This is a genomic window from Azospirillum sp. VT-I1 (genome assembly GCF_055698305.1).
Map to the genome: position 1 here is coordinate 1 of NZ_CP168807.1, position 113,408 is coordinate 113,408.

Annotated in this window: 99 protein-coding genes (1 of these 99 running past the window's edge); 52 read left to right on the forward strand and 47 right to left on the reverse strand. The window is 69.2% G+C overall.

Features of this window, described 5'->3' with window-relative positions; translation table 11 throughout:
• Positions 1-401: 401 nt before the first annotated feature.
• The gene (locus tag AB8P05_RS31200) at positions 402-842 is read left to right on the forward strand and encodes a hypothetical protein (protein WP_472762102.1); all 441 of its coding nucleotides are present in this window, start codon (positions 402-404) and stop codon (positions 840-842) included.
• Between the two features lie 68 nt (positions 843-910).
• Here AB8P05_RS31200 and AB8P05_RS31205 read toward each other — a convergent pair whose 3' ends face one another.
• Together AB8P05_RS31205 and AB8P05_RS31210 are read right to left on the reverse strand one after the other, a co-directional pair.
• Positions 911-1,381, reverse strand: coding sequence for an FkbM family methyltransferase (locus tag AB8P05_RS31205; RefSeq protein WP_472762269.1), 471 nt, complete (start codon positions 1,379-1,381; stop codon positions 911-913).
• Positions 1,273-2,076 (reverse strand): hypothetical protein, encoded by an 804-nt coding sequence (locus AB8P05_RS31210; protein ID WP_472762282.1) that lies wholly within the window; start codon positions 2,074-2,076, stop codon positions 1,273-1,275. The genes AB8P05_RS31205 and AB8P05_RS31210 overlap by 109 nt, the downstream gene beginning before the upstream one ends.
• Positions 2,077-2,325: 249 nt before the next feature.
• Between AB8P05_RS31210 and aqpZ the strand changes: the two genes are divergently transcribed.
• Positions 2,326-3,063 carry an aquaporin Z gene (gene aqpZ / locus AB8P05_RS31215; protein ID WP_455176281.1) on the forward strand — a complete coding sequence of 246 codons (738 nt, stop codon included), beginning with the start codon at positions 2,326-2,328 and terminating at the stop codon, positions 3,061-3,063.
• 269 nt (positions 3,064-3,332) lie between these two features.
• Here aqpZ and AB8P05_RS31220 read toward each other — a convergent pair whose 3' ends face one another.
• Genes AB8P05_RS31220 through AB8P05_RS31230 form a run of 3 tightly spaced genes read right to left on the reverse strand, consistent with a single transcriptional unit; the run spans position 3,333 to position 4,530 of the window.
• Positions 3,333-3,581 carry a helix-turn-helix transcriptional regulator gene (locus tag AB8P05_RS31220; RefSeq protein WP_472762124.1) on the reverse strand — a complete coding sequence of 83 codons (249 nt, stop codon included), beginning with the start codon at positions 3,579-3,581 and terminating at the stop codon, positions 3,333-3,335.
• Positions 3,536-3,952, reverse strand: coding sequence for a hypothetical protein (locus tag AB8P05_RS31225; RefSeq protein WP_472762125.1), 417 nt, complete (start codon positions 3,950-3,952; stop codon positions 3,536-3,538). The genes AB8P05_RS31220 and AB8P05_RS31225 overlap by 46 nt, the downstream gene beginning before the upstream one ends.
• The gene (locus tag AB8P05_RS31230; protein ID WP_472762105.1) at positions 3,949-4,530 is read right to left on the reverse strand and encodes a hypothetical protein; all 582 of its coding nucleotides are present in this window, start codon (positions 4,528-4,530) and stop codon (positions 3,949-3,951) included. The genes AB8P05_RS31225 and AB8P05_RS31230 overlap by 4 nt, the downstream gene beginning before the upstream one ends.
• 191 nt (positions 4,531-4,721) lie before the next feature.
• Here AB8P05_RS31230 and AB8P05_RS31235 point away from each other — a divergent pair, with 191 nt between their 5' ends.
• The 3 genes from AB8P05_RS31235 to AB8P05_RS31245 all read left to right on the forward strand — a co-directional run bounded on the left by AB8P05_RS31235 (position 4,722) and on the right by AB8P05_RS31245 (position 6,872).
• Positions 4,722-5,135 carry a response regulator gene (locus tag AB8P05_RS31235; protein WP_472762106.1) on the forward strand — a complete coding sequence of 138 codons (414 nt, stop codon included), beginning with the start codon at positions 4,722-4,724 and terminating at the stop codon, positions 5,133-5,135.
• Positions 5,099-5,248, forward strand: a complete 150-nt coding sequence (locus tag AB8P05_RS31240; RefSeq protein ID WP_472762107.1) for a hypothetical protein — start codon at positions 5,099-5,101, stop codon at positions 5,246-5,248. The genes AB8P05_RS31235 and AB8P05_RS31240 overlap by 37 nt, the downstream gene beginning before the upstream one ends.
• 367 nt (positions 5,249-5,615) lie before the next feature.
• The gene (locus AB8P05_RS31245) at positions 5,616-6,872 is read left to right on the forward strand and encodes an HAD-IIIA family hydrolase (protein WP_472762108.1); all 1,257 of its coding nucleotides are present in this window, start codon (positions 5,616-5,618) and stop codon (positions 6,870-6,872) included.
• 98 nt (positions 6,873-6,970) lie between these two features.
• Here the strand turns inward: AB8P05_RS31245 and AB8P05_RS31250 are convergent, their stop codons facing one another.
• Positions 6,971-7,384, reverse strand: a complete 414-nt coding sequence (locus AB8P05_RS31250; RefSeq protein ID WP_472762109.1) for a YkvA family protein — start codon at positions 7,382-7,384, stop codon at positions 6,971-6,973.
• 341 nt (positions 7,385-7,725) lie between these two features.
• On the opposite strand from AB8P05_RS31250, the gene AB8P05_RS31255 reads away from it, so the two are divergent.
• Together AB8P05_RS31255 and AB8P05_RS31260 are read left to right on the forward strand one after the other, a co-directional pair.
• Positions 7,726-8,550: an acyltransferase family protein gene (locus AB8P05_RS31255; RefSeq protein ID WP_472762110.1), complete on the forward strand. Its 825-nt coding sequence runs from the start codon at positions 7,726-7,728 to the stop codon at positions 8,548-8,550.
• Complete coding sequence (locus AB8P05_RS31260; protein WP_472762111.1) at positions 8,532-8,825, forward strand: hypothetical protein; 294 nt, start codon at positions 8,532-8,534, stop codon at positions 8,823-8,825. Before AB8P05_RS31255 ends, AB8P05_RS31260 begins: the two co-directional genes overlap by 19 nt.
• A gap of 57 nt (positions 8,826-8,882) precedes the next feature.
• Here the strand turns inward: AB8P05_RS31260 and AB8P05_RS31265 are convergent, their stop codons facing one another.
• The 3 genes from AB8P05_RS31265 to AB8P05_RS31275 form a co-directional block, all read right to left on the reverse strand.
• Entirely contained in the window at positions 8,883-9,323 is a 441-nt protein-coding gene (locus AB8P05_RS31265; RefSeq protein ID WP_472762126.1) for a DUF411 domain-containing protein, read from the reverse strand.
• A 90-nt stretch (positions 9,324-9,413) separates the two neighbouring features.
• On the reverse strand, positions 9,414-11,624 hold the full coding sequence (locus tag AB8P05_RS31270; RefSeq protein ID WP_472762270.1) for a heavy metal translocating P-type ATPase: 2,211 nt from the start codon (positions 11,622-11,624) through the stop codon (positions 9,414-9,416).
• A 97-nt stretch (positions 11,625-11,721) separates the two neighbouring features.
• Positions 11,722-12,696 (reverse strand): hypothetical protein, encoded by a 975-nt coding sequence (locus AB8P05_RS31275; RefSeq protein ID WP_472762113.1) that lies wholly within the window; start codon positions 12,694-12,696, stop codon positions 11,722-11,724.
• Between the two features lie 208 nt (positions 12,697-12,904).
• On the opposite strand from AB8P05_RS31275, the gene AB8P05_RS31280 reads away from it, so the two are divergent.
• From AB8P05_RS31280 to AB8P05_RS31290, 3 genes are all read left to right on the forward strand, one after another.
• Positions 12,905-13,342 (forward strand): MerR family transcriptional regulator, encoded by a 438-nt coding sequence (locus AB8P05_RS31280; RefSeq protein ID WP_455176169.1) that lies wholly within the window; start codon positions 12,905-12,907, stop codon positions 13,340-13,342.
• A gap of 219 nt (positions 13,343-13,561) precedes the next feature.
• Positions 13,562-15,115: a cache domain-containing protein gene (locus tag AB8P05_RS31285; RefSeq protein ID WP_472762114.1), complete on the forward strand. Its 1,554-nt coding sequence runs from the start codon at positions 13,562-13,564 to the stop codon at positions 15,113-15,115.
• Positions 15,112-15,744, forward strand: a complete 633-nt coding sequence (locus AB8P05_RS31290; RefSeq protein ID WP_472762115.1) for a response regulator — start codon at positions 15,112-15,114, stop codon at positions 15,742-15,744. Before AB8P05_RS31285 ends, AB8P05_RS31290 begins: the two co-directional genes overlap by 4 nt.
• Positions 15,745-15,765: 21 nt before the next feature.
• On the opposite strand, the gene AB8P05_RS31295 is transcribed toward AB8P05_RS31290, so the two are convergent.
• From AB8P05_RS31295 to AB8P05_RS31310, 4 genes are all read right to left on the reverse strand, one after another.
• Positions 15,766-18,498, reverse strand: a complete 2,733-nt coding sequence (locus AB8P05_RS31295; protein WP_472762116.1) for a tetratricopeptide repeat protein — start codon at positions 18,496-18,498, stop codon at positions 15,766-15,768.
• Positions 18,499-18,614: 116 nt separating this feature from the next.
• Positions 18,615-20,231, reverse strand: coding sequence for a PAS domain S-box protein (locus tag AB8P05_RS31300; RefSeq protein WP_472762117.1), 1,617 nt, complete (start codon positions 20,229-20,231; stop codon positions 18,615-18,617).
• 255 nt (positions 20,232-20,486) lie between these two features.
• Positions 20,487-20,951 carry a translation initiation factor IF-3 gene (gene infC / locus AB8P05_RS31305; RefSeq protein ID WP_462620153.1) on the reverse strand — a complete coding sequence of 155 codons (465 nt, stop codon included), beginning with the start codon at positions 20,949-20,951 and terminating at the stop codon, positions 20,487-20,489.
• Positions 20,952-21,075: 124 nt separating this feature from the next.
• Positions 21,076-21,300: a hypothetical protein gene (locus AB8P05_RS31310; RefSeq protein WP_472762118.1), complete on the reverse strand. Its 225-nt coding sequence runs from the start codon at positions 21,298-21,300 to the stop codon at positions 21,076-21,078.
• A 394-nt stretch (positions 21,301-21,694) separates the two neighbouring features.
• Here AB8P05_RS31310 and ypfJ point away from each other — a divergent pair, with 394 nt between their 5' ends.
• Both ypfJ and AB8P05_RS31320 read left to right on the forward strand, forming a co-directional pair.
• Entirely contained in the window at positions 21,695-22,597 is a 903-nt protein-coding gene (ypfJ, locus tag AB8P05_RS31315; RefSeq protein ID WP_472762119.1) for a KPN_02809 family neutral zinc metallopeptidase, read from the forward strand.
• A gap of 257 nt (positions 22,598-22,854) precedes the next feature.
• Positions 22,855-23,172, forward strand: a complete 318-nt coding sequence (locus tag AB8P05_RS31320; protein ID WP_472762120.1) for a HigA family addiction module antitoxin — start codon at positions 22,855-22,857, stop codon at positions 23,170-23,172.
• Here AB8P05_RS31320 and AB8P05_RS31325 read toward each other — a convergent pair.
• From AB8P05_RS31325 to AB8P05_RS31335, 3 genes are all read right to left on the reverse strand, one after another.
• The gene (locus AB8P05_RS31325; RefSeq protein WP_472762127.1) at positions 23,169-24,035 is read right to left on the reverse strand and encodes a hypothetical protein; all 867 of its coding nucleotides are present in this window, start codon (positions 24,033-24,035) and stop codon (positions 23,169-23,171) included. The two genes, AB8P05_RS31320 and AB8P05_RS31325, sit on opposite strands and share 4 nt — an antisense overlap.
• A 104-nt stretch (positions 24,036-24,139) precedes the next feature.
• On the reverse strand, positions 24,140-24,994 hold the full coding sequence (locus AB8P05_RS31330; RefSeq protein WP_472762128.1) for an FkbM family methyltransferase: 855 nt from the start codon (positions 24,992-24,994) through the stop codon (positions 24,140-24,142).
• Positions 24,901-26,553 (reverse strand): tetratricopeptide repeat protein, encoded by a 1,653-nt coding sequence (locus tag AB8P05_RS31335; RefSeq protein WP_472762129.1) that lies wholly within the window; start codon positions 26,551-26,553, stop codon positions 24,901-24,903. Before AB8P05_RS31335 ends, AB8P05_RS31330 begins: the two co-directional genes overlap by 94 nt.
• A gap of 421 nt (positions 26,554-26,974) precedes the next feature.
• On the opposite strand from AB8P05_RS31335, the gene AB8P05_RS31340 reads away from it, so the two are divergent.
• Complete coding sequence (locus tag AB8P05_RS31340) at positions 26,975-28,348, forward strand: nucleotide sugar dehydrogenase (protein ID WP_472762271.1); 1,374 nt, start codon at positions 26,975-26,977, stop codon at positions 28,346-28,348.
• A 71-nt stretch (positions 28,349-28,419) separates the two neighbouring features.
• Here AB8P05_RS31340 and AB8P05_RS31345 read toward each other — a convergent pair whose 3' ends face one another.
• A complete protein-coding gene (locus AB8P05_RS31345) occupies positions 28,420-29,106 on the reverse strand; it encodes a DUF2076 domain-containing protein (protein ID WP_472762122.1) in 687 nt (228 codons plus the stop codon).
• A 393-nt stretch (positions 29,107-29,499) separates the two neighbouring features.
• Between AB8P05_RS31345 and AB8P05_RS31350 the strand changes: the two genes are divergently transcribed.
• Both AB8P05_RS31350 and AB8P05_RS31355 read left to right on the forward strand, forming a co-directional pair.
• Positions 29,500-30,711 (forward strand): putative DNA modification/repair radical SAM protein, encoded by a 1,212-nt coding sequence (locus AB8P05_RS31350; protein ID WP_472762130.1) that lies wholly within the window; start codon positions 29,500-29,502, stop codon positions 30,709-30,711.
• Between the two features lie 3 nt (positions 30,712-30,714).
• Positions 30,715-32,136: a UdgX family uracil-DNA binding protein gene (locus AB8P05_RS31355; RefSeq protein WP_472762131.1), complete on the forward strand. Its 1,422-nt coding sequence runs from the start codon at positions 30,715-30,717 to the stop codon at positions 32,134-32,136.
• 358 nt (positions 32,137-32,494) lie between these two features.
• On the opposite strand, the gene cysN is transcribed toward AB8P05_RS31355, so the two are convergent.
• The 3 genes from cysN to AB8P05_RS31370 form a co-directional block, all read right to left on the reverse strand.
• Positions 32,495-34,426, reverse strand: coding sequence for a sulfate adenylyltransferase subunit CysN (gene cysN / locus AB8P05_RS31360; protein ID WP_472762132.1), 1,932 nt, complete (start codon positions 34,424-34,426; stop codon positions 32,495-32,497).
• Positions 34,426-35,277 carry a sulfate adenylyltransferase subunit CysD gene (cysD, locus tag AB8P05_RS31365; protein ID WP_472762272.1) on the reverse strand — a complete coding sequence of 284 codons (852 nt, stop codon included), beginning with the start codon at positions 35,275-35,277 and terminating at the stop codon, positions 34,426-34,428. The genes cysN and cysD overlap by 1 nt, the downstream gene beginning before the upstream one ends.
• 145 nt (positions 35,278-35,422) lie before the next feature.
• Entirely contained in the window at positions 35,423-36,292 is an 870-nt protein-coding gene (locus AB8P05_RS31370; RefSeq protein WP_472762133.1) for a sulfotransferase family protein, read from the reverse strand.
• A gap of 792 nt (positions 36,293-37,084) precedes the next feature.
• Here AB8P05_RS31370 and AB8P05_RS31375 point away from each other — a divergent pair.
• The 8 genes from AB8P05_RS31375 (at position 37,085) to AB8P05_RS31410 (ending at position 47,536) form a co-directional block, all read left to right on the forward strand.
• Positions 37,085-37,933 carry an ABC transporter permease gene (locus tag AB8P05_RS31375; protein WP_472762134.1) on the forward strand — a complete coding sequence of 283 codons (849 nt, stop codon included), beginning with the start codon at positions 37,085-37,087 and terminating at the stop codon, positions 37,931-37,933.
• Between the two features lie 4 nt (positions 37,934-37,937).
• Entirely contained in the window at positions 37,938-39,338 is a 1,401-nt protein-coding gene (locus AB8P05_RS31380) for an ABC transporter ATP-binding protein (protein ID WP_472762135.1), read from the forward strand.
• A gap of 215 nt (positions 39,339-39,553) precedes the next feature.
• Complete coding sequence (locus AB8P05_RS31385) at positions 39,554-42,967, forward strand: glycosyltransferase family 2 protein (protein ID WP_472762136.1); 3,414 nt, start codon at positions 39,554-39,556, stop codon at positions 42,965-42,967.
• A gap of 3 nt (positions 42,968-42,970) precedes the next feature.
• Entirely contained in the window at positions 42,971-43,522 is a 552-nt protein-coding gene (gene rfbC, locus AB8P05_RS31390) for a dTDP-4-dehydrorhamnose 3,5-epimerase (RefSeq protein ID WP_472762137.1), read from the forward strand.
• A 97-nt stretch (positions 43,523-43,619) separates the two neighbouring features.
• A complete protein-coding gene (gene rfbB, locus AB8P05_RS31395; RefSeq protein WP_452011722.1) occupies positions 43,620-44,687 on the forward strand; it encodes a dTDP-glucose 4,6-dehydratase in 1,068 nt (355 codons plus the stop codon).
• The gene (rfbD, locus tag AB8P05_RS31400) at positions 44,684-45,589 is read left to right on the forward strand and encodes a dTDP-4-dehydrorhamnose reductase (protein ID WP_472762138.1); all 906 of its coding nucleotides are present in this window, start codon (positions 44,684-44,686) and stop codon (positions 45,587-45,589) included. Before rfbB ends, rfbD begins: the two co-directional genes overlap by 4 nt.
• A gap of 11 nt (positions 45,590-45,600) precedes the next feature.
• Positions 45,601-46,464 carry a glucose-1-phosphate thymidylyltransferase RfbA gene (rfbA, locus tag AB8P05_RS31405; RefSeq protein ID WP_472762139.1) on the forward strand — a complete coding sequence of 288 codons (864 nt, stop codon included), beginning with the start codon at positions 45,601-45,603 and terminating at the stop codon, positions 46,462-46,464.
• 115 nt (positions 46,465-46,579) lie between these two features.
• Positions 46,580-47,536 carry a UDP-glucuronic acid decarboxylase family protein gene (locus tag AB8P05_RS31410; protein WP_472762140.1) on the forward strand — a complete coding sequence of 319 codons (957 nt, stop codon included), beginning with the start codon at positions 46,580-46,582 and terminating at the stop codon, positions 47,534-47,536.
• Between the two features lie 105 nt (positions 47,537-47,641).
• Here AB8P05_RS31410 and galE read toward each other — a convergent pair whose 3' ends face one another.
• The 6 genes from galE to AB8P05_RS31440 all read right to left on the reverse strand — a co-directional run bounded on the left by galE (position 47,642) and on the right by AB8P05_RS31440 (position 56,054).
• A complete protein-coding gene (galE, locus tag AB8P05_RS31415) occupies positions 47,642-48,637 on the reverse strand; it encodes a UDP-glucose 4-epimerase GalE (RefSeq protein WP_472762141.1) in 996 nt (331 codons plus the stop codon).
• Between the two features lie 164 nt (positions 48,638-48,801).
• Positions 48,802-50,190: a DUF2142 domain-containing protein gene (locus tag AB8P05_RS31420; RefSeq protein WP_472762142.1), complete on the reverse strand. Its 1,389-nt coding sequence runs from the start codon at positions 50,188-50,190 to the stop codon at positions 48,802-48,804.
• A 110-nt stretch (positions 50,191-50,300) separates the two neighbouring features.
• Complete coding sequence (locus AB8P05_RS31425; RefSeq protein WP_472762143.1) at positions 50,301-51,806, reverse strand: HlyD family type I secretion periplasmic adaptor subunit; 1,506 nt, start codon at positions 51,804-51,806, stop codon at positions 50,301-50,303.
• Positions 51,807-51,809: 3 nt separating this feature from the next.
• Positions 51,810-54,026, reverse strand: coding sequence for a peptidase domain-containing ABC transporter (locus AB8P05_RS31430; protein WP_472762144.1), 2,217 nt, complete (start codon positions 54,024-54,026; stop codon positions 51,810-51,812).
• The gene (locus tag AB8P05_RS31435; RefSeq protein WP_472762145.1) at positions 54,002-54,427 is read right to left on the reverse strand and encodes a hypothetical protein; all 426 of its coding nucleotides are present in this window, start codon (positions 54,425-54,427) and stop codon (positions 54,002-54,004) included. The genes AB8P05_RS31430 and AB8P05_RS31435 overlap by 25 nt, the downstream gene beginning before the upstream one ends.
• 157 nt (positions 54,428-54,584) lie before the next feature.
• A complete protein-coding gene (locus AB8P05_RS31440; protein WP_472762146.1) occupies positions 54,585-56,054 on the reverse strand; it encodes a mannose-1-phosphate guanylyltransferase/mannose-6-phosphate isomerase in 1,470 nt (489 codons plus the stop codon).
• Positions 56,055-56,294: 240 nt separating this feature from the next.
• Between AB8P05_RS31440 and AB8P05_RS31445 the strand changes: the two genes are divergently transcribed.
• Complete coding sequence (locus AB8P05_RS31445) at positions 56,295-57,437, forward strand: RNA-guided endonuclease InsQ/TnpB family protein (protein ID WP_472762147.1); 1,143 nt, start codon at positions 56,295-56,297, stop codon at positions 57,435-57,437.
• A gap of 613 nt (positions 57,438-58,050) precedes the next feature.
• Positions 58,051-58,995, forward strand: coding sequence for a replication protein RepA (locus AB8P05_RS31450; protein WP_012978551.1), 945 nt, complete (start codon positions 58,051-58,053; stop codon positions 58,993-58,995).
• A gap of 122 nt (positions 58,996-59,117) precedes the next feature.
• On the opposite strand, the gene AB8P05_RS31455 is transcribed toward AB8P05_RS31450, so the two are convergent.
• Positions 59,118-59,561, reverse strand: a complete 444-nt coding sequence (locus AB8P05_RS31455) for a hypothetical protein (RefSeq protein WP_472762148.1) — start codon at positions 59,559-59,561, stop codon at positions 59,118-59,120.
• Positions 59,562-59,904: 343 nt separating this feature from the next.
• Here AB8P05_RS31455 and AB8P05_RS31460 point away from each other — a divergent pair, with 343 nt between their 5' ends.
• From AB8P05_RS31460 to AB8P05_RS31500, 9 genes are all read left to right on the forward strand, one after another.
• Positions 59,905-61,161, forward strand: a complete 1,257-nt coding sequence (locus tag AB8P05_RS31460) for a glycosyltransferase family 4 protein (protein WP_472762149.1) — start codon at positions 59,905-59,907, stop codon at positions 61,159-61,161.
• A gap of 271 nt (positions 61,162-61,432) precedes the next feature.
• Positions 61,433-62,425: a UDP-N-acetylglucosamine 4,6-dehydratase (inverting) gene (pseB, locus tag AB8P05_RS31465; protein WP_455176276.1), complete on the forward strand. Its 993-nt coding sequence runs from the start codon at positions 61,433-61,435 to the stop codon at positions 62,423-62,425.
• Entirely contained in the window at positions 62,425-63,657 is a 1,233-nt protein-coding gene (pseC, locus tag AB8P05_RS31470; protein WP_472762150.1) for a UDP-4-amino-4,6-dideoxy-N-acetyl-beta-L-altrosamine transaminase, read from the forward strand. Before pseB ends, pseC begins: the two co-directional genes overlap by 1 nt.
• Before the next feature lie 251 nt (positions 63,658-63,908).
• A complete protein-coding gene (locus AB8P05_RS31475; protein ID WP_472762151.1) occupies positions 63,909-65,405 on the forward strand; it encodes a flippase in 1,497 nt (498 codons plus the stop codon).
• 101 nt (positions 65,406-65,506) lie between these two features.
• Entirely contained in the window at positions 65,507-65,803 is a 297-nt protein-coding gene (locus tag AB8P05_RS31480; protein ID WP_044553747.1) for a hypothetical protein, read from the forward strand.
• 82 nt (positions 65,804-65,885) lie between these two features.
• Complete coding sequence (locus tag AB8P05_RS31485; RefSeq protein WP_472762152.1) at positions 65,886-67,382, forward strand: hypothetical protein; 1,497 nt, start codon at positions 65,886-65,888, stop codon at positions 67,380-67,382.
• Between the two features lie 47 nt (positions 67,383-67,429).
• Positions 67,430-68,308 (forward strand): calcium-binding protein, encoded by an 879-nt coding sequence (locus AB8P05_RS31490; RefSeq protein WP_472762153.1) that lies wholly within the window; start codon positions 67,430-67,432, stop codon positions 68,306-68,308.
• 22 nt (positions 68,309-68,330) lie between these two features.
• Positions 68,331-68,921 carry an IMPACT family protein gene (locus AB8P05_RS31495; protein WP_472762273.1) on the forward strand — a complete coding sequence of 197 codons (591 nt, stop codon included), beginning with the start codon at positions 68,331-68,333 and terminating at the stop codon, positions 68,919-68,921.
• Between the two features lie 478 nt (positions 68,922-69,399).
• A complete protein-coding gene (locus AB8P05_RS31500) occupies positions 69,400-73,143 on the forward strand; it encodes a DUF4347 domain-containing protein (protein ID WP_472762154.1) in 3,744 nt (1,247 codons plus the stop codon).
• Between the two features lie 212 nt (positions 73,144-73,355).
• Here the strand turns inward: AB8P05_RS31500 and AB8P05_RS31505 are convergent, their stop codons facing one another.
• A complete protein-coding gene (locus AB8P05_RS31505; protein WP_472762155.1) occupies positions 73,356-74,312 on the reverse strand; it encodes a hypothetical protein in 957 nt (318 codons plus the stop codon).
• A gap of 419 nt (positions 74,313-74,731) precedes the next feature.
• On the opposite strand from AB8P05_RS31505, the gene AB8P05_RS31510 reads away from it, so the two are divergent.
• The gene (locus tag AB8P05_RS31510) at positions 74,732-76,861 is read left to right on the forward strand and encodes a type I secretion system permease/ATPase (RefSeq protein ID WP_472762274.1); all 2,130 of its coding nucleotides are present in this window, start codon (positions 74,732-74,734) and stop codon (positions 76,859-76,861) included.
• A gap of 14 nt (positions 76,862-76,875) precedes the next feature.
• The gene (locus AB8P05_RS31515) at positions 76,876-78,438 is read left to right on the forward strand and encodes an HlyD family type I secretion periplasmic adaptor subunit (RefSeq protein ID WP_472762156.1); all 1,563 of its coding nucleotides are present in this window, start codon (positions 76,876-76,878) and stop codon (positions 78,436-78,438) included.
• A 114-nt stretch (positions 78,439-78,552) separates the two neighbouring features.
• Here AB8P05_RS31515 and AB8P05_RS31520 read toward each other — a convergent pair whose 3' ends face one another.
• A complete protein-coding gene (locus AB8P05_RS31520; RefSeq protein WP_472762157.1) occupies positions 78,553-79,980 on the reverse strand; it encodes a carbohydrate-binding domain-containing protein in 1,428 nt (475 codons plus the stop codon).
• Between the two features lie 235 nt (positions 79,981-80,215).
• Here AB8P05_RS31520 and AB8P05_RS31525 point away from each other — a divergent pair, with 235 nt between their 5' ends.
• From AB8P05_RS31525 to AB8P05_RS31545, 5 genes are all read left to right on the forward strand, one after another.
• Positions 80,216-81,310 carry a M23 family metallopeptidase gene (locus AB8P05_RS31525; protein ID WP_472762158.1) on the forward strand — a complete coding sequence of 365 codons (1,095 nt, stop codon included), beginning with the start codon at positions 80,216-80,218 and terminating at the stop codon, positions 81,308-81,310.
• 190 nt (positions 81,311-81,500) lie between these two features.
• The gene (locus AB8P05_RS31530) at positions 81,501-83,702 is read left to right on the forward strand and encodes a right-handed parallel beta-helix repeat-containing protein (protein ID WP_472762159.1); all 2,202 of its coding nucleotides are present in this window, start codon (positions 81,501-81,503) and stop codon (positions 83,700-83,702) included.
• Positions 83,703-83,742: 40 nt separating this feature from the next.
• Positions 83,743-84,219: a hypothetical protein gene (locus AB8P05_RS31535; protein ID WP_472762160.1), complete on the forward strand. Its 477-nt coding sequence runs from the start codon at positions 83,743-83,745 to the stop codon at positions 84,217-84,219.
• Positions 84,220-84,355: 136 nt separating this feature from the next.
• On the forward strand, positions 84,356-85,465 hold the full coding sequence (locus AB8P05_RS31540; protein WP_472762161.1) for a lysylphosphatidylglycerol synthase transmembrane domain-containing protein: 1,110 nt from the start codon (positions 84,356-84,358) through the stop codon (positions 85,463-85,465).
• 130 nt (positions 85,466-85,595) lie between these two features.
• Complete coding sequence (locus AB8P05_RS31545; RefSeq protein ID WP_472762162.1) at positions 85,596-86,993, forward strand: glycosyltransferase; 1,398 nt, start codon at positions 85,596-85,598, stop codon at positions 86,991-86,993.
• A 125-nt stretch (positions 86,994-87,118) separates the two neighbouring features.
• Here the strand turns inward: AB8P05_RS31545 and AB8P05_RS31550 are convergent, their stop codons facing one another.
• The 8 genes from AB8P05_RS31550 to AB8P05_RS31585 form a co-directional block, all read right to left on the reverse strand.
• The gene (locus tag AB8P05_RS31550) at positions 87,119-88,126 is read right to left on the reverse strand and encodes a hypothetical protein (RefSeq protein ID WP_472762163.1); all 1,008 of its coding nucleotides are present in this window, start codon (positions 88,124-88,126) and stop codon (positions 87,119-87,121) included.
• Positions 88,127-88,158: 32 nt separating this feature from the next.
• Positions 88,159-89,100, reverse strand: coding sequence for a LysM peptidoglycan-binding domain-containing protein (locus AB8P05_RS31555; protein WP_472762164.1), 942 nt, complete (start codon positions 89,098-89,100; stop codon positions 88,159-88,161).
• Positions 89,097-89,465, reverse strand: a complete 369-nt coding sequence (locus AB8P05_RS31560) for a hypothetical protein (RefSeq protein WP_472762165.1) — start codon at positions 89,463-89,465, stop codon at positions 89,097-89,099. The genes AB8P05_RS31555 and AB8P05_RS31560 overlap by 4 nt, the downstream gene beginning before the upstream one ends.
• A 3-nt stretch (positions 89,466-89,468) precedes the next feature.
• The gene (locus AB8P05_RS31565) at positions 89,469-89,870 is read right to left on the reverse strand and encodes a hypothetical protein (protein WP_472762166.1); all 402 of its coding nucleotides are present in this window, start codon (positions 89,868-89,870) and stop codon (positions 89,469-89,471) included.
• A gap of 116 nt (positions 89,871-89,986) precedes the next feature.
• Positions 89,987-90,208 (reverse strand): hypothetical protein, encoded by a 222-nt coding sequence (locus AB8P05_RS31570; RefSeq protein WP_455176120.1) that lies wholly within the window; start codon positions 90,206-90,208, stop codon positions 89,987-89,989.
• A gap of 46 nt (positions 90,209-90,254) precedes the next feature.
• On the reverse strand, positions 90,255-90,476 hold the full coding sequence (locus AB8P05_RS31575) for a hypothetical protein (RefSeq protein ID WP_455176119.1): 222 nt from the start codon (positions 90,474-90,476) through the stop codon (positions 90,255-90,257).
• A gap of 217 nt (positions 90,477-90,693) precedes the next feature.
• Positions 90,694-90,993, reverse strand: a complete 300-nt coding sequence (locus AB8P05_RS31580; protein ID WP_472762167.1) for a hypothetical protein — start codon at positions 90,991-90,993, stop codon at positions 90,694-90,696.
• 11 nt (positions 90,994-91,004) lie between these two features.
• Positions 91,005-91,625: an NUDIX hydrolase gene (locus tag AB8P05_RS31585; RefSeq protein ID WP_472762168.1), complete on the reverse strand. Its 621-nt coding sequence runs from the start codon at positions 91,623-91,625 to the stop codon at positions 91,005-91,007.
• Between the two features lie 329 nt (positions 91,626-91,954).
• Between AB8P05_RS31585 and AB8P05_RS31590 the strand changes: the two genes are divergently transcribed.
• Both AB8P05_RS31590 and AB8P05_RS31595 read left to right on the forward strand, forming a co-directional pair.
• Complete coding sequence (locus AB8P05_RS31590) at positions 91,955-94,297, forward strand: glycosyltransferase (protein ID WP_472762169.1); 2,343 nt, start codon at positions 91,955-91,957, stop codon at positions 94,295-94,297.
• 13 nt (positions 94,298-94,310) lie between these two features.
• Positions 94,311-95,279, forward strand: a complete 969-nt coding sequence (locus tag AB8P05_RS31595) for a glycosyltransferase family 2 protein (RefSeq protein ID WP_472762170.1) — start codon at positions 94,311-94,313, stop codon at positions 95,277-95,279.
• A 173-nt stretch (positions 95,280-95,452) separates the two neighbouring features.
• Here AB8P05_RS31595 and AB8P05_RS31600 read toward each other — a convergent pair whose 3' ends face one another.
• Positions 95,453-95,872, reverse strand: coding sequence for a hypothetical protein (locus AB8P05_RS31600; RefSeq protein ID WP_472762171.1), 420 nt, complete (start codon positions 95,870-95,872; stop codon positions 95,453-95,455).
• A 50-nt stretch (positions 95,873-95,922) separates the two neighbouring features.
• Here AB8P05_RS31600 and AB8P05_RS31605 point away from each other — a divergent pair, with 50 nt between their 5' ends.
• Positions 95,923-96,543 (forward strand): sialidase family protein, encoded by a 621-nt coding sequence (locus tag AB8P05_RS31605; RefSeq protein ID WP_472762172.1) that lies wholly within the window; start codon positions 95,923-95,925, stop codon positions 96,541-96,543.
• A gap of 70 nt (positions 96,544-96,613) precedes the next feature.
• Complete coding sequence (locus tag AB8P05_RS31610; protein ID WP_472762173.1) at positions 96,614-97,735, forward strand: aromatic ring-hydroxylating oxygenase subunit alpha; 1,122 nt, start codon at positions 96,614-96,616, stop codon at positions 97,733-97,735.
• A 4-nt stretch (positions 97,736-97,739) separates the two neighbouring features.
• On the opposite strand, the gene AB8P05_RS31615 is transcribed toward AB8P05_RS31610, so the two are convergent.
• The 6 genes from AB8P05_RS31615 to AB8P05_RS31640 form a co-directional block, all read right to left on the reverse strand.
• Positions 97,740-98,213: an RES family NAD+ phosphorylase gene (locus AB8P05_RS31615; RefSeq protein WP_472762174.1), complete on the reverse strand. Its 474-nt coding sequence runs from the start codon at positions 98,211-98,213 to the stop codon at positions 97,740-97,742.
• Positions 98,210-98,614: an antitoxin Xre/MbcA/ParS toxin-binding domain-containing protein gene (locus AB8P05_RS31620; protein WP_472762175.1), complete on the reverse strand. Its 405-nt coding sequence runs from the start codon at positions 98,612-98,614 to the stop codon at positions 98,210-98,212. The genes AB8P05_RS31615 and AB8P05_RS31620 overlap by 4 nt, the downstream gene beginning before the upstream one ends.
• A gap of 130 nt (positions 98,615-98,744) precedes the next feature.
• A complete protein-coding gene (locus AB8P05_RS31625; RefSeq protein WP_472762176.1) occupies positions 98,745-99,308 on the reverse strand; it encodes a GNAT family N-acetyltransferase in 564 nt (187 codons plus the stop codon).
• Complete coding sequence (locus AB8P05_RS31630) at positions 99,305-100,324, reverse strand: RHO alpha subunit C-terminal catalytic domain-containing protein (protein WP_472762177.1); 1,020 nt, start codon at positions 100,322-100,324, stop codon at positions 99,305-99,307. Before AB8P05_RS31630 ends, AB8P05_RS31625 begins: the two co-directional genes overlap by 4 nt.
• Positions 100,321-100,962, reverse strand: coding sequence for a Rieske 2Fe-2S domain-containing protein (locus tag AB8P05_RS31635; protein WP_472762178.1), 642 nt, complete (start codon positions 100,960-100,962; stop codon positions 100,321-100,323). Before AB8P05_RS31635 ends, AB8P05_RS31630 begins: the two co-directional genes overlap by 4 nt.
• 8 nt (positions 100,963-100,970) lie before the next feature.
• Positions 100,971-101,735, reverse strand: a complete 765-nt coding sequence (locus AB8P05_RS31640) for an SDR family NAD(P)-dependent oxidoreductase (RefSeq protein WP_472762179.1) — start codon at positions 101,733-101,735, stop codon at positions 100,971-100,973.
• 252 nt (positions 101,736-101,987) lie between these two features.
• Here AB8P05_RS31640 and AB8P05_RS31645 point away from each other — a divergent pair, with 252 nt between their 5' ends.
• The 7 genes from AB8P05_RS31645 to AB8P05_RS31675 all read left to right on the forward strand — a co-directional run bounded on the left by AB8P05_RS31645 (position 101,988) and on the right by AB8P05_RS31675 (position 110,274).
• Complete coding sequence (locus tag AB8P05_RS31645; RefSeq protein ID WP_472762180.1) at positions 101,988-103,082, forward strand: 3-oxoacyl-ACP synthase III family protein; 1,095 nt, start codon at positions 101,988-101,990, stop codon at positions 103,080-103,082.
• A 220-nt stretch (positions 103,083-103,302) separates the two neighbouring features.
• Positions 103,303-104,340 carry a GHMP family kinase ATP-binding protein gene (locus AB8P05_RS31650; RefSeq protein ID WP_472762181.1) on the forward strand — a complete coding sequence of 346 codons (1,038 nt, stop codon included), beginning with the start codon at positions 103,303-103,305 and terminating at the stop codon, positions 104,338-104,340.
• Positions 104,341-104,394: 54 nt separating this feature from the next.
• A complete protein-coding gene (rfbC, locus tag AB8P05_RS31655; RefSeq protein ID WP_472762182.1) occupies positions 104,395-104,907 on the forward strand; it encodes a dTDP-4-dehydrorhamnose 3,5-epimerase in 513 nt (170 codons plus the stop codon).
• A 100-nt stretch (positions 104,908-105,007) separates the two neighbouring features.
• Positions 105,008-105,568, forward strand: a complete 561-nt coding sequence (locus AB8P05_RS31660) for a PEP/pyruvate-binding domain-containing protein (protein ID WP_472762183.1) — start codon at positions 105,008-105,010, stop codon at positions 105,566-105,568.
• The gene (locus AB8P05_RS31665; RefSeq protein WP_472762184.1) at positions 105,568-107,352 is read left to right on the forward strand and encodes a PEP-utilizing enzyme; all 1,785 of its coding nucleotides are present in this window, start codon (positions 105,568-105,570) and stop codon (positions 107,350-107,352) included. The genes AB8P05_RS31660 and AB8P05_RS31665 overlap by 1 nt, the downstream gene beginning before the upstream one ends.
• Before the next feature lie 45 nt (positions 107,353-107,397).
• The gene (locus tag AB8P05_RS31670; protein ID WP_472762185.1) at positions 107,398-108,720 is read left to right on the forward strand and encodes a putative sugar O-methyltransferase; all 1,323 of its coding nucleotides are present in this window, start codon (positions 107,398-107,400) and stop codon (positions 108,718-108,720) included.
• A gap of 144 nt (positions 108,721-108,864) precedes the next feature.
• The gene (locus tag AB8P05_RS31675; RefSeq protein WP_472762186.1) at positions 108,865-110,274 is read left to right on the forward strand and encodes a tetratricopeptide repeat protein; all 1,410 of its coding nucleotides are present in this window, start codon (positions 108,865-108,867) and stop codon (positions 110,272-110,274) included.
• Here AB8P05_RS31675 and AB8P05_RS31680 read toward each other — a convergent pair.
• The 3 genes in view from AB8P05_RS31680 to AB8P05_RS31690 are tightly spaced (each overlapping or abutting the next) and all read right to left on the reverse strand, a layout consistent with a single transcriptional unit that may run on beyond the window.
• On the reverse strand, positions 110,241-111,041 hold the full coding sequence (locus tag AB8P05_RS31680; RefSeq protein WP_472762187.1) for a phosphocholine cytidylyltransferase family protein: 801 nt from the start codon (positions 111,039-111,041) through the stop codon (positions 110,241-110,243). The two genes, AB8P05_RS31675 and AB8P05_RS31680, sit on opposite strands and share 34 nt — an antisense overlap.
• Entirely contained in the window at positions 111,038-111,685 is a 648-nt protein-coding gene (locus tag AB8P05_RS31685; protein WP_472762188.1) for a gamma-glutamyl-gamma-aminobutyrate hydrolase family protein, read from the reverse strand. Before AB8P05_RS31685 ends, AB8P05_RS31680 begins: the two co-directional genes overlap by 4 nt.
• A protein-coding gene (locus AB8P05_RS31690; RefSeq protein WP_472762189.1) for a tetratricopeptide repeat protein crosses the window boundary here: on the reverse strand, positions 111,663-113,408 show its 3' portion. It continues 501 nt past the right edge of the window; the window shows 1,746 of its 2,247 coding nt (coding positions 502-2,247); its start codon lies off the right edge, out of view; its stop codon occupies positions 111,663-111,665. The genes AB8P05_RS31685 and AB8P05_RS31690 overlap by 23 nt, the downstream gene beginning before the upstream one ends.

Sequence of the window (113,408 nt, forward strand, 5' to 3'; positions counted from 1 at the left end):
GCCCTCGGCACGGTTGTCATCGGCATGATGGCATTCGGCGAGCCGGCGACGCCGGTGCGCATCCTGCTCATCTTTGGGCTGGTGGCCTGCATCGCCGGCCTTAAACTGACTTCCGGTCACTGAGTTCAGAACGACCGAAGAGGCTCGTACGTCCCTGGGTGGTCTAATGAAAAGTAACCCTTGAACCACACGCTGATCTCCTCCTGAGAGGTGCAGCGTGGGTCTGACGCCGTGGCCTGTTTGCATCCGGCGGCCGGGACACGGTGACGCGGACCCAAGCATGCTCCAGTCGATCGCGAGGATCATGCCCGTGCTGATCCATCTCTACGTCATCGCCAGGCTGAGCCGCCAGTTCGGGGTCGCTTGGTGTATGGCCGCCTCGGCAGCGCCGGCTCTACCTGATGGAGTTGACCCGGACGGCGGAGGAGTGGCTGCCCACTGTGCGGCGTCTTCGGCTGGCCCACTCCCCGGCCCGCTCCTGGGCGGCGGTGACGCGGGCGGTGAACGCCAGACTGCCGCCCGGCCGGCATTGGACCGCCGAGCGGCTGCGCCGCGCCGTCCACGCCTATGTCGATGAAGGGCTGGCCGAGCGGGCGCTGCTCGACAAGGCGCCTGCGGTCCGCGGTGACGACCGGCTGATGGTGCTGGTGGCCGGCATCGCCCGGGCGAACCCGACGCTGTCGCTGCGGGCCATCGGCGCCCAGCTGGAGGCGATGCGGGAGACCACGCCGCGGGGCGGACGCAGTTGGGCGGCGGCCTCGGTCAAGAACCTGCTGGACCGTGCCCGGGCGCAGGGTCTGCTGCCTGCCGGAGCCGCTCCTGCTTCGCCGCAGGGAAGCTGATCGGGCGGCGCGATGGGGCAGCGGCGACAGCCCGGCCGCGAAGCGCCACCCCTGCCCGCCATCGAGCCCTATTCGACATAAAGCACGGTGTCGTGGTGGATCGGGCTGTGATGGCGCAGCCGGTAACGGCTGCCCGGGCGCATCGTCTCGATCAGGCGGGGGATCGCCGCGAAATCCCCGATGTCGTGATAGACCGCGACCGCCAGCTTCGGCCGATGGTCGCGGATGGTCCGTTCCGCCCCGCGCAGGGCGGGCATCTCGGCCCCCTCGATGTCCAGCTTGATGAAGCTCACCGGTCCCAGCCCGAGATCGTCCAGCGCCTGGACCGGAACGGTCACATCACCTCCCGCATCCAGCCGGCCGCCCGGCCCGTGGCCACCGGAAAAGTGCAAGGTGTCCGCATGGCTCCACAGGCCGATGGGGTGAATGGTCACGCGGGGAAGGGCGGCGGCGCGCTCCCGCAGGCGGGGGAGGTTCGAGGGGTCCGCTTCGAACGCGTGGATGTGACGATGGGTGCCCCTGAGGTGCCCCCTGTGCAGGCGGCGAAGGCCGCCACGGTGTCGCCGTCGAATGCCCCGCCGTCCACCAGCACCTCGTCCCTGCCGACGGCCAGGGCATCGGTGAAGAAATACATGTCCCGGTAGGGAAGCCGGACCGGTTCCAGCCAGCGGGCGTCCCAGGTCAGGCGGTAGAGCATCACCGACAGGAAGCAGCGGCGGCTGGCATCGTCGTCGAAGCCGTTCCACTCCGCCTCCCACTCCGCCAGGGCGGCGATCTGCCCGGCGCTCCCCATCATGTCGGGCGAGCACAGCCCGGCGGAGCGCATCGCCTCGAACAGCGACAGCAGCGGCCGGCCGCTGGGCTGCCACAGCGCGCTGAAATGGGCGACGGCCTCGTCGGAGCTGCAGCACATGACGCCGACGGCCCGGGGTTCGCGCCGGATCAGCTCGCGAAGCCCGTCATCGCCGAGGATCGTCCCGTTCCCCAAAGACTGGCCGGCACGGGCGTTGTCCACGACCCCGACGACCGTCCAATGCGCGATTGCATGCCGCACGAGGGGCTGCGCCATCACCGACCCGGCACCGAGAAGGACCAGCGGCACCCCGCCCGGATCCAAATCCCGGCGGTCCCCCGCCTGCAGCACGCGCCAGTCGCCGGGCGTCCGCATCGCCTGCTCCAGCCGCCCGCCAAGCGCATGGCGGAGCGCCGTCACCTCATCACCCTCATTCCCCATGCCTCGCCCCCTGTCCCTGGCCCTCTGCCGCACCGGATTCCGCGGAGCATAGCAGCGCGCTTCCCCTCCGGCGGACGGAAGTTGCCGCCGGGGTGCCGGCCCCCGCCTTTCCACCCCTCCTGTTCTTCTGCCACATCCTCCTGTCCGAACGCGCGAACTCCCTCGCGCGGAAGTGGATTTATGCTCGTTGCCGTGCCGGCGATGGCCGGGTTTCGTCAACCGTGACAGCAGCGGGAGGTTGGCATGAGTATGATAAGGCGCAGCTCCGCCGAGTTTCTCGGGACATTCTGGCTGGTCTTCGGCGGCTGCGGCAGCGCCGTGCTCGCCGCGGCCTTTCCGCAGGTCGGGATCGGGCTGCTCGGCGTCTCCCTCGCCTTCGGGCTCACCGTCCTGACCATGGCCTATTCCATCGGCCACATCTCCGGCTGCCATCTGAACCCGGCGGTGACGGTCGGGCTGTGGGCCGGCGGGCGGTTTCCGGCCAAGGACATCCTGCCCTATGTGCTGGCCCAGCTGGTCGGGGCCTTCGCGGCGGCCCTGGTCCTCTATGTCATCGCCACCGGCAAGGCCGACTACAGCCTCGCCGTCAACGGCCTCGCCGCCAACGGGTACGAGGCGCATTCGCCCGGCCAGTACAACGTCACCTCGGCCCTGGCGATCGAGCTGGTGCTGACCTTCTTCTTCGTGCTGGTGATCCTGGGCTCCACCGACCGGCGGGCGCCGGCCGGCTTCGCGCCGCTGGCCATCGGCATGGCGCTCGTCCTCATCCACCTGATCAGCATCCCGGTCACCAACACCTCGGTGAACCCGGCGCGCAGCACCGGCCCGGCGCTGGTGGTCGGCGGATGGGCGCTGCAGCAGCTCTGGCTGTTCTGGATCGCCCCGCTGGCCGGCGGACTGGCGGGCGGGCTGGCCTACCGCGCGCTTGCCGAGGACGTGCCGGCGAAGCCCGCCATCACCGGCGAGGCGAAAAGCTCCTCCACCTGATCCGGGCGATGGGGCCGGTTTACCGGGAAGCGGTTCGAGAGCCGGCCCCCCATCCTCACCCCCGGTTCACGCCCCCAATTCCTGCCGATGTCGCAACTCCGTCAGCCCGTCCACTGTTATTCAGGCAGTGCAGACGGCGCAGAAGGCGTATCCATGCGGCAGTTCGACCCCGATTCCAACCCGATGACCGAGGCCGATTACGGCATCGTGCTGGGCCTCTTCATCGGCATCTATCTCGGCCTCCTGGTGGTGTCGGCGCTGCCGTAAGATCACCCCGCCTGCGGCCGCTCCGGCAGCATCAGGCAGCGGTTGACCAGGTTCATCAGCTCGCTCTGGCGGGTGGTTCCGGTCTTGGTGAAGATGCTGCGCAGCTGGCTGCGCACCGTGCTGATCGCGACGCCGCGGCGGTCGCCGCTTTCCGCCGGGGTCAGGTCGGCCAGCAGGTCGGCGACCAGCCGGGATTCCACCGGCGTCAGACCGAACAGGGCGCCCAGCCGCGCCTCCAGCCCCGGTGCCACCGCGGCGGGGTCGACGATGTAGACCGCCGTCCGGATCCGCCCCCATCCCCACCGCCGCCCTGCGGCCCCGCCGCCTCGTGCGACAGCGGAAGGACGGTCAGCAGGTAGGGCGCCCGGCCGGAGGGGCGCGACACGCGGAGGTCGGCCGCCTCCACCCCGGCCCGACCGGCCGTTCTTCCGCCGTTCGACAGCGACGCCTCCAGAACATGCGCCAGCCGGCGCGCCTCGGCTCCCCGCTCGGCCTGCAGACGGCCGTGCACGAGCCGAAGCCCGTCGCGCGCGTCGATCATCGCCTGTCCGGCCCGGTTCACGGCGACCGTCCGTCCGGCGCCGTCGAGCAGGACGACCCCCATCGGCAGGCCGTCGATCATGCGGGCGCTCCAGGCCGTCTCCTCCTCCCGGCCGTCCCGGCGCGCCCACAGCCGGACGCGCAGCCGCATGGCGCGCTGAAGATGGGGGCGCAGTCCCGCAGGAGCCGGGCCGTCTCCTCCGGGAAGGGCGGCCTGTCGGCGGGGCGGAACAGGCTCAGCACCGGCTGCATCGGCGTCAGTTCCCCGCCGTCGGCCAGTGAGACGGAGCACAGCCGCCCCATCCCCTCCCGCTTCAGCATGTCGTTGAAGATCATCGAGCGGTGGAGTTCCGCCTCGGGCACCAGCTCCTCGCCGCGGCGGACCACGCAGCGGTCCAGCAGGCCCTGCGCCGCCGCCGCGTTGGCCCAGAGGTCGCGATGGCGGAAATGGGCGGTGTAATCGCCGAGCAGCCCGTCGGAGATGTTGTGACGCACCCACAGCGCCATGGTCCGGGCATCCTGCCCGAGCGCCGCGGTGAACAGGAAGCCGTGCGTGGCGCCGGCCGACGCGCAGATCCGCTCCAGGATGCCTTCCCAGCGCTCCGGGAAGGTCACCGTGTCGTAGATGTCCTCGATCAGTTGGTCGGCCGATTGCCCCATGGGAGAGTTCCTCCGATCCGGGACAATTTCTCGTAGGCAATTGCCGCCGCTCAAGACCGATCAGTTGCGTATAACCATCGGACGAACGGTTCGTCCGTCATGTGAAGGATGCGGGTCACCGGGATTTTCCTCAAAAGTCGACAACGCGGAGCCCTGCCGAAGGCGGGAGCCTTCGAACCGGAGCCGCCGCCATGACCGCAGCCATGACTGACGACCGCCCACCCCCGTCCTCCGCCGCAAGGCCGCCCGTCCACCCGTCCGGGCGCCCGTCCGAAGGCCGGATACGCCTGGCGCTGGTCGCCGACCGCGACCCCCTGCTGCGCGAGGGGCTGCGGCTTTACCTGGAAACGCTGGGATGGCAGGCGGTGGCGGGCAGGACTGTGGACGAGGGGCTGGGGCTGCTGGCGCGCATGGCCACCCGGCCGCCCGACTGCCCGCCCGGTTCCATCCTCCCCGATCCGATCGTCCCCGACCTGATCGTGATAGGGGAGACGGAGCGCCGGGGGCGGCCACGCCCTGGCCGTCCCTGCTCGACCGGCTGGCGGCGGTCCAGGGCACGGTGCGCACGGTGCTGCTGTCCATCGCGGCGTCGAACCACGAACTGATGCTCCGGGCGCGCGACCGCGGCTTCGACACCATCCACCTCGACTTGGCGCCCCTGAACCTGGACGCCCTGCTGCTCGGCTATGTGCGCCGGATCGAAGGAGGGCGGAGCTGACGGGGTGGCGGACCTCATGGATTATCATGAAATCATTTTATCATGTCCTGTGCTGTTCTGATGGTCGCCCAGATCGTGAACAGAGGGCTGTGGACAGGAAATGGACTGGTGCCGTGACGAAATGCCGGGACACTCGACCATGCCCTGCTGGCCCAGAGGGCGGAAGAGCGCCCCCCTTCACCCGCTGCCTGATCGACAACTGCCCCGTGCAGCCGGCTCCACTGGCCCGGCAGCCATATCCGCCGCCTGACCGGCACGCTCCGGCGACTGGCGGACGCGGCGGGCAGACAAGACGCGGGTTGACAAGACGCTTGGGCAAGCGGCTTTTCGACCCGGCCGGAACGCGAAAGAAAGACCTTCCATTACCATGCTGCATCAGGCTGTCATTCTTGTCGGCGGACGGGGGACGCGGCTCGGACCGCTGACCGACGACACGCCCAAGCCCCTCCTGCCGGTGGGAGACCGGCCGCTCCTCGCCTATCTGGTCGATGAGCTGTCCCGGCAAGGCTTCAACGACATCCTGATGCTGGCCGGCTACCGCGGCGACCGGCTCGAACGCTTCTGCGAAGAGATGCAGCGCCCAGGCCTGCAGCTGCGCTGCGTGACGGAACCGGAGCCGGCCGGCACCGGAGGCGCCCTGCGGATGGTGGCGGACCTGCTGGACGTTCAGTTCCTGCTGCTGAACGGCGACACGCTGTTCGACATCAACCTCAACGACCTTGCGACCCCGCCTCTGCCGGCCGACGGCAGCGTCCTGGCGAGGATGGCGCTGCGCCGGGTTCCCGACACCGCCCGTTACGGCGCCATCGCCCTGGAGGCTGGTCGGGTCACCGCCATGCATGAAAAGGGGCGGACGGGGGAGGGGCTGATCAACGGCGGCCTTTATCTGCTCGACCGCCGCGCGATCGACCGGCTGCCACCGTCGCCCTGCTCGATCGAGACCGGCCTGTTCCCCCTGCTGGCGGCGGAGGGTGCCATCGAGGGGCGGGTCTACGACCGTTTCTTCCTGGACATCGGCGTGCCCGACGATTTCGCCCTGGCCCAGAGCGCCATTCCCGCCAGCCGGCGCCGCAGGGCCGCCTTCTTCGACCGCGACGGCGTGCTGAACGAGGACATCGGCTTCGCCCACCGTCCCGACCAGATCACCTGGATGCCGGGGGCCAGGGAGGCGGTGAAGCGGCTGAACGATGCCGGCTTCCTGGTGTTCGTCGTCACCAACCAGGGCGGGGTCGCCCGCGGCCTCTACAGCGAGGAGCATGTGCGCACGCTGCATCGCTGGATGCAGGAGGAGCTGCGCGCCGTCGGCGCCCATGTCGACGCCTTCTACCACTGCCCGCACCATCCCGATCATGGCGAGCCGCCCTATCGCACCGACTGCCGCTGCCGCAAGCCGGAGCCGGGGATGCTGCTGCAGGCGATGGCGGAGTGGCCGGTGGAGCCGCAGGGCAGCTTCCTGATCGGCGACCGCGAGACCGACGTCCAGGCGGCGCAGCGGGCGGGCATCGAAGGGACGCTCTACCGCGGCGGCGACCTCGACGCGCTGGTGGCCGGCATCCTTGCGCGCTCCGGGGCCCACTCCGGAGCCACTCCCGGGACCGGTGCGCAGGCCGAAGCCGTCCGCTAGAGTCCGTCAGATGCTTACTGAAGCATCTGACGGACTCTAGCCTTTTGATTTTCCCTGCGATTCACGCTTCAGACGATTCAGTCTGAACCGATCGCACTCTAAGGAAGCCACGCCTCAAGCCAGGGGGCCAGCCACCGCCAGAGCAGGACGGCGGCGGCCAGCCACAGGGCGACCATGACCGCCGCGGCGGCGACGCTGACCGGCCGGGCGGCCTGACGCGCCGCCGCGGCCCGGTGTTCGGCCAGAAGCTGCGGCGGGATCAGGCGGATGACCAGCAGGATGCCGAGCGGCACGATCAGCAGATCATCCAGATAGCCCAGCACCGGAATGAAGTCCGGGATCAGGTCGATGGGACTCAGCGCATAGGCGGCAACCGCCATCGCCAGCAGGCGGACATGCCGGGGCGTCCGCGGGTCGCGCGCCGCCAGATAGACGGCGAGCACGTCGCGCTTGATGCCCCGCGCCCATCTCTTCGCGCGTGCCAGTGCCGATGCTTCGGCGTTCTCGGTCATGCCGCTGATGTCCGGTTATGGCCATCCCATCCGCTGACGGCGGCCGGGCCCGGAAGGCTGTAACCCAACCCCGGCAGTCCGTCGAGCCCCGCGACGGCGGAGCCGATACCACCCGAACGGGAAGGGCGCGCGGCCTCGGCCGCCTTGGGTATAGCCGGCAATCCTTTGGAATAAACCTCCCGCGTGCTTCCTGCCCCACGCAATCAGACGTAGGTTTTTCTGTCCCTACATGCAGGTTTTCCAAAAAGCGCCTTTGAACAAAAGCCCGGAGGCTCCCTATGCGGTTCCCGGTACTCGACGGATGGCGCGGTCTGTGCGCGTTATGCGTGGCCTTATATCATTTGCATACACTCGATCACTTCCACCTGTTCGACTTCGTGCGCGGCAGCTATCTTTTTGTCGATTTCTTCTTTGTTTTGAGCGGCTTCGTCATCACCCACGCCTATTCCAGCCGCATCGGCGGGTCCGCATCGGCCGGCTCCTTCCTCGTCCGCCGCTTCGGTCGGGTCTGGCCGCTGCATGCGGCGGTGCTGCTGGGGTTCGTGGCGCTGGAAAGCGCGAAGGTCCTCTCCGGATCGGCGGCGGGAAATACGGCCTTCACCGGCGCCTACGCCCCGTCGGCCCTGGTCAGCAACCTGGCGCTGGTCCATGCGCTGGGGGTGGAGGACCAGTGGACCTGGAACATTCCGAGCTGGTCGATCAGCGCGGAGTTCTTCGTCTACGTCACCTTCGCCATCCTGTTCCTGACCGTGCGGCGGCCCAGGATGCTGATCGGGGCGATGGCGGCGCTTGCCGCCCTCGGCGCCGGCGTGGTGATGGGATTCTCCGCCAACCACATCGACACCAGCATCGACTACGGCTATTTCCGCTGCCTGTACGGCTTCTTCACCGGCTGCCTCGTCTACCGGCTGTATCAGGCGATCGGCGACAGGCGGCTGTCCCGCCCTGCCGGCGGTCTGGCCGAAGCGGGGGCGCTGCTGGCGGTGGTCGCCTTCGTCTCGGCAGCGGGGGGAACGCCCTGTCGCTGGCGGCCCCGCTGCTGTTCGGGCTGGTGGTGCTGGTGTTCGCCTTCGAAGCCGGGCCGGTCTCCCGCCTGCTGGCGACATCCCCCTTCCAGCGGCTGGGGGCCTGGTCCTACTCGATCTACATGGTGCATGCCCTGGTGATCGCCGTGCTGCAGAAGGCGACGACGATGGCGCAGGGGATCGTCGGCCGGCCGCTGTTCGTCGAACGCCGGATCGACGGCGAGACCGACCGGCTGATCGCCTTCGGCGATGCCTGGATGATGGATGCGGTGAGCGTCGGCTACCTTCTGGCGGTGATCGGCCTGTCGGCCCTGACCTACCGCTTCGTCGAGCTGCCGGGGCAGGCCGTGGTCAACGGCCTGCTGGTCCGCTCGCGCAAGGCGGCCCCGGCCAGCCCGGTGGCCGAGGCGGCGTGAGGACCGCCGCAACCGTCGAGGCGGCGTGACCGCCGCCTCCCTCCGCCCCTGCCGGCATCAATGGCGGGCGAAGACCTGCGGCCCGCCGGCACCGCCGAACAGCACGACCTGATAGGGCTGGCCGGTTCCCATGTCCATGCCGGGGGCGTCCTGCGGCATGCCGGGCGCCGACAGCCCGCGGGCCTGCGGCCGCTCGGCCAGCAGGCGCGTCACGTCGGCGGCCGGCACATGGCCTTCCAGCACATAGCCGCCGACCCGCGCCGTGTGGCAGGAACCCAGCTCGTCCGGCACCCCGGCGGCCTGCTTCACCGGCGTCATGTCATCGACGGTATGGACGGTGACGTCGAAGCCGGCCGCGCGCATGTGCCGCACCCAGCCGTCGCAGCATTCGCAGCCCGCGGACTTCCAGACCTCCACCGCCGCACCGGCGGCGGGGGCGGCGGCGCGGACGATGTCCGGCAGCGCCACGGCTCCGAGGCCGAGCGTCAGGACGGCCAACAGCGCTCCCTGGGCCGCCCCCACACCATCGTCCGCCGCGTCATCTTCATCGGAACTCTCCAAGTCATATCAGTGTCTTGCCTCATCCGCTCAGGAGCGGACGGACAGAAGCCTCAGGGCATTGGCGGTGACCAGCACCGTGGCGCCGGTGTCCGCCAGGATCGCCGGCCACAGGCCGGTGACGCCAAGAACGGTGGTCACCAGGAACACCGCCTTCAACCCCAGGGCCAGTGCGATGTTTTGCCGTATGTTGGCCATGGTGCGGCGTGACAACGCCACCATCGCCGCGACGTCGCCGACCCGGCCGTGCAGGATGGCGGCGTCGGCCGTCTCCAGCGCCACGTCGGTGCCGCCGCCCATCGCGATGCCGACGTCGGCGGCGGCGAGCGCCGGGGCGTCGTTGATGCCGTCGCCGACCTTCGCCACCCGCTGCCCGCGCGCCTGAAGGTCGCGGACGATGCGCAGCTTGTCCTCCGGCAGCAGCTGGGCATGCGCCTCCACCCCCAGCGCCTTTGCGACCGCCCCGGCGCTCTGCGCGGTGTCGCCGGTCACCATCAGCGCGCGGATGCCGGCGCGCTCCAGCGCCTCGATGCCCCGGCGGGCGTCGGCGCGCGGTTCGTCGCGCAGCGCGATCAGCCCGGCGGCCCGCCCCTCGACCAACAGGACCGAGACCGTCTTGCCCGCCTGCGCCAGGGCCGCGACCCGCTCCGCCTGCCCGGGCGTCAGCGACGGGGCGGCGGCCTTGGGCGACAGCAGCGCCGCCGCAAGCCCCCCGACCCGGCCCTGCAGCCCGGCGCCGGGAAGGGCGGTGACCCCGTCCGCCGCCGGCGGGACGATGCCGCGGTCGGCCGCGGCGGCCAGGATGGCGCGGGCCAGCGGGTGGCTGGATCCCGTCTCCAGCGCCGCGGCGGCGGCCAGCAGTTCCGCCTCGCTCCCGCCGAAGGGGATCAGGTCGGTGACGCGCGGCCTGCCCTCCGTCAGGGTGCCGGTCTTGTCGAAGGCGACGGTGGTGATGCGGCCGAGCGCCTCCAGCACTGCACCGCCCTTCAGCAGCAGGCCGCGCCGGGCGCCGTTGGAGAGGCCGGCGGCGATGGCCGCCGGGGTGGAGATCACCAGCGCGCAGGGGCAGCCGATCAGCAGGACCGCCAGGGCGCGGTAGATCCACTCCGTCCAGCCGCCTCCCATAACCAGCGGCGGCACCACGGCGACCAGGACCGCCACCGCGACGATGCCCGGCGTGTAGAGGCGGGCGAAGCGGTCGATCAACCGCTCCGTCGGGGCCTTGCTCGCCTGCGCCTCCTCCACCAGCCGGACGATGCGGGCGATGGTGTTGTCGCGCGCCGCGGCGGTGACGCGGACGCGCAGCGCGCCGTCGGCGTTGATCGTGCCGGCGAAGACGGGATCGCCCTCGCCCTTGGGCTTCGGCACGCTTTCGCCGGTGACCGGGGATTCGTCGACGGCGCTGCTGCCGGACAGCACGATGCCGTCGGCCGCCACCCGGTCGCCGGGGCGGACCAGGATGACGGAGCCGACCGCCAGCCCGGCGGCGGGAACGGTCTGCGGGGCAACGCCGTCCCGCTCCAGCATGGCCGTGTCGGGGACCAGCGCCGTCAGGCCGCGGATGCCGGCCCGCGCCCGCCCGGCCGCCACCCCTTCCAGCAATTCGCCGACCAGGAAGAGGACCAGGACCGTCGCCGCCTCCTCCACCGCGCCGATGACGAGGGCGCCGACGGCGGCGACCGTCATCAGCGTCTCGATGGAAAAGGGCGTGCCGGCCCGCGCCGCCGCCAGGGCGCGGCGCGCCACCGGAACCAGCCCGACCATCAGCGCCAGCGGGAAGGCCCAGCGCTCCGTCTCCGGCACCAGCAGGCCGAGGAGCGTCGCGGCGGCGAGCGCGGCGCCGGCCGCCAGCGTCAGCACCGCCTTGCGCCCGCGCCACCAGGGCGCCTCGGCCAGATCGGAATGGGGGTGGGAATGGGGATGGGAATGGGCGGCGTCGGAATGGGCAGGGCCGCAGCAGCCCCCGCCGCAGGCGGGTGCCGCGGCCTCCGCCACCGGATCGGCGGGGGTAGCGCCATAGCCGAGGGCGGCCAGCGGCCGGACCACGGCGTCGGCCCCCAGCGCCGCGTCATGGGAAATGGTCACCGTTCCGCCCGGCACCGACACCCGCACCTCGCGGATGCCCGGCACCCGGCGCAAGGCGGTCTCGATCTTGGCGGCGCAGGACCCGCAATCCATGCCGGAGACCCGGTAGCGGCTGCTGCGCAAGGCCGTATCCCCGGTCCGGACCCCATCCTCCATTCCATGCATGGCGAAGCTCCCCATCGTGACGCGCCGTCGACAGCGTCCCGGGAGCCTAAATTCTCCAGCGACTGGAGGATCAAGCGGAAAAAGACGATCAGGCCGTGGGGGCGGCCCCCGCGTCGCCAGCATCCGCGTCCGCTTCGTCGTACTCGGGCGAATGCTCCGGCAGCCCGGCGAACGGCTCGCTCCTGGTGATGACGGGATGCATCTCCGACCCGACGACTTGCGCCCAGCGGGGCGAGCCGTGCTTCACCTCCAGGAAGGAGCCATGGTCCAGGACCGGCTTGTAGACCCGGAAGGTCTTCATGATCGACAGGATGCCGGCGGAATCGAGCGGGCCCAGGAAGGATTCGTCCATGTCGAGGAAGGACGGATGCGAAATCCAGCGTTCCAGTTGGGCCGCGTTGAGGAAGAAGCTCCCGGCCGCCGGGTAGGAGGTGCGTTCGAAGCGGACGGGCTCGCCGATGAAGTCCAGGCTCAGCTCCGGCCGGTCGGACAGGTCCTGATGCTCGGTCGTCCAGGGCCGGCCGAGCACGTAATCCGGATAGACCTTGTAGCCGAAGGGCGAGAGGTTTTCGAACCGGTTGGGCTGCAGCAGCGCTTCCGGCCCGAACTTCGCATCGAACAACGCCCGCTTGCGGAAGAACAGCGGGTCGGTCATGACGATGTCGTCTTCGACATAGCAGTACCAGTCATACTGCCCCGCCATTTCCCGCATCACCATATGGGCGGCGAACCCCAGACGCATCGGCGGATAATCGTCGTTCATCTTCGCCCGCCGGTAGAGGACCGGGCTGATCCGCAGGGAATCGAGCAGATGGTCGTCGCCGACGGTGCAGACCAGAACGTCGACTTCGGCACGGTGCGGCGACGCCGCCTGCCATGCGACCTTGCGCCAATGATCGAGCCCGGCCAGCCGGTTTCCATAAAGTTGATGGAAGGCGCAGATGGTCTCGCCAAGGACGGCGATGCGTTCGCCCTTCCGGCTGATGTCGCTGGAGTTGTTCCCGCCGGCGGCATGATCGGTCTTCGGGCGATAGAAATGCGGGATCACGCACAGGATCTTCACGATGACGCCCCTGCCGAACGGGTCCAAGACTAAGGGGCAGGGTGATAGCCGTTGTGAACCGTGCGAACAAGCCGAAATGGAAGGGCCGGAAACTTAAGGTTGCTTGAGCTTTCCGCTCCTGCCGGCGACGGCTGTCCCGAGGAGGCGGGGCGTTGCCGGCGGCCGCCACGAAGCCTAAAATCTCTAGCGACTGGAGGATTGAGGGGGAATGACGACCATGTCCACATCGGCCCTGGCCATCGGCACGCTCGCCAAGCGGACCGGCGTGAAGATCCCGACCATCCGCTATTACGAGAGCATCGGCCTGCTGCCGGAGGCGCCGCGCACTGGCAGCAACCGGCGCAGCTACGACGAGGCGTCGGTCCGCCGCCTGCGTTTCATCCGCCATGCCCGCGAGCTGGGCTTCGAGGTGGAGGCGATCCGCCAGCTCCTGGCCATGGCCGACGATCCGGGCCGCCCCTGCCGCGAGGCCGACGTGCTGGCCCGCACCCATCTGGCCGAGATCGAGTCCAGGATCGCCCGGCTGGAGGCCCTGCGCGACGAGGTGCGGCGGATGGTGGAGGGCTGCGCCCAGGGCGAGGTGCGCAGCTGCCACGTGATCGAGGTGCTGGCCGACCACGCCCACTGCCTGCATGAGCGGCATTGAAGGCCGGCATCCGGCGGGCCCTATGACCTGGAGCCGGTTGCCCGGCCGGCGGGGGTGTTTATAGTCGGGCCCGTACAGTGTCGAAACCTTCCGTGCCCCGGCTTGCGGGTATCGACGAGACCGGCAAGGGGGCGCGGGGCACCATGGCAACGGGAACGTGAACAGGGCCGGGGGAGCAGGGCGGATCATGGGTACGGGGGCGGGTCGGGCGCAGGCGTCATGCTGCGGCTTCTGAGGACCAGCCGCCCGTTCCAGCGGATCGTGGCGCTCGGCGGGGTGGTGCTGGCGGCCCTGTGCGGCGGCACCGTGGCGATCCTGGACAATCTGCGGGACGAGACGGTGGCGGAGGCCACGCTCGGCCTGCGCACGCTCAACGCCTCGCTGGCCGAACAGACGGCGCGCACCATCGAGGGCATCGCGCTGACCGTCGAGGGGGTCGCCGAGCAGATCCCCCCGGAGGACCGGCGCAGCCCGGAGGCCCTCAAGCGGCTGCGGGGGGACCGGCAGGTCTACGAGATCCTGAAGGCCAAGGCGTCCAGCCTGCCGCAGATGGAGGCGCTGAGCCTGATCGCCGCCGACGGCAGCCTGATCAACTTCACCCGCCAGTTCCCGGCCCCGGCGCTCGACCTGTCGCAGCGCGACTATTTCCGGGCGCTCAAGGATGCGGATCCCGGGCGCGTCTATGTCAGCCGGCCGGCGAGGAGCCTGGCCACCGGGGAATGGACGCTCTACATCGCCCGCCGCATCAACGGCCCCGACGGCGGGCTGTCCGGGCTGGTGGTCGCCGCCATCCGGCTGTCCTATTTCGAGCGGTTCTACCGCAGCCTCCATGTCACGCCGGGCAGCGGCTTCAGCCTGTGGTGGCGCGACGGCATGCTGCTGGCACGCTTCCCGGCGGTGCCGGACAAGGTCGGGACCGTCGCCACCACCCCCGAGGTCGTCGCACGGATCACGCGCGACGAGGCCGGCACCTACGAGGCGCCGCTTTCGATCGACGGCAAGGAGCGCATCCTGTCCTTCCAGGTGCTGCGCAACTACCCGCTGGTGGTCGGGGTCAGCCGGACGCGGGCGGAGATCCTGGCCCGCTGGCAGAGCCAGGCGGCGGTCATCGCCGCCGCCGGGCTGGTCAGCGCGGTGGCGCTCGCCCTGATGCTGTGGGCGATGACGCGCCAGTTCCTCGCCTACGAGACCGCCAACCGCGCGCTCGGCGAACGCCGGCAGGCGGTGGAGGCCCGTGACGAGGCGGAGGAGCATGTCCGCCAGCTGCAGAAGATGGAGGCGCTGGGCCAGCTGACCGGCGGCATCGCCCACGACTTCAACAACCTGCTGCAGGCGGTGCGCTCCGGCCTGCATCTGCTGGAGGCCGGCGGCGAGATCCGGGGGGCGGAGACCCGCCGGGCGCTGCAGGTCGCGACCCAGGCGGTCGACCGCGGCGCCACCCTGACCCAGCATCTGCTGGCCTTCGCCCGCCGCCAGCGGCTGGCCCCGGCGCCGGTCGATCTCGGCGCCCAGGTGGCGGGGATGGCGACGCTGCTGGAACGCACGCTGGGCGGCGCCATCCGCATCCGCATCGACCGGGATGCGGCCGTGCCGCCCGCCCTGGTCGACCCCCACCAGTTCGACATCGCCCTGCTGAACCTCGCCATCAACGCCCGCGACGCCATGCCGGGCGGCGGCACCCTGACCATCGCCGTCACCAGCCTGCGGGTGGAGGAGAGGGCGGCGAAAAAGGGGATTTCCCCGCCCTGGCGCCCGGCGGCTATGTCGCCGTGACCGTGCGCGACAGCGGGACCGGCATGACGGCGGACGTGCTGGCGCGGGCCTGCGAGCCCTTCTTCACCACCAAGCCGGTGGGGCAGGGCAGCGGGCTGGGGCTGAGCATGGTGCATGGGCTGGCCGCCCAGTCCGGCGGCGGCATGCGCCTGGAAAGCCATCCCGGGCTGGGCACCGCCGTCACCCTGTACCTGCCCCATGCCCCTGACCATCCTGCGGCGGAGGCACCTCCCAATTCCGATACCGCCGCCGAACCGCCGCCCCAGCCGGCCGCCGTCCGCGTCCTGCTGGTGGAGGACGACGCCCTGGTCCGCATGGCGAACGCCGCGGTGCTGGCCGAGGCCGGCATGACGGTGATCGAGGCCGCCGGCGGCGAGGAGGCCCTGGCCCTGCTGGAGGCGGATGGCGGGATCGGCATCCTGGTCACCGACTTCGCCATGCCCGGCATGACCGGCGCCGATCTGACCCGCCTCGCCCGCCACCACCGCCCCGATCTGCCGGTCCTGATCGTCACCGGCTATGCCGATAAGGCGGAGCTGCAGGATCTGGGCGCCGAACCCGGCATCCGCATCCTGTCCAAGCCCATCCCGCCCCCGGCGCTAATCGGGCACATCGCCGCGGCGCTGTAAGCGCGCGCGCCTCAAGCGGGATCACACCGCCTTCACGCAGGCCCCCACATGGGTGAAGGCGAAGCGGGCGTCGATCGGGACATCGGGGAAAGGCAGGCCGTGGCCCTCATGGGCGCCGTCATGGACGAGGCAGCAGCCCTCGACCAGCGGCCAGACGACGCTGCCGAGGAAGCGCTGGTCCTGCAGGCGCCCCCCGTCGGCGCGGGCGGCGGCGCGCACCAGGGGAGCCATCGGGGGCAGGACGCCGGCCAGCCCGCCCCACATGCCGGCCAGCATCAGCTCGGTGTGCATGATGTGGTCGCGCATGACGTGAAAGGGCAGGCCGGACGCGATCCAGGCATCCACCGCCGCCTTTTCCCGGCTGTTCAGGCGGGAATCGGCGTCCCGGCACAGGAAATGGCTGACAGTCGGATCGTCGGACACCAGGAAGCGCCAGAACAGCCCCTGCACCGGCCCGCTGCCGGGCTCCATGGCGACCAGCTCCGCCCCGGCGGCGGCCAGATCGCCGAGAACGGAGGCCGGCACCGAATCGTCGTGGTAAATGCGGCAGGTCCAGCCGGGATAGAACTCCGCCGCGAGACGGACATTCTCCAAGGCGCCCTGCGTGTAGAAGGCCGCACTCCCCCACAGGCTGAAGCTGATGATCCGCCGCGCCCGGCCGGCCGCCGCCGCGGGAAGATGCAAGGCGGCGCCGGCCGGCCGGCTTTCCCGCGCCGCCCGCGCCTTCCGCGCCAGGATGTCGCTGGCCTCGCCCGCCGCCTCCGCCCGCCGGCCGCAATGGAAGAGCGTGGCGACGAGATACTCGCGCGTTTCCAGATGGTCGGGATCGAGGGCCTTCGCACGCCGGAAGGCGGCGGAGGCGCGCTCCATCCATCCGGCATTGTAATCGGCAACTCCGGAATTGTAGCAGGCGAGGCGCGACGCCGGAGACAGCGCGAGCACGGCGCGGTAGGCAGCCGCCGCACCATCCCAGTTCCCCCGGTCCAGACGGGCGTCCGCCAGCCCGCTCAGCAGGGCGGCATCGCCGGGGCGCAGGCGGACCGCCTCCCCGAACGCCGCTTCGGCACCGGCCGGGTTCCCCGTCTCCAGGCAATGGCCGCCGTAATCCTTGAGCAGATCGGCCAGCGTGTCGGCGGCCTGCCGCGCCCCCAGGGCATGGGCCTGGCGGTAGGCCTCCATCGCCGCCTCCCTGCGGCCGGCGACGCGGAGCAGGTTGCCGTGATTGAGCCGGTATTCGGCATGATCGGGCCGCCGGGCGATGGCTTCGGCGATCCGGGCGATCCCATCCTCCAGGCGGCCGGTCTGCCCCAGCAGGATGCCGGAGAGGTGGAGCGCGTCGGGGTATCCCGGCTCGACCTCCAGGACGCGACCATAGAGGGTTTCGGCCTCCTCGAAGCGTCCGGCAGCGTGCAGGTCGAACGCCAGGATGGTTGCTTCGGATAGGGTAGCCATCGTCCATACATAGCGCAGGACGGGCTGCCGCTCCAAAGCCAAACGAACCGGCGGAACGCGACGGGTCAGCGCCCCTGCACCGCGAAGCAGCCATGGCCGGCGGCCTTCAGGGCTGCGCAGGCGGCGTCGGCGTTCGCGGCGGGGAAGCCGGTCAGCCGCGCCTTGTAGAGGCCGCCGGAGCGGACGATCTCGGGGCTGGCGCCGGCGGCGAGCCCCCAGCCGCCTGGCGCTGTCGCCGGCGCTGCGCGCCGCGGCGGCCCGGCTGGCGAAGGCGCCGACCTGGATGGACCAGGGACCGCCGGCAGCCCCATCGGACCTGGAAGAGGGCTTGGCGGCGGAAGGCTTGGCGGAGGGCGCGGCGACGCTCACCGCCGTGCTGCGTTCGGCGGCCGACGAGCTTTTCCTGGTGATGACCAGATCCGGGGCGGCCGGCGCCGGCTTGGCCGGGCTGGTCGGGCGCTTGAAGCCGATGTCCAGCAGGTCGGCGACGCGGTCGTCGCGGGAGGCGGCGCTGTGGCCGCCCATCACCACGGCGATCAGGCGGCGGCCGTCCCGCACGGCCGAGGCGGCGAGGTTGAAGCCGGACGCGGCGATGTAGCCGGTCTTGATGCCGTCCATGCCGGGATAGCGCGCCATCAGGCGGTTGTGGCCATGGACCGTCGTGCCCTGCCAGTCGAAGCTGCGGCGCTGGAAATAGGCGTAGTGGCCGGCATGGCGGCGGATCAGCGCGCGGGACAGGACCGCCATGTCGCGCGCCGTCGTCCGCTGCAGCCGGTCGGGCAGGCCGGACGCGTTGCGGAACACCGTGCGGCGCATGCCGAGCGCGCGGGCGCGCGCCGTCATCTTCTCGGCGAAGGCCGGCTCGCTGCCGCCCAGCGCCTCCGCCAGCACCACCGCGACGTCGTTGGCCGAACGGGTGACCAGGGCCAGGATCGCCTGCTCCACCGTGATGGTGCTGCCGGGCGCCAGCCACAGCCGCGACGGCGGCATCGAGGCGGCGTGCTGCGACACCACCAGCCGCTGGTTCAGCCGCAGCGTGCCGCGGTCCAGCGCCTCGAAGGTCAGCATCAGCGTCATCATCTTGGTCAGCGACGCCGGGTAGGTCAGGGTGTCGGCGTTGCGCGCCTGCAGGACCTTGCCGCTGCCCGCCTCCATCAGGATCTCCGCCGCCACCGGCGACCAGCCGGCCTTGCGGCCGCCCTTGGCCCAGGCCGGCAGCGAGACCAGCAGGAGCGAGACCAGCAGGACCGCGAAGGCGGTGAGGAAGAGCGGCGGCGTCGAAGCACGGGCGAGCAGGGGCATCGTCTCAGGTCCGGCGGTTGGCGCAGCCCCGCTGCGGCACGGGTACTGTCGGCTTCGTGGTTTTCCCTATCGGACAGGGCGGAGCGGGGTGGAGCGGGGCTGTCCTGCGGCGGGCGTCACCGGCCGGACAGCATGGAGCCTACCATGGCACGGAACGCGTCGACCGCCACGGGCTTGACCAGCACCCGCATGTTGCGGCCCAGCCCGTCGGCGCCATCGCCGGGCCGGTCGTCCAATGCCTGGAAGGCGTAGCCGGTCAGGAACAGCACCTTCAGGCCGGGCGTGCGCGCCTGCGCCATCTCCGCCAGCTGGCGGCCGTTCAGGCCGGGCAGCCCGACGTCGGTCACCAGGAGATCGACCGCTTCGGCTTCGCCCAGGCGGGCGAGCGCCTCGGCGCCGTCGGCGGCCTCCAGCGTCGTGTAGCCGTCGCCCTCCAGCACCTCCACCAGCAGCATGCGGACCAGTTCCTCGTCCTCGACCACCAGCACGGTGCCGCGGCCGGGTCCGGACGGCACGGGCGGGACGGGGAGTCCGGCTTCGGAAGCGGACGGGGGAACGGCGGGCTCGGCGGCGCCATGGTCGCGCGGCAGGCAGAGATGCACCGCCGTGCCCCGGCCGACCGCGCTGTCGATGCGGACGAAGCCGTCGGACTGGCGGGCGAAGCCGTAGAGCTGGCTCAGCCCCAGGCCGGTGCCCTGGCCGATCGGCTTGGTGGTGAAGAAGGGTTCGAAGACGCGGGCCAGCACGTCCGGCGGCATGCCGGTCCCGCTGTCGCGCACGGTCAGGACCGCATAGTCGCCGGGCTCCACCCCCGGATCGTTGGCGAGGTCGGCCGCCTCGAAGCTGGCGTTGGCGGTCTCCACCGTCACGGTCCCGCCGCCGGGCATGGCGTCGCGGGCGTTGATGACCAGGTTCAGCAGGGCGCTTTCGATCTGGTTCACGTCGGCATGGACCGGCCACAGCGGCTCCGCCAGCCGGCGCTCCAGCCGGATCGCCTCGCCGACCGACCGGCCCAGCAGGTCCCACAGCCCCGCCACCAGCGCGTTCAGGTCGGCGCGCTCCGGCTTCAGCGGCTGGCGCCGGGCAAAGGCCAGCAGGCGCCGCGTCAGGGTGGAGGCGCGGTCCACCGCGGCGCGCGCGGTGGCGGTGAAGGGAGCGATGTCGGTGCGCCCGGCCGAAAGCCGCTGCTCGATCAGCTCCAGGCTGCTGCTGATCGCCTGCAGCAGGTTGTTGAAGTCGTGGGCGACGCCGCCGGTCAGCTGGCCGACCGCCTCCATCTTCTGCGCCTGGGCCAGGGCCTCGCGCGCTTCGTCCAGGGCCTCCTGGGCCTTGCGGCGTTCGGTGATGTCGCGGGTGACCTTGGCGAAACCGCGCAAGGTCCCGGTCTCGTCGCGGATGGGGTCGATGACGACGCTGGCCCAGAAGCGGGTGCCGTCCTTGCGCAGGCGCCAGCCCTCCGCCTCGAACTTGCCTTCCGACAGGGCGGTGGCGAGCGCGCGCCGGGGCACGCCGGCGGCACGGTCCTCTTGCGTGTAGAAGCTGGAGAAATGCCGGCCGATGATCTCGTCGGCGGCATAGCCCTTCATCCGGGCGGCACCCGGATTCCAGCTGCGGACGATGCCGGCGGGGTCGAGCATGAAGATCGCGTAGTCGACCACGCTCTGGACCAGCAGGCGGAACTGCCGTTCGCCGGAGATGGGCTCCCAGGCGGGCGCGACGCGTTCGTCCCTCATAACCACGACTTTCCGGAACACAGGGGTGAAAAAAACGGGAAGTCGGATGATCCGCGTTCGACGCCTGCGGGGTCAATAACCCAATGCGAATAGTCGGGTATTATTACGCCGCATCAGCCGGGATGTTCCGGGATTAATCCGGCGCGATTTGGCGACGGCGAAATCCGGAAGCGGATTACAGTCATGGAGGGAAAAAGAGTGTAGGGAAAGGGGCGGGGCGGCGAACCGCCCCGCAGGTTCCCTTTGGTCCGGTGCTCAGCGCGGGGCCAGCACCATGACCATCATGCGGCCTTCGACCCGGGGCATCTGCTCGACCTTGGCGATGTCCTGGAGCTGGTCGCGCACGCGGACGAGCACGTTCAGACCGAGATCCTGGTGCGCCATCTCGCGGCCGCGGAAGCGCATGGTCATCTTGACCTTGTCGCCTTCCTCGATGAAGCGGACGGCGGAGCGCATCTTCACGTCGTAGTCGTGATCGTCGATGTTCGGCCGAAGCTTGATTTCCTTCAGCTCGATGATCTTCTGCTTCTTCCGCGCCTCGTTGGCCTTCTTCTGCTCCTCGAAGCGGAACTTGCCGTAATCGAGGATCTTGCAGACGGGCGGATCCGCCTGGGGCGCCACTTCGACGAGGTCGAGGTCGGCATCCGCGGCGGCATCCAGCGCCTGGCGGAGCGGCACCACGCCGACCATCTCGCCGTCGGCGCCGACGAGGCGGACCATACGGGCGGTGATTTCACGGTTGAGGCGCGGGCCTTCGCGGACGGGGTCCGCGTCGTAGAGCTTGGCTATGGTGATCTCCTGTGGTCGTGGATGGGTAGAAAGGGGCGAGCCCGGGTCAAGAGGCTCAGCCCAGGATGTCGAGCACAATCTGCCGCAGTTCGCCCCGGGTCAAGCCGGACGGCTCCGGATTGGAGCGGAAATCGGGCTTTTTGCCCTCCGCTGCGGCGAATTGGCCGGCAGAGGCGTGGGTGGAACGGCGGGTGGCGGCCAGCTGGACCGGTGCAAGCGCGGGCTGGGCGGCGAAATGGCCGGTGGAATGCGAAGCGGTCGACAGGATCGGGGTCGTCATGAAAATTCTCCAGGCCGGATGGGCGGACCGATGGATTCGGGGGCCGGCCGGCTCTTGTTTGTGTGTGGCGTCGTGAAACGGGAGCCATCGCGGCGCACGCCGCCGCACGGGCTCCGATAAAGTGGAACAGGCCCCGGTACGGGCATGTTCCAAAAGGCCGGCGTCCCCGATGAAGGCTCCCCCTCGATGAACCGGAGGGGGCGGGGGCGCGCACCGCGGACGCGGTGTCGGCCATGTTCCCAGATGGGGAGGGGGCGGGTTTTTTCAAGGCGTTCCGCTTGTCCCACCCTTCCAGTTCCCCTTGCCGGCCGCAAGCCGCCGGGGAACGCGCGGGCGGCCGCATGGTTTCGTCTCCACCGGCCCGTCACCAGGGGCGGCCGGAAGGAGGGCGGAGATGCGGTGGCAGGGCGGACGGGAAAGCGGGAATGTCGAGGACCGGCGCGGCCGGGGAGTCGGCGGCTTCGGAAGAGGCGGGGGCGGCATCCGCATTGGCCGGGGCGGGCTGGGCATCGGCGGGGTCGTCGTGCTGCTGCTGGTGTCGGCGGTGCTGGGCGTCGATCCGACGGTGCTGCTGGGCGGCGGCGACCCGGCGGACCAGGCGCCGGCCGGCCGCACGCAGATCGGCGAGGCGGCCCCGCGCAGCCAGGCCGACGACGAGCTGAAGCGCTTCGTCTCCGTCGTGCTGGCCGACACCGAGGATACATGGCGCGGCCTGTTCCAGCAGATGGGGCGCCAGTACCAGGATCCGACGCTGGTGCTGTTCACCGGCACGGTATCGTCGGGCTGCGGCCGGGCGCAGGCGGCGATGGGGCCCTTCTACTGCCCGATGGACCGGAAGCTCTACATCGACCTCGGCTTCTACCGCGAACTGCGCGACCGCTTCCGGGCGCCCGGCGACTTCGCCCAGGCCTATGTCATCGCCCATGAGGTCGGCCACCATGTGCAAAATCTGCTGGGCATCTCCGACCGGGTGCAGGCGGCCCAGCAGCGGGCGCACAACCCGGCCGACGCCAACGCCCTGTCGGTGCGGCTGGAACTGCAGGCCGACTGCTTCGCCGGCGTCTGGGGCAACCACACCAACCGCGACCGCCGCATGCTGGAACCCGGCGACGTCGAGGAGGCGCTGACCGCCGCCAGTGCCATCGGCGACGACCGGCTGCAGCGTCAGGCGGGCGGCACCGTCAGCCCCGACAGCTTCACCCACGGCAGTTCCACCCAGCGCGTCCGCTGGTTCCGCACCGGCCTGGAAAGCGGCCGGATCGAGGCCTGCGACACCTTCGGCACGGACCGGCTGTGAGGGGAGCTGCACGCCGACAGGGAGCTGATACGGCGGGCAAGACCGACACGGATGTCACGGATTTGAGCACGGATTACACGGATATCCGAACCGGCACCGCGCCGGCTGTCCGGGAACAACACCGAAGCGGAGGAACATTCGTGAAATCCGTGGCTAAATCCGTGACATCCGTGTCGATCTTGTTTTCCGATGCGCAACTGATTGGGGCTATGATCGACGCACCCCGGTGTTCTATCGCAGCCACCGAGATGTGAGTCATGAGCCATCCCGCCACCGACACTCTCCCGCCCATCCATCCCGGCGAGTTCCTGCGCGACGAACTGGAGGCGCTGGGCCTCAGCGCCCGGCGCTTTGCCGAGCATATCGGCGTGCCTCCCAACGCGGTGACGGAGATCATGAACGGCGAGCGCCGGATCACCGCCCCGATGGCGCTGAGGCTGGGCAAGGCCTTTGGGACCGACGCACGCTATTGGACCAACCTGCAGAGCATTTTCGAGACCAAGGTCGCGCGGGCGGAAATCGGCGATGCGCTCGACGCCATCCAGCCGCTGCCGCATCCGGGTAAGGCGGCTTAACTCCCCGCCCCGCGCATGAGCCGCAGATAGTCGAGCACGCGGGCGGTGCGCCAGTCGGGGTCGGCCCAGCAGGCGGCTTCCCGGGCGCGGCGGCAGGCGGCGACCGCCTCCAGACGGGGCTGGTCGGTCAGCGGGCGCAGGTCGGCGGGGATGGCGGCGAGACAGGCGGCGGCAAGCTCCGCGGGCGGGGCGGGGGCGGTCTCCAGCCAGCCTTCGGCATCCCGGAAGCGGTCGCGGCACATCAGGGCGATCATGTAGTCGCAGGCCGATTGCAGGCCGGGCGCCAGCCGGCCGGGGCTGACCGACAGGATCGGCAGCAGGGGCGCCAGGGTCGGCGCCAGATGGTTGGCGTAGAGCGTCGCCCCCCAATAGCGTTCCGCCGTCTGCCGGAAATGGTCGAGGTCGCGCACCGGCACCAGACCGGAGGTCTCGATGGGCAGGATCTCCACCTTCGGCTTGGTGACCACCACCGTGTCGTTCGACACATCGACATAGAGCGCGCCGACCTGCAGCGCGTTCTGGAAATACTGCCCGCGCAGGACGCCCCAGACGCTTTGCAGCACGCCGCCCTCCTCGACGAAGGCGCGCAGCGCCCGCTCCACCGGACCGGCCGGCCGGGCCAGACGCTGCGACAGGCGGGCGAAGAGGTCGCGGGTGATCTCCTCGCAACGGCCATAGGGATAAGGCTTGCCGGCGGCCGGCGGCAGGCCGGCGAGCGCCCGGTCGCTCTCCTCGCGCAGCGTCATGAAGTAATCGTACAGCCCCACGGGATCGCCGCCCAGGTGGCGGGCGGTCAGCGCCGACTGGCGGTCGTCCACCGGGGCGATCTGCTGGGGCAGGAGGGGCGGGGATTGCGGCGTCATGGCGGGCGGGGTCCGGGGGTTCGGGGAGGTTGGCACCCTTGGCCGCCCCGGCACCGGGACCGACGCTGGAGGGGCCGGGAGGAGCCGCGCGGACGCCTCAAGGATCAGGCGCTCCAGGCGGCTTCACGCCAGGACTGCTCGGGCCTCGTCACCTCCGGCAGGTTGGGCAGGGGGCAGGGGCGGCCGGCCGGCAGGGCCAGCAGATTGATCGAGATCACGCCGGGGAAGGCGTTGTAGGCGTTGCCGGCGATATTGGTCGGGTCGTAGAGCGGGACGATGTGCCACCACAGCCGATAGCCGAATCCCTGGACCATGGCGATCAGGTCGGCTGACTGCTTCTGCCGGTCGTTCTCCAGATAGAGTGCCGGGCGGCAGCGGGCGATGGTGCGGGCGGCTCCCTCGACGACCAGCGTCTCCATGCCCTCCACGTCGGCCTTCAGCAGGGCAAGCCGCTCCAGGCCGAGGCCGTCGATCGTTTCGACCGGTATCACCTCGCCGTTGACCGCGCCCATGCTGACGGCGCCGAAGTTGCCGGGCTCATCGTAATTGAGGACCGGGACGCTGATCCGACCGGGTGCGTTGCCAACCGCCGACATGTGCAGGACGACATTGCCGATCCCATTGGCAGCGAGGTTATGGGCCAGCAGCTCATGCACTGCGCGCTGCGGCTCGAAGGCGTGGATCAGTCCGGCGGGGCCGACCGTACGGGCCAGCGGAACGGTGTGGGCGCCGATGTTGGAGCCGGCTTCCACCACGATGTCGCCCGGCCCCGCCAGCATCGCGGCAAGGCGGTGCTCGGCGTCCGAATATTCGCCATACAGCGCGAGGGAACGGCCGATATAGCTGTCCATCGGGAAGAACCGCATCAGCCCGTGCCGGCCGCTCCGTTCGGCCAGCGGGTGGCGGCCGGGCTCGGCAGGCAGGAAGACGACGTCCTGCGGGAAATCCGGCGGCTCCATGGCCGAAGGATCCGGCGCCGCATCGCCGTCGGCGATCGCAGCTGCAGCACCTTTGCCCCGATGTGCGGAGACACGGGATCCTCCGGGGCCGGCGGAAAGGGGTGGCCCGCCATCGGATGAACGCTGTCGTGGACCAGCACGCGGTCCTGAATGCGCGGCCATACCCATTCCGCCAGGAAGCGCTGGTCCTGCCAGCGGTCGGCCTCCCGGTCGGCGGCGGCGTCGATGACCGGCGCCAGCGGTGGCAGCAAACCGGCCATACCGCCCCACATCCCGGCCAGGATCAGGTCGGTGTGCAGGACATGATCGCGCATGACGTGGAAAGGCAGGCCGGACGCGATCCAGGCATCCACGGCGGCCTTCTCCCGCATGGTCGGGCGGGAGTCGCAGTCGCGACACAGGAAGCGGGCGACGGTTGGATCGTCGGAAGCGAGGAAGCGCCAGAACAACCCATGCGACCGCCCGCTGCCGGCCGGCATCGCAACCGTCTCGGCGCCGAGACGGGTCAATTCCTCCTGCACGGGGCGGGGAACCGAATCGTCATGATAGAAGCGGCAGGTCCAGCCGGGAAAGACGGCGGGGACCGCCTTGGCATTGGCGAGTGCGCCTTGAATATAGACTTCCTGCGTGCCCCACAGGCTGAAGGCGACGATGTTGCGGGTCCGGGCGGCGGGCGCGATGGGGGCGGCGGGCAGCGGCGGGACCTCGGCGTTCGCCCGCAGCTGCTTCAGGGCCAGGGCATCGGCAGACCACAGAGCCGCTTCGGCCGGGTTGTGCGGTTCCAGCGCCAGGACGAGAGCGTCACGCACGGCGATGTGGCCGGGGTCGAGACGGGCGGCGCGGCGCAGGACGGCGAACGCCTCCTCCGTTCGGCCCGTCTTGGTCAGGGCAATACCCAGGTTGTACAGGGCGGAGACTTCTGCCGGATCGAGGCTCAGCGCCTGGCTGTAGGCGTCGGCGGCAGCGCCGAAGCGGTTGGAATCGAGCAGCGCGGTGGCCAGCAGGAAGCGCAGCTCGGCATCGGCCGGGGCCAGCAAGGCGGCGCGTTGGAAATCCGCCAGGGCCAGGGTCCGGCGGGACCGCCGCAAATGCTCCTGCCCGCGCTGCTGGTGGAGCAGGACGAGCCGCCCGATCATGTCGGACCGGTCGGGTGCGAGGACGCAGGCGTGTTGCAGCGCCAGGATGGCGCCGTCCGTATTGCCGGTGTGATGCCTGGTCAGGGCCAGCAGGTCCCAGCCTTCGGCTGCATGCGGTGCCAGCGTCAGGACCGGGGGCAAGGCCGCCGCCGCCGCGCTCCAGTCCTCCGTGGCAATCAGTGCCTTGGCGTGGTCGATGCGGTAGTTGGCGGCACCGGGCGCCTCCCGGACTGCGCGGAGCAGCAGATCGAGCGCCGTGTCGAAGCGGTTCGTCTGGCAGGCCAGGACTCCGGCCAGATGCAGGGTCGCCGCGTTTCGTGGATCGACGTCCAGGATGCGGCCGTAAATGGTCTTGGCTTCCATGAGGCGTCCGGAGACATGGTGATCAATCGCGATGTTGAGGGCCTCTTCGATCGTCGCCATGACTGCTCCTTCCCCGGCTCGCCGGCACTATAACGTGGCGAAGGGGAGGGGGAGTAGTAACGGTTGCCGCCGGCGAATTTGCCTCGGCGCCACACCGGCGTCAGGGCCGCGAAGCGGGATGTGCGAAGTCCAGCAGGGGACGGCAATGACCATCGAACCGGGGCAACATCGAAGCACAGGTCCTTCGCCTTCGTGGTGCCGGTCAGAAAATGCGCAAGAGCCCTGATCCGGAAATCACAAGCCGCTCAGCTTCACGCTTGAGAAAGTCCTCCTGGATCTCGATAAAAGCGATCACGCGCCTGCTCAAAGCGATAAATACTGTTCAGCGGCCAGTTCAACTCCTGTCGACCTTGGAAATGCGCGGTTTCCGCATTTCCCCTTCCACCTTGAAAGGCTAGGTTTCCATGCGAGGTTTTCGATGATGAGCACAGCGGACACCGCACCCGATCTCCAGGCGCCCGACATCCAGTCCCTGGAAAGCGCCTATCGCGGCCGCAGTGCGCGGGTGGCGGTGATCGGGCTCGGCTATGTCGGGCTGCCGCTGGCCCTGGCGCTGACCGGGGCGGGCTTCGCGGTCACCGGCTTCGACATCGACCCGGCCAAGGCGGCGGCGCTGAACGAGGGGCGCTCCTACATCCGGCAGATCGCCGACGCACGCGTTGCCGAGGCGGTGGCGACCGGGCGGTTCCGGGCGACGACCGACGCCGACGAGTTCGCCGCCTGCGACGCCGTGATCGTCTGCGTGCCCACGCCCTTGTCGCCGCAGCGCGAGCCCGATCTGAGCTTCGTCGAGGCCTCCACCCGCCTGATCCGCGACCGGCTGCGGCCGGGCCAGCTGGTGGTGCTGGAATCGACCACCTGGCCCGGCACCACCGACGAGGTGATGCGGCCGATCCTGGAAGAGACCGGGCTGATCAGCGGGCGCGACTTCTTCCTGGCCTATTCGCCCGAGCGCGAGGATCCCGGCAACATCACCTTCACCACCAGCACCATCCCCAAGGTGGTGGGCGGCGACGACGAGGGCGCGCGGCGGCTGGCGGTGGCGCTCTACGAGCAGGTGGTGCCGCAGGTGGTTCCCGTCTCCGGCACGCGGGCGGCGGAGGCGACCAAGCTGACCGAGAACATCTTCCGCTCCGTCAACATCGCCCTGGTGAACGAGCTGAAGATCGTCTTCGAGCCGATGGGCATCGACATCTGGGAGGTGATCGAAGCGGCGAAGACCAAGCCCTTCGGCTTCATGCCCTTCTATCCCGGCCCCGGGCTGGGCGGCCACTGCATCCCCATCGACCCCTTCTACCTGACCTGGAAGGCGCGCGAATACCAGATCTCCACCCGCTTCATCGAGCTGGCGGGAGAGGTCAACACGATGATGCCGCGCCATGTGGTGGACCGGCTGGCCCTGGCGCTCGACCGCAGCGCCGGCATCGGACTCAGCCGCGCGCGCATCCTGCTGGTCGGCATGGCCTACAAGAAGAACGTCGACGACAGCCGGGAATCGCCGGGCCTGCGGCTGATGGAGATGCTGCTGGAGCGGGGGGCGGCGGTCGAGTACCACGACCCCTTCATCCCGGTGCTGCCGGTCACCCGCGAGCATGCGGCGCTTGCCGGCCGCACCTCCGTCGCCTGGGATGCGGAGACGCTGGCGGGCTTCGACGCGGCGGTGATCGTCACCGACCATGACGGCATCGACTACCGGAGTCTGGCCGCCCACTGTCCGCTGGTGGTCGACACCCGCAACGCGATGCGCGCCGTCGAGGGCATCGAGGGCTTCGCCGACCGCATCGTGAAGGCCTGAGGGAAACCGGCGCCTGAAAACGCACGGTTCGCGGGAGGAGGGACGCCCCCTCCCGCAGCCCGGTGCGGGGCTCAGAATTCCTCTTCGCCGCCGAAATCGCTCCAGCCGCTGTCCTCGACCGCCTGCGTGGCCTGGTCGGTGGCGGCGGTCGCCGCGTCGGTGGCGGCGGTCGCGGCCTCGGCCGCCACAGCTTCGCCGCCGGAGAACATGCCGGACAGCGCGCTGCCGATCAGCATGCCGCCGGCGACGCCGGCCGCCGTCTGCATGGCGCCGGCCATGAAGCCGCCGCCGGCGCGCGGCTGCTGGGCATAGGCGGCGACGCGCGGGTCGCCATAGGCGGGCGTGCCGGGCGCAGCCGGCGGACGGCCCCAGGGGGAACCGGACGGCATGGCCGCGGCAGCCGGGGCCGCCGCCGGATATGACGGCTGCGGAGCCGGCTTGGCGGCGCCGCCGAACAGGCTGCCGAACAGCCCACCACCACCGGACTGGGCCGGAGCGGCGGCAGGGGCGGGACGCTCACGCAGCTGGCGCTCCAGCTCCTCGTTGCGGCCCTGGGAAGCGGCGAGCGCCTGCTCCATCATCACGATGGCCTGCGCCATCAGGTAGGGGGCGGCCGGCTGGCGGGCGATCCGTTCGCGGATCAGCGCCTCGGCCTCGGGATCGCGCGGGCCGGATTGCGCCTCGGCCTGATGCAGCTTGGCGAACAAGTCGTCGATGATCTGGCGTTCGGTGTGGTCCATGGCGATGCTCGTCTTCATGAAGAGGTTGTGGAAGAGGTCCCGCTCCCGGCGCCGACTGCCCGAGGCGGCGCCAGGCGCGGACGGCGCGCAGGAGAGGCGGCGCGCATCGGGGAAGCATCAGGGGCAAGGGCGGAGGCGGGAAGGGCCGGGAGCCGGGGGCGGTGTCTCAGGAATGGTCCAAGGGGTGAGGACATCAGTCCCTCCAAGTGCGGTCACGCCCGTCGGCGCAAGAGCAGGTGAAGAGATCCGACATCGCGACCACGTCTAAGTCGCCAGAGGGGCCCGGATCCGGTTGTTGAGCACGTGGTCCCGTTCCAGCCCGCTTTCAAGACGCCCCGCTTGCCTTTTCCTTTCGAAAGAACATATTGAGAACATTGACGAAGGACGGCACAAGGGACAGGGGTGATCGCGGTGGACGACGCGCTGCTCGACAAGCTCGAAATTCTGGCCGACGCGGCGAAATACGACGCCTCCTGCGCGTCCTCGGGGGCGAAGCGGCGAACGGGCGGGCCGGACGGCATCGGCTCCACCACCGGGGCCGGCATCTGCCACGCCTATACGCCGGACGGGCGCTGCGTCTCGCTGCTCAAGATCCTGCTGACCAACTACTGCCTGTTCGACTGCGCCTACTGCATCAACCGCCGCTCCTCCAACGTGCGGCGCGCGCGGTTCAGCGTGGACGAGGTCGTGCGGCTGACGCTGGGCTTCTACAAGCGCAACTGCATCGAGGGGCTGTTCCTGTCCTCCGGCATCATCCGCTCGCCCGATCACACCATGGAGCAGCTGATGCTGGTGGCGCGCACGCTGCGGCGCGACCATGGCTTCGCCGGCTACATCCACCTGAAGACGATCCCGGAGGCAAGCCCCTGGCTGATCGAGCAGGCCGGGCTGTGGGCCGACCGGCTGTCGATCAACCTGGAACTGGCCTCCGACCGCAGCCTGAAGGAGTTCGCGCCGGAGAAGGACGGCGGGTCGATCAAGGCGGTGATGGGGCAGGTGGGCGAGCGCATCCTGGAGGCGAAGGAGGAGAAGCGCCGCTTCTCCCCCGCCGGGCAGAGCACCCAGATGATCGTCGGCGCCGACGCCTCCACCGACCTGTCGGTGCTGGAGACCAGCGACACGCTCTATCGCCGCTATGGGCTGCGCCGGGTCTATTATTCGGCCTTCAGCCCGATCCCGGAGGCGAGTTCAGCCCTGCCGGCCAAACCGCCGCCGCTCCAGCGCGAGAACCGGCTGTACCAGGCCGACTGGCTGCTGCGCTATTACGGCTTCACGGTGGAGGAGATCGCCGCCGGGGGCGAGGGCGGGATGCTGGATCTGGGCATCGACCCCAAGCTGGCCTGGGCCCTGAAGAACCGCGAGCGCTTCCCGGTCGACGTCAACAGCGCCGACCGCGAGATGCTGCTGCGCGTGCCGGGGCTGGGGGCGCGGGCGGTCGACAAGATCGTCGAGGCGCGCCGCCACACCACCCTGCGGCTGGAGGATGTGGCGCGGCTGTCGTCGGGGCTGAAGCGGGCGCGCGCCTTCCTGATCGCCGCCGACCACCATCCGGGCGGGCTGACCGACCGCGCCGATCTGCGGCAAAGGCTGGTGGCGCCGCCAAAGCAACTCAGCCTGTTCTGAATTATGCATCGTGTGGACCTGAAGGATGGCGCCGACCTCGACGGCTTCCGCCGCGCGCTGCGCGGGCTGGTGGCACTCGGCGTCGAGCCGGGCAAGGTGGTATGGAGCGTCGGGGCGGCGCCGTCGCTGTTCGGGGATGCGGCGCCATTGCCGGCGGACGCGCCGCCGGTATCGCTGCCGCGTCCGGTGGGGGCGCTGATCGAAAACGTGGTCTGCCACCGCGATCCGGAACGCTACGCCCTGCTGCACCGGCTGGTGTGGCGGGTGCTGCGGGGGGAGCGCGACATGCTCGACCACCATGCCGACCCGCTGGTCCACCGGCTGGCGCTGCTCGACAAGGCGGTGCGGCGCGACCTGCACAAGATGCACGCCTTCCTGCGCTTCCACGAGGTGCGCGACCCGGATGGCAGTGAGCGCTATGTCGCGTGGTTCGAGCCCGACCATTACATCGTCGAGGCCACCGCCCCCTTCTTCGTCGAGCGCTTCGAGAGCCTGGTCTGGACGATCCTGACGCCGGTGGGCTCGCTGCACTGGGACCGGCGGTCGCTGACAATCGGGCCGGCGGCGGTGAAGCCGGAGCATCTCGACCGCGACGACCGCTTCGCCGAAGGCTGGCAGCGCTATTACGAGAGCACCTTCAACCCGGCGCGGGTCAACCCCACCGCAATGCGGGCGGAGATGCCGCGGAAATACTGGGCCAACCTGCCAGAGGCCGCCGCCATCCCGGCCATGATCCGCTCCGCCCCCGCCCGCGTGCAGGCGATGATCGAGGCGGAGGCCGCCGCCCCCCGCCGCCGCAACCCCGACAAGGCGGTCGCCGCCATGGCCCGGCAGGAACCGGCGACGCTGGCCGAGTTGAACCGCATCATCCTGGCCGCCGACCCGCTGGTGCCGGGGGCGACGCAGGCCGTGCTGGGCGAGGGGCCGGAGGGGGCTGCCATCGCCATCGTCGGCGAGCAGCCGGGCGACCAGGAGGATCTGGAAGGCCGCCCCTTCGTCGGTCCCGCCGGCCAGCTGCTGACCAAGGCACTGGAGGAGGCCGGGATCGAGCGCAGCGCCGCCTACCTGACCAACGCGGTGAAGCATTTCAAGTTCGTCGCCCGCGGCAAGCGCCGGCTGCACCAGTCGCCGACCGCCGGCGAGGTGAAGCATTACCGCTGGTGGCTGATGAAGGAGCTGTCCTTCGTCCGCCCACGTCTGGTGGTGACGCTGGGCGCCACCGCGGCATTGGCGCTGACCGGGCGCAGCGTGTCGGTCCTGCGGGAGCGCGGGCCGATGGGGTTCGGTCAGGACTGGAAGGGGTTCGCCACCGTCCACCCGTCCTATCTGCTGCGCCTGCCGGCCGGGGAGGGGGCGGAGCAGGCCTACCGCGACTTCGTCGCCGACCTGCGGCGGGCACGGGGGATGGTGGAGGGGGCGGGTTGACGGTTGTTATGAAGCGTTCGAGGATGGCGTATCGGGGAGGTTTCGATGGGAAAAAGCGAGCGTGTCATAGATTGCCAAGAGCTTCTATTTCTGAAATCCGATGTGGATCGGGGAATAAGGGATCTGGCCGCCGGCCGTGTGGCGAACTTCGACGTTAACCGCATCATCGAACGGGGGAAGAGGCACCGTATCCGCTCTTCCATGTCCTCAGTGGGGTGAATCAGCTTGATAGCCTAACGTTGCCCCCTCCCCGACCCTCCCCGCTAGCGCGGGAGAGGGGGCCTTATGCGAAGCGGCGGCAGTCCCCTCTCCCACCGAAGGTGGGGAGGGTTAGGGAGGGGCAAGACAGACCGCCCCCTCAAATCACCCCGCGCCGCCGCAACTCCCCAATCACCTGGGCGACCATCTCGTCGGTGCCGTGTTCGGCGCCCTTCAGCGTGATCTCAGGCGCTTCCGGCGGCTCATAGGCGCTGTCGATGCCGGTGAAGTGGGGAAGCTGGCCGGCGCGGGCCTTCTTGTAGAGCCCCTTGGGGTCGCGGGCCTCGCAGACCTCCAGCGGCGTGTCCATGAAGATCTCCACGAATTCGCCCTCCTCCACCAGGGAGCGGGCCATGCGGCGTTCCTCGCGGAAGGGGGAGATGAAGCTGACCAGCACGATCAGCCCGGCCTCCACCATCAGCTTCGACACCTCGGCGACGCGGCGGATGTTCTCAACCCGGTCCTCGTCGGTGAAACCCAGATCCCGGTTCAGGCCATGGCGGACATTGTCGCCGTCCAGGATCATGGTGCGGCGGCCGAGCCGGTGCAGCTCCTGCTCCAGCCGGTCGGCGACGCTGGACTTGCCGGAGCCGGACAGGCCGGTGAACCACAGCACGCAGGGCTTCTGCAGGCCGCCCGCCCGCGCCGCCTTGTCCACCTTGGAAGCGTGGCGGTGGATGTTGGACGCCCGGCGCAGGGGGAAGCGGATCATGCCGCAGCCGGCGGTGGCGTTGGTCAGCCGGTCGATCAGGATGAAGCTGCCGGTCTCGCGGCTGTCGGCATAGGCGTCGAACGGGATCGGCCGGTCGAGCGCCAGATTGCAGAAGCCGACGTCGTTCAGGTCGAGATGCTTGGCGGCGGCATGCTCCTGGGTGTTGACGTTGATGGTGTGCTTCAGCTCCGTCACCTGGGCGCCGACCGTCGCCGTGCCGGCCCGCAGCAGGTAGGAGCGGCCGGGCAGCAGCGGCTGCTCGTCCATCCACACCACATGGGCTGCGAACTGGTCGGCCACCTCCGGCCGGCCGGCGGCGGCGACGATCATGTCGCCGCGGCTGGCGTCCACCTCGTCGGCCAACACCAGGGTAACCGCCTGTCCGGGCAGCGCCGTCTCCAGCTCGCCGTCCATGGTGACGATCCGCGCCACCCGGCTGGTCCGCCCGCCGGGCAGGATGGCGACATCGTCGCCGACGCGCAGCGCCCCGCCGGCCACCGTGCCGCAGAAGCCGCGGAAGTCCTGGTTCGGCCGGTTCACCCACTGCACCGCCATGCGGAAGGATCCCAGCTTCTCCTCCGCCGCGGCGTCCACGCTCTCCAGATGGCCGAGCAGGGTGGGGCCGCCGTACCAGCCCATGGCGTCCGACGGCTTGGTGACGTTGTCGCCGGTCAGGGCGGAGACCGGGATGCAGGTGACGTCGGTGATGCCGATGCGCTCCGCGAAGACGCGGTAGTCGGCGGCGATCCGCTCGAAGGTCTCACGGTCCCAGCCGACCGCGTCCATCTTGTTGACCGCCAGCACGACATGGCGCACGCCCAGCAGCGAGACGATGGTGCTGTGGCGCCGGGTCTGGGTCAGCACGCCCTTGCGCGCGTCGACCAGCAGAACCGCGGCATCGGCGGTGGAGGCGCCGGTGACCATGTTGCGGGTGTACTGCTCGTGGCCCGGCGTGTCGGCGACGATGAATTTGCGGCGGTCGGTGGTGAAGAAGCGGTAGGCGACGTCGATGGTGATGCCCTGCTCGCGCTCCGCCGCCAGCCCGTCGACCAGCAGCGCCAGGTCGAGCTGGCCGGCGCCGGTGGTGCCGAAGCGGCCCGAATCCGCCTCCAGGCTGGCCAGCTGGTCCTCGAAGAGGCATTTGCAGTCGTAGAGCAGCCGGCCGATCAGCGTCGACTTGCCGTCGTCCACCGAGCCGCAGGTGATGAAGCGCAGCAGGTCCTTGCCGTTCTGGCGGGCCAGATACTCCTGCACCTCGTTGGCGGCATCCATGGGAGCGGAATCGGCGGGAGCGGTGGCGGGATCGAGGTCCTTCAGCATCAGAAGTAGCCTTCCTGCTTCTTCGCCTCCATGGAGGCGGCGGCGTCCTGGTCGATCACGCGGCCCTGCCGTTCCGAACTGGTGGACAGCAGCATCTCGCGGATGATCTCGGGCAGGGTGGCGGCGGTGCTGCGCACGGCCCCGGTCAGCGGATAGCAGCCGAGCGTGCGGAAGCGCACCCAGGCCATCTCCGGCACCTCGCCGGGCCGCAGGGGCAGCCGGTCGTCATCGACCATGATGAGGGTGCCGTCGCGCTCCACCACCGGGCGCGGCTTGGCGAAATAGAGCGGCACCACCGGGATGTTCTCCTGGTGGATGTATTGCCAGATGTCCAGCTCGGTCCAGTTCGACAGCGGGAAGACGCGGATGCTCTCGCCCTTGTGGATGCGCCCGTTGTAGAGGCTCCACAGCTCCGGCCGCTGGTTCTTCGGCTCCCAGCGGTGGGTGGATGTCCGGAAGGAGAAGATGCGCTCCTTGGCGCGGCTCTTCTCCTCGTCGCGGCGCGCCCCGCCGAAGGCGGCGTCGAAGCCGTGGGCGTCGAGCGCCTGCTTCAGCGCCTGGGTCTTCATCACGTCGGTGTGGACGGCGGAGCCGTGGGTGAAGGGGCCGATGCCCTGGCGCACGCCGTCCCGGTTGATGTGGACCATCAGGTCGATGCCCAACTCCCGCGCCGTGCGGTCGCGGAATTCGATCATCTCCCGGAACTTCCAGGTCGTGTCGACATGCAGCAGCGGGAAGGGCGGCTTGGACGGGTAAAAGGCCTTCATCGCCAGATGCAGCAGCACCGCGCTGTCCTTGCCCACCGAATAGAGCATGACCGGCTTGTGGAACTGGGCCGCCACCTCGCGCATGATATGGATGCTCTCCGCCTCCAGCCTTTGCAGGTGGGTGAGGCGGGCGGGCGTGGTCAGGATGGCGGGCAAGCCGTTTCCGGGATCGGTGGCGGGGCCGGGCTCGGGAAGCTCCCTCGCCGCGGGGCGGGTGTCGAGCAGCGGATCAAGAAGCATAGCCGGCCTTCTTCTGCATGTCTCCGGCCACGGCGTCGAACACGGTCCGACGCTTGCGCGACCACTCGATCGGGCGCTTCGACGGATCGAAGCCCTTGGGTTTCTCGACAGGCGTCCAGCTGACCTCGCCGTTGCTGCGCGAGGCGCGGGACGATCCCAGGATGGGCAGGTCGCCGATCCGCTCGAACGGATAGCGCCCCTCCTCCAGCTCCAGAAAGCGCAGCACCTCGCGGACCGTGCCGTCGGGGGCGGCCACCGCATCCTCGAAGCGGACCAGCCGGCAGGCATCGGTGCTCATCCGGCTCTGCGCCTCCAGCGCCGCCTCGGTGCCGAAGCTCCATTCGCGGCAGACGTCGGCGAAGGTCCGGCCGAGGAAGCGCAGCGGCCAGGTGTCGATGGTGGACTGCACCGCTCGGCGGCCGTCGCGCAGCACGATCAGGCAGCGCTCCGCCGGGAACAGGTAGGGGAAATAGCGCATCATCCGGGTGTGGGGCGACTTGATCACCACCGTCTTGTCGGCCGGGAACTCCGCCTCGATGCGGCGCAGGAAGCCGCTCACCATATAGCAGAAAGTCTCCAGGTCGCGGAACGATTCCCGGTTGCGCCGGTAGAGGCGCAGGAAGCGCCCCTCATAGGCGCGCGCATCCTCCACCGTGTTCAGGAAGGGCAGCTCCCGGATGCCGTAGGGGTTGACCACCACGTCCGGGTGCAGTTCCAGCAGGCTCTGGAGATAGTTGGTGCCGCTGCGTGGCATCACCCCCTGCAGGAAGACGATCCGCGGCGCGCGGCGCGGGGCGGCCGCTCCGGCGGCAGTGGTTGCGGCGGCATCCTGCGGGAGCCCGCGGACCGATTGGGCCACCGACCTCAGATGGCGGGCGTTCTCTTCCGCGAACCAGGGATCGAAGAAACTCGACCGTTCCGTGCTGGGAAGTCGAAGAAGCCGTTTCCCGACGAAGCCGATCTCTTTCCGAAGTCGATGAACCGCGCCGTCTTCGAAGTGGTTTCGAAGAGACGCGGCATAATGATCGGCGGTCAGGGTCTTCGCACTTCGAAACACAACGGCCTCCTTTTGCGTCACCTCTGCGCTTGGCATCTCGGATTTTCCTGCTTTTCGACGGTCGATGCGCCGTTTTTGCAAATTCGGCAATCGCCGTCTCCCAAAGCTTGTTATGGGGCTATCGGATCGGCATTTTTAGTTCTAATCCGGATCTAACTCCTTGGTCTTACAGACATGCAGGTGAAATCCCCAATGGTGTGATGCGCATGGCGCAGAGTATCTATTGAACTCAATGTCCCTATCTTGAAACTAGACAAGACACGCTTGATCGTGACTTGCTTCCATTGGTACGAATGCAGGGCATACCTCCTGCTTTATCTGTGGAATTAGCCCATGACCGCCAGAAGACCCGACTTTCTATTCCAATGTTTCCCCTCCGGATAACGAGCTTTCCTGAGTGGAATCGCCGGCACTCCGATCTTTCGGGTAAACGGGCGAAACCGAAGGTTTGTGCCACCGCCCATTCTCTTTTCCCGGGAGGATGGCAGGGCCTGCCCCTCCCGCTTGACCTCCCGCTTGACCGGGATGCTTTCGCTTGAACGCTGCCGGGGCGGGGGTTATGGTCGGCCCGCCGCAGACGGGGAATACTCTAAATTGTTTAACTCTCAGTCGGGGAACCCCACGGTAGCGGGTTTCGGCGCCGGTCCCTTTGCCCTTTTCCAGACCGCCTGGCACCACAGGTCGCTGATCCTGCGGCTGGCCCGGCGCGAGATCGACGCCCGCTATCGCGGGTCGATGCTGGGCATCGTCTGGGCGGTGCTGAACCCGATCCTGATGCTGGCGGTCTACACCTTCGTCTTCTCGGTGGTGTTCCAGGCGCGCTGGGGCGTGACGGGGGAGAGCAACACCGAATTCGCCCTGCTGCTGTTCTCCGGCCTGATCCTGTTCAACGTGCTGGGCGAATGCCTGAACCGCGCGCCCGGCCTGTTGCTGGAGAATGTCAGCTACATCAAGAAGGTGGTCTTCCCGCTGGAGATCCTGCCGCTGGTGTCGCTGGCAGTCGCGCTGTTCAACGCCGGCATCGGCTTCGTCATCCTGGTGGTCTTCCACCTGGCGGTCGCCGGGCTGCCGCCGCCGACGGCGCTGCTGCTGCCGCTGGTGCTGGTGCCCTTGTGCCTGACCACGCTGGGGCTGAGCTGGTTCTTCGCCGCCGCCGGCGTGTTCCTGCGCGACATCCGGCAGGTGGTGGGGGTGGGCGTCACCGTGCTGATGTTCCTCAGCCCGATCTTCTACCCGATGACCGCGATCCCCGAGCGCTTCCGCGCCATCCTGCACCTGAACCCGATGACCGCGATCCTGGAACAGTCGAAGGACCTGCTGTTCTGGGGCCGCATCCCGTCGCCGGTCGAGTGGGGGCTGGCGACGCTGGGCGCCTGGGTGGTGGCGTGGCTGGGCTATCTCTGGTTCATGAAGACCCGCCGGGGGTTCGCCGATGTCGTCTGAGCCCATGTCGTCTGAGACCGATACTCCCGCCGCCGATACCCCTGTGGTCATCCGCGCCGAGGGGCTGGGCAAGGCCTACGCCATCTTCAAGCGCCCGCAGGACCGGCTGAAGCAGATGCTGGTGCGCGGCCGGCGCAAGTACTACGACGAATATTGGGCGCTGCGCGGCGTCGACCTGGAGGTCCGCCGCGGCGAGACGGTCGGGCTGATCGGGCGCAACGGCTCGGGCAAGTCGACCTTCCTGCAGCTTCTCTGCGGCACGCTGACGCCGACCTCCGGCCGCATCGCGGTGGATGGGCGCATCGCGGCGCTGCTGGAGCTGGGCGCCGGCTTCAACCCCGAATTCACCGGGCGCGAGAACGTCTATCTCGCCGCCTCGGTTCTGGGCCTGTCGAACGAGCAGATCGCCCAGCGCTATGAGTCCATCGCCGAATTCGCGGGCATCGGCGACTTCATCGAACAGCCGGTGAAGCTCTATTCCAGCGGCATGTACGCCCGCCTCGCCTTCGCGGTGGCGGCGCATGTCGATGCCGACATCATGATCGTCGACGAGATCCTGGCGGTCGGCGACGCCTCTTTCACCCAGAAATGCATGCGCTTCATCCACCGCTTCAAGGAGCGCGGCACCCTGTTCTTCGTGTCGCACGACACCGGGCAGGTGGTGAACCTGTGCGACCGGGTGGTGTGGCTGGACAACGGGTCGGTGCGGGCCATCGGCCCGGCCAAAGAGGTCTGCCACGACTATCTGGCGGCACTCTACAGCGACCAGGACACCTCGCGCGGTTTCCGCATCGGCGGGGCGCGGCAGGCGCTGCCCCAGGCCAAGCGCGAGGAGCCGGTGGAGGATGCCCGCGCCGAGCTGCTGAAGGGCTCGCAGCACCGCAACGCCATCGAGCTGTTCGACTTCAACGACAGCGGCCCCTGGTTCGGCAACCGCGGCGCCACCATCACCAACGTCTCGATCCTGGATGCCGAGGAGCAGCCGCTCAGCGTTCTGGAGGGCGGCGAGGTCATCGTCCTGAAGGTGGACTGCCGGGCCGAGCAGCAGGTCTACCGCCCGATCGTCGGCTTCTACGTGAAGGACAAGCTGGGCCAGAACCTGTTCGGCGACAACACCTTCCTCAGCTACCAGCTCGACCCCGTCACCATCCCGGCCGGCCAGGACTTCGCCGCCCGCTTCCGCTTCCAGATGCCTTACCTGCCCAGCGGCGACTTCTCCATCACTGTGGCGCTCGCCGAGGGCACGCAGGAGGACCACGTCCAGCACCATTGGGTCGAGGACGCGCTGTTCTTCAAGGTCCACGCCAGCCATGTCGTGCGCGGGCTGGTCGGCATGCCGATGCTGGCGATCACGCTGGAGGCGGAGGGGGCGTCGGCACCCCGGGCAGCGTCCGCGACAAAATAGCGACAGACAGCAGATCAGCCCGGAGTGAGGCAGGAAAACCGCAGTTCCGGCCATTGTTGGACGCCGCAAAGCGGGTTCCGGACAGCGGCTTGCATTCCGGCGGGGTGTCAGCGTATGTGTGTCGGCGGCTGTGACGGGGGCCGTCCGACGGGCCTGGAAAATGGTGCCCGATGGGCCGCGCCCCGCCGCGAAGCCAGGCAGAAGAAGAGGCGCAGGTGGATTCGTTTTTGAAGGACCAGGGATCGGACACTCTCCGTCGTATCTGCCGGCCGATCACGCTCCTGACCCCGGATCTCGTCACGGCGCCGGCCTCCTGGCTCGGCCATGTGCCCTTCGCCTTCTGGATCGTCGACGCGCTGCGCCCGGACAGCCTGGTGGAGCTGGGGACGCACACCGGCAACTCCTATGCCGCCTTCTGTCAGGCGGTGCGCCATGTCGGGCTGCCGACCTCCTGCTATGCCGTCGACACCTGGGCCGGCGACCCGCAGGCGGGCTTCTACGGCGACGACATCTACAACAAGCTCGCCGCCTACCATGACCCGCGCTATGCCGGCTTCTCGCGCCTGCTGCGCATGACCTTCGACGACGCGCTGGTCCATTTCGCCGACGGCAGCGTCGATCTGCTGCACATCGACGGGCTGCACACCTACGAGGCGGTGCGCCACGATTTCGAGACGTGGCTGCCGAAGATGAGCCGCCGCGGTGTCGTGCTGTTCCACGACATCAACGTCCGCAAGGACGATTTCGGCGTCTGGCGCCTGTGGGACGAGATCACCCGCGACTATCCCTCCTTCACCTTCCTGCATTCCAACGGCCTGGGCGTGCTGGGCGTCGGCACCGACCTGCCCGACGCGCTGCATGAGCTGTTCGCCGTGCAGAAGGCCGGCGGCGAGGGCTTGCAGGCCGTCCGCAGCTGGTTCGACCGGCTGGGCGACGCCGCCATCGAGGCCGAGGCCATCCAGCGCCTGGAAGAGCAGGAAAAGCACCTGCGCACCGAGGTGGCGATGGTCCGCAAGGTGCTGGACGACCAGATCGCCCACACCGAAGACCTGAAGGGCATGATCGCGACGCGCGACCGCGACATCGCCCTGATCCAGGGCTGGCTCACCGACCATCAGGCCGAGATCCGCCGCCAGGGCGATGCGCTCGCCGAAATGGCGGAGGATCTGGCCGACCGCGAGCGCAACCTCGCCGCCCATGCCCGCGAGCTGGCGGCGCGCGAGCAGGCCATCGCCCACCTGCATGGCGTGGTGGCCAGCCGCGACCAGCACATCCACAGCCTGGTCAACTCCACCTCCTGGAAGCTGTCGGCGCCGGTGCGCAAGCTGGGCCGCCTGACCCAGAAGGCCGGCCGCTTCTACCGCCGCCGCCTGCACAGCATCACGCTGGAGCCGCTGCACGACGTGAAGCCCAGCCCGCAGGGCGGCTATGAGGCGACCGGCAGCGACCCCGCCTTCCTGCTGCGCTCCGACCGCGGCCGGCTGCCCGGCCACTGGTGCGTGATCTCCTACCGGGTGGTCCGCGCCTCGGCCCCGCTGGTGCCGGTGATCTACGTCGATGACGGCAACGGCTTCGACGAGCGGACGATGATCCGCCTGCCGGTCGACACGGTGGGCGAGTTCCGCCAGCTGGCCCTGCTGCCGCAGACGGTCAAGGCGCTGCGCTTCGATCCCGCCACCCGGCCGGTGTCCTTCGAGATCGCCGACTTCACCATCCGCGAGATCGGCAAGACCAACATCCTGCTCGACTATGTCCGGCAGAACCAGCCGGCGCGCGTGCTGGACTATCTGCGCCGCCACGGCTGGCAGGCGACCAAGCAGCGCGTCCTGCAGGAGCTGCAGCCGAACCGCTGGTCGGCCGACTACAAGTCGTGGGTGCGGATGTACGACACCCTGACGCCGGAGGACGCGGCGGCGATCAAGGCCGACATCGCCCGGCTGCCGGCGCGCCCGCGCTTCTCCGTGGTCATGCCGGTCTACAACACGCCGGAGCCCTACCTGCGCGAGGCGCTGGACTCCGTGCTGGCCCAGTTCTACCCGGACTGGGAGCTGTGCATCGCCGACGACGCCTCCACCGCTGCGCATGTGCAGACGGTGCTGGCGGAGTACAAGGCGCGCGACAACCGGATCAAGGTCGTCCGGCGCGAGACCAACGGCCACATCTCCGCCGCCAGCAACAGCGCGCTCGATCTGGCGACCGGCGATTTCGTGGCATTGATGGACCATGACGACCGGCTGCCGCCGCATGCCCTCTACATGGTCGCGGCCGAGCTGGCCCAGCATCCCGACGCCGACATCCTCTATTCCGACGAGGACAAGATCGACGCCGACGGCGAGCGCTACGACCCGCACTTCAAGTCGGACTTCAATCTGGACCTGCTGCACGGCCAGAACATGGTCAACCACCTGGGCGTCTTCCGCCGCTCGCTGATCGAGCGGGCCGGACGCTTCCGCCTGGGCTTCGAGGGCAGCCAGGACTACGACCTGACCCTGCGGGCGGTCGAGCAGACGGAACCGGCGCGCATCCGCCACATCCCGGCGATCCTCTATCACTGGCGCGTCTTCCCGGAATCCGCGGCCTTCTCCACGGTCGACCTGCCGCGCGCCACCGCCGCCGCCCACAAGGCGCTGACCGAGCATTTCCAGCGCCGCGGCGTGGAGGCCACGGTGGAGACCTCGCCGGCCACCAACCGCTTCACCCGCATCCGCTACGCCCTGCCGGCCAAGCTGCCGCGGGTGTCGCTGATCGTGCCGACGCGCGACAAGGTGGATCTGCTGAAGGGCTGCGTCGACGGGCTTCTGCACCGCACCGACTACCCGGACCTGGAAATCCTGATCGTCGACAACAACAGCGAGGAAGCGGCGACCTTCGCCTATTTCGACACGCTGAAGGACGAGCCGCGGGTGCGGGTGCTGACCTACAAGGCGCCCTTCAACTACTCCTCGATCAACAACTTCGCCGCCGCCGAGGCGACCGGCGAGGTGCTGGGCCTGATCAACAACGACATCGAGGTGATGGAGCCGGGCTGGCTGGCCGAGATGGTCTCCCACGCCCTGCGGCCGGAGGTCGGTGCCGTCGGCGCCAAGCTCTATTACGCCGACGGCACCATCCAGCATGCCGGCGTCGTCACCGGCATCTGCGGCGTGGCCGGCCATGTCCACAAGGGGCTGACCCGCGACGCCTACGGCTATTTCAGCCGGGCCCAGCTGACCCAGGACCTGTCCTGCGTCACCGCCGCCTGCCTGATCCTGCGCAAGGAGATCTTCGACGAGGTCGGCGGGCTGAACTCCGAAAACCTCGCCGTCGCCTTCAACGACGTCGATTTCTGCCTGCGCATCCGCGAGAAGGGCCATCTGGTCGTCTGGACGCCGTTCGCCGAGCTGTACCACCTGGAATCGGCCTCGCGCGGGCCGGACACCGCCCCCGACAAGGTCAAGCGCTTCATGGGCGAGGTGGCTTACATGCAGGAGCGCTGGGGCGACAGCCTGCTGGCCGACCCCTACTACAACCCGAACCTGACGCTGGACGCCGAGAATTTCGGGCTGGCCTTCCCGCCGCGCACGGTCAAGCCCTGGCTGCGCAAGGCCTGCCCCGAACTGCGCAAAGAGCGCCTGAAGGAAAGCATCTGAGCCATGGACGTCGTCTCCCTCGACATTCCCGACGTTAAGATCATCCGCCCGAAGAAGTTCGGCGACCACCGCGGCTTCTTCTCGGAGACCTACACCAAGAAGACGTTCGAGGCGGCCGGGCTGCATTACGACTTCGTCCAGGACAACCAGTCGCTGTCGGCCGAGGTCGGCACCATCCGCGGCCTGCATTTCCAGTTGCCGCCCTTCGCCCAGGACAAGCTGGTGCGGGTGGTGCGCGGCGCCATCCTGGACGTGGCGGTCGACATCCGGAAGGGCTCCCCCACCTTCGGCCGGCATGTCAGCGCGGTGATCAGTGCGGCGGAGTGGAACCAGATCCTGGTGCCGATCGGCTTCGCCCACGGCTTCTGCACGCTGGAGCCGGACACCGAGGTCATCTACAAGGTGACCAACTATTATTCGCCCGAGCATGACCGCGGCCTGCTGTGGAACGATCCGGCTCTCGGCATCGACTGGCCGGTCGCCGCGGACAAGGCCCGGCTGTCGGACAAGGACCATAAGCATCCGACCCTGGCGCAGCTGACCGACCTGTTCTGACGGCGGCTCCGGGTTGGTGGCTCCGGGTTCGGGCACTCAAAGCTTTTGCACAACGGGGGCCGCGGGCGGCCCCGCTTTTCGGCGGTAAGGTGGTTTGATGACGCGCATTCTCGTCACCGGCGGCGCCGGCTTCATCGGTTCGGCGGTGGTCCGCCAGCTCCTTGCCGAGACCGACGCCTTCGTCGTCAATGTCGACAAGCTGACCTACGCGGCCAACCTGTCCTCCCTGCCGGGGGCCGAGGGCAATCCCCGCTACGCCTTCGAGAAGGTCGACATCTGCGACGCCGCCGAGCTGAGGCGGGTGTTCGACACCCACCAGCCCGACGCGGTGATGCATCTGGCCGCCGAATCCCATGTCGACCGTTCCATCGACGGGCCGGGCGAGTTCATCCAGACCAACGTGGTCGGCACCTTCCGCCTGCTGGAGGCGGCGCGCGGCTACTGGTCGGCCCTGCCGGCGGACCGGAAGGAACGCTTCCGCTTCCACCACATCTCCACCGACGAGGTGTTCGGCACGCTGGGCGACGACGGCTTCTTCACCGAGACCACCGCCTACAGCCCCAACTCGCCCTATTCGGCCAGCAAGGCGTCGAGCGACCATCTGGTGCGCGCCTGGCACGAGACCTACGGGCTGCCGGTGGTGCTGACCAACTGCTCCAACAATTACGGCCCCTACCATTTCCCGGAGAAGCTGATCCCGCTGATGATCCTCAAGGGTCTGGCGGGGGAGAAGCTGCCGGTCTACGGCAAGGGCGACAACATCCGCGACTGGCTCTATGTCGAGGACCATGCCCGCGCCCTGCGGCTGGTGCTGGAGAAGGGCCGGATCGGCGAGAGCTACAACATCGGCGGCCACAACGAGCGCACCAACCTGGAGGTCGTCCGCGCCATCTGCGCGCATCTGGACGAGATGAACCCGGCCGGCGCCCCGCACGACCGCCTGATCAGCTTCGTCACCGACCGCCCCGGCCATGACAAGCGCTATGCCATCGACGCCGGCAAGATCGAGCGCGAGCTGGGCTGGACTCCGCAGGAGACCTTCGAGAGCGGCCTGCGCAAGACGGTCGCCTGGTATCTGGAAAACCGCGACTGGTGGCAGGCCATCCTGAACGGCTCCTACCAGGGCGAGCGGCTCGGGCTCAAGGAAGAGGGAGCCGCGCAATGAAGGTCCTGGTTCTCGGCAGCAACGGACAGCTCGGCTTCGAACTGATGCGGGCCAAATGGGCGCCCGGCACCGACGTGGTGGGCCTGCCCTATCCCGAGTTCGACGTGACCCGGCCGGGCGACGTGGAGACGGCGGTCGCCACCCACGCGCCCGACCTGCTGGTCAACGCCACCGCCCACACCGCCGTCGACAAGGCCGAGAGCGAGGTGGATCTCTCCTTCGCCATCAACCGCGACGGGCCGGGCGCCATGGCGGCGGCCTGTGCGGCGCGCGGCATCCCCTTCATCCATGTGTCGACCGACTATGTGTTCGACGGGACGAAGGACGGCATCTACACCGAGGACGACCCGATCAACCCGCTGGGCGTCTATGGCGCCAGCAAGGCGGCGGGCGAGGAGGCGGTGCGCGCGGCGACGCCGAACCACGTCATCCTGCGCACCTCCTGGGTCTACAGCGCCTACGGCAACAACTTCGTCAAGACGATGCTGCGCTTCGGCAAGGAGCGCGAGGAGATGCGGGTGGTCGCCGACCAGCACGGCTCCCCCACCGCCGCCGCCGATCTCGCCGCCGCCATCGTGCAGATCGCCGATACCCTTGAAAAAATTGATGGCGGGAAGACCGGCAGCGCCGCCTGGGGCACCTACCACCTGACCGGCAGCGGCTATACCACCTGGCATGACTTCGCCGAGCGGATCTTCCAGCGGCTGGAAGAGCGCACCGGCAAGCGGCCGCGCCTGACCGCCATCGGCACGGCCGACTATCCGACCCCGGCGCGCCGCCCGGCCAATTCGCGGCTGGACTGCTCCCGCGCCAAGGAGCGTCTCGGCGTCGCCTGCCCGCCGTGGCAGGAGAGCCTGGACCGCGTGATCGACGAGCTGTTCACCAACCCGCCGCAGGCGTGAGGACGAAGACCATGAAGGGCATCATCCTGGCCGGCGGATCCGGCACCCGGCTCTACCCGGTGACGCGGGCGATCAGCAAGCAGTTGCTGCCGATCTACGACAAGCCGATGATCTATTTCCCGCTCAGCACCCTGATGCTGGCGGGCATCCGCGACATCCTGGTCATCACCACCCCGCACGACCAGCCGCTGTTCCAGACGGTGCTGGGCGACGGGTCGCAGTGGGGCCTGAACCTGACCTACGCCATCCAGCCCTCGCCCGACGGGCTGGCCCAGGCCTTCATCATCGGCCGCGAGTTCGTCGGCAACGATGCCTGCGCGCTCGTTCTCGGCGACAACATCTTCTACGGCCACGGCCTGACCAACATCCTGCGCGCCGCCGGCGAGAAGACCGACGGCGCCAGCGTCTTCGCCTATGCCGTGCGCGACCCCGAACGCTACGGCGTGGTGGAGTTCGACGGCCAGGGCCGGGCGCTGAGCATCGAGGAGAAGCCGGTGGCGCCGCGCTCCAAATGGGCGGTGACGGGGCTCTATTTCTACGACAACGACGTGCTGGACATCGCCGCCGCGGTGAAGCCGTCGGCCAGAGGCGAGCTGGAGATCACGTCGGTCAACGCCGCCTATCTCGACATGGGCAAGCTGGCGGTCGAGCAGATGGGCCGCGGCTATGGCTGGTTCGACACCGGCACCCACGACAGCCTGCTGGAGGCGGCGGAGTTCGTGCGCACCATCCAGCACCGCCAGGGCCTGCAGATCGCCTGTCCGGAGGAGATCGCCTACACCTCCGGCTGGATCGACGCCGAGCAGGTCCGCCGGTTGGCCGAGCCGCTGAAGAAGAACGATTACGGGCGCTACCTGCTGGGACTGCTAGGCTAAAGACTAAGGATCAAGCGGCACCTCTGCCGTGTTGTCCCTTAGCGGCTGGCTCGCGGTCCCCTGACGGGCCGCGGACAAGCCGCCGACGCCAACAGCCAAGACAGGAAGGCAGCCCTTGCCGGCCCTTACCAACCGAAAGCGTGTCCTCGTCACCGGCGGCGCCGGATTCCTGGGATCCCACCTGTGCGAGCGGCTGCTGGCGGCCGGGAACGACGTGCTGTGCGTCGACAACTTCTTCACCGGCAGCCGCGACAACGTCCTGCACCTGCTGGACAACCCGCATTTCGAGCTGATGCGCCACGACGTGACGTTTCCGCTCTATGTCGAGGTGGACGAGGTCTACAACCTCGCCTGCCCGGCCTCGCCGATCCATTACCAGCACGACCCCGTCCAGACGACCAAGACCAGCGTCCACGGCGCCATCAACATGCTGGGGCTGGCCAAGCGGGTGGGGGCGCGGATCATGCAGGCCTCGACCTCGGAGGTCTACGGCGACCCGGCGGTGCATCCGCAGCCCGAGGAATATTGGGGCAACGTGAACACCATCGGCCCGCGCGCCTGCTATGACGAGGGCAAGCGCTGCGCCGAAACGCTGTTCTTCGACTATCACCGCCAGCACAAGCTGGACATCAAGGTCATCCGCATCTTCAACACCTACGGCCCGCGCATGCACCCCAACGACGGGCGGGTGGTGTCGAACTTCATCATCCAGGCGCTGAAGGGCGAGCCGATCACCATCTACGGCGACGGCCAGCAGACGCGCTCCTTCTGCTATGTCGACGACCTGATCGAAGGCTTCCTGCGCTTCATGGACACGCCGGCCGGCGTCACCGGCCCGATCAACCTCGGCAATCCCGGCGAGTTCACCATGCTGGAACTGGCGGAGAAGGTCGTCCGCCTGACCCGCTCGGCCTCGACCATCGAGCACAAGCCGCTGCCGCAGGACGACCCCAAGCAGCGCCGCCCCGACATCGCCAAGGCCCGCGCCCTGCTGGACTGGGAACCGGCCGTGCCGCTGGACGAGGGGCTGGAGCGCACCATCGCCTATTTCCGCGGCCGCTTCTTCGGGTGAGTGAGATCCCCCTCTCCCGCCTCTCGCACAAACGAAGTTTGTGCTGACGGCGTCAGGCGGATCAAAGATCCGCTGAGAGCCCCGGGAGAGGGAATTTTCCCTCCCCTACCGGACCAGCCGTTCCTCCCAGGAAAGCGCCGAGGCGACGATGGTCTCCAGGTCGGCGTGGCGCGGGGTCCAGTCGAGCGTGCGGCCGATGCGTTCCACCCCCGCCACCAGGGCCGGGGGATCGCCGGCGCGGCGCGGGCCGATGCGCATGGGCAGCGGCTTTCCGGTCACCCGCTCCACCATCGCCAGCACCTCGCGCACCGAATAGCCGCGGCCATAGCCGCAGTTCAGCACCTCGGACGCGCCGCCGGCCTCCAGATGGCGGAGCGCCGCGACATGGGCGTCGGCGAGGTCGCTGACATGGATGTAGTCGCGCACGCAGGTGCCGTCCGCCGTGTCGTAGTCGTCGCCGAAGATCTGCAGCTCCGCCCGCTGGCCGGTGACGGTCTGGGCGGCGATCTTGATCAGGTGGGTGGCGACCTTCGACACCTGCCCCGAACGTCCCTGCGGGTCGGCGCCGGCGACGTTGAAGTAGCGCAGCGCGACATAGCGCAGGTCATGCGCCGCCGCGGTGTCGCGCAGCATCCACTCCGTCATCAGCTTGGAGGAGCCGTAGGGGTTGATCGGGCTGGTCGGCGTCTGCTCGTCGATCGGCAGGCGGTCGGGCATGCCGTAGACGGCGGCGGTGGAGGAGAAGATGAAGCGGCCGATCCCGGCCTCCACGCAGGCCTCGACCAGGGCGTGGCTCTTCACCGTGTTGTTGCGGTAGTAGGCGAGCGGCCGCTCCACCGATTCCGGCACCACGATGCTGCCGGCGAAATGCATCACGGTGCCGATGCCGTGGCGGGCGAAGGTATCGGCCAGCAGCGCCTTGTCGCCGACGTCGCCCTCGACCAGGGTCACATCGTCGGGCAGGGCGGAGCGCCGGCCGGTGGACAGGTCGTCCAGCACCACGACGGCGCGCCCCTGGTCGCGCAGGGCCAGCACCACATGGGAGCCGATATAGCCGGCGCCGCCGGTCACCAGCACGGTCGCGTTTTCGCTCGTGGTCATGTCCGCTCTTCGTCGTCGGTTGGGGTCGATCGGGTCAGAGTCGGAAGATAGTCGTCCGCCCATGCTGCACTGCGGGCTTTTCCGCCGAACGGACGACATCATTCGAATGGCCTCCAACGCCCCGCTTCGCCCCCGATGGGCGGCCGGACGGAGAAGGGGAAGCGCTAGTCGAGGTAGTAGCGCAGGATGAGCGTCCGCTGGACCATCAGGATGCTGACGATCGGGAAGAGCCACACCATCCAGGTCAGGCCGCGCTCCAGCACGCCCGCCGAACCGGAAGCCGGCTCCTGCCGGCTGCCGACGAAGGCCAGCGGCAGCAGGGCCGCCAGCGGCAGGAAATAGCGCCCCTGCACGCCGTCCACCCACAGCTGGCCGACCGGCGTCCACACCATGTAGAGCGCGCCGAACAGCAGCGCCCCGGTCGCCAGCACGACGCCCAGGGTCACCGCCGAGGCCCGCGCCGGCGCGCCGGAATACCAGTCCGCCGCCCGGCGGCCGAGCAGCAGCGGCAGGAAGGACAGCAGCAGGACCAGATAGGCGGCATCGTAATAGGGCCTGGGCAGCCGGGTATCGACCCAGCCGAGGATGCCGACGAACTGCTGGTAATATTCGTGGCCCCAGACCTGGAAGGTCTTCACGGCGATGGTGAGGACGGCCAGCGGGTCGCCCAGCAGGAAGCGGAGCTGGCCCATGGCGTCGGTCGGGGCGTCCTGGCGAATCAGCGGCGTCTGCACGGCGAGCGCCATCCACACCGCCCAGCCGACGGCGGCGGCCAGCGAGGCGGCGACCGCGAGGCGTTTCACCGCCGCCCGCTCCGCCGGCACCGCCAGCGGCATCAGGCAGAGCAGGGCGTAGGGCTGCTTGGTCATGCCCACCAGGGCGAAGCAGGCGGCACTGGCCCAGACCTCCGCGCTGCGCAGCGGCCGGCCTTCGGACAGCGCCCGCGCCAGGAAGGCGATGCCGAGTGCCGTGACGGTGATGACCAGCCCGTCCTGGCTCATCGAGGCGTAGAGGGAGACCGACATCGGCAGCAGCAGCACGGCGAACAGCGGCAGATGCGCCCGCCCGGCCAGCAGCAGGGCGAAGACGCCGACGAGGATGCAGGTCAGCGCGTTGGCCGCCCGCGCCAGATACAGCGTCTGCACCACCGGCAGGTCGAGCGCCTTGCCGAGCGCGATGGCAGCGGCCTGCGGCAGGTAGAAGAAGGGCGGGTAGGGGGCGGTGTTCTCCGCCGCCACGTTGAAGACCCGGCCGTCCCAGCGGGCGGTGAAGGATTTGGCGAAATCCTCCAGGTTGGCCCGCTCGTCCGGCTTGAAGGGGACATGGTGGAAGGGGAAATAGGCCTCGATGATCGCGACATCGGACGGGCCGCCCGCCGCGACCCGCCCGTCGGTCGGAACCCTGGCGGCCACCCAGTAGCCGTGGGTGATCATGTTGGCCCGGTAGATGTGGGCGGGCTCGTCGGCGGTCTGGAAGGGCGGAAGGCTCCAGACCAGAAAGAACGCCGAGATGGTTGCCAGAACGGCAAAGAGGAGAGAACCAATCCGCTGCATCACCAGACCTGTCGCTGAATGGGCTGGTGGGGTGGGTACCCCATCCACCGGACAGGCGCCACTTGGAAACTTTGACGCAGCGGGAAGGGGCGGGGAGCCGCCCACGGCCCTTACGGCTCGCGGATGCTTTCGTCGAGCACGCGGATGACGGGGTAGAGGAAGTAGGACAGCACCGAGCGGGTGCCGACCCGGATCTCGGCCGAGGCGACCATGCCGGGGCTGAGGTTGGTACCGTCGGGCACCGCCTCCAGCCGGGTGTCGGTCAGGCGGATGCGGGTGCGGAAGACGGCGCCGGCGGCCGGCCGGGGGCCATCGGGGTTGGCGGCCTGGCTTCCAGCGCCCTGGGGATCGTGGGTGAAGGCGTCGGCGCTGATGGTGCGGATTTCGCCGGGCAGGGTGCCGTGGCGCTGGAAAGGGAAGGCGTCCAGCTTCACCCGCACGAAGTCGCCGACCCGGACCAGACCGATGTCGCGGGACGGGATTTCCGCCTCCACCTCCAGCGGCACGTCGGCGGGGACCAGGGTGACCAGCGGCTCGGCCTCGCGAATGACGGAGCCGACGGAGCGCTTGGCCACCTCCAGCACCACCGCGTCGACCGGGGCGGTCAGGGTGACCAGCGAGCGGCGGCGCTCGGCCTTGGCGATCTGTTCCACCAGGGTGGCCCGCTGGCGGGTCTGCTCAACGAGATCCTCCGCCGTCTTGCGGCGCCATTCGTCGATGAAGGCGGCACGGTCGGCCTGGACGCCGCGCAGCTCGTGTTCGCTCTCGCGCTCGCGGTCCTGCAGGGCGGTCAGCTCGTCGCGCATGCGCAGCCGCTCGACCCGCGCCTCCAGCCAGGTCAGGCGGGAGCCGGTCTGGCGCTCCTGAAGCTGGCGGCGGATGTCTTCCACCTCGCCCACCACGGCGAGCCGCTCGGCAAGGCCAGCCTGGGCGCGGCGGCTGGCGGCGATGGCGCTGTCCAGCTGCCCGGCCTTCTCGTCCAGCGAGGCGAGGCGGGAGCGGTATTCGGCGCGGCGGCGCTCCAGGATGGCGGCCTGCACCGCGGCATCGGGGTTGTTGACGGCGGGGGTGAAGTCGCTGCCGTCCAGCTCGGCGCGCAGCCGGCCGATCTGCGCCTCGACGCCGGCGAGCTTGGCGGTCAGGTCGGCCAGATCCGCCGCGGCGAAGGTGGGGTCGAGCGTCGCCAGCCGGTCGCCGGCCCGCACCCGGTCGCCGACCTGCACGTCGACGCCGCGCACCACCGCGGTCTCCAGCGGCTGGGCCACCACCAGCGGCGCCGTGGTCACCAGCCGGCCGCCGGCGGTGACGATGCGGTCGACCTGGGCGAGCCCCGCCCACAGCACCAGCGCCACCAGAAGCCCGGCCAGCACATAAAGGGTGGAGCGTGCCAACCAGGGCAGCGGCGCATGTTCGATGGCCGCGCCGTCCGGCAGATACTCCAGCGCGAAGCCCGGCGGCGGCGCCGACGGGGCGGGCAGGGCGGCGCGGCGGCGGGCAGAGGGAGATGGAGCGGCAGGGGGAGGGGCAGCTTCGGCCTTGGCCGGGACGACCTCGCGGCCGGTCTCCCCCTGCGTGGTGTCCCGGCTGTCGATTTCAGGCATGCGTGTGTCGGGCATGGCTCAGCGCCCCCGGTTCTGCTGCTGCCACAGATGCCGGTATTCGGCGCAGCGGTCGAGCAGGATGGGATGGGGGGCGAGGTCGAGCAGGCGGCCCTGCTCCAGCACGGCGATGGTGTCGCAGCCGGTCAGGGTGGACAGCCGGTGGGTGACGATCAGCACGGTGCGGCCATGAGCGATCCGCCGCAAGTTGGCCATGACGATGGCCTCGCTGTCGGGGTCGAGCGCGCTGGTCGCCTCGTCCAGGATCAGCAGGCGCGGCTGGGGCAGCAGGGCGCGGGCGATGGCGATGCGCTGCTTCTGGCCGCCGGACAGGTTGCTCGCCCCCTCCTCCACCAGCGTGTCGTAGCCGTCGGGCAGGCGGTGGATGAACTCGTCGGCGCCGGCCAGCCGGGCGGCCTCGACGATCTCCTCGCGGCTGGCCTCGGGCATGGTCATCGCGATGTTGTCGCGGATGGTGCCGCGGAACAGGAAATTCTCCTGCAGCACCACGCCGATGGAGCGGCGCAGATGGGCCAGATCCAGCTCGCGGATGTCGAGCCCGTCATAGCGGATGGTGCCGTCCTGCACCGGGTAGAAGCCCTGGAGCAGCCGCATCAGCGTGCTCTTGCCTGAGCCGCTGCGCCCGACCAGCCCGACGACGGAGCCGGCCGGGACGGTCAGGGTGACGCCGTCGAGCGCCGGCGGCCGGTTGCGGTCGTAGCGGAAACCCAGCCCCTCGATCTCGATGCGGCCGATCAGGGCGGGGCAGGCGCCGCTGCCCTCGCGCCTGGGCTCGGCCGGATGGTTCATCACCTCGCCCAGCATGCGCACCGACAGCGCGGTTTCCTGATACTGGTGGATCAGCGAGACGATCTGGACCAGCGGCGTCACCACCCGGCCCGACAGCATCTGGAAGGCGATCAAGGCGCCGACCGACAGCTGGCGGTCGAAGACGTCGAAGGCGCCGACGGCGACCACCGCCACCATCATCGCCTTCTCCAGGAACTCCGTCACCGTACGGGCGGCGATGGAGATGCGGCCGACCCGGTAATGGCTGGTCACCGCGCGCGCCGCCTTGCGGTCCCAGCTGCGGCGCTGCTGCGGCTCCAGCGCCGAGGATTTGACGGTGCGCATGCCGTGGATGGTCTCCACCAGCATGGCCTGCCGCTCGGCGTCGGCGTTGTAGAGGTCGCCGAGCCGGCTGCGGTAGATCGGCACCAGGGCGACCATCACCCCGGCGATCAATCCGGCGAACAGCAGGGCCACCAGCGTCAGCTTGACCGAATAGAAGAACAGCACCGGCAGGAAGACCAGCAGCACCAGGCTGTCCAGCACGGTGGACAGCAGGTTGCCGGTCAGGAATTCGCGGATGCGCTCCACCTGCTGCATGTGGCGCACGGTGACGCCGGCCGAATGCCCGTCGAAGAAGGTGATGGGCAGGTCGAGCAGATGGCCGAAGGTGCGGTTCAGCAGGCGGATGTCGATGCGGTTGGCCGCCGCCAGCAGGATGAACTGGCGCAGGAAGCGGAAGGCCGCCTCGAACAGCAGGGCGCCCAGCACGCCGATGGTCAGCACCTGCAAGGTGGCGATGGTCTCGTTCACCAGCACCTTGTCGATCACGATCTGGAAATAGACCGGGACCGCAAGGGCGAGCGCGTGCAGGACCAGCGCCGCCGCCACCACGTCGCGGAAGGCCGATTTCTGGCGCAGGATCTCCGGCACGAACCAGCGCAGGCCGAAGGGCTGGCGCGGATCGGCAAGGCCGTGGCGCGGCTTGAGGAAGACCAGCTCGCCGTCCCAGCGCTCCAGGAAGCGGTCGCGCGGCACGTCGATCACGTCCAGCCGGTCGGCCAGCGGATCGACGACGCCGACCATGGGTTCCTCGGCCGGATCGGCAGGACGGGACAGCCCGACCAGGATGACGGTGTTGCCGTTGGACAGCCGCGCCAGCAGCGGGAAGACGGGGGGCAGGGCCTGCAGGGCCTTCCAGTCGAGCCGGCGGGCGGTCGCCTTGAAGCCGGTGGCGGCGGCGATGCGCAGCAGGTCGGCGGTGGATGGCTCCCCATTTGGTCCGCTGGGGCCGGGTGCGACGCGGGCGCGCAGGGCGGCCGGCGAGGCCGACAGGCCATGGTGGCGCGCCACCAGCGTCAGGCAGCGCAGCGCGGTGCTCTCGTCGTGCCCGGGAGCGGCATCGGGGCCGGGAGGCGGAGCCGTTACGGTCGTGCTGGCGTCCGGCATCGGTCAGCCGAAATTCGGCGAGCGGGGCCGTCCGGGCGGGGGGCCGTGGGCGCTGAAGACGGGGAGGCCGGCTGGATCGGGGCCTGCACCGGGCTCTGGAACGCCGGGGCGGCAGGGGCCGGCGCAGGCGGCGGCATCGTGCCGGAATTGGGCGGCAGCACGCCGGCAGCCTCCAGCCGCTGGCGCATGCCCTCAAGCGCGGACAGGCTGGCGAGGAAGCCCGGCAGGCTCATCACCACCCGCTGGCGGATGGCGGGCAGCGGCTGGCCGTTGTCGTCCTTGCGGAGCGCCGACAGGCTGAACAGGTCGATGCGGACCATGCCGTTGCCGAAGCCGATGTCGAAGACCCCGTCGGCATAGAGTTCGGGGATGCGGTCGTCCGGCGGCGGCTCGATGGTCATGATGGTCCCGGCAACAGAAGGCGGGGCGCCGCTGCGGCACCCTCGCATCCTCTTTCTACCGGAAGGCGGCGACCGGGACCAAGCCGCCAATTCCCGCATCCGCAAAGAGACACAAGCGGCGCTCGCGCTTCATGTCTCCTTGCGATCGGTCTGCGGATCAGTTGCGGCCGTAGACGTCCTCCAGCCGGACGATGTCGTCCTCGCCCAGATAGGAGCCGGACTGCACCTCGATGATGGTCAGCGGCACCTTGCCGGGGTTCTCCAGCCGGTGGACCGTGCCGATCGGGATGTAGATCGACTGGTTCTCGTAGACCATCACCTGCTCCTCGCCGCGGGTGACGAGTGCGGTGCCGTTGACCACCACCCAATGCTCGGCCCGGTGATGGTGCTTCTGCAGGGACAGGCGCGAGCCGGGGGCGATGGTCAGGCTCTTCACCTGGAAGCGGTCGCCGGTGTGCAGCGACTGGTAGGAGCCCCAGGGGCGGTGGACCCGGCGGTGGCTGACCGACTCGCTGCGCCCTTCGGCCTTCAGACGGTCGACGATGCGCTTGACGTCCTGCGCCTGGGACCGGTCGGCGACCAGCACGGCGTCGTCCACCACCACCACCACGGCGTTCTCCACCCCGACCACGGCGGTCAGGTGGTTGTCGCTGCGGACGTAGCAGTCGCGGGCGCCCTCCAGCAGCACGTCGCCGACGACGACGTTGCCCTCGCCGTCCTTGTTGCCGACGTCCCACAGCGCCGACCAGGCGCCGACGTCGGTCCAGCCGATCTCGCAGGGGACGACGGCGGCGCGGTCGGTGCGCTCCATCACCGCATAGTCGATGGAGATGCTGGGCGCCTTGGCGAAGGCGGCGGCGTCCAGGCGGAAGAAGTCGAGGTCCTTCGATCCCTGGTCCAGCGCCTCGCGGCAGGCGGCCAGCACCGCCGGGGCGTGGCGCTCCAGCTCGGCCAGCAGGCGGGCGGCCGGGAACAGGAACATGCCGCTGTTCCAGGCATAGGTGCCCTCGGCGAGGTAGCGCTCGGCCACCTCCAGCGACGGCTTCTCGACGAAGGCGGCGACGTTGTAGGCGCCGTCGGCCTCGTCCATCGAATGGCCGCGGCGGATATAGCCGTAGCCGGTCTCCGGCCGGGTCGGGGTGATGCCGAAGGTGACCAGCCGGCCGGCCTGGGCGGCGCGGGCGGCGATGGCGACGGCGCGGCGGAAGGCGTCGGCGTCGCGGATCTCGTGGTCGGCCGGCAGGATCAGCAGCAGCGCGTCCGGATCGTCGGCCGTCACCGCCAGGGCGGCGAGCGCGCAGGCGGCGGCGGTGTTGCGGCCGGCCGGCTCCAGGATGATGCCGCGCGGCGTGCAGCGCGACTGGCGCAGCTGCTCGGCGGCGAGGAAGCGGTGTTCCTGGTTGCAGATCACCAGCGGGGCCGAGAAGACGGCCTCCGCGGTGGCGCCGGCCGGCACGGAACCGGCTTGGCTGCTGACCCGCAGGGCGGTGTCCTGGAGCATCGTCCGGTCGGAGCAGAGCGGCAGGAACTGCTTGGGATACAGTTCGCGCGACAAGGGCCACAAACGGGACCCCGTACCGCCGGACAGCAGCACCGGGACGATCTTCTGCGCGGAATTGCCGTTCATCCTGCCGCCATCTGTTGTGTGAGCATGTGGTCGGGCACCGGAAAAGCCGAAGGTCGAAACCAACGGCCGGCGCCATGGCGGTTCGTTATAGACCGTGCTTTCCGCGCTCCACAAGCACCCCTCCGAGACCCATCCGACATTCCGGCTAAGGGTTACCGCCTTCAGGTGGCATAAGGAAAGTCAGGGGGAGCAGGCGCCAATTGATTTGAACAAATCATGAACATTGCTTAGGCTTCTCACATGCCCCAGCGGAGCTACAAATACCGGCTTTATCCGAGCAAGGCCCAGAGCGTGGCCCTGACTGAGATGCTGGGCGCGTTCTGCGATCTCTACAACGCCGCCCTCCAGCAGCGCATCGAAGCCTACCGCCGTCAGCACAAGACGTTGCGTTACCTCGATCAAGCCAGCGAGCTGAAGGCGGTGCGCGCCGTCGACGAGCGCTTGGCCCAATTCAGCTATTCCGCCGCACAGCAGGTGCTCCGCCGTCTCGACAAGGCCTTCACGGCCTTCTTCCGCCGCCTGAAAGCCAAGGCAAAGGCAGGCTTCCCGCGGTTTCGTACCAAGAGCCGCTTCGACAGCGCCGAGTTCCGCGTTGGCGACGGGCTGACGATCCGCAAGAGCAAGCGCCTTGGCATCACCGGCATCACCGGCGAGATCAAGGTGAAGTGGCACCGCAACCTTCCGGCCGGGGCGACAGTGGGGGCCGCTGTTTTGTCCCGCTCGGCTGGCAAGTGGTTCGTCTGCTTCCAGGTCGCGGTGCCTGACCAGGAGGGGCCGCCGCGCGACGGTGCTGCGGTCGGCATTGACGTTGGCCTCACCTCCTTGGTCGCCACCTCGGACGGCGACGTGGTCAAGACACCGCAATGGACGAAGCACGCGGCCAAGAAACAGCGTCGCCTTCAGCGGGCCCTGGCCCGCTGCAAACGGGGCAGCCGGCGCCGGCTCAAGGCCAAACACCGGCTTGCCCGCCACAGCGCCCACACCGCCAACCAACGCCGCGACTTTCTTCATAAGCTGTCGCGCTCCCTGGTGGAGCGCTACGCCGTTATCGCATTGGAAGATTTGAGCATCGACCGTCTGGCCCGGTCGATGCTGGCCAAGGCCATTCACAACGCCGCATGGGGCCAGCTTCGCTCCTTCCTCGACTACAAGGCTGCAAGTGCCGGTGTTCGGGTGGAGGTCGTCGATCCACGCGGGACAAGCCAGACCTGCCCGGCCTGCGGAACCCAGGTCGCCAAGACGCTCGCGGAGCGCATGCACACATGCTCGTGTGGCTGCGTGATGGACCGGGATGTTGCGGCGGCGACCGTCATTCTGCAACGGATACAGGGAATGGGGCCGGGACACGGCCTTCGGTCGCTAAGCCAGCGGGTTGCCGCATAGCTTGACCGAGAAGCCATCGCTATCAAGGCGATGGAATGTTCACCCGACCGGGGCGCCTCTTCCAAAATGGGGCGAGACAAGACTCCAAACACGCCCGCCTCAGGCAGCCAACGGCCAGGGTCGAGGTTGGTCTTGTCGCGCCCCCTGCCGTCCGGCACCCGCTGGACCCGGTGGACAAGGCCGGCGGGCACGGATCGGACGCGCCGCTTGGGAAAGCCCGGCCCGGAGGGGGCGCGACAGAACTCCAAACCGGGCTGCGGGCCGGATGGGGACAGGAGCGTGAATCAAGGAGGAGTCGCGGTCGATTCGCCTCCGCGACTCGGAAAACAGCGAATCGGAAGCGATTCGGGGTCGAATCGAAATGTCCCGCCTGGAGTCTTGTCGCGTCTGCCGAAAAATCCACAGGCAACGCGGACTATCCGCTGGAGTCTTGTCGCGGGAGTTCTGGAGTTTTGTCGCGCGACTCGCGATTCTCTACTGGAGTCTTGTCGCGCAAACTATTAACTGAATCAAATAACCGTACAAATAGTTTGAGCGACAAGACTCCAAATTGCTGGCACTAACCGGCCGTGATATAGGGTTCCTCGCAAAGTCGTGCCAAGGTCAGCTCGCTATGGGACAGATACACACCCTGATCACCCAGCTTGGACGCGACCAGGCGAAGGCGCTCCAGACCGATCCGGATCAGCGTTCGCTAGTCGATGTCGCCGCTGCCGTCCTCGAAGAGGAGCGGCAGGAGCTTGGCATAACCTATTCGGGTTTTGCGCTGACGGCGCTTCCGCATCGTCGTCTTCCCGACGACCAGCCGTGGGAGCGTCGCGGACATAAGATCCGCTTGCTGATCGAACCCGGACGACTGCCGATCCGCAACGGTGGCTTTAAGCTTTACGGTGTTCCGTACGGCAGCCGCGCGCGGATGATCCTGCTGTATCTGCAGACCCGGGCGATCCAGACCGACAGCCGCGAGGTCGAGTTGGGCCGCAGCATGCACGAGTGGCTCGACCGCATGGGCCTGTCGGTGGGCGGCCAGACCTACCGCGACATCCGCGAGCAGGCCTCGCGCATCGCCGCCTGCAACCTGACCTTCGCCTGGGAGGACGCCCACAGCATCGGCTTCGAAAAGGGGTCGATCGTCAAGGGCGGCATCCATTTCTCGGCCAATGCCGGGGCGGAGCCGGGGCAGGGATCGCTGTGGGAGGACCGCGTCCTGCTGTCCGAAGCCTTCTTCCGCGAGCTGAAGGCCCATCCGGTGCCGATCTGGGAACCGGCGCTGCGCCACATCCAGAACAACAGCACCAGCATCGACATCTATATCTGGCTGGCCTACCGGCTGCACAGCCTGAACCGCTCCACCCCCATCACCTGGCCCGCGGTGTTCGAGCAGTTCGGCGCCGGCTACAGCCGCCTGCGCGACTTCCGCAAGCGCTTCATCGAGGCCTTGCAGCTGGCGCTCGCCGTCTATCCCGACGCGCGGGTGGATGTGGAGGAACAGGGGCTGATGCTGCACCCCTCGCCGCCGCCGATCCCGGAGCGCAAGTTCGCGCAGCTTTGCCGGTAGGAGCTTTGCGGGAGTTCAGCGGCAGTCCCCTCTCCCTCGAAGAGGGGAAGGGTTAGGGAGGCGGCAAGAGCACCTCACCTATCCTGCACTCCCCCTGCGACAAGACTCCAAACTCCGCCCCCTCAGGGATTGGCCCGCAGGGCCTTCGCCAGCGGGTCGAACAGGTGGCGGAGCGTTGAATCCAAAAGACTTTCCTCCAGGCCACCGGAGAGCGCCAGAGCCTGGGGCGGCATCATGAAGAAGGGCGCGCCGCCGGCGGATCCGCTGCGCTGAAGGGTCGCCGCGAGCGCCAGAAGCCGCCCACCCTGTCCCTTGCCATCCGGCCGCAGCGTGGCGTGGACCAGCAGCAGCAGGGTGCCGGGATCGGCGATGCGGGCATCGTTGGGGGCGAGCGCGGTGACCGCCGGGCCGGCGGCCAGCAGCCCCGACAGCACCGCGGCGGCGCGGCCGCACAGCGCGTCGTCGCCAAGGTCGGCTCCAAGGTCAGTGACCGGACCGCCGTCGGCATCCACCGCGCAGAGCATGCCGACGCGCTCGACACGCTGGAAGAAGGGCAGGGGCGACATGGCGGAGATCCCGGACGTGTGAAGGAGCAGGCTCGCGGCGAGCAACAGCGCAGGGCGCATCCGCATCATCGCACCTCCTCTGTGTCGACCGTCTCGCTGCCGGCGCTATGTCGCACGACCAGCCGGCGGACGGACAGCTTATAGGCGGAAGGCGACGGAAGCGGAAGGAAACCGGAGTCCCCGGGCCGGCACAGGCTCCCGCTTCGCCAGGTGACTATTGACCGCCTGCTCGCCCAATTCCGCGCACAGCGTCGGCAGATGTGTCGTCTTATCCATCGACAGCTGCGCCGGATGCCAGCAGGCTGTGACCCCCATTCCCCGTTTTCCAGGCCACGCCTCATCCATGCGGATCCTGTTCGTCCACCAGAACACCCCCGGCCAGTACAAGCATCTCGTCCGCCATTTCGCGGCGGATCCGGCCCATCAGGTCGCCTTCATCGGCAAGGCGAAGCGCGAGATGCCGGGCGTGCACACGGCGCTCTACCGGCCGAGCCGCGAGCCGGGCGAGGCCACCCACCCCTATATCCGCATGTTCGAGGGGCAGGTCCTGCACGGGCAGGGTGCGGTGCGCGCCGGTCTGGCCCTGCAGAAGGGCGGCTTCACTCCCGACGTGATCTGCGCCCATCCCGGCTGGGGCGAGGCGCTGTTCCTGAAGGACCTGTTTCCGGACGCCCGGCTGCTGCTCTATTGCGAGTTCTTCTACCGGGCCGACGGATCGGACGTCGGTTTCGATCCGGAACGGCCGGTGACGCTGGAGACGCGCTGCCGCATCCGCACCAAGAACGCCGCCCTGCTGACCGGGCTGGACGCGATGGACTGGGGCGTCAGCCCGACCGAATGGCAGCGGCGCCAGCATCCCGACGCCTTCCGCCCGCGCATCTCGGTGATCCATGACGGGGTCGACACCGCGGTCTGCCGGCCGGATCCGGCCGCCACCGTCACTCTGCCCGACGGCCGGACCCTGTCGCGCGGGGACGAGGTGGTGACCTATGTCGCCCGCAACCTGGAGCCCTACCGCGGCTTTCCCACCTTCATGCGGGCGGCGGCGGAGCTGCTGCGGCGCCGGCCCAACCTGCACATCCTGGTGGTGGGCGGCGATGAGGTCAGCTACGGCGCTCCGCCCGAGGGTGGCGGCAGCTGGCGCGAGACGATGTGGCGGGAGACGATGCTGGACGCCACCGGGGAGCCCCGGCCGGAGGCGGCGCGGCTGCATGTGCTGGGCAAGCTGCCCTACGACCGTTACCTGTCGGTCCTGCGCATCTCGCGCGCCCACATCTACCTGACCTTCCCCTTCGTCCTGTCCTGGTCGATGCTGGAGGCGATGGCCTGCGGCGCCGTCATCGTCGGGTCCGACACGCCGCCGGTCGCCGAGGTGATCGAGGACGGGGTGAACGGGCTGCTGACGGACTTCTTCGATCCCATGGCGCTCGCCGACCGGGTGGAGACGGCGCTGGACGACCCGGACCTGCGCGCCGCCCTGTCGGCCGCCGCAAGGATGACGGCGGTGGAGCGCTTCGACCTCGCCACCGTCTGCCTGCCGGCGCAGATCCGCCTGCTGGAGGATATGCAGGCCGGGCGGATGCCGCCGCTTCGCACATGACGCGGCTCCATCCGCCGACGGGCCTTGCATGGGCGGTCATCCTGAATTAACCCGATCGTCAGAAAGCACCGGTTACGGTCGGCGTTCATTTCGAACCCGATGCCGCACCCGTCCCGGACCATCCGGAGCGCGGGGCTCGGGCCGGCGGCTTCGATCGATGCGGCTTCAACGGACGGAACCGGCGGTGACGACAGACTCCAGCAAGGCCAGCCAGCCCAAGCCATGGCATCCGGATCCTGCCGCCGGCACCGGGCTCGAGGCGGGGCTGCGCATGCTGGACGGCCGGTCGGTCCTGATCACCGGGGGCACCGGTTCCTTCGGGCGCCGCTTCGTCGAGACGGTGATGCGCCACGCCAAACCGCGCCGGGTCATCATCTTCTCCCGCGACGAGTTCAAGCAGTACGAGATGCAGCAGCGCATGCCGGCGGAGTGGGCGCCGACGCTGCGCTATTTCATCGGCGACGTGCGCGACCGCGAGCGGCTGGAGCTGGCGATGCGCGGCGTCGACTTCTGCGTCCATGCCGCGGCGCTGAAGCATGTGCCTGCCGCCGAATACAACCCGATGGAATGCATCCACACCAACGTCTACGGGGCGGAGAACGTGGTGCGGGCGGCGCTGTCGATGGGGGTGCGGCGTGTCGTCGCGCTGTCGACCGACAAGGCGGCCAACCCGATCAACCTCTACGGCGCCAGCAAGCTGGCGTCGGACAAGATCTTCATCGCCGCCAACAACCTGTCGGGGGCGCTCGACACCCGCTTCGCCGTGGTGCGCTATGGCAACGTGGTGGGGTCGCGCGGCAGCGTCGTGCCGCTGTTCCGCAAGATGATCGCCGAGGGAGCCGACCATCTGCCGGTCACCGACGAGCGGATGACCCGCTTCTGGATCACGCTCCAGCACGGGGTCGATTTCGTGCTGTCCTGCTTCGCCATGATGCAGGGCGGCGAGATCTTCGTGCCGAAGATCCCCAGCATGCGCATCGCCGATCTCGCCCGCGCCATGGCGCCGGACCTGCCGCAGCGGATCGTCGGCATCCGGCCGGGCGAGAAGCTGCACGAGGTGATGATCACCGAGGACGATTCCCGCCAGACCTACGAGCTGGCCGACCGCTACGTGATCGAGCCGGCCTTCACCTTCTGGCAGCATGCGCCCTACGAGCGGCTGAACGCCCGCCCGGTGGCCGACGGCTTCCGCTATGCCAGCGACGGCAACGACGACTGGCTGGACGGCGAGCGGCTGCGCACACTGCTGGCGGAAGCCCCCTGATGGAGAGCCTGCCCTTCCTCCCCTATGGCCGCCAGTCGGTGGAGGAGGAGGACATCGCCGCGGTGGCGGCGGTGCTGCGCGGCGACTGGCTGACCCAGGGGCCGGCGGTCGCCGGCTTCGAGCGGGCCTTGGCCGGGCGGGTCGGCGCGGCCGAGGCGGTGGCCTGCGCCAACGGCACCGCGGCGCTGCGGCTGGCCTACGCCGCGCTCGGCATCGGGCCGGGCGATGCGGTGGTGGTGCCGTCCAACACCTTCCTCGCCACGGCGTCGGCCGCCCGGCATGCCGGGGCGGAGGTCGCCTTCGCCGACGTCGATCCCGACAGCGGCCTGATGGGCGTCGCCGAGGCCGAGGCCGCCATCGCCCGTGCGGCCAAGGCCGGCTGGCGCGTCCGCGCGCTCGCCCCGGTCCACTATGCCGGGCAGACCGCGCCGATGGCCGCTCTCGCCGCGCTTGCCCGGGCGGAAGGGCTGGCGCTGGTCGAGGACGCCTGCCACGCCATCGGCACGGTCGATCCGTCCGGGGAAGGCGAGACGCCGGTCGGCGCCGGCCGTGCGGGGGTGGAGGCGGGGTCGCTGACCGTCTTCTCCTTCCATCCGGTCAAGACCATCGCGGCCGGGGAGGGCGGGGCGGTCACCGGCGACGACCCGGCGCTGATGGCGCGGGTGCGGCGCCTGTGCAACCACGGCATGATGCGCGCGCCCGGACCGGGGGAGGGCTTCGCCGATCCCGACGCCGCCCTGGATGCGGAGGGCAACGCCAACCCCTGGTACTATGAAATGGCGGAGCCCGGCTTCAACCACCGGCTTTCCGACATCCATGCGGCGCTGGTGCTGAGCCAGCTCGGCCGGCTCGACCGCTTCGTCGGGCGGCGGGCGCGGCTGATGACGCTCTATGCCGAGCGGCTGGCGCCGCTGGCGCCGCTGGTGCGGCCGCCGGCCCCGGTGCCCTGGTGCCGTCCGGCCTGGCACCTGTGCGCCGCGCGCATCGATTTCGATGCCGCGGGGCGGACCCGCTCGGCCGTGATGGCGGCCCTGCGCGCCCTGGGCGTCGGCACGCAGGTGCACTATATCCCGGTCCATCGCCAACCCTACTGGCGCCGCCGCTACGGCGATCTCGCCCTGCCCGGCGCCATGAGCCATTATGCCCACACGCTGTCGCTGCCGCTGTTCCCGGCCATGGCCGACGGCGACGTCGACCGGGTCGCCGAGGCGCTGGAGCGGGTCCTGTCCTGACACGGGTCCAGCCGGGAACCCCGGCGGCCGTTCAGGGTCCGGACCGTTTCGTCGGAGCGATTCCGTTAGCGTTTTGGACAGGATGGACCGATAACAATGGCGTCGTCAGGAGGGCATAGATCTAGGTCGAACGGCTGAACAGCCGGATGGCCGGGGTCGGGTCGTCCCGAACGCCGCTCCACAGTGTTTCGCGTACGGACCCGAATTTGTTTCGCAACACGCTCTGGAATCTGCTTGGCGAAGGGCTCCCCATGTTGGCGGCCCTGCTGTCGATTCCGTTGCTCATCTCCGCCGTCGGGATGGAGCGTTTCGGCGCGCTGACCCTGATCTGGGCGCTGCTCGGTTACCTCGGGGTGCTCGACCTCGGGCTGGGGCGGTCGCTGGTGCAGATCGTCGCCGACCGGATCGGGCATGCGGGCCATGCGGGGGAGCCGGAGAACAGCCCCGCAAACGGCCGGGACGGCGGCAGCACGGCGGGCATCGCCGGGCCGGCCATCGCCCTGATGGGGGCCATCGGCCTGTTGACCGGCGGGGCGGTGGCGCTGGGCGCCGGGCTGCTGGCCGACCGGTTCCAGCTGGATACCGGCACCTCGCCGGACGAGATCCGGGTGAGCCTGCTGATCGCGGCGGCCATCGTGCCGATCGCGCTGGTCTCCGCCGGCCTGCGCGGCGTGCTGGAGGCCCACCAGCGCTTCCGCCCGATCAGTCTGGTGCGGATGACGGTGGGGGTGCTGAACTATCTGAGCCCGCTCTGCGTGCTGCCCTTCAGCCAGAGCCTGGTGCCGGTGATCGCCGCCATCGCGGCGGGGCGCTTCATCGGGCTGGTCGGCTATGGCGTGCTGGCCGTGCGCCAGATGCCGGACCTTCTCCATCCCGGCCGCTGGGGCCGCCCGAGCCTGCGCGGGCTGTTCACCATGAGCGCCTGGATGATGCTGAACAACCTGGTCGGCCCGGCGATGCTCTATGCCGACCGCTTCATCCTGCTCAGCCTGGTGCCGGCGGCGATGGTCGCCTTCTACACGACGCCGTTCGAGCTTCTGTCGCGGCTGATGGTGATCCCCGGCGCCCTGTCGCTGGCACTGTTCCCGCTGGCCTCCAGCCTGTTCCGGCGCGATCCGCCGGCGCTGGGCCGCATCCTGGACGCCGGCGGCCACCTGACGCTGGCGGTGTTCCTGGCGATGCAGGCCGCCACCATCGTCGGCGGCGAGACGGCGCTGGAGCTGTGGCTGGGTCCGGCCTTCGCCGCCAACAGCGCGTCTGTCCTGTCGATCCTGATGCTGGGCGTCTTCTTCAACGCCACCGCCTATGTGCCCAACACGCTGATCCAGAGCGTCGGCCGCGTCGACGTGACGGCGCGCCTGCAGCTGGCCGAGCTGCCGGTCTATCTGGGCGTCCTGTGGCTGCTGGCCGAGCGCTACGGCGCCGTCGGCGCCGCCGCGGCCTGGAGCCTGCGCACCGCGGTCGATTGCGGGCTTCTGCTGGTCCTGCTGCCGCGCGTGGCGCCGGGCACGGGGGCGGTGGCGCTGACCATCGGCCTGCGCGCGCTGCTGGCCGGGGCGGCGGGAACGGCCGGGCTGCTGGTCGGCGGGCCGGTGGGGGCGGCGATCAGCCTGACCGGCCTGCTGGCGGTCGGGCTTGGCGTTGCCGGCCGGCTGCTGCGCACCCGGTCCTGGGAGAAGCTGGCCGCCCCGCTGCGCAAGTCTCGCGCCGCCCGGCTGATCGACGGAACCGCGGCGGACCGGACGTAACATCACCCCGTCGAAACACGGCGCGCGGGTGGTTCCTTTGCCGCCGGAAATGCGCTATGTGAGCGGAAACTCTGTGCAACGCTGGTTGGAGTTCGAAGGCCATGGCCGAGGGTACTGTGGACTATTACGCGATGGTCGAAGAGGCTTGGCAGCTCAGCGACACCGCGCGCGACTATGTGAAGAACGCCGGCCGCGAGGTGGACAACACCGAGCTGTGGGAGAAGGTGTTCGCCTCTTCGCCGCTGATCGACCTGGAGCGCACCCGCGCCGAGGGCGGCCAGCCGCTGCAGAAGATCTTCTTCAAGAACCCCTACGGCCTGCAGTACCGCGCCGACCACAAGGACTGGATCCCGTTCCGCCACGGTGCGCTCGACCCGGCCTACCTCCAGGTCATCTGACCGGGCCGGCCGGTCCAGACGAGCAGTCTGGACGGTTGTCCGGCGGGCGGTGCCGTCTTGCGGCGGGGGTTAGGGGGCGTGCATGGCGCGGCTGGTGGCGGGGCAGGGCTTCGCCCTCGATCTGGATGAGGCCCGGCTGGCGAACGGCTTCGTCGCCGATGCCTTCACCACCGTGCCGGATGCCTCCTCCATCGCCGCCGGTGCCGGCAGCCTGACCGTCGCCCGCACGGTCGCCGGCCGGGCGCACGCCGCCCAGCTGGACTATGCCGCCTCCGGCAGCGGGGCCGCGGCGGCCGTCCGCTTCACCGGGTTGAGCGACCGCGATGCGGCCGGGCTCTTGCGCTACCGGATCGAGGGGCTGGACGTAGCACTGACCGGCGGGACGCTCGACCGGCTCGGCGCCCGCATCTTTCAGCAGATCGACGGCTTCGTCGGGGCGGACGGCAACGACAGCGTCTATCTCGGCGTGCCGGGCGGGCGCAGCTTCGACGGCGGCGGCGGCACCGACCGCGCCGTCTACACCGCCGACCCGCGCCGCTATGCCCTGCAGGACGGAGCCTACCGCGCCGAGACTCCGGTGGTGGTGGCGCTCGACGGCAGCGGCCGGCGCCATGCCGTGGTGTCGAGCCGGAACGTCGACACGCTGACCGACGTGGAGCTGGTCACCATCGACGGCCGCACCGCCGCCCCGGCGGCGCTCGCCTTCGACGCGCAGAGTTACCTTGCGGCCAATCGCGATCTCGCCGTGGCCTTCGGCGGCAATGTGGTGGCCGCGGCCGCGCATTACTCCTGGAGCGGCCGGAACGAGGGGCGCAGCCTGGGCGGCTTCGACGCGCTGGGCTATCTGGGGGCCAACCCCGACGTGCTGGCGGCGGTCGGCGTCGATGCCGGTGCCGCCATCCGACATTACCTGGCCTATGGCGCCCGCGAAGGGCGGACGGCCGGCTTCGATCCCTACGGCTATCTCGCCTCCCACCCCGACGTGCTGGCCGCGGTCGGCATCGATCCGGCGGCGGCGGTGGTTCACTATGCCCGCTTCGGCCGGGGCGAGGGGCGCAGCGTGACCTTCGACGCGGCGGCCTATCTGGCGGCCAATGCGGACGTGGCGGCCGCCGCCGGCGGCGATGCCACGGCGGCCAAGCTCCATTACCTCACCTTCGGCCTGCGCGAGGGACGGCCGTTGCGGGCGACGCCCGGCCGGTCCCCGGCAGTGGCGGCCGTTCCCATGAGGGCCGCTTCCATGGGATTGGCCGTGCCGGCCGCCGCCGCACTCGCGGGAACCCCGCAGGGCGTGCCGGTCGTGGTGACCGGAACGGCCGGCAACGACACGCTGAGCGGCAGCGCCGCCTTCGACGCGCTGGGCAACCCGATAACGGACGCGGTGGACGGGCTGGGCGGCATCGACAGCTTCGTGCTGACCGCCGCGCTCGCCTCCTACTCGCTGGCCATCGACGCCAACGGCAATCTCGTGGTCAGCGGTCCCGACGGCACCGACACGCTGACCGGCATCGAGCTGCTGCAGGCCACCGACGGAATCTATCCGGTGGGGGGCTGGTCGGCTTCTCCCAGCCGTCGCTGACGGGGCTGACCGTCTCGGCCTCCGCTTCCAACGGCAACGACTATCTGGTGGGCGGGATCCAGGGCGACGCCATCGGCGGCGGTGCCGGCAACGACACCATCGCCGGGCTGGCCGGCAACGACACGCTGTTCGGCAATGCCGGCAACGACGTCCTGCTGGGTGGCGACGGCGCCGACCAGCAGGAGGGCGGGGCGGGCAACGACCTGCTGTTCGGCGGGGCCGGGGACGACCTGCTGCGCGGCGACGTCATCGACGTCGTCGGCAATGACACCCTGCTGGGCGAGGACGGCAACGACTGGCTCGATGCCGGGGCCGGCAACGACTGGCTGGACGGCGGCGTCGGCAACGACACGCTCTATGGCGGGCTGGGGGCCGACGTGCTGCGCGGCGGCGGCGGCGACGATATCCTGTTCGGCGACGTCTATTCCGACCGCAGCCACGAGATCTCCGTCAATCCCCGCGACACCGTCACCCTGTACGAGGACGTCCTGCTGGGCGGCGCCGGCAACGACACGCTGGTCGGCGGCTATGGCGCCGACCTGATGGACGGCGGGGCGGGAGCGGACGTCTTCTCCATCCGCAACCTGAACGAATCCACCCTGGCCGCCCCCGACGTCATCATCAACTTCAACGGCGCCGTCGTGGCCCAGCAGGCCCTGCAGGGGCTGGCGAGCTACGCCACCGTCGGGGCCGAGGGCGACCGCATCGACCTGTCGGAAATCGACGCCATCACCGGCACCACCGCCAACGACGCCTTCACCTTCGTCGGCACCGCCGGCTTCACCGCGGCCGGGCAGCTGCGCTATCAGCCGTCCGGCGCGGTCACGCTGATCGAGGGCGACGTGAACGGGGACGGGGCGGCCGACTTCCGCATCCAGGTCAACATCGCCAACTATACCTTCTCCGCCTTCGACTTCGTGCTGTAGGCGGACGCCGGCCACCGCCATGATGTTCACCCTCGTCAGGACCGAACGGTTCGAGCAGGAAATCAAGAAGAGCCGCTTCCTGGCCCAGGCCGCCCCGGCCGACAGCGAGGAGGAGGCGCGCCGCTTCATCGCCGAATCCAGCATGCCCGACGCCGGCCACAATTGCTGGGCCCTGCGGGTCGGCGACGTCTATCGCTTCAGCGACGACGGCGAGCCGGGCGGGACCGCCGGTCGGCCGATCCTCCAGGCCATCGAGGGCCAGGAGATGGACCGGGTGGCGGTGGTGGTCAGCCGCTGGTTCGGCGGCATCCTGCTGGGGGCGGGCGGGCTGGTGCGCGCCTATGGCGGCACGGCGGCAAGCTGCCTGAAGGCGGCGGCGCGCGAGCCGATCGTCGCCTATGCCACCCTGTCCGTCGCCTGTGGCTTCGCCGACGAGGCGCGCATCCGCTCCAGCCTCGGCGGCTTTCCCGGCACGCGGGTGGAGACCACCGGCTTCACCCCCGACGGCGTCCAGCTTCACGTCACGCTTCCCCGCGACCGCGCCGACGCGTTCATCCGGCTGGTCACCGACATTTCCCGCGGTCAGGCGGCGGTGGTGCGTGGCGAGGACTAGGCGTGTGCGGACCGGCGGGGATCCGGCCGGCGGAAATCTGATTTTTCCATAAACATAATTATGTGTTTTATGTTTGCCGGCAAGGGACGGTCGGGCGTGGCGATGCCATGCTTTGGAACTTTGTCGCGCGACCGGGCCAGAGCTTCGGCCGAAATCGAATCTACCACTTTTTAGTGAGTTAAAAAAGATAATCACCCTCAAAAGGGGATTTTCGGCACGTCTCCGGATGGTGTGGAGAAGAGGCAGAATCCCCGCATGCATATGAGGCTTCCTTCTTTTTATTTAACTGGAAGTCTCCCCCTTTCTTGCCGGTGATACCTCGCTTTATTGAATTGCTGACCGCGGTTTTCTCCTCACATTTGGGTGAATACGGCCGATTGGCCGCAATAATCATCGCCGAAATGCGGTGCGGATCGACGGCCGGCGGGACTGCCCTGTTCCGGCTCCGCCGCCCTGCCGCCATCAAGGAGGACCATCCGTGCGCGACGTACTGATTGCGGACGCCAGCCTCGACGACCTCGACCTGCTGCTCGACCGTTGCCGGCCTGATGTCCGGATTGTCCGGGTCGCGGCCGATGAGGATGGTGGGAAGGCTTTCGCCGATGCGCTCGCCACCCGTCCCGCCGCCATCCATCTGCTGGCCCATGGCGAGCCGGGGGCGGTCCGGCTCGGCGCCCGCCGGCTCGACATCGCGGCGCTGTCCGGCCGTGAGGCAGATGGGCGGTCTTGGCCGCAGGCGCCGGATACCGAGATCCTGATCCATGCCTGCGACACCGGGGCCGATGGCGGCCGTTTCGCCGAGGCACTCGCCCGGGCGACCGGCGCGCGCGTCGCCGCCGCCAGCCATCCGGTCGGCCACCCGTCGCTGGGCGCCTCCTGGGACCTCGACGTGACCACCGGGCCGGTCACCGCCGCCCTGCCCGTCTCCGGCACCGGCGACTGGGTCCATCGGCTGGCCTACAGCGGCACCCCGTCGGACGGCGACGACACGCTGGTCGGCGACGACACCGGCAACACCATCAATGGTGGGGCCGGCAACGACAGCATCACCGGCGGCACCGGCGACGACAGTCTGGTCGGCGGGCTCGGCGACGACACGCTGGTCGCCGGCGGCAACAGCGGCGTCGCCGCCGGCGACACCATGAATGGCGGGCTGGGCGCCGACCATTATGTCGGCGGCAGCGGCTTCAACATCGTCACCTACGAGGACGCCACCAGCGGCATCACGCTGGACCTCACCGACGGCGCCAACAACACCGGCGAGGCGGCCGGCGATAGCTTCGAGAACATCCAGCGCTGGATCGGCTCGGAGTATGCCGACAGCCTGACGGCGGGCGACACGGCGGTGTGGTTCTGGGGCCATGGCGGCAATGACGTCGAGCATGGCGGGGCCGGCAACGACACGCTGGAGGCCGGCGACGGCAACGACAGCGTCTTCGGCGGCGGCGGCAACGACCTGATCTACGGCCGCGCCGACAATGACGAACTGCATGGGCAGGCCGGCGACGACACGGTGGCCGGCGGCGGCGGTGCCGACCTGATCCATGGCGATGCCGGCAACGACCTGCTGAAGGGCGACTGGGAACGCGACACCATTTATGGCGGCGACGGCGACGACACCATTCTGGCCGGCATCGTCACCGCCGGCAGCTATACCCAGACCCAGGCCGACACGATCTATGGCGAGGCCGGCAACGACCGCTACATCGTCGTCAGCCAGTATGACGCCGGCACCGTCAGCTTCGACGGCGGCACCGGCACCGACACGCTGGAGGTCCGCTCCGACAATCTGAGCAGCTACAACGGCTACGACCTGGAATATTACACCGCCGTCGCCTCCCCAACGATCGACCTGACCGGGATGACGCTGGCCGGGGTGGAGCGGCTGGAGCTGACCGGCAGCCGGGCGCATGACGTGACGCTGACGGGCGCGCAGGCCGCCGGCTTCGAGGCCATCGCCGGTAGTGCGGCGTCTGACACCCTGCGCATCGCCGGCAGCGCCGACCTGTCGGCGGTGGCCCTGTCGGGCATCGAGGCGATCGACCTCACCGGCAGCGGCGCCACCCTGACGCTCGCAGCTTCGCAGCTGGCCGGGCTGGCGCTGAGCGGCAACGGCAATGCGCTTGCGGTGGCGGCGTCCGGCGACGGGGCGACCGTGGACCTGTCCGGCGCCACCGGCTTCGCGCAGATCGGCCTGACCGGCACCGCCGGGGCCGACGAGCTGACGGTCGGGGCCGGGACGACCGTCACCGGCAACGGCGGCGACGACGTCATCCGCATCGCCGCCGGGACGGCCGGTGCGGTCACCGTCACCGACGCCGCCATCGGCGACCGTCTGGTGATGGAGGGGGCCGACCTCGCCGGCATGCAGGTGGAGACGGCCGCCGGTTCCACCGTGCTGCGCATCGGCAGCGGGCTGGCCGTGACCCTGATCGGGAGCTTCGACGCCAGCCAGTTCCGGGCCGGCAGCGGCGGCAGCGTCACCATCGTTCAGGCCAACAGCGCCCCGGTGGCGGAGGAGGACAGGACGGTGACGGCCCAGGCCGGCGCCACCGTCGCTCTCGGCATCGCCGCCCCGACAGATGCCGACGGCGACGCGCTGACGGTCACGGTCACCGGCCTGCCGACCGGCGGCACCCTGACGCTTGCCGACGGCACCGCGGTGGCCGCCGATCAGAGCCTGACGCTCGCCCAGCTGTCGGCCCTGACCTTCACCGCCGCGTCCGGCGCGGTCGGCGCTGCCGGGGCCTTCACCTACCGGGTCGAGGATGGCCATGGCGGCATCGACACCCAGAGCGTGGCGCTGACGGTGGAGGCCGCCCCGGTCGTCTCGCCGCCCCCTCCCCCTCCTCCGCCTCCTCCGCCCCCTCCGCCGCCGCCGCCGCCCGTCACCACTCCCGATCCCGTGCCCGATCCGGTGGTGCAGCCGGCGGTCAACTCCGCCCCGGTGGCCCAGGCCGACAAGACGATGACCGTCCAGGACCGGACGGCGGTGTCGCTCGGCATCGCGTCGCCCACCGATCCCGACGGCGACGCGCTGACGGTGACGGTGACCGGCCTTCCCGGCGGCGGCACCGTGCGGCTGGCCGACGGCAGTGCCGTGACGGTGAACCAGATCCTGTCGGCGGCCGATCTGCCGGTGCTGACCTTCCTGGCCGCCGACGGCATGTCGGGCGATGCGGGGGCCTTCGCTTATCGGGTCGAGGATGGCCATGGCGGCGCCGTCGCCCGGCGCGTGGCCCTGCAGGTGGTGCCGTCGGCCGAGCCCGCCTCCACTCCGCAGCCGCCGGCCGCCGGCGGGCTGCCGGCCGGCTTCGACGGGCTGGCCTACATCGCCTCCCATCCGGACCTGATCGCCGCCTTCGGCGCCAACGCCGCGGCCGGCATCCAGCATTACCTGCAGAACGGGCAGGCGGAGGGGCGGAGGGTGACCTTCAACGCCCTGGCCTACACCGCCTCCTACCCCGAGCTGATCGCCGCCTTCGGCACCAACACCGAGGCCGCGACCCGCCATTACATCGAGCAGGGCTATGGCGAGGGGCGCATCCCGAACTTCAGCGGGTTGTCCTACATCGCCTCCTACCCGGACCTGTCGGCGGCCTTCGGCACCAACGCCGATGCCGGGACCCGGCATTACATCGAGAACGGCTATGCCGAGGGGCGGACCGTCACCTTCGACGGCTACAACTACCTGGCGGCCAACCGCGACGTGGCGCTCGCCTATGGTGTCGACGCCGATGCTGCCGCCCGGCACTACATCCAGAACGGCCAGGCCGAGGGCCGGCCGGCCCAGGGATTCGACGCACTGCGCTACATCGCCAGCAACCCGGACCTGATCCAGGCCTTCGGCCCCGATGTCCAGGCGGCCGAGATCCACTACATCCGGAACGGCTATGCCGAGGGGCGGTCGCTGACCGCCTTCGATCCGGCGGCCTATCTGGCAAGCAATCCGGAGATCGCCACGGAGTTCGGCACCAGCGATGCGGCGGTCGAGCTGGCCTATATCAAGCGCAGCACCTCCACCGCGGCGGAGGCCATGGCCGCCGCCAATGCAGAGGCGCCCATCGCCGTCACCATGCTGGCGGCCGGGATGACCGGATCGCAGGCGATGGGGATCGATGGCGGTTTCTACGACGTGCCGTCGTCCGGCTCGATGCTCGGCACGCTGGCGGTGGGCGATGGCGGGATGTCCGGCCGGCAGCGGGCGGAGCTTCCCGTGTGAACCCCCTCCCACCGGCCGCCGGTGGACGTCGGTCGGAGCCATCGGGGGGCGGCGGCAAGCCGCCCCTTCCTTTTGAAAGCCGCCTCTGATCGGACCCGGCCATCAAGACATGATATGATGATTTCATATCATGCGTTTATCCGCCCCCGAGAGCCCGGCGGCGTGACGGGAAGGGAGATGGCGGCGAGCGGCCCTTCCTCAGCGGCCTTTCCTTAGCGGGCCTTGCGGTCGGCCTTCGCCATGGAGGGCAGCGCCACGTCGATCACCAGCCGGTGGCCGCGCTCCTTGTCCGGGGCCAGGGTGGAGACGGCGAGCAGGCGCACCGGGCCATCCCCGCCCGCGCCATCCTCGTCGCTGAACAGCAGCCGGGTGCCGCCGCCGTCCCGCTCGGCCCGGTAGCCGAGCGCCGTCGCCGGCAGGCGGCCGGACGGGGCGGCCTGCCACAGCGTGCCGGGCAGCCTCACCTCCAGCCGGCCGTCGGGGCGCCGCACCGGCGTCTCGTAACGCGGGTCCTGGTCGAGGTCGAGCACGACGCGCAGCCCGTCCCCGCCGATGGCGGTGCGGATCCGCTCCACATGACGCTGGGCTTCAGGACGCGCCGCAGGCTGGAAGCTGACCGGCTGGGCGGGAGCATCCGGAACCGGCTTGACGCCCGGCCGCAGGACCTCCACCGCGGGTTCGGCCCGGACGGGAGCGGCCTCGTCGCCGGGGTCGGGCTTCACCGCGGGGACCGGCGCCGCCGGCGCCGGAGCCGGGGCCGCGGCAGGCTGTGGAACTGCGGGCCGGGCGGCGGTGCCCTGAGTGGAGGTGCCCTGGGTGGCGGCAGGTTGGGGGGCGGCCTTCGCAGCGGGGGCCGCCTTGGCCGGTTGCTTGTCCAGCTCCACGAAGCCGCCGGTGCGGCCTTCGGCGCGGCCATGCTGGACGTAATGGGCGTAGCCGCTGGAAGCCTGCCCGCTGCGGATGGCGGCGACGACGTCGGGATTGGCGGCCAGATAGCTGCGTTCCCGCCAGCCGGTCGGCGGCGCCAGGGCGCTGTCGACCTCCGGCGCGCGGCGCAGGCCGGAGATCGACAGCGATCCGTGCAGGCCCAGCCCCTCCACCGCCAGCGACAGCCACATGGGCGTCAGCAGCAGAAGCAGAAGGCGCAGCAGCTGGGGGATCTGCGACAAGGCGGGCGCGTCCGGCAAGGAGGAAAACGGCACCGGTCCCGTCGGCCCGGCGTTCCCCGCATGCGTACTCCCAAGCGCGCCGTCCGGTCCAGGAAAAGCCGCCGGCCTGAGGGGGTGCTTTTTCGGCCATCAACCCCTTTGACCACCAACGATGCGGGGTACCCCATCGTTCGGGTGGCCGCGGGTTGGCGCGATGCACACCTTCGGTTGGCCGCAGCCGTTCGGCGCCACCCCTTAGAGTTTCGGAACCGGGAAGCCTTCATGGAACAGATGCGAGACGGATCGCCGGCCGATCCGGCGCGGGACCCCTCCTCCCCCTCTCCTCCGGAGGGCAGCCTCAGGGCGAAGGGTCCCAATCCGGTCCAAGGCCCGGCCCGCCTCTCGATCCCGGCATCGCCGGGCTGGTGTCGGCGCTGCGCATGCTGGGCATTCCGGCCGATTACGACGGCGTGCGCCATGCCTGCGGCGGCGAAACCCCCGACCTGACCGGTCTGGTCCGCCAGGCCCACCGGCTGGGCGCCAAGGCCCGCGTGGTGAAGACCAAATGGGAGCGGCTGGAGCGCACGCCGCTCCCCGCCCTGGTCCCCGGCCTGGACGGCGGCTTCCTGGTGCTGGCCAAGGCCGGCAACGGCCGCGTGCTGGTGCATGACGCCGCGACCAACCAGACCCGCATCCTCGACCGCGAGGGGTTCGAACCGCTGTGGAGCGGCCGGCTGCTCTGCCTGGGGCGCAAGGGCACGATGGGCATGGGCCAGCCGCGCTTCGACGCCCGCTGGTTCGGCGCGGTCGCCTGGAAATACCGCGGCATCCTGGGCGAGGTCCTGCTCGCCTCCTTCTTCATCCAGCTGTTCGCGCTGGTGACGCCGCTGTTCTTCCAGGTGGTGGTGGACAAGGTGGTGGTGCACCGCAGCCTGGGCACGCTGGACGTGCTGATGGTCGGCATGCTGGCCGTCATCCTGTTCGAGGCGGTGCTGGGGGGCCTGCGTACCTACACCTTCGCCCACACCGCCAACCGGCTGGACGTGGAGCTGGGGGCCAAGCTGTACCAGCGGCTGCTGTCGCTCCCCATGGGCTATTTCGCGGCGCGCCGGGTCGGCGACAGCGTCGCCCGCGTGCGCGAGCTGGAGACGATCCGCAACTTCATGACCAGCTCCACCATCACGCTGGTGCTGGACCTGCTGTTCACCGTCGTCTTCCTGGGCGTGATGCTGCTGTACAGCCCGATGCTGACGGCGATCGTCGCGGCTTCCTTCCCCATCTACGTCCTGATCAGCCTGGTGGCGACGCCGATCCTGCGTCGCCGCCTGGACGAGAAGTTCGCCCGCGGCGCCGAGAACCACAGCTTCCTGGTCGAGACGGTGTCGAGCATCGAGACGGTCAAGGCCATGGCGGTCGAGCCGCGCATGCAGCGCCGCTGGGAGGACCAGCTGTCCGGCTATGTCCGCGCCGGCTTCCGCGCCGGCAACCTGAACAACATCGCCAGCCAGTCGGTGCAGTTCGTCTCCAAGCTCTCGACCATGCTGGTGCTGTGGCTGGGGGCGAAGCTGGTGATCGAGGGCAGCCTGACGGTGGGCGAGCTGGTGGCCTTCAACATGTTCGCCGGCCGCGTCGTCCAGCCGGTGCTGCGCATCGCCCAGCTGTGGCAGGATTTCCAGCAGGTGCGGCTGTCGATGCACCGCATCGGCGACATCCTGAACACCGCCCCCGAGCCGCTGCAGAGCCCCGGCCGCGCCGCCATGCCGGCGATCAAGGGCGACCTGACCTTCGACCACGTCACCTTCCGCTACCGCCATGACGGGCCGGAGACGCTGAGCGACGTGTCGCTGCATGTCCCGGCGGGGCAGGTCGTCGGCATCGTCGGCACGTCCGGCTCGGGCAAGAGCACGCTGGCCAAGCTGCTGCAGCGCTTCCATGTGCCGGAGCGCGGGCGGGTGATGGTGGACGGCACCGATCTCTCCACCGCCGACGCCGTGTGGCTGCGCCGGCAGATCGGCGTGGTGCTGCAGGACAATGTCCTGTTCTCAGGCACCATCCGCGAGAACATCGCGCTGACCGACCCGACCATGGAGATGGGCCGCGTCGTCGCCGCGGCGAAGCTGGCCGGCGCCCACGACTTCATCGTCGAGCTGCCCGACGGCTACGACACCGTGGTGGGGGAGCGCGGCGCCAGCCTGTCGGGCGGGCAGCGGCAGCGCATCGCCATTGCCCGCGCGCTGGTCACCAACCCGCGCATCCTGATCTTCGACGAGGCGACCAGCGCGCTCGACCACGAGTCCGAACGGATCATCCAGGCCAACATGCGCCGCATCTGCGCCGGCCGCACCGTGCTGATCATCGCCCACCGCCTGTCCACCGTCGCCATCGCCGACCGCATCGTCACGGTGGAACGCGGCCGCATCGTCGAGGACGGTGCGCCCGACGAGCTTCTGCGCCGCGGCGGCCGTTACGCGACGCTGTTCCACGGTCAAATGGGGGGCCAGATGGGACAGCTGCCGGGCGGGAACCCGCCGCCGACGGACGGGCTGATCGAACAACGGGCCGCGGGCTGAGGGGGACGAGCGCCATGAGCAAGACGAACGCCGCGGTGAAGACCACCGCCGCCCCCTCCGCTCCCACCCCTGCCGGCGTGAAGCCGCCCGCCAACACGCCGGGCACCCCCGGCGAGCCGCGCCCGCCCACCAAATTCCAGGGCCGGCCGCAAAAGCGCCGGCGCGACGAGATGGACTTCCTGCCCGACGCGCTGGAGATCCTGGAGCGGCCGCCCTCGCCCACCGCGCGGACCTTCACCGCCGTCATCATGCTGGCCTTTACCGCCGCCTGCGCCTGGGCGTGGTTCGGCCATGTCGACGTGGTGGCGGTGGCCCAGGGCCGGGTGGTGCCGAGCGGCCGGACCAAGACCGTGCAGCCGATGCAGACCGGCGTCGTCCGCACCATCGCCGTCGAGGACGGCCAGCTGGTCAGGGCCGGCCAGACGCTGATCGAGCTGGACCCGACCGGCGCCACGGCCGACCGCGACCGCATCCGCTCCGACCTGTCGGCGGCAAGGGCCGAAGTGGCGCGGCTGCGCGCGGCGCTGGAGGTGGTGAACGGCAACCCCGACGCCGTCTTCGCCGCTCCTGCCGGCCTGTCGCCCGATCTGGCGCGAATGCAGGGCCAGCTTCTCGACAGCCAGATCGCCGAGCAGCGCGCCAAGCTGGCGGCGCTCGACCGCGAGCAGGCCCGGCGCGAGGCCGACCGCGCCACCGTGGTGCAGACCATCGCCAAGCTGAACGCCACCCTGCCGCTGATCCGCGAACGGGCGGAGGCGCTGTTCGACCTGTCCAAGCGCGGCACCTCGTCCCGCTTCCAGTATCTCCAGCTTCAGCAGGATCTGGTCGGGCAGGAGCAGGAGCTTCTGGTCCAGAAGATCAAGCTGACGGAGGCCGACGCCTCCATCGCTGCCGCCGCCGAGCAGCGCCGCCAGACCGAGGCCGAGTTCCGCCGCCAGCTCTACACCGGCTTGGCCGAGGCCGAGCGCAAGGCCGCCTCGCTGGACCAGGAGCTGGCCAAGGCCGACCAGCAGGTCGATCTCTTGCGGCTGACCGCGCCGGTGGACGGCTATGTCCAGCAGCTGGCCATCCACACGGTGGGTGGTGTCGTGACCACCGCCCAGCCGCTGATGGTCATCGTGCCGGAGGACAGCCGGCTGGAGGTGGAGGCCTTCATCCCCAACAAGGACATCGGCTTCGTCCAGACCGGACAGGTGGCGGAGGTGAAGGTGGAGGCCTTCTCCTTCACCAAATACGGCCTGATCCCCGGACGCGTCGCCTCGCTGTCGGGCGACGCCGTGCAACAGCAGCAGGCCGACAAGGGGACGGAGAAGAGTGGCGCCAAGGCGCCGGAGGCGGGCGCGGTCTATGCCGCCCGCATCACGCTGGATCGCGACACGCTGGAGGTCGACGGCAAGGAGACGCGGCTGCAGCCGGGCATGACGGTGACCGCCGAGATCAAGACCGGCCGCCGCCGCATCGCCGACTACCTGCTCTCCCCCTCTCGCGCAGCGCCCAGGAAGCCATGCACGAGCGGTAAAGTTCCCTCTCCCGCCCCGGGAGAGGGAAGGGGCCCATGCGGAGCATGGGAAGGGTGAGGGTGGGCACGAAGCCATGCGCTTCGTGAGTCTCGGATTACCCCTCACCCTCCCCACGCCTTCGGCGCGGGTCCCCTCCCTCTCCCGGGGCGGGAGAGGGCTGGCTTCGGCTCGCTACGCCGCCAGATCGTGAGCGTCGTACCAGGCGTGCAGGCCGTGGGCGGCGTCCTCGAAGCCGGAGACCGTTTCCGGCTTCCAGCCCGCCATGCCGTCCACGATCCCATGCGACGCCGCATTGGCCGTCACCGCGTGGCCCAGCAGGTCGCCGGCCTGAAGCTCTGCCACCTGCGCCTGGGACGGAGCCTTAGCCCCGAACAGGCTCTTGTCGGCGGCGACCACCAGCGTGCCGTTCCACCACATCCCGCTCTGGCCCTTGACCACGTCGCGCCCGTCCAGCGCGCCCTTGTCGTAGGTCACCGCGGCGTCGGTGGCGGCATAGCTGCGGCCGTTCACGCTGACGCTGTCGACGAACAGGTTGCGGTCCTGGCCGCCGGCGAAGCCGTCGTTGTCGTAGCGGATCTGCACCTTGTGGGCGCTGTCGGCCGACACGCTGGTGGTGAAGGCGTAGCTCTTGGCCGCGGTGCCGACGGTGGCGCCGCCGACGGCCTGGCCGTCGACCAGAAGGGTGAAGTGGGCGTTGACCCCGGCGGCGGCCGTGCCCTTGGCGTTGACCAGGATGGTGGCGGCGGCGGTCGCGGGCGCCCCGGTGCCGGGCGTCTCCGGCGCGCCGTAGGTCTCGCCGAGCTTCGCCAGCAGCGCCTGGGTGTTCAGGTCGGTGTAGCCGGTGGCGCCGACCGGCGTCCCGGTCTGCTTCGCCAGCGACAGGAACTCGTCCTGGGTCAGGGCGCTGCCGCGCAGCGCGATGGCCTGCTGCTGGGCGAGCGCCACCGCGGCGGTCACCGTCGGGGCGGCGAAGGAGGAGCCGTTGGCCGTCACCGTCCGCCCGGCCAGATCGGTCAGCCGGATGTCGGTGCCGTCGGCGCACAGGTCGGTGATGCCCGGGTTGCGCTGGGCCCAGCCCGGCAGCGCCCCGTCGCCGGTGGAGGCGGTGACGCAGATCGTGTTGTGGTCGGCGGCGAAATAGGAGACGTCGGTCGCCGTGCCGTTCTGCCCGGCATTGCCGGCGGCGGCCGACACCAGAACCCGCTTGGCGGCGAGGCTCGCCAGCTCGTCCGACAGGATGGTCGTCATCTCCGACGAGGCGGAGCCGCCGGCCAGCGAGAGGTTGACGCCGACGACGTTGTAGTCCGACGCGTGGGCGACGACCCATTGCAGCGCCTGCTCGATCGCCGCCCCCGACGCGGTGGTGGAGCCGTCCGGCATCACCTTCAGCGCGATGATGCCGACGTCCGGCGCCTGGGACAGGATGCGGGAGGTCACCAGGGCGCCGTGAGTGTCGGCGTTGGGGTTGCGCGCGTCGCCGTCATTGTCGGCATAGTCATGCTGGTAGACCACGGAGGCGGCAGTCTCCCAGGTCGGCGACCAGCCGCTGTCGATGACGACGACCGTCTTGCCGCTGCCGGTATGGGTGCTGTTCGCCATGCTGTCGGTCCCCGCTGTGTGCCGTCGATGAAGATGCGGGGCGGAGTATGAGGGCGGGCGGTGTGGCCTTCGGATGATAAGGACGGGGCGGTTTTGGGTGCGACACCCCTTATGCGACGGCGCATAAGAGCCGGCGTGACGGCCGATCCGGGCGCTGGGGCTGGCCTCCCCGTCCGGTGCCCCACCTGTTGGTGAAGGCCGGGCAAGAGGGAGGAGCGCCGTGCGAGGGGTGTGGATGAGGGTGCCGGTCCAATACCGCTGGGGGTTCGCCGCCCTGCTGTTCCTGCCGGCCGCGGCATCCGCCCAGCCGTCTGCCGGCCAATCGCCCGCCGGTCAACCGCCCAGCGGAGCGCCCAGGCTGGAGCTGCCGGTGCGCTGCCGGATCGGGGCGGACTGCTTCGTCCAGAACTATGTCGATACCGATCCGGGGCCGGGGATGCGGGATTTCGCCTGCGGACGGCTGACCTATGACGGGCACAAGGGGACGGATTTCCGCCTGCCCGACCTGGAGGCGATGCGGCGCGGGGTGGCGGTGGTGGCGGCGGCTCCCGGCACGGTGGCCCGCGTGCGCGACGGGATGGAGGACATCAGCATCCGGCAGAGCGGCGGTTCCCCCGCCGGGCGGGAGGCCGGCAACGCGGTGGTGGTCGACCATGGCAACGGCTGGGAAACCCAGTACAGCCACCTGAAGCGCGGCAGCATCGCGGTCAAGCCGGGCGACCGGGTGGAGGCCGGCACGCCGTTGGGCCAGATCGGGCTGTCCGGCAACACCGAGTTTCCCCATGTCGATTTCGGCATCCGCCATGACGGCCGCACGCTCGATCCCTACACGGGCAGGGAAGCCGGCGGCGGCGCGGCGGCGGCCTGCCCCGCCGGGACGGGCAGCGCGCCGGTCCCCCCGGATACGCTGTGGAGCGACGATGCGCGCCGGACTCTCGCCTACCGGCCGAGCGCCCTGCTCGGCGCCGGTCTGGCGCCCGAGGCGCCGAAGGAGGCGGTCGCGCGCGACGGTGGCTATGGCGGCGGCTATGGCGGGGACAGGGGCGGCAGGCCCCTGCCGGCCGATGCGCCGACCCTGGGCGTCTGGGCGGAGCTGATGGGCGGGCGGCAGGGCGACCGCGTGACGCTGGAGGTCACCGGCCCCGACGGCCGCCGCCTGCTGCGCAGCGAAGGGATGGTGCCGCGCCCGCTGGCCGTGCTGTTCTTCGGCACCGAGGTGAAGAAGCCGGCCCCGGGCCCCTGGGCACCCGGCCCCTACCGGGTGACGGTGACGCTCCGCCATGGCGACGAGGCGGTGCTGCGGGAGGAACGGCGGGTGGAGCTGCGCTGAACGGGGTTGAGCCGGAGGCGGCCAAGACAACGCGAAGGCTGCCGCAAGTGACAACTGATTGCCTTGGCATCGTTGTCACGAAATGAACACGGGATTTCCGTACGAAAGGATACATCCGAAAGGGTGAGACTACCTCCTTATTAAGTATTTGCGCCGTGAGATTGCCCTGTATCGGCAAGGCAATCCGGCAATGACAGACACGCAGCAGGCTTTCTACGTCGCGACCAACGGCAACGATTCCTGGTCGGGGCGTTTGGCGGCACCCAATGCCGACGGCACCGACGGTCCCTTCGCCACGCTGGAACGCGCGCAGGGCGCCATGCGGGCGACCGGCATCCGCGACACCTACGTGCGCGGCGGCACCTATGCCATGGCGCGCACGGTGACGCTGACCGGGGCCGACAACGGCGTCCGCATCATGGCCTTTCCGGGCGAGACGCCGGTGTTCAGCGGTGGCGAGCGGGTCGGCGGCTTCACCGCCATCGGCGGCGGGCTCTATGCCGCGGCGACCTCCGCGACGGGGCTGGACCTTTCCATCGGCGGGGTCCGGCAGAAGGTCGCGCAGACCGGCGACTGGAACGCCGGCGATCCCCGCTCCGGCTGGTCGGTCCTGGAGGCGGCCTCCGGCGGCGCCAGCCGGACCAGCCTGCGCGTCGGCGACGGCGACGGGGCGATGGCGGCGGTGCTGGCCGCCGGGGTCCAGCCCGGCACGATGGTCCAGACCTTCGACACCGAGCGGCTGTCCGACAACATCGTCGGCGTCGCCTCCACCGATGCCGGCAGCCGGACCATCAATCTTACCCAGGGCGCGAAATACGCCCTGCGCAGCGGCGGCACCTATCGCCTGCTGAACGACGACGCCTTCATCCGCGATGCCGGCGAGTTCGCCTGGCAGGCCGAGACCGGCCGGCTGGTGGTGAAGCCGCAGGACCCCGGCGCGCTGCTGGCCCAGGGGGCGGTGGTGGCGCGGCTGGGCACGCTGCTGTCGCTGAACGGGGCGAGCGGCGTCACCCTGCAGGGGCTGACCTTCGCCGACACCGCCTGGAACGGCTCGGCCCTGACGCTGACCAATGCGTCCGGCAACAGCATCGCCGGCAACCGCTTCGTCAATGCCGGCACCGCGATGACGCTGACCGGGTCGTCCGGCAACGCGATCGAGGCCAACCGGATGGAGCATCTGGGGGCGGGCGGCATCAAGCTCGCCTACGGCAGCAACGGCAACCGCGTCAGCGCCAACAGCATCGACGGCATCGGCGAGGTGCTGAAGGACGTCGCCGGCATCCAGCTCTACGGCACCAGCGGGACGCTGATCTCCGGCAACGACATCCGCAACAGCACGCGCTACGGCATCTCGATCAAGAACTGGGACGGCGCCACCGTCAACACCGACACGGTGGTGGAGTACAACCGCATCTACAACACGATGACCGAGACCGCCGACGGCGGCGCCATCGAGATGCTGGGGCGGTCCAACGTCGACACCCGCACGATCATCCGCGGCAACGACATCCGCAACGTCGGCGGGCTGGCGACCGACGGGTCGGGCTGGCTCGACCGCCACAAGAGCTTCGGCATCTATCTGGACGACATGGCCAACGGCGTCACCGTCCAGGACAACTTCATCCAGAACACCGGCTGGGCCAGCGTCTTCATCCATGGCGGCGATTCCAACTCCGTCACCAACAACTTCGCCGTCCTGTCCAACCCGCGCGAACGCTTCATCCGGCTGGAATGGGTGCCGAGCGCCGGCGCCATCGGCCTGCTCGCCAACAACAGCGTCACCAACAACGTCATCTCCTCCTCCACGGGGATGGATTACTGGGAGTTCTGGACCCCCGGCTCCTACAGCGTCACCGGCAACCTGCTGCAGGGGACGCGCGGGCTGAACGGCGGCGACAGGGTGTCGTCCGGGCTGTTCGTCAACCCGGCGGCCGGCGACTTCCGGCTCGGCAGCGGTGCGGCGGGGCTCGGTATCCGCGACCTGGATTGGGCGCGGATGGGCTCGGCGCCGCTGACGGTGCCGGGGATTCCCGCCCCCGGCGGCGGATCTGGGGGATCCGGGGGGCGGCTCTCCGGCGACCGGTACGGGCGGCGCGCCCGCCGCGGCCGGGCCGGCCTTCTCGCCGCTGGCCTACATCGCCTCCTATGCCGACCTGTCGGCGATCTTCGGCGCCAACGCCGCGGCCGGTGCGGCACATTACGCCGCCAGCGGCCGGGCAGAGGGACGGACGGTCAGCTTCGACCCGCTGGCCTACATCGCCTCCCACGGCGACCTGTCGGCGGTCTTCGGCACCAACGGCGATGCGGGTGCGGCCCATTACATCGCCAGCGGCCGGACGGAGGGGCGGGCGGTCAGTTTCGACCCGCTGGCCTATCTCGCCTCCTACGGTGACCTGTCGGCGATCTTCGGCACCGACCGGACGGCGGCGGCGATGCACTATATCGCCAGCGGCCGGGCCGAGGGGCGGACGGTCAGCTTCGACCCGCTGGCCTATCTCGCCTCCCATGGCGACCTGTCGGCGGTCTTCGGCACCGACCGGACGGCGGCGGCGATGCACTACATCGCCAGCGGCCGGGCCGAGGGTCGGACGGTCACCTTCAACCCGCTGTCCTATCTGGCGGCCAATGCCGACCTCGCCGCCGCCTTCGGCACCGACACCACCCGGGCCGGGCTGCATTACCTGGGCACCGGGCGGACGGAGGGACGAGCCACCGGCTTCAATGCCGCGGCCTATCTGGCGGCCAACGGCGACGTCGCCGCGGCCACCGGCGGCGACCTGACGGCGGCGATGCGGCATTACATCCAGAACGGCCGGCTGGAGGGCCGGGCGCTGAGCCCCGCCTCGGCACCCCGCGCCGCCGGGATGCGGCCGGAAAGCGCCATGCTGGCCGCATCCGGGATGGGATGAGAGTGCCCTCTCCCGCTTCGGGGTGAGGGAAACTGCTGCCCCCTCTGCCGCCTGACTGGGTGACAAGCCGGACGTGAGCCGTTAAAACGGCCCGTTCGGCGCCGCTGTCCCGCGGCACCCGGATTTCCATGCGGGGATGATGGCTCAGGCTCTTCTCGACACCCCCTTTTCCCGGCGGACCGAGCCCGGCCCGTTGGGCGAAGGCCCGGGCAAGCTTGGCGAAGGCCCGGGCAAGCCGGCCGGCCGGCGGTGGCCGCTGCTGGTCAAGCTGGCGGTGACGGTCGTGATCCTGGGCGCGCTCGCCGCCGGGGCCGACTGGCCGGGCATCGTCGCGCGCCTGTCGGCCGCCGACCCGTGGCTGTTCGCCGCCGGCTTCGCCGTGAAGGCGCTGACCCTGCCCTTCGCCTCGCAGCGGTGGCGGGCGGTCGGACGGGCCGCCGGATTCAAGCTGACCCGCTGGACCGCCTTCCGCCTGCAGATGGCCAGCGGCTTCCTGGGCCAGATCCTGCCGGGATCGGTCGGGGCCGACCTGCTGCGCGGCTGGTTCACCTGGCGGCTCGGCCACCCGGCCGGTCCGGTGATGCTGGCCCTGCTGGTCGACCGGCTGATGGCGCTGCTGGGCGTGGTGCTGATCGGGCTGGTCGGGCTGCCGCATCTGGCCGCGGTGGCGCCGCCGGCCGTCGCCGGCACCGTGCTGGCCGGTGCGCTGGTCCTGGCCGTCGCCATGGGCCTGCTGCTGCTGGCCGGCCGCATCCCGCGCGACCGGCTGCCGATCCCGAAGCGGTTGCGCGACGGGGCGCCGGTGCGGACCGCCTGGGGGGCGGTGGCGCAGCTGCGCGCCATGGCCGGCAACCCCGCCGCCTGGGCGGCGCTGGGCCACAGCGTCGGCGTCCATCTCGCCACCATCGCCGCCACCATCCTGTTCGCCCGCTCGGTCGGCCTGCCGCTCGGCTGGCTGGACGGGCTGGCCATCGTGCCGGCCGCCATCGTCGCCGCAGCCCTGCCCGTCTCGCTCGGCGGCTGGGGCGTGCGCGAGGGGGCGATGGTCGCCGGCTTCGCGCTGCTCGGCTTCGATGCCGACGCGGCGCTTCTGGTCTCGCTGCTGATCGGGCTGTCGATCGCCGTCCTGTCGCTGCCCGGCGGCCTGTTCTGGCTGCTGCTGCGCAACGAGACCGCCTCCCGGCCCGACTTGGACAGGCCCGCCATGGCCGCGCCTGATGCCCTTTCCACGGATTCCACCCGATGACCGACCAGCCCCTTCCGACGCTCGACCGGACCGCCGCCATGGATGCCGCCCCCGAGGCCATCACCCCGGAACCTGCCGCACCGCGCACCCTCTCCCCCGGCAGGAGCGCATCCGCGGGCTGTTCGACGCCATGGCCCCCCTGCGCGACCGCTGGGCCGAGCGCAACCGCGCCTTCCACGAGGCCGACCGCGCCTATCTGCGCTTCCTGATCCCGGAAGGGGCGACGGTGCTGGAGATCGGCTGCGGCGTCGGCGACACGCTGGCGGCGCTGAAGCCGGCGCGCGGCGTCGGCATCGACCTCAGCCCGGCGACCATCGCGGTGGCGAAGACGCGGCATCCGGAGCTGGAGCTGATCGCCGCCGACGCCGAGAACCCGGCGACCATCGACGCGATCGAGGGGCCGTTCAGCCACATCTTGCTGTCGGGCACCATCGGCTTCCTGGACGACATCGAGGAGACGCTGCGCCTGCTGCGCCGGGTCGCCGATCCCAAGACCCGCATCATCGTCAGCTATCACTCCCGCGTCTGGGAGCCGATCCTGTGGGCGGCGGAAAAGCTGGGAATGCGCATGCCGCAGGGCCAGCAGAACTGGCTGTCCACCAGCGACATCGTCAACCTGCTCGATCTGGCCGGCTGGGAGCCGGTGCGCCGCGAATGGCGCCAGCTGATCCCGAAGCGGCTGTTCGGGCTGGGCACGCTGGTCAACCGCTACATTGCGCCCCTGCCGGGCATCCGCCGGCTGTGCGTGCGCAACTATGTCGTCGCCCGGCCGCAGCCCACCGTCGAGGCGGTGACGGTGGACGGCAAGCCGGCCTCGGTCACCGTTCTGATCCCCTGCCGCAACGAGCGCGGCAACATCGAGAACGCCATCCGCCGCCTGCCCCGCTTCGCCCCCGACGTCGAGGTGATCTATGTCGAGGGTAACAGCCAGGACAACACCTACGAGGAATGCCTGCGCGTCCGCGACGCCTATCCCGACTGGGACATCAAGGTCATGAAGCAGCCCGGCAAGGGCAAGGGCGACGCGGTGCGCGCCGGATTCGCCGTGGCGCGCGGCGACATCCTGATCATCCTGGACGCCGACCTGACGGTGCCGCCGGAGACGATGGGGAAATTCTACCAGGCCATGGTGTCGGGGCGCGGCGAGTTCGTGAACGGTACGCGGCTGGTCTACCCGATGGCGCCGGAGGCGATGCGCTTCCTGAACTTCCTGGCCAACCGGGCCTTCGCGCGCATCTTCTCCTTCCTGCTGAACCAGCGCTTCACCGACACGCTGTGCGGCACCAAGGTTCTGTGGCGCAAGGATTACGAGACCATCGTCGCCAACCGTCATTACTTCGGCGATTTCGACCCCTTCGGCGATTTCGACCTGATCTTCGGCGCCGCCAAGCAGAACCTGAAGATCGTCGAGGTGCCGGTGCGCTACGCCGACCGCAGCTATGGCGAGACGCAGATCTCCCGCTTCACCCATGGCTGGCTGCTGGCCCGCATGGTGGTGTTCGCCTGGAAGAAGCTGAAGGCGTTCTGAGCCTTCAGCGCACCGTCGCCTTACCGCACCGTCGCCCTACCGCACCGTCGACAGGGCGATCTCGAAGGCCCGCCGGTTGATCGCCCAGGCTTCGAAGGCGCTGTCCTCGTCGGGGGAGAGCAGGATCAGGCAGACCGGCAGGCGGTGCGCATCCGCCCCCCGGCCTCGCTGAGCGCAATGCGGGCCGCAAGGATGGTCATGGAGGTCCCGCTCCGGCGCGCCTTGCGGCGGTGGAGGAGGATGCTGCGCTCCGCCGTCCGTTCCTCGGCGATCAGGTCGGCGTCGGCGGACAGGGTGAAGCCCTGGTTGGCCAGCTTGGCGAGCGTGGTCCGCTCGATCTCCGCGGCGGCGGCGAGGGACGCTTCGGCGGTCGCTTCCGCGGCGCCGAGCACCGCGATCAGGCTGCCGCGGCCGGTGGAGCCGTCCGGCCCGACATGGTCCAGCACCAGCGAGGCGCCGTCCGGCGGGGCGTCGCCGCCCGGCGTCTCCCGCCACAGGCCGGAGGCGAGGAAGCGGACGGCGTGCGTCCCCTTCAGCTCCGTCCACTCGAACCCCTCGGCGAAGGTCTGGCCGGTCGGCTCGGCCAGCCGGAAGCGCATGGCGGCGAGCAGGACGATCTCCTGCATCACCCGGTGGTCGGCCTGTCCACCTTGCGTCATGCGCCCGTCGATCAGGAACAGCAGGTCGCCGTCCTTCACCGTCAGCAGCCGGTGCAGGCGCAAGGCCCCGTTGTAGCGCCCGGCGGCGAGCGCGTCGCCCATCATGCCGGTCGGCGAAGGAGCCTGGCGGAAATCCAGCTCGCGGTAACCCTGGGAGCGCATCCAGGCGCGCAGCCAGTCCGCCCCATGCATCTCACGCGGCAGGAAGGCGGCCCAGACCACCAGTTCCACCCCCTCCGCAGCCCCCGGCGCGCCGGGCTCGCCCGGATGAAAGCGGGCCAGCGGGACGAGGGGAGCCTCCGGGCCGGGCGCGGCGGTGGCCGTCCGTTCGACCGCCCAGCCCCGCGGCAGGGCGATGGAGAAGCCGGTGCCCGCCGGCAGGCCGTCGCGGACCAGGACGTCCAGATAGGTTGCTTCGATCACCGGTCGCGGCGACAGCGGCGCCGTCAGCAGGGTCGGCAGTCTGGGGTCCATGCTCTACTCTCCCGTCGCGAGGCCGGCCGGACTCATGGCCCGGCGCTCCGTTCCCGGCCGGTGTAGCGGGGGCCGACGCTGAGGTCCACATCGGCCTTCAGGCCCAGCAGGGCCGCGGCCTCGCCCGCCAGCCCCATATGGTAGCGGCCGGTCTCCAGATCCTTGAAGGCATGGGCGGACGCCCCGGCCCCGACCGAACCGGCGGAGGCACCACCCTTGCCGCGCAGGCTGATCGTGTAGTCGGTGAAGGGGATCGGGATGTTGATCTCGCCCTTCAGGTCGCCGGATGCCGCCGCCGCACCGGCCTTGGCGCCCAGCGCAATGCCGGCCCGCCGCCCGTCGGAGCCGATCAGCCCGTCGGCCTTGGCCTCGGCCTGCATCAGCGAATATTCGCCGCCGCCCTCGGCCCAGGGGTTGTTCTTGTCGGTGCCGGCGAACAGCGTGCCTTCCTGCGAGACCATCACCGCCTTAGCGGAGGCGGTGCCGCCGATGCCGTGGACGATGCCGCCGGCGGCCTTCGCCTCGGCGGTCAAATTCTCCATCTTGTGGGAGCCGCCGACATAGCGGCTCCCGAGATGGCCGGCATGTTCCATCTTCACCATGCCGACGCCGACCTCGCCCTTGGCCTGCCCCAGCACGCCCTGGCGCTTGGCCTCGCCGTCGGCCATGGCGTAGAGGGCGCTGACATTGTCGTCGCCGCCCGCCCGCTTCAGGAAGAGCGGCTTCTTCGGGCACGGGGCGACCGGTGCGCCGGGCGGCGCGGGCGCCGCCGTCTGGGCGGCCGCCTGTCCGGCGCGGGCCGCGGCGGGGGCTGCCGGCGGGGCCGGCGGCGGCGCCACCACCAGCCGCTGGCCCGACGCGATCATGTTGGGGTTGGAGATGCCGTTCAGCCGCTGCAGCTCGGCCACGGTGGTGCCGTTGCGCCGGGCGATGGCGGACAGCGTCTCGCCGCGCTGGACGGTATGGACGGTCATCGCGCACCGCCGCGGGTTGCCGCCGTGGCCGCCGTTAGGGCGGCGGTGATCTGGTCGAGCCGCGCGTCGGCGTCGCCCGGTCCTTCCAACAGGGTGCCGAGCCACGCGAACTCCTCCCGCCGGGCGTGGTCCGCCGGGAAGGCCGCGAGGATGTGGACGTAACGGGTGATCTGCCGCTCGGTCTCCATGCCGTGGGCGGGAGCGGCGGCGAGCGCCGCCTCGATCCGGGCGGCGACCTCGCCGGCCGGGATCTCGGGCGCTTCCCGCGCCATCATCGCCGCGGCGGCGGCGCGCAGGCGGTCATGGAAGGCGTCGGCGCGCGCGGCGTGGAGCTGCCCCTGCTGGCGGTCGGAGATGCGCAGCATGGCTCAGCGTTCTCCCGGCCACAGGATGCCGGTCCAGACCAGCAGTGCTGCGACGCCGCCGGCGATCAGGAACAGCGCCATCAGGGTGAAGCCGGCGGTCTGCGCCTGATCCAGCGCGCGGTCGCGCAGGATGGCCTCGGCGATGGTGCCCTTGGCCTCGATCCGGGTGAAGAGGGCGCGCAGGCGGCCGATGAAACCGGTAACGAGCGCCGGGGCCGCGAGGCCGAGCATGCCGCCGCCCAACCCGACGAACAGCGTCTTGTAGGCCCGGCCGGCGAGGTCGCGGTTGCCGCCGAACAGCGGCAGCGTGCGCTCTCCCAAGATGGAAAGGCCGATCAGGGTCAGGAGGACGACGAACGCCGCGAGGAGCAGGCGTCCTTCGGTGGAGGACGGAAGCGGATCCATGACCCTTTGGAAGCCTTTGGCCGGTCGGGGTGAAAACGGGCAAGCGGGAGCTTCACAAAAGCAACCGCGCCTGTCCACTCCGTTCACCGTCCATACCATTCACCATTGCAGCGCCGTCAGGCGGGAACGATGGCCGACGGCATGGCGAGGGCCTGGTAGCTGTCGCGCTGCTCGGTCAGGCTCAGCAGCAGGTCGGTCAGGCTGTCGCGGGCGAAGCTGTCGGTGGTCGCCGCCAGCTTGCGGCGCACGACGCCGATGAACTCCTCCAGCACTTCCAGATGCAGGGTGGCGGAGGCGAGGACGTCCTTGGCGATGGGGGCGGCGATGGGGGCGGTCATGGTGGCGGTCTTTCGCGCAAAAGGGAGCGGAGGGGAAGCGGCAGGATCAGGCGGCGAGCGCGGTGACGGGCTGAACAGTCGCGAGCACGGCGCGGTAGGTTTCGCGCTGCTCGGTCAGGCCCGACAGCAGGTCGGTCAGGCTGTCGCGGGTGAATTCGCTGTCGGCGCCGTTCAGCTTCGACTGGGCGATGGCGATGAATTCATCGACAACATCCAGGTGCAGGGCGGCGGAATTGAAGATGTCGGCGGCGCAATCGGTCTTTGACATGGCGGCGATCCCTGTATTCGTGGCGTGGGCTTTTGCCCGTTCTGATGAGCTTATTGAGCCATCCGGCCAGTTAACGAGGTGTTAAGATCACCAATTGGTCCCAGGTCGATTGGTGATTACCACTTCCAAGAAAAACGCAACTAAACGCCGGTTCGCGATTTGGCGGTAGTGTTACTTCTTTTGATTGGAGGGGGTGGAAAACGCGGCCGTCCGCCGCTCAGCGCGCGCTGAGCATGCAGGTGCGGTCGGACGGCATGGGCAGGACCACCGGCTTGCCGTCGGCCCTGGTGCCGCGCACCTCGCGTCCGGCCGGTTTGCCGCCGCCGGCGGGCCGATCGACGATTTCGGGGTCGGATACCTGTCCGGCGACGGTCCATTGCCGGGTCTGCGGGTCCTGGCAGCGCAGCTCGTACCGGCCCTTCATCGGCTCGGCGGCGGCCGGGGATACGGCCGTGGCTGCAAGGACGCCGGCCAACAGCAGGGCGGCCATTGGAACGGAAAGGGCGAAGCGGGTCATCGGGCTTTTCCTCAACTGGCTGTGTCCGGGGAGTGGGGGCGGGACAGCGCCCGGGCGATGTCGGCCTGCCAGACCATGCTGACCAGCGCGATCTGGGTCAGCAGGTGCATCTCGCCGCGGCCGATGGCCTCCAGCAGTTCCGCCTGCGTCAGGAGCAGGATCTCGGTGTCCTCCAGGTCGTCGGAGATCCCGGCGGCGATCGGATCGGCGACCGGGCGGCAGCCGGTGGCGTGGAACATGTGCGACCAGGCCCCGCCCTGGTTGGCGTTGACGATGTAGGCGCCGAGGTCGGTCCAGCTCTCCGCCTCCATCCCCGTCTCCTCCATCAGCTCGCGCTTGGCCGCGGCCAGCGGTTCCTCGTCCGGCGACAGGTGGCCGCCGGGGAAGACCAGCCCGACCTTGCGCGGGCCGTGGCGGTACTGCCGGTAGGTGACGATCCGCCCGTCCGCCGTCTCGGCGAAGATGCAGGCGAAGGAGGGCTGGTCGAACTGGTAATAGTCGTCGATCCGCCGCCCGTCCGGCAGCTCCACCGTCTCCACCCGCACCTTCAGGAAGGGATCGGCATCGAGCAGCTCGCGGCTGCCCAGCACGGTCCAGGGGCGATGGAGGCGGTAGGGGCGGTGTCCGGGCATGAAAGGACCTGTGCTGCGATGGGGGCGTTCCGCGGCGGCGTGATCGCCGGGGGACAGGGCTACCAGCAGCCGTCCGCCCTCGTCCAGTCCCTCTCAGGGGGAGGGGTGAAAGGCTGCGGACACAATGCAGAAATGAATATCTTTTGGAGCTTGGTAACTTTTCGTTCGTGCCGCGCGGAAAATCTCCAATAGGAAGAAATTGTCAAAAATCGCCCGCCAATGGCGTGTAAAATGAAACAAGATGTGATCAGTTTCTATAGGGCATCTATTTTCATTGAGCCGCTTCGGCAAAATGCTTATCGGTTCATGATCCATTTCCATCAAGTTCCATGCAGACCGAAGTCAATTCCCCCATTCCGCGTCTGATCCATCAGACCTGGAAGACCCGTGACGTCCCTCCCCAGTTCCAGGCCCTTCAGCGCAGCTGGAGCGCGTGCAATCCCGGCTTCGCCTACCGGTTCTGGACCGACGAGGACATCGGGCGCTTCGTGGCGGAAGAGCATCCGGGATTGCTGCCGGTCTTTCAGGGCTATGCCGATCCGATCGCGCGCATCGATCTGGCGCGCTACCTGATCCTGCGCCGCTTCGGCGGGGTCTATGCCGACCTCGACTTCGAATGCCTGCGTCCGATCGACGGGCTGCTGGAGGGCCGGAGCTTCGTCGTCGGGCTGGAGCCGGAGGAGCATGGCCGGCTGGCCAAGGCGGCGGAGCGCGGGCTGCCGCGGATTCTCTGCCCGTCCTTCCTCGCCTCAGTGCCCGGCCATCCCTTCTGGGATCATCTGCTGTCCCGGCTGGTCGAGGCGCGGCACTGCGGCGACGTGCTGGACGCCACCGGCCCCTTCCTGCTGACCCGCGCCCACGCCGCCTATGAGGGGGCTCGGTATGGGGATGGCCCGGCGGCGGTGACGGTGCTGCCGCCGCAACTGCTCTACCCCGTCACCAAGGACGATTGCTGGAGCGGCCGTCTGTTCGATCTCGCCTTCTGGGAGCGGGCGACGCGCGACGCCTATGCCGTCCATTATTGGGAGGGGACATGGTTCCGCGGCGCGGCAGGGCGCGTCGCCGGCCCCGACGCCGGATTGCCCCGGCAGGTCGCGGCGGTGGTGACCGACGGGCGGCCGGAAGGCGAGCGCCCGACCGTGGCGAAGGCGGAGGAGCGGCCGCTGATCTCCTGCCTGATGGTCACCCGGGGGCGGAGCGGCCTGCCGAGGTTCGCCATCGAGGGATTCGCGCGCCAGACCTATCCGAACCGCGAACTGGTCGTCGTCTGCGACAGCCCGGCGCTGCCGCAGGACGACCCGCTGGACCGCGCCATCCGCGACGCCGCCTGCCCGAACATCCGCCTGATCCGGGTGGAGGCCGGCGGTTTGACGCTGGGCGAGCTGCGCAACATCGCCGTCGACCGGGCGGCCGGCCGCTATGTCTGCCAGTGGGACGACGACGACCTCTACGATCCCTGCCGGCTGGAGATGCAGCAGCGCGTGCTGGCCGCCGCCGGCGCCCAGGCCTGCCTGCTCGGCCGCTGGATGATCTGGTGGCCGGCGGAGAACCGGCTGGCGGTGTCCTGCGAACGGGATTGGGAAGGCTCGCTGCTGTGCGAGAAGGCGGTGATGCCCCGCTACCCCGCCCTTCGCCGCGGCGAGGACACGCCGGTGGTCGAGCAGCTGCGCCGCAGCGCCCGCGTCGTCCGCATGGACCTGCCGCGGCTCTACACCTACGTCGTCCATGGCGGCAACACCTTCACCGCCCCCCATTTCGAGGTTCACTGGCAGACCGCCGCCGCCCGCTTCGACGGCGACCGCTGCCGCGCGGTGCTGGAGGAGATGGGCAAGCGCCTGCCGGTGGAGGCCTGGCGCCGGGCCGTCACCGCCCCTGCCCCCGCCCCCGCCACCGCCGCGGCGCGGCAGGACAGCGTGCTGGTGCTCACCCCGGTGAAGGATGCCGCCGCCCATCTGCCGCGCTACCTGGAACTGCTCGGCCGGCTCGACCATGACCCGTCCCGCCTGTCGCTGGGCTTTCTGGAGGGGGACAGCCGCGACGGGACCCACGACTGGCTGGCCGGACGGCTGCCGGAGCTGCGGCAGCGCTACCGCCGGGTGACCCTGCTGCGCCATGACCACGGATTCCGGCCCGACGGCCCGCGCTGGGCGCCGGCGATCCAGCGGCGGCGGCGGGAGGTGCTGGCGCGTGCGCGCAACCGGCTGCTGTCCGGCGCGCTGGAGGACGAGGACTGGGTGCTGTGGCTCGACGCCGATCTGGTCGATTACCCGCCGGACCTGCTGGCGCGCCTGCTCGCCGCCGGGCGCGACATCGTCGTCCCCCATTGCGTCCTGCCCGACGGGCGGACCTTCGACCTCAACAGCTTCCGCCTGGAGGGGAGGACGGTGGGGGAGGAGGACCCGCGCCATCTGGCCGACGGCATCTTCCAGCCGCCGCGCGGGGCCGGGCGGCGCTATCTGGGCGATTTTGCCGGCGAGGAGGCCGTGCGGCTGGACGGGGTGGGCGGCACGGCCTTGCTGGTGCGTGCGGACCTTCACCGGGAGGGGCTGTGTTTCCCGCCCTACAGCCATCGCGGCTACATCGAGACCGAAGGGCTGGCGGTGATGGCGGGCGACATGGGCGTCACCGCCTGGGGCCTGCCGGACCTGCGTGTCGTCCATGCCGACCACTGACAGGCGAAGCATCATGTCGACCATCGAGCGTTCCGTCACCGGCGGTCCGGAGATCGCGGCCAGCATCGTCATCTGCACCCATCGGCGGCCGGAGCTGCTCGGCGCCTGCCTGGACAGCCTGATCGGGCAGCGGGTGGGCGGCGGTTCTCCGGATCCCGCCAATGGTGTTCGAGGGGCCCACGAGATCCTGGTGATCGACAACTCCGCCCTGGCGGAGGGACGGCCGGTCGTCGAGAGCCGGCAAGCGGCCTTCGCCCTGCGGGGCGTGCCGTTGCGCCATATCCTGGAGGTCCGGCCCGGCGTCGGCTTCGCCCGCAACCGCGGCGTGGCCGAGGCGGCGGGGGCGCTGATCGCCTTCATCGACGACGACGAGCGGGCCTGCGACGGGTGGCTGGAGCGGCTGCTGGAGCCGTTCCACCGGCTGGGCGATGCCGTCGACATCGTGGCCGGCGAGGTCGAGCCGGATTTCGGGGACGTACCCAGGCCGGACTGGCTGACCGACACCATGCTGCATCTCTTCTCGTGCCGTTGGGGGTGGGACAGCGAAGCCCGCTTCCTGCGCGAGGCGGAATGGTTCGGTGAAGGGAACTGCGCCTTCCGCAAGCGGCTGATGGACGGGCGCTCCTTCCCGACCGATCTGGGGCGCAAAGGAGACGGGCTGCTGGCGAACGAAGGCATGGTCTTCATGGAGATGCGCGGTGCGGGAGCCGCCGTCTACTATGTGCCGGCCGCCACGGTGTCCCACGTCATCCATCCGGACCGGCTGAACCGACGCTGGCTGATGCGGCGGATGTTCAATCAGGGGGTCTCCAACCGCCTGATGCAGCGCCGATCAGGACAGGCGGAACAGCGCTGCGACTTCAACGTCAATCTGGCCGATCTGGCCGCCATCGACGTCGACACCCTGGAAGGCGAGGGCCTGTGGGCGATGATCCGGCTGTATTACGAACTCGGCTACGCCTCGGCTCTGGCCATGAACTGAAGCGGCCGGGCTCCGGTGCCGTTATGCTGCCGGGGCACGTCGTCATCGTCCGCACCGTTGCCTTCGGCGCAGGAACGGACGGTCCTTTCAGGAAGCAGGGAGGCAGGGGAAAGCCGATGGCCATGACCGGAGTCGAACACCGCGTGCTGTACCGCGACCCGCGTTTCTACGCCTCATTTCCGTCGCTGACGGCGGGGCGGGACGGTTCGGTGCTGCTCGCCTTCCGGCGGGCGCGCGACCATCGCTGGCTGCGCGGGGCTGCGTTCCGGGCGGGAGAGGCCGGCTTCAACCATGTCGACCATCTCGATTCCCGTTCGCAGACCATCCTGCTGCGGCTCGGCCCCGATGCGGAACCGCTGGGGGAGGAAACCGCCCTGCCCGCCGACCCGCAGGCGGCCGACCAGGACGCCAGCCTGCTCACCTTGCGCGACGGCCGCATCCTGCTGACCGGCTTCCGCTGGTATCCGGTGCCGGCGGCCGAGGGAGAGGCGCTGCGCGCGCTGGGATTCGGCCTGGCGGGAAGCCCGCAGAAGACCGGCGACCTCTACCTGTTCTGGGGCGGCTACAGCCGGCACAGCGACGACGGCGGGCACAGCTGGACCCCGCACCGCGACCTGCCCCCCTGCCCGGCCATCCCGACATCGTGCCGGGCCAGCGGCCCTTCCATGGCGGTGCGGTGCGCGGCCGGGCGGTGGAGGCGCCGGACGGCACCATCCTGCAGACCGGCTACACCCACCACCCCTCCACCGGCACCTATGCCAGCCATCTCTTCGCCTCCACCGACCGGGGGGAGAGCTGGGTGCATCGGGCGATCATCGCCCTCGATCCCGAGGCCAAGGCCGGCTTCTGCGAGACGGCGCTGCATCTGGACGCCGACGGCGTGCTGCACGCCTTCCACCGCACCACCGGGCTGGACGACCATCTGGCGACCTCGCGCTCGACCGACCTGGGCCACAGCTGGGAGCCGTGGCGGCGCCATGCGGTGGTCGGCCATCCCCATGACGCCTGCCCGCTGCCGGACGGACGCCTGCTGCTGGTCGGCGGCTACCGCCATGCCCCCTACGGCGTGCGCGCCCGCCTCTACGACCCGCGCCGCCAGCAGCCGGACGAGGTGCCGGAGCTGGTGCTGCGCGACGACGGGCCGGCGCCGGACCTGGGCTATCCCTGGGCGGCGGCGCTGCCGGACGGCCGCGCCATGGTCGCCTATTACATCTGCGACGCCACCGGCTCGCGCGGGATCGAGGCGACGCTGTTCCGGCCGTGACCGGTGCTTGCACCCTGCGACCCGCTGTGCCCTGGACCGGCCGGCGGGGTGCGGGCTACCCTTCGGCCCCATGGAAAGCGCCCTCCCCTTCGTCGCCGCCAAGGCCGTCTCCGGCATCGACCCCGCCGCCTACCACGACCCGGAGATCTTCCGGGCGGAGGAGGAGCGGGTCTTCCGCCATGCCTGGGTCTTCGCCGGCTTCACCGACGAACTTGCCCGGCCCAACGACTATCTGACCCGGCGGATCGGCGGGCTGGACGTGCTGGTGCAGAATTTCGACGGGGAGCTGCGGGGCTTCCGCAACGTCTGCACCCACCGCTTCGCCATGATCCACCGGGCGCCGCGCGGCAACGGCATGCTGCGCTGCGGCTATCACGGCTGGACCTTCGACCGCGACGGCGTGCCCTACGGCATCCCCGGCAACGAGGCGAATTTCGGCCTGGACCGGGAGGGCCGCTGCGGCCGTGCCCTGACGCCGGTGGCGGTGGCGGTGTGCGGCCGCTTCGTCTTCCTGCGGGTGGCGGCGGAGGGGCCGGGTCTCGACGACTGGCTGGGCGTCTATGGCGACGTGCTGCGCCATGCCTCGGAGATCTTCGCCCGTCCCTTCGACGACCGGTCGATGGAGTGGGCCGCCAACTGGAAGATGGGGGTGGAGAGCGTTCTGGAGGTCTACCACGCCGACCTCACCCACCCGACGACCTTCCGCAAGCTGGTGAAGGGTGATTGGCGCTGTGATTACGACGGCGCCCACTCCCGCGGCGTGACCGGCGTGTCGGACCGGAGTGCGCGTTGGTGGGACGGCGTGTCGGAGCGGCTGGGCTTCCGCCCCAGCCCGATCCTGCGGGAATACGACCACCTGCACATCTTCCCCAACCTTGAGATCGGCTTCACCCGCGGTGCTGTGATGAGCGTCCAGACCTACGACCCGCTCGGCCCCGACCGCTGCAGGCTGGACCTCCGCCTGTTCCTGGCCGACCCCGACGGCGATGCCGGAAAGGGCGGTCCCGCCGCCCGGCGTCTGATCGAGGAGGGTGCCTGCGACCTCAACGTCGCCCTGCTGCGCGAGGACCAGGAGGCGTCGGAACTGGCCTTCCGGGGCTGCCGCCAGACGGATCGCCCTGCCCTGCTCGGCCTGAACGAGGAGCGCATCCAGCAGTTCCACGCGGTGTGGCAGGGGATGATGGAGGGCTGACGCGTTACGGCTGCTTTGCGGCCGGCTGGATGGTCTTGAACAGCCGTGCGTCGAAAGGAACGTCCTGGACATCGGTGAGCCGAAGTTTCCCCGCATCCGGGTGCAGCGGGTTGAGCAGGATATTGTGCACGTCGGGCATGATGGCGCTCGGCACCCGCAGCAGGGCCGATTGGCTGTTCGCCAGCCATGTATCGCCGACGGCGCGCGTCGCCTCCGTCCGCTCCCGCCAGTCGGAGGGCAGCGGTGGCGTATCCAAGGGCAGCAGCCCGTCCTCCACTACGATGGTCAGCAGGCGGTAGCGATCCGGCAAGGCGGCGGGCGAGGCGATTTCCTGATGGACCAGAATCTCGATCAGGGCGCCGGGGGGCGATTCGGCGAGATAGACGATGGGGCGTCCGCGATTGTGCCAGCGGGCGCCGGCGCGCAGGCCACCGACACCTTGCAGATCGGCATGGTTGCTGATCCGCCAGAGCCTCACGCGAAATAGCCCTCGTCGATCTGGATCAGGGCTTCTTCCACCAGACGGGCGCCGATGTCGGTATCGATCAGGGCGATGGCTGCCTCACCGTCGAAACGGCTGCGGGGGGTATGGAGCCAGGACAGCGCTTTGTCCCGGTTGCCGAACACCGCCTGGGCCAGGGCGACGATGCTGGCGGCGCGGTAGGCGCGCTCGCTCTCCTCCAAGGACAGCGCCTCCCCCTTCTGCCGACGGTGTTCCAGCGTGCGGCGGGGGATGATGCGGCCGAGTGTCCGCGCATCGAGCCCGGCGGCCTGCAGGGCGCCGACGGCTTGGGGAGACAGTCGGCGCCGCACCACCCGCAGCACATCAAGATCGTCGGCAGGTGGATGGTCCAGACCCAGGAGATCTGCAGCAAGCATCCGTTGGCGCTCTGCCAGAGCCGCCGGAGCCGGCGGGATCGCAGGCGAAGCGAAATTCTGCATGGCGGCTTCCCTTTGCGCAAATTGCCATGATCAATCTGGCATTTTGCGCAAAGGGGATCAAGCCCCCTCACATCCACTCCCGCCCGTCCATGTCCTGGTAGATGCGGAAGCGGTCGCGCACGGCCAGCCAGTCCTCGGCCAGCATTTCGAAGATGTGCAGGTCGATCTCCTGCCCGTCCTTCACCACCTGGCGCTTCAGCACGCCGACCGGGCGGTAGCCGATCATTGGCTGGCCTTTCAGCAAGCGGGGGCTGTTGGTGCCCAGGATGTGGTTCACCACCTTGCGCAGCCCCATGGTGAAGAAGACGTGGTTCAGCATGTAGGCGAAGTTCAGCGGAGCGGCTCCCATCCGCCCTGCCCGCTCGCCCATCAGCACGCCGACGGTGGCGATCTTCCAAGCGGGCTCGGTCACGGTGATGGAGACATGGCCGGCCGGCACGCCGTCGACGCAGAGGATGCGGTGGACATAGTCGTCGCGCTCCTTGCAGCGCCGCAGCCACGCTTTCTGCCGCTCCACGTCGTAGGGTACGGTCGTCAGCATCTGGCCGGCGATGTCGGGCCGGGTGCGCCAGTCGAGCAGCAGTTGGGCATGCTCCTCCGTCGGTTCGATGAAGCTCAGCGCGCCGCTCACGCCGTTTCTCCCGCCGGGGTTTCTCCCAGCTGCCGCAGCATCGCCTGATGGAAGTCGAGGATGCGGCGTTCGCGCCGGCCGTAGATGCCGGTGATGTGGGGAAGATCGGCGATGCCGGGCCGGCCCTGCTGCACCGCCTCGCAGACCGGGCGGTCCTCGGCGATCACGGTGCTGGCGGACTCGATCAGGTAGGCGGCGGTGGAGCGGTGGAAGGCCTGTTCGCGCGCCGTCTCCAGCCGGGTGGTGGGCAGGAACAGCTGCCACTGCAGGACCGAGGCGTCGGCGGTGACGGGATCGACCCGGTGCGGGATCACCGTGGCGCCGTAGAAGGTCGCCAGATAGAAGTTCGGGAAGATGAAGGTGTGGCGGTAGACGGGCTCGTCGGCAAAGCGGCGCATGCGCAGCTTGGCGTCCAGCTTCGCCCACCAGCCGGCGGTGCCGTCGGCCAGCAGCCAGCGGGAATCGCTGTTGGCGCCATGGCGTTCGGTGACGAGGCCGTTCTGCCAGTCGGGATGGACCGCGGGGTGGATGGTGTCGGGATGGACGGTCGAGCCGTGGAAATCGTCCATCGTGTTCTCGACCAGCGCCTTCCAGTTGGCCTGGAACGCGATGCCGACCGGTGGCTGCGGGTTCAGGCAGTTGGCCGACATCATCGCCAGCCGCTCGCCATAGGGCGCCAGATGCTGGGACAGGGTCGGCCCACCCTCTTGCGCCACGCGGGCGAAGACCAGGGTGCCGCAGCGGTCGATCTGCAGGGGCTGAACCTTCTCCCCGTCGCGGCAGACGCCGTCCATGGCCTCGCCGCCCATCGCCCCGCCGCGGCGCTGCAGTTCGAAGCGCAGCCCGGCCATCTCGGCGGTCAGGACGTTCGTGTCGTCGAACACGCCCATATAGAGCCAGCAGCGGCCGAAGACCCGCTCGCGCTCCCGGGCGAAGGCCTCCTCGGTCCAGAAATGGCTGTGGGGCAGGAAGGCGCCGGTCTCGGGGACGATGCTGTGGATGGGATGCGCGCTCATGCCGGCAGCTCCGCATCGGCGGTGGCGGGATAAAGGGTGACGGTGCGGGAGAAGCGCTGGTCGGCGCCGATTGGTGCGGCGCTGTGCAGCACAAGCGCACGGTCGGGCGCCAAGGCGATGCGCAGGTTGGCGGTCTCGATGCGCTCCCAATCGCCCTTCGGCTCCACCGTGTCGCCGCGCCGGGGGAAGGCGTCGGACAGGGCGGCCAGCCGGGCGAACAGGTCGCTTCCCAGATCCTCCTCCAGCGACGGGCCGTCCGTGGCCACCCGGACGAAGACCAGCCGGCCGCAGCGGGCCAGCGAGGCCGGGTGCAGGGCCAGCCGCCGGCGCCCCTCGGCCTCCAGCTGGAAGTCGGTCGGGTTGAAGGGCAGCCCCGCCGGCACGCCGTCGGCGTCGAAGCTCCAGCCGTGATAGGGGCAGCGCAGCGGGCCGCAGCCGGACGGCTCGCCATGGATCACGGCGAAGCGGTGGGTGCAGACGTTGCGGAAGGCGACCACCCGTCCCTTGATGTTCTGCGCCACCAGCGGCACCGCCCCCACCCGCGTGGTGACGAAGGCGTTGGGGGTGGCGAGGTCATCCTCCATGCAGAGGTGGAACCAGCGGCTTTCGGGGCGGGTTTCGGGGGAATCGTTCTGCATCGCGGGCCTCAGGCGGTGCGGCCGCCGTCCACCGTGACGATGGACCCGGTCATCCAGCGGCTGGTGTCGGCGAGCAGATAGGCGATCATGTGGGCGATGTCGTCGGGGTGGCCGAAACCCAGCGGCTGCAGCGTGCGCAGATGCTCGTACTGCTCGGCGGTCAGCTTCTGCTTGCCGCGCTCGATCAGCTCGGTCTCGACGATGGAGGGGACGACGCAGTTGACGCGGATGCCGTCGCTCAGCAGCTCCACCGCCAGTCCCTTGGTGGCGGCGATGATGCCGCCCTTGCTGGCGGCATAGACGACGTTGCCCGGCGAGGCCGCCGTCGCCGCGGTGGAGGAGATCAGCGCGATGGCCGCCCGCTCGGCATGGCAGCCCTTCTGCCGCAGCCCGCGGGCGAGTGCCAACGCGCTGCCCAGATTGGCCCGCATCACCTCGTCGAAGAAGGCGGCGGAGAAGATGCGGATCGGCCGCAGCGTCTGGATGCCGGCGCAGTGCGCGATGCCGTCGAAGGCGGCATCGTCGGCGCACAGCCCCTTCACCCAGCCCGGCACCGCTTCCAGATCCGATAGGTCGAAGGGGGCGATGGCATGGCCGTCGCCCTCCAGCTTGTCGGCTGTCCCGGCCAGCCGTTCCTCGTCGCGGCCGTTCAACACCAGCCTTGCGCCCAGCTTCGCCAGAACCACCGCCGTCGCCCGGCCGATCCCGGCCGACGCCCCGGTCACCAGGATGCGGCGGCCGGTCAGGTCCATGGGGTTGTAGGCGGCTGTCATGGCGGGAGAATCCTGGTTGGTGACGTATCGGGTGCGGACCATAGCACAGGCGTGTTCCGCCTCCGGCTGCGGCTTTTTCGATGGGCGGCGGATGGGGCTTGGCTGGGGATGCTCTGCGCCTTAATCGTCCGCAATCAAGGATCCGGAAACCAATCCGGCGCCACTCTGCGCTATGGTGTGGGCTATGGTGCCGGCCACCGATTTCCGAAGAGGCCCCCGCCGGGCCGTGAACACGCGAAGGACAGGACAGCCATGAAAGCCATCATCGACGGCATCCGGATCGCCGGTCTGCGCGCGGTGGTGCCGCCCCAGCGCCATTCCTTCGTCGAGGATCCCGGCCTGTTCACGGTGGAGGAGATGAAGAAGCTGGCCGCCACCATCGGCGTCCAGGAACGCCGCGTGCTGCCGCCGCCCTATTGCGCGTCGGACCTCTGCCTCGCCGCGGCGGAAGGGCTGATGGCGCAGCTGGGCTGGGACCCGGCGACGGTGGAGGTGCTGGTCTTCGTCTCGCAGGACGCCGATTACGTGCTGCCGGCGACCGCCTGCATCATGCAGCACAGGCTGGGGCTGCCGACCAGTGCGGCGGCCTTCGACGTGCCGCTGGGCTGCTCGGGCTATGTCTACGGCCTGTGGATCGCGGCGAAGCTGCTGGGCGGGTCGACGGCCAAACGGGCGCTGGTGCTGTGCGGCGACAACCCGACCCGCCACCTGCACCCGGAGGACCGGGCCACCCTGCCGCTGTTCGGCGATGCCGGATCGGCCACCGCGCTGGAGGTCGACGCGGCGGCCCCGCCGATTCCGGTGGTCATCGGCACCGACGGTTCCGGCGCACCGCACATCTTCGTCAAGGCCGGCGGCAAGCGCCATTGCCTGATCCCGCCGGTCGGCACCGCCGGACGGATCGCCGACGAGGCGGAGGCGGCGCAGCTGGAGCGCGATTCCCGCCTGACGCTGAACGGGGCGGAGGTGTTCTCCTTCACCCTGCGCGCCGTGCCGCCGCTGCTGCGCGAGGCGATGGAGCATGCCGGCACCGACGTCGAGGGCATCGACCGCTTCGTCCTGCACCAGGCCAACGCCTTCATGCTGGAGCATCTGCGCAAGCGCATCAAGGCGCCGGCGGAGAAGTTCATCATCGACATGCATGGCTTCGGCAACACCAGCTCCGCCTCCATCCCGCTGGCGATCTGCCACAGCATGGGGAGCCAGCTGGCGGCCGGGCCGGTGAAGACGCTGATGGCCGGCTTCGGGGTGGGCTGGTCCTGGGGTGCCATGGTGGCGGAGCTGGGAGCGATGCCGGAGCCGCAGGTGGTGGATTTGCCCGAGGGCTACCCGGTGCTGGCGGTGTAAAGGGCGGCTGGCTTGCTGCAGTCCAGTTTCCGGCATGTTAAATTAATGATTGGTTTACAATAATGGGCGTTTCCTGTCCGGTATGGCAATCTCCTTGGCTTGGGTGTCGCGATGACGTCGATCCGTCAAAGGCAACCTCAAGGTTATGTACTTCCTAGCGCATCAGCAGGAACTTCTTCTTTCTGGAAAATCTAATAACTACGGATGCCTGGGTGAGGTCATGATCATCAGCAGGACGCCTTTTCGAATTTCTTTCTTTGGTGGTGGGACTGACTACCCAGCGTGGTATAGCAATCACGGTGGCCGCGTCATTTCGACAACAATCGATAAATATTGTTATATTACATGCCGTAATTTGCCGCCTTTTTTCGACATCCGACATCGCGTTGTGTGGTCACATATCGAAGGTGTTCATTCCATTCATGAGATCCTTCATCCGGCGGTTCGGGAAGGACTGAAGTTCCTGGGATTTACCGACAATGCGGGAGTGGAGATTCATCATCAAGGCGACCTCCCGGCCCGAACCGGAATGGGGTCGAGTTCTTCCTTTGCGGTGGGGTTGATCCTGGCGCTCAAGGCTTTGCGCGGCGAGAGCATCGATCGCTGCGAGCTTGCGCGTCTGGCAATCGCATTGGAGCAGGAGCGGCTTGGCGATACGGTCGGGTCGCAAGACCAGATCGCGGCCGCTTACGGCGGCCTGAACACCATCGACTTTGCGACCGACGGGAGTTTTTCCGTCACGCCGCTTGCCATTCAGCCCTCCGTCCGTACCGGGCTGGAGCGGTCCCTGATGCTGTTCTACACGGGGTTATGCCGTTCCGCATCCAAGGTTGCAGCCGATGTCGTGGCCAATATTCCGGACCGTACCCTGGAACTTCACCGCATGCGGGCCCTGGTCGATGAGGCCGAGCAGTGCCTGATCCAGGGCGACACCGATGGCTTCGGCGCGCTTATGGATACGACCTGGCGCCTGAAGCGGCGACTGAGTCCTCTGGTCAGCAACTCCAACATCGATCTCATCTATGACCGGGCGAAGTCGGCGGGAGCGGTCGGCGGCAAGCTGCTGGGGGCCGGAACCTCCGGCTTCATGCTGTTCTACGTCCCCCCTGACCGACAGGAGGACGTGTGCGGCGAGTTGCGTGAACTGCTTCATGTGCCATTCCGCCTGGAGAATACGGGAGCAACCCTGCTCACCGGCTTGACTCATGAAGAGAGCTCTCCTCCGAGCATGCTGGAGCTTGCAAGCCTGACGGCATGAACCGGCTCTCACAGCACAGTGGAATGCGTTCCATCATATGAACGGGAAATGAAAATGCTGAAGGTTCAGGACACGGAACTCGATGACGTCAAGCTCATCTCTCCACCAACAAATTTCGAGGATTTCCGTGGAGAGTATGTAGAGATCTATAACGAAGAGATCTATAAATCTGCAGGGATATCCTATTCATTCTTCCAAGACGATATATCCGTCTCTTCGCAGAATGTTCTGCGAGGAATACATGGAGATAACAAGACGGCAAAGCTAGTTTCCTGCCTGCACGGGAAATTCTATCTGGTCGTCGTCAACAATATCCCGGACTCCCCGCAATACCGCCGTTGGACTGCGTTTACGCTGTCGGAGAAAAACCGGCTCCAGGTCTTGATTCCCCCTGGGTTCGGTAACGGCCATGTGGTTCTGTCGGAAACGGCGATGTTCCACTACAAGCAGACCACCTCATATGACCGCGCGAGCCAATTTACCTTGATGTGGAACGATCCGGGGCTTGGGATCTGGTGGCCGATCAAGAACCCCATCCTGTCCCGCCGTGACGAAGGGCTGGACTGAGAGCCGGACCGGCGGGCCGAAGCCGTCGAGCCGCTTCGGCTCCAAGCGGCTCCGCCTTGCGCTCCGGAGAAGGATTTTCTGAAAGGCGGATGGGACTTCCATGGCAGTTCTGGACAGGCGGAGCACCAAGGCCGGAACATTGGAGTGGCTTCGTGGACGGCTGAGGTCGGCCTACATCCTGCCCCAGCTTGATTTTACCCTTCGGGCCTGGCGCCTCGCCGGCAATCGCCTGCCAAGTGCGGTTGAAAAGGAGCTGGCGCACCCGCCATGGAACCATGCCCCGCTCATCGTCCGCAGCAGTGCCGTTGGAGAGGATCAGAACGAGCAATCCAATGCCGGACGCTATCTGTCCCTTGCTGGCGTCCGTGGACGGGATGCCGTGGAGACGGCCGCCTCCAGCGTCATCGCTTCTTACGGCGATGGCGACCCTGACGACGAGGTGCTGATCCAGCCCATGCTGGAAGACGTCGCCATGAGCGGCGTGGCGTTTTCCTGGGATCCCAACACCGGCGCCCCCTATCGGATCGTCAACTACGATCCTGTGACCGGCCGGACGGATTCGGTTACGGCCGGCGATGGCCGTATGCTGGAAACCTTCGTGTGCGTCCGCAACTCCCCGACGCAGCCCGAAGATCAAGGCTCGCCCGGATCCTCGGCTTGATGGACGAACTCGAAACGGTGATGGGCAACGATGCCCTCGACGTCGAGTTCGCATTCGACCATGGCGGCCAGCTCTATCTGTTCCAGGCGCGCCCGCTGGTGGTGCGGCGGACCATGGTGGATGCCCAAGCCGCCCATATGGCGCATCTGCAGGCCATTGCGCACAAGCTGGAAGGCGGGATGCGCCCGCACCCTTTCCTGAATGGACGCACCACCGTCTATGGGGTGATGCCCGACTGGAACCCGGCGGAGATCATCGGCATCAGGCCCAGGCCGCTGGCCTTGTCGCTCTACCGGAACATCGTCACCGATTCCGTCTGGGCCTATCAACGCGATAACTATGGGTACAAGAACCTTCGAAGCTTTCCTTTGATGCTTCATTTCTTCGGCTTGCCGTACATTGATGTTCGGGTAAGCTTTAACTCCTTTCTGCCAAAGGATATCGGAACCGATATGGCAGAGAGGTTGATAAATCATTACATAAACTGTCTGCTTGAAGCGCCCAGCCTTCACGACAAGGTGGAATTCAAGATCATATTTTCATGTTACTCCCTCGATATTGACGAACGGCTTCGGCAGCTTGAGAAATATGGCTTCACCCCGGAAGATTGCGGGACGTTGCGCGACAGCCTGAGGCGGCTGACCAACAGCATCATCGGCAGCGAAACCGGCCTGTGGCGACAGGATCTGGAGCGGCTCGACATCCTGCTCGAGCGTCGTCCGGCCATCCTATCCGGCGACCTTGACCCGGTTTCCCGGATCTATTGGCTTCTGGAAGACTGCAAGCGCTATGGGACCCTGCCGTTTGCAGGACTGGCGCGTGCCGGCTTCATTGCCGTGCAGTTGCTGCATTCCCTGGTCACCATCGGCGTTCTGTCCGATGGCGAGGTGTCTGCCTTCATGGAGGGGCTGAACACCGTCGGTTCCCGCCTGAGCCGGGATTTGGCAGAGCTTCCGCAGGAGGCGTTCCAGGCGAAATACGGCCATCTGCGGCCCGGGACCTACGACATCCTGTCTCCGCGTTATGACGAGGCCATGGAAAGCTATTTCGACGCATCCCGCCCGACCCGCGCCGATGGCGCCCGCCCTGCGGGGTTTGCGCTGTCCCTGATGCAGATGTCGGAGATCAAGCGCCTGCTGGCCGTCCACGGGCTGGACCATGACGTGGTCGGCTTGTTCGAATTTCTGAAAGCCGCGATCGAAGGCCGCGAATATGCGAAATTCGTCTTCACCCGGAATTTGAGCGACGCGATTTCCCTGGTCCGCGATCTTGGCGAGCAGCATGGCTTTTCTGCGGACGACATGTCCTATTTCAACATCGAGGCCATTGCCGAGATGCAGGCGTCCTGCACGCCGGTCCGCGACGTGATCACCCGCAGCGTCGAATCCGGACGTGCCCAGTTCGCAGCCGGTTCCAACATCCTGCTGCCGCCCTTGATCACCAGGCCGGATCAGGTGTGGATGCATCATGTGCCGCGCACCGAACCGAACTTCATCACCGCCAAATCGGCCATCGGGCCGGTCTGCAACGATCCTGCGACCGGTGATCTTGCCGGGACCATTGTCTTCATTCCCAGCGCCGATCCCGGTTTCGACTGGCTCTTCTCGCGCGGGATCGCCGGCTTCGTCACGGCCTATGGCGGAATGAACTCCCACATGGCGATCCGGGCCGGTGAACTCGGACTGCCGGCGGTGATCGGGGCCGGGGACAAATTGTTCCGGCGCTGGTCCCAGGTGCGCAAGGTTCGGTTGGATTGCGGCGCCCGGCGGGTGGATCTGCTGTAACCTGCGGAGAAGTGGCTTGGCGATTGTTGTATGAGGACGATGGTCATGTATGACAGCACCGATCCGGCCGATGATATCGCCGTGAACCGGACCATTGGCTGCCGGCGGATTCACATTGGCCCGCGTCATCTCGCCCGGGCGGAGACCATCGACTATTATTTCGGCGGAGCGTTCCGTCTGCGCGATAATCTGGCGATGTCCGCTGACGAGCATCGGCGGATCGTCGCCCTGCTCGGACTGGTGCAGCGTGCCATCGACGAGAGTGGTCCCTTCATCGAATCCGAAGGGTTGCCGCGCGATGTCTTCGAGCCCCAAAACCAATGGACGATCATGCTCCAGGATGGAGGGATCAACAGATCAATCTATCTGCCATTCCGCGAACCGGGTGAGGCATCCGTCGGCTCCACGATGCGGCCACGGGACGCCTACAACAACCTCAACTGGACGCGTATCCTCTCGCCTTTTTCCGGCTATTACCTTGCCTATCTCGACCGCCTGGACCAGGGCGGGCTGTTTTCACAGCCCTATCCTCACGATGTCCTGGACCGGATCTGGTCCGACGTTCTGCCCGACGACCTGCCGGATGTCATGGAGCACCATCTCGATCACCATCAGCGTCTGGCTCATGTGCCGGAGCAGCATTTCCTCGCGATCCGGAACATGCCGTCCGATCTGGTCGTCGGGGCGTTGCCGCGAGGGGGTGAGGTCGGGCTGATGATCGATGGGCGCGTCGTCAACCCCGACACCCTGCGGGTACAGGGGCGGATCAACGCCATGTATTCCGGGGGCTTGATCGGCTTTCTGCGGGAAAAGGCCGAGAGGACCGGACAGCGGATCCGGGTGTTGGAAATCGGCCCCGGCCATGGAGCATTGGCGCGGGTGCTGAGCGGGATCTTTCGGGGCCGGATCGAGTACATGATGGTGGATCTGCCGCCGATGATTCATTACGCGGCCGTCTATCTGTCGCTGGCGGGCATCGACGTCGATGTCGCCGTTCCCGGACGGCTACCGGACAATGGGGCCTCGCACTGGTTGGTTCCGAATTACCTGCTGCCACATCTGGCCGATGATCTTCCCACCTTCGATCTGGTGATCAACACCATGTCGATGAACGAGATGTCCGCGGCGCAGGTCCACTACTACGCCGTCCTGATCCGCCGACTCCTTGCACCGGATGGAGTGTTCTACGAAGAGAATGCCGTCGGTCTGGGGGCCCATGTCGATTGCCGAGACGAGTTCCAGAAGTTGTTCCCGTTTCGCCGGCACATCCGGTCCTACCATGTGGCTGCCGGCCTGGGACAGCCGTTCGTCTGGTCGGCCAATTACATTCCCCGGATTTTCGACCGATGGGACTGGTCGTTGCCGTGACGCGGTCGCAACCGGCAAGAGATTTGGAAAGCCAAAAGGCTTGTGCGCCGCTTATCCCGGCGCCATAACCACCGGATCGGTATCCGGTGCCGGCCCGGCTGCAGCTATGGATGCGGGGCCGTCCTTTGTTGAGGAGCGAAGGCGATGGCGCCAGCGACGAACGGTCCAGCCTTGAACGCAGAGATGGTGGATGCCTGGCGCCAACGCATCCGCGTCCACACCCTGGCCGCCTATCAGTATGAAATGGGCGTGGCCATCGAACGCACCGGCGATGTCGCGACAGCCGAGGGATTCTATCGGCGAGCCATCGAGATCCGGCCCGACTATCTGGAGGCCCATTTCCGCCTGTGGTCGATGCTGGACCGACTGGAACAGCCGCAGGCGGATGCCGTGCGTCGCCAAGCTTGCACCGTCGATCCCGATTTCGCATCCAAGGGATGCTGTCTGGCTGCCGCTGCCCTGATCGCCGCCGGACAGGTTCGCGGTGCGGACGAACTGGTCGAACAGGCATTAAGGCTCGCCCCGCAGGATGGTGCGGTTCAGGCGATTGCCGGCATCCTGGCGGTCCTGGAGCCCGATGGCCCTGTCTCCGGGACTGACGGATGGCGTGTCGCGGACATCGGCGCCTGGGCGCTGGACGCCGTCCGCGACGCGTGCGCCGGGGCGATTCTGGCTATGGAGGCGGCCCCACCGGCGCAAATCCTGCGGCTGTCCGAACAGGCGGAGGCCCTGTGCCCGGAGGACAGCCGGATATTGCGGATTCTGGGCGATGCCCGATATGCCGCGGGCGACCTTGGCGGCGCGGTTGCTTTGCTTGGGCGGGCGGCCAGCGTGGATCCAGAGCGGACCTCAATCTTGGCCCGCTACGGTTTCCTGCTGCAAGTCAAGGGCGATGTGGCAGGGTCGCTTGCCGTGCTGGAAAAGGCGATAGCCCTGCCGGATGCGGCCCAGATGGACGGCATCTACAGCCACTACTCCAACGCACTGTTTGCGGCGATGCGTCTGGAGGACGCGGAAGTCCTGCTCAGATCGGCTTCTGCGGAAAAGAAGACCGCCGAATTGCGTAACCAGTTGGGTATTGCGCTGCTGGCGCTGGATCGCCTGGATGAGGCGGCGGCCAGTCTGCGGCTGGCGATGTCCGATCCCTCCGCCGCCTTCTGGAGTGCAGCCAACCTGTCTCTTGTGATGCTGAAGGCGGGGAATGCCGAGGCGGCGCTCGATGCCGCCCGCCAGGCGGCCAGTCTGTCGGGCTCCGTCGATTCCTGGTTGGTCACCTATGAAGGTCTGGCGCTTCAGCAGGCTGGACGCCTGGAGGAAGCCCTGGATCTCCAGCGCAAGGCGGTAGCGCGCCTGCCCGAAAGCGGATGGGTGCTGACCAATCTCGCCCTTGCCCTGCAGGGGGTGGGGAAGACCGAGGAGGCGCTGGAGGCCCATCGCCAGGCAATCGCCGTGCATGGCGTCTGGCTGCCGTTCCAGGCCAGGCAGCGGCCGGCCTGGGCACAGTCGATGCTGCGCGACGCCTATCGGTCCCTGGGCAGCGCCATAGCCTTCTGACGCTGCCCGTCATCCTGCCTGTTTACCAGGGGGAGGCCGGCAACTCTCCGGCGGCGATCATGGCATGGTAGAGCGCCAGATCGGCTTCGTTGTCGACCTCGCCCCAGGGGCCTTCGACCGGAACGCCATGGATGGCCTCCCCGCACCAGCAGGCGGGACAGCAGCGAGGTCATGTCCAGCCTGTCGCGTTCGGCGTCCGGGAGGCCAGCCAGCAGCGATGCGACCGCCGCCCAGCCGGCGGGGCTGAAATGCAGCAGGCCCATATATTGCCCCTGCACTTCCTCCATGGTCGCGGGCCGGCTGCCGATGCTCTCCAGCCGGCCTTGCGCGTCGATGCGGAAGGTTTCGGCATCCGACAGCGGATCGGCGAAACGGCGGGACCACAGGGCCGCCCAGTGCGGATCGTAGGCGATGGTCAGGTCGTGGGGCGACCCTGCCAGCGTCCGGGCGGCGGCGCCCGGATAGAAGATGTCGGAATAGCTGACGATGCAGCGCTCCGCCTCCAGCCATTGCGCGGCACAGGCCAGCGACATCACCATGTTGGTGGAGTTCCAGCGTGGATTGTCGAAGGTCTTCAGGCCACGCCCGTCCAGCTTTTCCGCCTGCCAGCCGCGCACGATGGCGATGTCTTCGACCCCCTGGCTCAGGGCATGGATCTGCCAGTCGAGAAGGGGCCGGCCCGCCAGTTCGACCAGACATTTCGGCCGCTCGGCGGTGGCGCCGCCCATGCGGCTGCCGCGGCCCGCGGCGAGGATGATTGCCTTCATGGCGTCGCTCCGAAGAAGTTCTTGAAGAATTCGATGTCGAGAGGATCGAAAGGCTCCTCGCGTTCGGGGTGCCACATTAATCCGGCGATGGGCAGGCTGCGATGCCGCACCGCCTCGGCCGTCCCGTCGACAGCTGCCGTCACCTCCAGGGCGCCGGCCGTCGCCGGTGCGACCATGGCGGCAGCGGCGCCATAGCCGTGATAGCTGTTCACCGTCCGCGACCGCCCCTGAAAGGTCAGGGGGTGCCGGATGGCGACATGCCCGGCGACCGGGGCCGGCACCGCGCCGAAATGAGCGAGGATCATCTGAAGCCCCCGGCAAACTCCCAGGACCGGCATGCCCCATGTCGCCAGATCCAGCAGGGCGGCTTCCGTCGCATCGCGCTCGGGGGCGTCGCCGCCCAGAACGGCCAGATCGTTGCCGCCCGTCAGCAGGATGCCCCGCAGCCCGAGCGCTCGGACCGATTCCAGGGCCAGGGCCGGATCGTTGGGCAGCGGCACGCCGACGATGCCGCTGGCGGCCAGGAAGGGGTGCCAACGCTGGTCGAGGGCATCGCGGCGCTCCCCATGCCGGGGGTCGATCTGCACGCGCTGGGTCACGCCGACCGCAAAGGCGGACGGCTCAGCCGACGAAGCTGAAGTCATAGCCGAACTGCCCATAAACCTCGTCCAGTCCATAAATCCGGCGCAGCCGTCGGAACTCCGCCTGTTCGAACGGACTCCAGGCCGCGAACTGGTCGCGCGCATCCGCCGGCCGTTCAAGCCCCAGGGTCGGGGTGCGGCGGCCCTTGTTCAGGTTTTCAGGCGTATAGACACGCTCCAGCAACTGCTGATCCGCGACAATACGGCCACAGGAAATGCGATGGAGCAGATGGGCGAAATATTCCGGTTCCGTCTTCAGACGTTCCAGAAGAATTCGGCCGATGTCCGGATGCTGGCGAATTTCACCGGCCCAGACTTGGTTCTGCCTGCCCTGGCGGAAGACGTGAAGGGCCGCCCGCGCCCGCGGCTCGGAGAAATCGATTCCGTATTCACGCTCGAGTTTCCGGCACAGCACTGAATTCTGCATGATGAAGGAGTCGATCGCCGGTGCGAGTGCCGGCAAATGGTAATGAATGGTGGCGCGGATCGCCGATTCAGTGCGCGGAACGGGATGACGGATCAGGTCCAGCGCGGCGACCGCCCGCCCGTCGAACAGGGTGGGATCGGCACGGAAGGACTGGAACAGAGGACCGATCATCAGGCCGTGAATGTTCCCCACCACCTTGACGGCCGGATCGAGGGCGGCCAGTTCGATCAGCTCCTCTAAAACGATTCTGGGGAAGAGAGCGGGATCCCTGCCAGCGGCCGGTACCAGAGCCTGCAACTCGGAAGGCAGAAAGACACGCCCTTCCGGATGGACGCCATGCCGTAGAATCCGCCGCGCTGAAGCAGGATCGATGGCACGGTAGTTCCGGTTGACATCATAATATGTGAAGCACTCCAGAGGATGATCGGCGCCGACGGTCACCAGCATGCCCGGATGCAGATTCATCGATGCCGCCAGCCAAATGGCGCCGGCATGGCCCCAGGAGGTGATCAGAAAATTTGACAGGGGGGATGATTGCGCCGCCGATGCGCGGCCGAAATAGAAAAGCGGACGGGTGACGACCCGCTCGTCTTCCGCCTGCAGCACGCCGGCAGAGCCAAGGGAAACTCCAGAAGGGCGCTCGGCGTCGGCATAGGCATTCAGGTGCCGGCGGGAGGCGAGGACCGGATCGGGAAAGATCAGGTCCAGCGGCTGTCGGGACGGTGCGAACACGGCCTCCAGGATCCCGGACGTCCGATCGCCGGCGCTCTTCGTGCCGGTTGCGCCCGTATCGCGGATAAGGCGGTGGCAGGCCTCCAGCGCCAGGGAGAGGTCCGCCCGGTCCGGATTCAGGACATGGGCTTGCCGCATGGCCATCAGCGCATCCGCCCAATTGCCGAGGGATGCATGTGCCAATCCCAGGGCGATAAAGCTGGAGGCCTGGATCGGATCGGCCCGGCATGCCTGTGCCGCCGCCTCCGCAGCTTCCGCCGGTTTCCAGGAGAGGCGCAGCGCGGTGCTGAGATCGGTAAGCAGAGTGCCGCGGACATCGGGCGCGGCCCTCCCCGCCCCATCGCTCTGGGCAAGGGTGCGGAGATGCCGAAGCGCCTGCTCCGTCCGTCCGGTCGCCAGCAGAAGGGCCGCGCGGTTGCGATGGATCGACACATCGTCCGGAGCGGAGGCGCAAGCCTGCGAGAAGCTTTCCGCGGCCTGATCGATCCTGCCGTCGAGCGCCTGGAAGACCCCCAGCTGATCGAGCCAGGCCGGAACCGCTCCATAGCGGGAAACCCCTTCCAGCAG

Excerpts from the sequence above, each read along its gene's own strand:
- AB8P05_RS31530 (WP_472762159.1), top strand. The coding sequence starts at position 81,501 with ATGACAGACACGCAGCAGGCTTTCTACGTCGCGACCAACGGCAACGAT.
- AB8P05_RS31595 (WP_472762170.1), top strand. The coding sequence starts at position 94,311 with ATGTCGACCATCGAGCGTTCCGTCACCGGCGGTCCGGAGATCGCGGCC.
- AB8P05_RS31325 (WP_472762127.1), bottom strand. The coding sequence starts at position 24,035 with ATGACGCCGCAATCCCCGCCCCTCCTGCCCCAGCAGATCGCCCCGGTG.
- AB8P05_RS31590 (WP_472762169.1), top strand. The coding sequence starts at position 91,955 with ATGCAGACCGAAGTCAATTCCCCCATTCCGCGTCTGATCCATCAGACC.
- AB8P05_RS31585 (WP_472762168.1), bottom strand. The coding sequence starts at position 91,625 with ATGCCCGGACACCGCCCCTACCGCCTCCATCGCCCCTGGACCGTGCTG.
- AB8P05_RS31480 (WP_044553747.1), top strand. The coding sequence starts at position 65,507 with ATGGCCGAGGGTACTGTGGACTATTACGCGATGGTCGAAGAGGCTTGG.
- AB8P05_RS31635 (WP_472762178.1), bottom strand. The coding sequence starts at position 100,962 with ATGCAGAACGATTCCCCCGAAACCCGCCCCGAAAGCCGCTGGTTCCAC.
- rfbA (WP_472762139.1), top strand. The coding sequence starts at position 45,601 with ATGAAGGGCATCATCCTGGCCGGCGGATCCGGCACCCGGCTCTACCCG.
- AB8P05_RS31340 (WP_472762271.1), top strand. The coding sequence starts at position 26,975 with ATGAGCACAGCGGACACCGCACCCGATCTCCAGGCGCCCGACATCCAG.
- AB8P05_RS31435 (WP_472762145.1), bottom strand. The coding sequence starts at position 54,427 with ATGACCATCGAGCCGCCGCCGGACGACCGCATCCCCGAACTCTATGCC.
- AB8P05_RS31580 (WP_472762167.1), bottom strand. The coding sequence starts at position 90,993 with ATGACCCGCTTCGCCCTTTCCGTTCCAATGGCCGCCCTGCTGTTGGCC.
- pseC (WP_472762150.1), top strand. The coding sequence starts at position 62,425 with ATGGAGAGCCTGCCCTTCCTCCCCTATGGCCGCCAGTCGGTGGAGGAG.
- AB8P05_RS31675 (WP_472762186.1), top strand. The coding sequence starts at position 108,865 with ATGGCGCCAGCGACGAACGGTCCAGCCTTGAACGCAGAGATGGTGGAT.
- ypfJ (WP_472762119.1), top strand. The coding sequence starts at position 21,695 with ATGCGGTGGCAGGGCGGACGGGAAAGCGGGAATGTCGAGGACCGGCGC.
- AB8P05_RS31230 (WP_472762105.1), bottom strand. The coding sequence starts at position 4,530 with ATGGGGCAATCGGCCGACCAACTGATCGAGGACATCTACGACACGGTG.
- pseB (WP_455176276.1), top strand. The coding sequence starts at position 61,433 with ATGCTGGACGGCCGGTCGGTCCTGATCACCGGGGGCACCGGTTCCTTC.
- infC (WP_462620153.1), bottom strand. The coding sequence starts at position 20,951 with ATGGTCCGCCTCGTCGGCGCCGACGGCGAGATGGTCGGCGTGGTGCCG.
- AB8P05_RS31670 (WP_472762185.1), top strand. The coding sequence starts at position 107,398 with ATGTATGACAGCACCGATCCGGCCGATGATATCGCCGTGAACCGGACC.
- AB8P05_RS31420 (WP_472762142.1), bottom strand. The coding sequence starts at position 50,190 with ATGCAGCGGATTGGTTCTCTCCTCTTTGCCGTTCTGGCAACCATCTCG.
- AB8P05_RS31440 (WP_472762146.1), bottom strand. The coding sequence starts at position 56,054 with ATGAACGGCAATTCCGCGCAGAAGATCGTCCCGGTGCTGCTGTCCGGC.
- AB8P05_RS31450 (WP_012978551.1), top strand. The coding sequence starts at position 58,051 with ATGGGACAGATACACACCCTGATCACCCAGCTTGGACGCGACCAGGCG.
- AB8P05_RS31345 (WP_472762122.1), bottom strand. The coding sequence starts at position 29,106 with ATGAAGACGAGCATCGCCATGGACCACACCGAACGCCAGATCATCGAC.
- AB8P05_RS31425 (WP_472762143.1), bottom strand. The coding sequence starts at position 51,806 with ATGCCCGACACACGCATGCCTGAAATCGACAGCCGGGACACCACGCAG.
- AB8P05_RS31260 (WP_472762111.1), top strand. The coding sequence starts at position 8,532 with ATGGTGCATGCCCTGGTGATCGCCGTGCTGCAGAAGGCGACGACGATG.
- AB8P05_RS31270 (WP_472762270.1), bottom strand. The coding sequence starts at position 11,624 with ATGGAGGATGGGGTCCGGACCGGGGATACGGCCTTGCGCAGCAGCCGC.
- AB8P05_RS31550 (WP_472762163.1), bottom strand. The coding sequence starts at position 88,126 with ATGGACCCCAGACTGCCGACCCTGCTGACGGCGCCGCTGTCGCCGCGA.
- AB8P05_RS31285 (WP_472762114.1), top strand. The coding sequence starts at position 13,562 with ATGCTGCGGCTTCTGAGGACCAGCCGCCCGTTCCAGCGGATCGTGGCG.
- AB8P05_RS31575 (WP_455176119.1), bottom strand. The coding sequence starts at position 90,476 with ATGTCAAAGACCGATTGCGCCGCCGACATCTTCAATTCCGCCGCCCTG.
- AB8P05_RS31310 (WP_472762118.1), bottom strand. The coding sequence starts at position 21,300 with ATGACGACCCCGATCCTGTCGACCGCTTCGCATTCCACCGGCCATTTC.
- AB8P05_RS31235 (WP_472762106.1), top strand. The coding sequence starts at position 4,722 with ATGACCGCAGCCATGACTGACGACCGCCCACCCCCGTCCTCCGCCGCA.
- AB8P05_RS31295 (WP_472762116.1), bottom strand. The coding sequence starts at position 18,498 with ATGCCCCTGCTCGCCCGTGCTTCGACGCCGCCGCTCTTCCTCACCGCC.
- rfbC (WP_472762182.1), top strand. The coding sequence starts at position 104,395 with ATGCTGAAGGTTCAGGACACGGAACTCGATGACGTCAAGCTCATCTCT.
- AB8P05_RS31225 (WP_472762125.1), bottom strand. The coding sequence starts at position 3,952 with ATGATCGACGGCCTGCCGATGGGGGTCGTCCTGCTCGACGGCGCCGGA.
- AB8P05_RS31685 (WP_472762188.1), bottom strand. The coding sequence starts at position 111,685 with ATGACTTCAGCTTCGTCGGCTGAGCCGTCCGCCTTTGCGGTCGGCGTG.
- AB8P05_RS31460 (WP_472762149.1), top strand. The coding sequence starts at position 59,905 with ATGCGGATCCTGTTCGTCCACCAGAACACCCCCGGCCAGTACAAGCAT.
- AB8P05_RS31650 (WP_472762181.1), top strand. The coding sequence starts at position 103,303 with ATGATCATCAGCAGGACGCCTTTTCGAATTTCTTTCTTTGGTGGTGGG.
- AB8P05_RS31565 (WP_472762166.1), bottom strand. The coding sequence starts at position 89,870 with ATGGATCCGCTTCCGTCCTCCACCGAAGGACGCCTGCTCCTCGCGGCG.
- AB8P05_RS31320 (WP_472762120.1), top strand. The coding sequence starts at position 22,855 with ATGAGCCATCCCGCCACCGACACTCTCCCGCCCATCCATCCCGGCGAG.
- AB8P05_RS31380 (WP_472762135.1), top strand. The coding sequence starts at position 37,938 with ATGTCGTCTGAGACCGATACTCCCGCCGCCGATACCCCTGTGGTCATC.
- cysD (WP_472762272.1), bottom strand. The coding sequence starts at position 35,277 with ATGCGCGAGGTGGCGGCCCAGTTCCACAAGCCGGTCATGCTCTATTCG.
- AB8P05_RS31610 (WP_472762173.1), top strand. The coding sequence starts at position 96,614 with ATGGAAAGCGCCCTCCCCTTCGTCGCCGCCAAGGCCGTCTCCGGCATC.
- AB8P05_RS31665 (WP_472762184.1), top strand. The coding sequence starts at position 105,568 with ATGGACGAACTCGAAACGGTGATGGGCAACGATGCCCTCGACGTCGAG.
- AB8P05_RS31485 (WP_472762152.1), top strand. The coding sequence starts at position 65,886 with ATGGCGCGGCTGGTGGCGGGGCAGGGCTTCGCCCTCGATCTGGATGAG.
- AB8P05_RS31210 (WP_472762282.1), bottom strand. The coding sequence starts at position 2,076 with ATGGGGAATGAGGGTGATGAGGTGACGGCGCTCCGCCATGCGCTTGGC.
- rfbB (WP_452011722.1), top strand. The coding sequence starts at position 43,620 with ATGACGCGCATTCTCGTCACCGGCGGCGCCGGCTTCATCGGTTCGGCG.
- AB8P05_RS31560 (WP_472762165.1), bottom strand. The coding sequence starts at position 89,465 with ATGCTGCGCATCTCCGACCGCCAGCAGGGGCAGCTCCACGCCGCGCGC.
- AB8P05_RS31620 (WP_472762175.1), bottom strand. The coding sequence starts at position 98,614 with ATGCTTGCTGCAGATCTCCTGGGTCTGGACCATCCACCTGCCGACGAT.
- AB8P05_RS31495 (WP_472762273.1), top strand. The coding sequence starts at position 68,331 with ATGTTCACCCTCGTCAGGACCGAACGGTTCGAGCAGGAAATCAAGAAG.
- AB8P05_RS31660 (WP_472762183.1), top strand. The coding sequence starts at position 105,008 with ATGGCAGTTCTGGACAGGCGGAGCACCAAGGCCGGAACATTGGAGTGG.
- AB8P05_RS31630 (WP_472762177.1), bottom strand. The coding sequence starts at position 100,324 with ATGAGCGCGCATCCCATCCACAGCATCGTCCCCGAGACCGGCGCCTTC.
- cysN (WP_472762132.1), bottom strand. The coding sequence starts at position 34,426 with ATGCTGAAGGACCTCGATCCCGCCACCGCTCCCGCCGATTCCGCTCCC.
- AB8P05_RS31510 (WP_472762274.1), top strand. The coding sequence starts at position 74,732 with ATGCTGGGCATTCCGGCCGATTACGACGGCGTGCGCCATGCCTGCGGC.
- AB8P05_RS31335 (WP_472762129.1), bottom strand. The coding sequence starts at position 26,553 with ATGGCGACGATCGAAGAGGCCCTCAACATCGCGATTGATCACCATGTC.
- AB8P05_RS31555 (WP_472762164.1), bottom strand. The coding sequence starts at position 89,100 with ATGACCGTCCATACCGTCCAGCGCGGCGAGACGCTGTCCGCCATCGCC.
- AB8P05_RS31475 (WP_472762151.1), top strand. The coding sequence starts at position 63,909 with ATGTTGGCGGCCCTGCTGTCGATTCCGTTGCTCATCTCCGCCGTCGGG.
- AB8P05_RS31280 (WP_455176169.1), top strand. The coding sequence starts at position 12,905 with ATGACGACCATGTCCACATCGGCCCTGGCCATCGGCACGCTCGCCAAG.
- AB8P05_RS31330 (WP_472762128.1), bottom strand. The coding sequence starts at position 24,994 with ATGGAGCCGCCGGATTTCCCGCAGGACGTCGTCTTCCTGCCTGCCGAG.
- AB8P05_RS31520 (WP_472762157.1), bottom strand. The coding sequence starts at position 79,980 with ATGGCGAACAGCACCCATACCGGCAGCGGCAAGACGGTCGTCGTCATC.
- AB8P05_RS31515 (WP_472762156.1), top strand. The coding sequence starts at position 76,876 with ATGAGCAAGACGAACGCCGCGGTGAAGACCACCGCCGCCCCCTCCGCT.
- AB8P05_RS31455 (WP_472762148.1), bottom strand. The coding sequence starts at position 59,561 with ATGTCGCCCCTGCCCTTCTTCCAGCGTGTCGAGCGCGTCGGCATGCTC.
- AB8P05_RS31640 (WP_472762179.1), bottom strand. The coding sequence starts at position 101,735 with ATGACAGCCGCCTACAACCCCATGGACCTGACCGGCCGCCGCATCCTG.
- aqpZ (WP_455176281.1), top strand. The coding sequence starts at position 2,326 with ATGATAAGGCGCAGCTCCGCCGAGTTTCTCGGGACATTCTGGCTGGTC.
- AB8P05_RS31430 (WP_472762144.1), bottom strand. The coding sequence starts at position 54,026 with ATGCCGGACGCCAGCACGACCGTAACGGCTCCGCCTCCCGGCCCCGAT.
- AB8P05_RS31445 (WP_472762147.1), top strand. The coding sequence starts at position 56,295 with ATGCCCCAGCGGAGCTACAAATACCGGCTTTATCCGAGCAAGGCCCAG.
- rfbC (WP_472762137.1), top strand. The coding sequence starts at position 42,971 with ATGGACGTCGTCTCCCTCGACATTCCCGACGTTAAGATCATCCGCCCG.
- AB8P05_RS31570 (WP_455176120.1), bottom strand. The coding sequence starts at position 90,208 with ATGACCGCCCCCATCGCCGCCCCCATCGCCAAGGACGTCCTCGCCTCC.
- AB8P05_RS31300 (WP_472762117.1), bottom strand. The coding sequence starts at position 20,231 with ATGAGGGACGAACGCGTCGCGCCCGCCTGGGAGCCCATCTCCGGCGAA.
- AB8P05_RS31525 (WP_472762158.1), top strand. The coding sequence starts at position 80,216 with ATGAGGGTGCCGGTCCAATACCGCTGGGGGTTCGCCGCCCTGCTGTTC.
- AB8P05_RS31200 (WP_472762102.1), top strand. The coding sequence starts at position 402 with ATGGAGTTGACCCGGACGGCGGAGGAGTGGCTGCCCACTGTGCGGCGT.
- AB8P05_RS31250 (WP_472762109.1), bottom strand. The coding sequence starts at position 7,384 with ATGACCGAGAACGCCGAAGCATCGGCACTGGCACGCGCGAAGAGATGG.
- AB8P05_RS31355 (WP_472762131.1), top strand. The coding sequence starts at position 30,715 with ATGCATCGTGTGGACCTGAAGGATGGCGCCGACCTCGACGGCTTCCGC.
- AB8P05_RS31645 (WP_472762180.1), top strand. The coding sequence starts at position 101,988 with ATGAAAGCCATCATCGACGGCATCCGGATCGCCGGTCTGCGCGCGGTG.
- AB8P05_RS31535 (WP_472762160.1), top strand. The coding sequence starts at position 83,743 with ATGCACTATATCGCCAGCGGCCGGGCCGAGGGGCGGACGGTCAGCTTC.
- rfbD (WP_472762138.1), top strand. The coding sequence starts at position 44,684 with ATGAAGGTCCTGGTTCTCGGCAGCAACGGACAGCTCGGCTTCGAACTG.
- galE (WP_472762141.1), bottom strand. The coding sequence starts at position 48,637 with ATGACCACGAGCGAAAACGCGACCGTGCTGGTGACCGGCGGCGCCGGC.
- AB8P05_RS31540 (WP_472762161.1), top strand. The coding sequence starts at position 84,356 with ATGATGGCTCAGGCTCTTCTCGACACCCCCTTTTCCCGGCGGACCGAG.
- AB8P05_RS31245 (WP_472762108.1), top strand. The coding sequence starts at position 5,616 with ATGCTGCATCAGGCTGTCATTCTTGTCGGCGGACGGGGGACGCGGCTC.
- AB8P05_RS31680 (WP_472762187.1), bottom strand. The coding sequence starts at position 111,041 with ATGAAGGCAATCATCCTCGCCGCGGGCCGCGGCAGCCGCATGGGCGGC.
- AB8P05_RS31545 (WP_472762162.1), top strand. The coding sequence starts at position 85,596 with ATGGCCCCCCTGCGCGACCGCTGGGCCGAGCGCAACCGCGCCTTCCAC.